127 protein-coding genes, 3 tRNA genes and 1 pseudogene (1 of these 131 only partly in view) are annotated in these 108592 nt (G+C 58.8%); 62 read left to right on the top strand and 69 right to left on the bottom strand.

Going from position 1 to position 108592, the window contains the following annotated elements:
* Both KKQ10_RS02175 and KKQ10_RS02170 read left to right on the top strand, forming a co-directional pair.
* A protein-coding gene (locus KKQ10_RS02175; protein WP_215500027.1) for a carbohydrate kinase family protein crosses the window boundary here: on the top strand, positions 1–384 show its 3' portion. The gene continues 555 nt to the left of window position 1, outside the view; only the last 384 of its 939 coding nucleotides appear in the window; its start codon lies beyond the left edge, outside the window; the stop codon is at positions 382–384.
* 39 nt (positions 385–423) lie between these two features.
* Positions 424–1044, top strand: coding sequence for a transglycosylase SLT domain-containing protein (locus tag KKQ10_RS02170; RefSeq protein WP_127647620.1), 621 nt, complete (start codon positions 424–426; stop codon positions 1042–1044).
* A 142-nt stretch (positions 1045–1186) separates the two neighbouring features.
* Here KKQ10_RS02170 and KKQ10_RS02165 read toward each other — a convergent pair whose 3' ends face one another.
* The gene (locus tag KKQ10_RS02165) at positions 1187–2488 is read right to left on the bottom strand and encodes an OprD family porin (RefSeq protein ID WP_215500026.1); all 1302 of its coding nucleotides are present in this window, start codon (positions 2486–2488) and stop codon (positions 1187–1189) included.
* 374 nt (positions 2489–2862) lie between these two features.
* On the opposite strand from KKQ10_RS02165, the gene KKQ10_RS02160 reads away from it, so the two are divergent.
* The 5 genes from KKQ10_RS02160 (at position 2863) to KKQ10_RS02140 (ending at position 7132) form a co-directional block, all read left to right on the top strand.
* The gene (locus KKQ10_RS02160) at positions 2863–5067 is read left to right on the top strand and encodes a type VI secretion system Vgr family protein (RefSeq protein WP_215500025.1); all 2205 of its coding nucleotides are present in this window, start codon (positions 2863–2865) and stop codon (positions 5065–5067) included.
* Positions 5060–5623 carry a lysozyme family protein gene (locus KKQ10_RS02155; RefSeq protein WP_215500024.1) on the top strand — a complete coding sequence of 188 codons (564 nt, stop codon included), beginning with the start codon at positions 5060–5062 and terminating at the stop codon, positions 5621–5623. The genes KKQ10_RS02160 and KKQ10_RS02155 overlap by 8 nt, the downstream gene beginning before the upstream one ends.
* Entirely contained in the window at positions 5620–6153 is a 534-nt protein-coding gene (locus KKQ10_RS02150) for a hypothetical protein (RefSeq protein ID WP_215500023.1), read from the top strand. The genes KKQ10_RS02155 and KKQ10_RS02150 overlap by 4 nt, the downstream gene beginning before the upstream one ends.
* Before the next feature lie 220 nt (positions 6154–6373).
* Complete coding sequence (locus tag KKQ10_RS02145) at positions 6374–6643, top strand: DUF2790 domain-containing protein (protein WP_215500022.1); 270 nt, start codon at positions 6374–6376, stop codon at positions 6641–6643.
* Positions 6644–6733: 90 nt separating this feature from the next.
* The gene (locus tag KKQ10_RS02140) at positions 6734–7132 is read left to right on the top strand and encodes a hypothetical protein (RefSeq protein ID WP_127647631.1); all 399 of its coding nucleotides are present in this window, start codon (positions 6734–6736) and stop codon (positions 7130–7132) included.
* Here KKQ10_RS02140 and KKQ10_RS02135 read toward each other — a convergent pair.
* On the bottom strand, positions 7129–7398 hold the full coding sequence (locus KKQ10_RS02135; RefSeq protein WP_215500021.1) for a DUF1652 domain-containing protein: 270 nt from the start codon (positions 7396–7398) through the stop codon (positions 7129–7131). The two genes, KKQ10_RS02140 and KKQ10_RS02135, sit on opposite strands and share 4 nt — an antisense overlap.
* Before the next feature lie 370 nt (positions 7399–7768).
* On the opposite strand from KKQ10_RS02135, the gene eco reads away from it, so the two are divergent.
* Positions 7769–8254 (top strand): serine protease inhibitor ecotin, encoded by a 486-nt coding sequence (gene eco / locus KKQ10_RS02130; RefSeq protein WP_127647633.1) that lies wholly within the window; start codon positions 7769–7771, stop codon positions 8252–8254.
* Positions 8255–8275: 21 nt separating this feature from the next.
* Complete coding sequence (locus KKQ10_RS02125) at positions 8276–8581, top strand: NIPSNAP family protein (protein ID WP_215500020.1); 306 nt, start codon at positions 8276–8278, stop codon at positions 8579–8581.
* A 30-nt stretch (positions 8582–8611) separates the two neighbouring features.
* Here the strand turns inward: KKQ10_RS02125 and ilvA are convergent.
* Positions 8612–9607, bottom strand: a pseudogene (ilvA, locus tag KKQ10_RS02120) (threonine ammonia-lyase, biosynthetic); the annotation flags it as partial.
* Positions 9608–9959: 352 nt separating this feature from the next.
* Here ilvA and KKQ10_RS02115 point away from each other — a divergent pair.
* Complete coding sequence (locus tag KKQ10_RS02115; protein WP_127647636.1) at positions 9960–10295, top strand: DUF2834 domain-containing protein; 336 nt, start codon at positions 9960–9962, stop codon at positions 10293–10295.
* A gap of 122 nt (positions 10296–10417) precedes the next feature.
* Here KKQ10_RS02115 and KKQ10_RS02110 read toward each other — a convergent pair whose 3' ends face one another.
* Both KKQ10_RS02110 and KKQ10_RS02105 read right to left on the bottom strand, forming a co-directional pair.
* Entirely contained in the window at positions 10418–11341 is a 924-nt protein-coding gene (locus tag KKQ10_RS02110) for a magnesium transporter CorA family protein (protein ID WP_127647637.1), read from the bottom strand.
* 7 nt (positions 11342–11348) lie between these two features.
* Positions 11349–12923 (bottom strand): RimK family ATP-grasp domain-containing protein, encoded by a 1575-nt coding sequence (locus KKQ10_RS02105; protein ID WP_252191443.1) that lies wholly within the window; start codon positions 12921–12923, stop codon positions 11349–11351.
* A gap of 92 nt (positions 12924–13015) precedes the next feature.
* Here KKQ10_RS02105 and rimI point away from each other — a divergent pair, with 92 nt between their 5' ends.
* Positions 13016–14110 (top strand): ribosomal protein S18-alanine N-acetyltransferase, encoded by a 1095-nt coding sequence (gene rimI, locus KKQ10_RS02100; RefSeq protein WP_215500018.1) that lies wholly within the window; start codon positions 13016–13018, stop codon positions 14108–14110.
* A gap of 140 nt (positions 14111–14250) precedes the next feature.
* Here rimI and KKQ10_RS02095 read toward each other — a convergent pair whose 3' ends face one another.
* Both KKQ10_RS02095 and KKQ10_RS02090 read right to left on the bottom strand, forming a co-directional pair.
* The gene (locus KKQ10_RS02095) at positions 14251–15396 is read right to left on the bottom strand and encodes a PQQ-dependent sugar dehydrogenase (RefSeq protein ID WP_215500017.1); all 1146 of its coding nucleotides are present in this window, start codon (positions 15394–15396) and stop codon (positions 14251–14253) included.
* 52 nt (positions 15397–15448) lie between these two features.
* Positions 15449–15790, bottom strand: a complete 342-nt coding sequence (locus KKQ10_RS02090; protein ID WP_215500016.1) for a hypothetical protein — start codon at positions 15788–15790, stop codon at positions 15449–15451.
* Positions 15791–15979: 189 nt separating this feature from the next.
* Between KKQ10_RS02090 and ku the strand changes: the two genes are divergently transcribed.
* A complete protein-coding gene (gene ku, locus KKQ10_RS02085) occupies positions 15980–16852 on the top strand; it encodes a non-homologous end joining protein Ku (RefSeq protein ID WP_215500015.1) in 873 nt (290 codons plus the stop codon).
* A 126-nt stretch (positions 16853–16978) separates the two neighbouring features.
* On the opposite strand, the gene lpxO is transcribed toward ku, so the two are convergent.
* The 3 genes from lpxO to KKQ10_RS02070 form a co-directional block, all read right to left on the bottom strand.
* Positions 16979–17878: a lipid A hydroxylase LpxO gene (gene lpxO, locus KKQ10_RS02080; RefSeq protein WP_127647643.1), complete on the bottom strand. Its 900-nt coding sequence runs from the start codon at positions 17876–17878 to the stop codon at positions 16979–16981.
* A 478-nt stretch (positions 17879–18356) separates the two neighbouring features.
* Positions 18357–18878, bottom strand: a complete 522-nt coding sequence (locus KKQ10_RS28350) for a hypothetical protein (RefSeq protein WP_252191442.1) — start codon at positions 18876–18878, stop codon at positions 18357–18359.
* Positions 18879–19053: 175 nt separating this feature from the next.
* Positions 19054–19515, bottom strand: coding sequence for an anti-virulence regulator CigR family protein (locus KKQ10_RS02070; protein ID WP_215500014.1), 462 nt, complete (start codon positions 19513–19515; stop codon positions 19054–19056).
* A 300-nt stretch (positions 19516–19815) separates the two neighbouring features.
* Between KKQ10_RS02070 and KKQ10_RS02065 the strand changes: the two genes are divergently transcribed.
* Together KKQ10_RS02065 and KKQ10_RS02060 are read left to right on the top strand one after the other, a co-directional pair.
* Positions 19816–21402 (top strand): ABC-F family ATPase, encoded by a 1587-nt coding sequence (locus KKQ10_RS02065; RefSeq protein WP_095136059.1) that lies wholly within the window; start codon positions 19816–19818, stop codon positions 21400–21402.
* Positions 21403–21687: 285 nt separating this feature from the next.
* Complete coding sequence (locus KKQ10_RS02060) at positions 21688–22875, top strand: MFS transporter (RefSeq protein ID WP_215500013.1); 1188 nt, start codon at positions 21688–21690, stop codon at positions 22873–22875.
* An 85-nt stretch (positions 22876–22960) separates the two neighbouring features.
* Here KKQ10_RS02060 and KKQ10_RS02055 read toward each other — a convergent pair whose 3' ends face one another.
* Both KKQ10_RS02055 and KKQ10_RS02050 read right to left on the bottom strand, forming a co-directional pair.
* A complete protein-coding gene (locus KKQ10_RS02055; protein ID WP_215500012.1) occupies positions 22961–23998 on the bottom strand; it encodes an alpha/beta hydrolase family protein in 1038 nt (345 codons plus the stop codon).
* 236 nt (positions 23999–24234) lie between these two features.
* Positions 24235–24846: an FMN-dependent NADH-azoreductase gene (locus KKQ10_RS02050; RefSeq protein WP_127647647.1), complete on the bottom strand. Its 612-nt coding sequence runs from the start codon at positions 24844–24846 to the stop codon at positions 24235–24237.
* A 125-nt stretch (positions 24847–24971) separates the two neighbouring features.
* Between KKQ10_RS02050 and KKQ10_RS02045 the strand changes: the two genes are divergently transcribed.
* Positions 24972–25880: a LysR substrate-binding domain-containing protein gene (locus KKQ10_RS02045; protein WP_215500011.1), complete on the top strand. Its 909-nt coding sequence runs from the start codon at positions 24972–24974 to the stop codon at positions 25878–25880.
* A complete protein-coding gene (locus KKQ10_RS02040; protein WP_215500009.1) occupies positions 25877–26236 on the top strand; it encodes an MmcQ/YjbR family DNA-binding protein in 360 nt (119 codons plus the stop codon). Before KKQ10_RS02045 ends, KKQ10_RS02040 begins: the two co-directional genes overlap by 4 nt.
* Positions 26237–26350: 114 nt before the next feature.
* Here the strand turns inward: KKQ10_RS02040 and KKQ10_RS02035 are convergent, their stop codons facing one another.
* Positions 26351–26779, bottom strand: a complete 429-nt coding sequence (locus KKQ10_RS02035) for a DUF1294 domain-containing protein (protein WP_127647650.1) — start codon at positions 26777–26779, stop codon at positions 26351–26353.
* Entirely contained in the window at positions 26776–27606 is an 831-nt protein-coding gene (locus tag KKQ10_RS02030) for an undecaprenyl-diphosphate phosphatase (protein ID WP_215500007.1), read from the bottom strand. The genes KKQ10_RS02035 and KKQ10_RS02030 overlap by 4 nt, the downstream gene beginning before the upstream one ends.
* Before the next feature lie 306 nt (positions 27607–27912).
* On the opposite strand from KKQ10_RS02030, the gene KKQ10_RS02025 reads away from it, so the two are divergent.
* The 9 genes from KKQ10_RS02025 (at position 27913) to fapF (ending at position 36145) form a co-directional block, all read left to right on the top strand.
* Positions 27913–29547, top strand: a complete 1635-nt coding sequence (locus KKQ10_RS02025; RefSeq protein ID WP_215500005.1) for a methyl-accepting chemotaxis protein — start codon at positions 27913–27915, stop codon at positions 29545–29547.
* Positions 29548–29742: 195 nt separating this feature from the next.
* Positions 29743–30306, top strand: coding sequence for a nicotinamide riboside transporter PnuC (gene pnuC / locus KKQ10_RS02020; RefSeq protein ID WP_127647653.1), 564 nt, complete (start codon positions 29743–29745; stop codon positions 30304–30306).
* On the top strand, positions 30303–30839 hold the full coding sequence (locus KKQ10_RS02015) for an AAA family ATPase (protein ID WP_127647654.1): 537 nt from the start codon (positions 30303–30305) through the stop codon (positions 30837–30839). Before pnuC ends, KKQ10_RS02015 begins: the two co-directional genes overlap by 4 nt.
* Positions 30840–31162: 323 nt before the next feature.
* Positions 31163–31612, top strand: a complete 450-nt coding sequence (gene fapA / locus KKQ10_RS02010) for a functional amyloid chaperone FapA (RefSeq protein ID WP_127647655.1) — start codon at positions 31163–31165, stop codon at positions 31610–31612.
* A gap of 1 nt (position 31613) precedes the next feature.
* Entirely contained in the window at positions 31614–32186 is a 573-nt protein-coding gene (gene fapB / locus KKQ10_RS02005) for a fibril amyloid subunit FapB (protein ID WP_215500003.1), read from the top strand.
* A 74-nt stretch (positions 32187–32260) separates the two neighbouring features.
* Positions 32261–33241 (top strand): amyloid-like fimbrin subunit FapC, encoded by a 981-nt coding sequence (fapC, locus tag KKQ10_RS02000; protein WP_127647657.1) that lies wholly within the window; start codon positions 32261–32263, stop codon positions 33239–33241.
* Between the two features lie 64 nt (positions 33242–33305).
* Positions 33306–33986, top strand: a complete 681-nt coding sequence (fapD, locus tag KKQ10_RS01995; RefSeq protein WP_127647658.1) for a fibril amyloid maturation endopeptidase FapD — start codon at positions 33306–33308, stop codon at positions 33984–33986.
* A gap of 44 nt (positions 33987–34030) precedes the next feature.
* Positions 34031–34777 (top strand): fibril amyloid subunit FapE, encoded by a 747-nt coding sequence (gene fapE / locus KKQ10_RS01990; RefSeq protein ID WP_127647659.1) that lies wholly within the window; start codon positions 34031–34033, stop codon positions 34775–34777.
* Between the two features lie 45 nt (positions 34778–34822).
* Positions 34823–36145: a fibril amyloid transporter FapF gene (gene fapF / locus KKQ10_RS01985; protein ID WP_215500001.1), complete on the top strand. Its 1323-nt coding sequence runs from the start codon at positions 34823–34825 to the stop codon at positions 36143–36145.
* 86 nt (positions 36146–36231) lie between these two features.
* Here fapF and KKQ10_RS01980 read toward each other — a convergent pair whose 3' ends face one another.
* Complete coding sequence (locus tag KKQ10_RS01980) at positions 36232–37557, bottom strand: sigma-54 dependent transcriptional regulator (protein ID WP_215499999.1); 1326 nt, start codon at positions 37555–37557, stop codon at positions 36232–36234.
* A 345-nt stretch (positions 37558–37902) separates the two neighbouring features.
* Here KKQ10_RS01980 and KKQ10_RS01975 point away from each other — a divergent pair, with 345 nt between their 5' ends.
* The 4 genes from KKQ10_RS01975 (at position 37903) to nhaB (ending at position 42485) form a co-directional block, all read left to right on the top strand.
* Complete coding sequence (locus KKQ10_RS01975; protein ID WP_127647662.1) at positions 37903–38169, top strand: hypothetical protein; 267 nt, start codon at positions 37903–37905, stop codon at positions 38167–38169.
* Between the two features lie 278 nt (positions 38170–38447).
* Positions 38448–39737: an NHL repeat-containing protein gene (locus tag KKQ10_RS01970; protein ID WP_215499997.1), complete on the top strand. Its 1290-nt coding sequence runs from the start codon at positions 38448–38450 to the stop codon at positions 39735–39737.
* 143 nt (positions 39738–39880) lie between these two features.
* Positions 39881–40804 carry a hypothetical protein gene (locus KKQ10_RS01965; protein WP_215499995.1) on the top strand — a complete coding sequence of 308 codons (924 nt, stop codon included), beginning with the start codon at positions 39881–39883 and terminating at the stop codon, positions 40802–40804.
* A 178-nt stretch (positions 40805–40982) separates the two neighbouring features.
* Entirely contained in the window at positions 40983–42485 is a 1503-nt protein-coding gene (gene nhaB, locus KKQ10_RS01960; RefSeq protein WP_127647665.1) for a sodium/proton antiporter NhaB, read from the top strand.
* A gap of 122 nt (positions 42486–42607) precedes the next feature.
* Here the strand turns inward: nhaB and KKQ10_RS01955 are convergent, their stop codons facing one another.
* From KKQ10_RS01955 to gnd, 3 genes are read right to left on the bottom strand one after another with little or no spacing between them, the layout of a single operon-like run.
* The gene (locus tag KKQ10_RS01955) at positions 42608–43417 is read right to left on the bottom strand and encodes an HAD family hydrolase (RefSeq protein ID WP_215499994.1); all 810 of its coding nucleotides are present in this window, start codon (positions 43415–43417) and stop codon (positions 42608–42610) included.
* The gene (gene zwf, locus KKQ10_RS01950) at positions 43414–44937 is read right to left on the bottom strand and encodes a glucose-6-phosphate dehydrogenase (RefSeq protein ID WP_215499992.1); all 1524 of its coding nucleotides are present in this window, start codon (positions 44935–44937) and stop codon (positions 43414–43416) included. Before zwf ends, KKQ10_RS01955 begins: the two co-directional genes overlap by 4 nt.
* Positions 44934–45914 carry a phosphogluconate dehydrogenase (NAD(+)-dependent, decarboxylating) gene (gnd, locus tag KKQ10_RS01945; RefSeq protein ID WP_127647668.1) on the bottom strand — a complete coding sequence of 327 codons (981 nt, stop codon included), beginning with the start codon at positions 45912–45914 and terminating at the stop codon, positions 44934–44936. The genes zwf and gnd overlap by 4 nt, the downstream gene beginning before the upstream one ends.
* A 274-nt stretch (positions 45915–46188) precedes the next feature.
* On the opposite strand from gnd, the gene KKQ10_RS01940 reads away from it, so the two are divergent.
* On the top strand, positions 46189–46371 hold the full coding sequence (locus KKQ10_RS01940; protein ID WP_003225385.1) for a DUF6026 family protein: 183 nt from the start codon (positions 46189–46191) through the stop codon (positions 46369–46371).
* Between the two features lie 198 nt (positions 46372–46569).
* Positions 46570–48318 carry a phosphoethanolamine transferase CptA gene (locus tag KKQ10_RS01935; protein WP_127647669.1) on the top strand — a complete coding sequence of 583 codons (1749 nt, stop codon included), beginning with the start codon at positions 46570–46572 and terminating at the stop codon, positions 48316–48318.
* 343 nt (positions 48319–48661) lie between these two features.
* Here the strand turns inward: KKQ10_RS01935 and galU are convergent, their stop codons facing one another.
* A complete protein-coding gene (gene galU, locus KKQ10_RS01930; protein ID WP_007912230.1) occupies positions 48662–49501 on the bottom strand; it encodes a UTP--glucose-1-phosphate uridylyltransferase GalU in 840 nt (279 codons plus the stop codon).
* 258 nt (positions 49502–49759) lie between these two features.
* On the opposite strand from galU, the gene KKQ10_RS01925 reads away from it, so the two are divergent.
* Together KKQ10_RS01925 and KKQ10_RS01920 are read left to right on the top strand one after the other, a co-directional pair.
* Positions 49760–49945 carry a hypothetical protein gene (locus KKQ10_RS01925; RefSeq protein WP_007964653.1) on the top strand — a complete coding sequence of 62 codons (186 nt, stop codon included), beginning with the start codon at positions 49760–49762 and terminating at the stop codon, positions 49943–49945.
* Between the two features lie 152 nt (positions 49946–50097).
* Entirely contained in the window at positions 50098–50385 is a 288-nt protein-coding gene (locus KKQ10_RS01920; protein WP_003225390.1) for a hypothetical protein, read from the top strand.
* A gap of 3 nt (positions 50386–50388) precedes the next feature.
* On the opposite strand, the gene KKQ10_RS01915 is transcribed toward KKQ10_RS01920, so the two are convergent.
* Positions 50389–50619 carry a hypothetical protein gene (locus tag KKQ10_RS01915; protein ID WP_127647670.1) on the bottom strand — a complete coding sequence of 77 codons (231 nt, stop codon included), beginning with the start codon at positions 50617–50619 and terminating at the stop codon, positions 50389–50391.
* A gap of 72 nt (positions 50620–50691) precedes the next feature.
* Positions 50692–51048 (bottom strand): hypothetical protein, encoded by a 357-nt coding sequence (locus KKQ10_RS01910; protein ID WP_127647755.1) that lies wholly within the window; start codon positions 51046–51048, stop codon positions 50692–50694.
* Positions 51049–51260: 212 nt separating this feature from the next.
* Between KKQ10_RS01910 and KKQ10_RS01905 the strand changes: the two genes are divergently transcribed.
* The 5 genes from KKQ10_RS01905 (at position 51261) to ada (ending at position 54394) form a co-directional block, all read left to right on the top strand.
* Entirely contained in the window at positions 51261–51563 is a 303-nt protein-coding gene (locus tag KKQ10_RS01905) for a DUF1883 domain-containing protein (RefSeq protein ID WP_024164475.1), read from the top strand.
* Between the two features lie 31 nt (positions 51564–51594).
* Positions 51595–51765, top strand: coding sequence for a hypothetical protein (locus KKQ10_RS01900; RefSeq protein ID WP_164747815.1), 171 nt, complete (start codon positions 51595–51597; stop codon positions 51763–51765).
* 99 nt (positions 51766–51864) lie between these two features.
* Positions 51865–52569 (top strand): 2OG-Fe(II) oxygenase, encoded by a 705-nt coding sequence (locus KKQ10_RS01895; RefSeq protein WP_502941533.1) that lies wholly within the window; start codon positions 51865–51867, stop codon positions 52567–52569.
* Between the two features lie 5 nt (positions 52570–52574).
* Positions 52575–53240 (top strand): DNA oxidative demethylase AlkB, encoded by a 666-nt coding sequence (gene alkB, locus KKQ10_RS01890; RefSeq protein WP_127647756.1) that lies wholly within the window; start codon positions 52575–52577, stop codon positions 53238–53240.
* A gap of 86 nt (positions 53241–53326) precedes the next feature.
* Positions 53327–54394, top strand: a complete 1068-nt coding sequence (ada, locus tag KKQ10_RS01885; protein WP_215499989.1) for a bifunctional DNA-binding transcriptional regulator/O6-methylguanine-DNA methyltransferase Ada — start codon at positions 53327–53329, stop codon at positions 54392–54394.
* On the opposite strand, the gene KKQ10_RS01880 is transcribed toward ada, so the two are convergent.
* Together KKQ10_RS01880 and acuI are read right to left on the bottom strand one after the other, a co-directional pair.
* Complete coding sequence (locus KKQ10_RS01880) at positions 54391–54849, bottom strand: GyrI-like domain-containing protein (protein ID WP_215499988.1); 459 nt, start codon at positions 54847–54849, stop codon at positions 54391–54393. The genes ada and KKQ10_RS01880 overlap by 4 nt on opposite strands.
* Before the next feature lie 62 nt (positions 54850–54911).
* Positions 54912–55895, bottom strand: a complete 984-nt coding sequence (gene acuI, locus KKQ10_RS01875; RefSeq protein ID WP_215499987.1) for an acrylyl-CoA reductase (NADPH) — start codon at positions 55893–55895, stop codon at positions 54912–54914.
* 251 nt (positions 55896–56146) lie between these two features.
* Between acuI and KKQ10_RS01870 the strand changes: the two genes are divergently transcribed.
* The 11 genes from KKQ10_RS01870 to KKQ10_RS01820 all read left to right on the top strand — a co-directional run bounded on the left by KKQ10_RS01870 (position 56147) and on the right by KKQ10_RS01820 (position 64968).
* On the top strand, positions 56147–57211 hold the full coding sequence (locus KKQ10_RS01870) for an NAD(P)H-dependent flavin oxidoreductase (RefSeq protein ID WP_215499986.1): 1065 nt from the start codon (positions 56147–56149) through the stop codon (positions 57209–57211).
* Positions 57212–57376: 165 nt separating this feature from the next.
* Entirely contained in the window at positions 57377–58144 is a 768-nt protein-coding gene (modA, locus tag KKQ10_RS01865; RefSeq protein ID WP_252191441.1) for a molybdate ABC transporter substrate-binding protein, read from the top strand.
* Positions 58145–58825, top strand: a complete 681-nt coding sequence (gene modB, locus KKQ10_RS01860) for a molybdate ABC transporter permease subunit (RefSeq protein WP_215499985.1) — start codon at positions 58145–58147, stop codon at positions 58823–58825.
* Between the two features lie 3 nt (positions 58826–58828).
* Complete coding sequence (modC, locus tag KKQ10_RS01855) at positions 58829–59908, top strand: molybdenum ABC transporter ATP-binding protein (protein WP_215499984.1); 1080 nt, start codon at positions 58829–58831, stop codon at positions 59906–59908.
* A gap of 73 nt (positions 59909–59981) precedes the next feature.
* Complete coding sequence (locus tag KKQ10_RS01850) at positions 59982–61010, top strand: DNA topoisomerase IB (RefSeq protein WP_215499983.1); 1029 nt, start codon at positions 59982–59984, stop codon at positions 61008–61010.
* A 146-nt stretch (positions 61011–61156) separates the two neighbouring features.
* Entirely contained in the window at positions 61157–62782 is a 1626-nt protein-coding gene (locus tag KKQ10_RS01845) for an ABC-F family ATP-binding cassette domain-containing protein (RefSeq protein ID WP_215499982.1), read from the top strand.
* 70 nt (positions 62783–62852) lie between these two features.
* Positions 62853–63083, top strand: coding sequence for a hypothetical protein (locus KKQ10_RS01840; RefSeq protein ID WP_127647681.1), 231 nt, complete (start codon positions 62853–62855; stop codon positions 63081–63083).
* 121 nt (positions 63084–63204) lie between these two features.
* Complete coding sequence (locus KKQ10_RS01835) at positions 63205–63435, top strand: hypothetical protein (RefSeq protein ID WP_127647682.1); 231 nt, start codon at positions 63205–63207, stop codon at positions 63433–63435.
* A 105-nt stretch (positions 63436–63540) separates the two neighbouring features.
* Positions 63541–63825 carry a hypothetical protein gene (locus KKQ10_RS01830; protein WP_127647683.1) on the top strand — a complete coding sequence of 95 codons (285 nt, stop codon included), beginning with the start codon at positions 63541–63543 and terminating at the stop codon, positions 63823–63825.
* Positions 63826–64032: 207 nt separating this feature from the next.
* On the top strand, positions 64033–64539 hold the full coding sequence (gene msrA / locus KKQ10_RS01825) for a peptide-methionine (S)-S-oxide reductase MsrA (RefSeq protein ID WP_215499981.1): 507 nt from the start codon (positions 64033–64035) through the stop codon (positions 64537–64539).
* Between the two features lie 267 nt (positions 64540–64806).
* On the top strand, positions 64807–64968 hold the full coding sequence (locus KKQ10_RS01820) for a hypothetical protein (RefSeq protein WP_215499980.1): 162 nt from the start codon (positions 64807–64809) through the stop codon (positions 64966–64968).
* Positions 64969–65121: 153 nt separating this feature from the next.
* Here KKQ10_RS01820 and KKQ10_RS01815 read toward each other — a convergent pair whose 3' ends face one another.
* Positions 65122–65562, bottom strand: a complete 441-nt coding sequence (locus KKQ10_RS01815) for a hypothetical protein (protein ID WP_127647685.1) — start codon at positions 65560–65562, stop codon at positions 65122–65124.
* A 385-nt stretch (positions 65563–65947) separates the two neighbouring features.
* Between KKQ10_RS01815 and KKQ10_RS01810 the strand changes: the two genes are divergently transcribed.
* Positions 65948–66409 (top strand): hypothetical protein, encoded by a 462-nt coding sequence (locus tag KKQ10_RS01810; RefSeq protein ID WP_215499979.1) that lies wholly within the window; start codon positions 65948–65950, stop codon positions 66407–66409.
* Between the two features lie 162 nt (positions 66410–66571).
* On the opposite strand, the gene KKQ10_RS01805 is transcribed toward KKQ10_RS01810, so the two are convergent.
* The 37 genes from KKQ10_RS01805 to KKQ10_RS01625 form a co-directional block, all read right to left on the bottom strand.
* Positions 66572–66658: transfer RNA gene (locus KKQ10_RS01805), tRNA-Leu, on the bottom strand.
* Between the two features lie 386 nt (positions 66659–67044).
* Complete coding sequence (locus tag KKQ10_RS01800; protein ID WP_215499978.1) at positions 67045–67428, bottom strand: hypothetical protein; 384 nt, start codon at positions 67426–67428, stop codon at positions 67045–67047.
* 121 nt (positions 67429–67549) lie between these two features.
* Positions 67550–68734 (bottom strand): acyltransferase family protein, encoded by a 1185-nt coding sequence (locus tag KKQ10_RS01795; protein ID WP_215499977.1) that lies wholly within the window; start codon positions 68732–68734, stop codon positions 67550–67552.
* 132 nt (positions 68735–68866) lie between these two features.
* On the bottom strand, positions 68867–69391 hold the full coding sequence (locus KKQ10_RS01790) for a lysis system i-spanin subunit Rz (RefSeq protein ID WP_215499976.1): 525 nt from the start codon (positions 69389–69391) through the stop codon (positions 68867–68869).
* The gene (locus tag KKQ10_RS01785; RefSeq protein WP_215499974.1) at positions 69382–69699 is read right to left on the bottom strand and encodes a ubiquitination-like system serine protease family protein; all 318 of its coding nucleotides are present in this window, start codon (positions 69697–69699) and stop codon (positions 69382–69384) included. Before KKQ10_RS01785 ends, KKQ10_RS01790 begins: the two co-directional genes overlap by 10 nt.
* Complete coding sequence (locus KKQ10_RS01780; protein ID WP_215499972.1) at positions 69696–70118, bottom strand: cell wall hydrolase; 423 nt, start codon at positions 70116–70118, stop codon at positions 69696–69698. The genes KKQ10_RS01785 and KKQ10_RS01780 overlap by 4 nt, the downstream gene beginning before the upstream one ends.
* A 56-nt stretch (positions 70119–70174) precedes the next feature.
* Positions 70175–70354 (bottom strand): hypothetical protein, encoded by a 180-nt coding sequence (locus tag KKQ10_RS01775; protein ID WP_215499971.1) that lies wholly within the window; start codon positions 70352–70354, stop codon positions 70175–70177.
* A complete protein-coding gene (locus tag KKQ10_RS28340) occupies positions 70354–71199 on the bottom strand; it encodes a hypothetical protein (RefSeq protein WP_252191440.1) in 846 nt (281 codons plus the stop codon). The genes KKQ10_RS01775 and KKQ10_RS28340 overlap by 1 nt, the downstream gene beginning before the upstream one ends.
* Before the next feature lie 11 nt (positions 71200–71210).
* The gene (locus KKQ10_RS01765) at positions 71211–71810 is read right to left on the bottom strand and encodes a YmfQ family protein (protein ID WP_215499969.1); all 600 of its coding nucleotides are present in this window, start codon (positions 71808–71810) and stop codon (positions 71211–71213) included.
* Positions 71801–72838 (bottom strand): baseplate J/gp47 family protein, encoded by a 1038-nt coding sequence (locus KKQ10_RS01760; protein WP_215499967.1) that lies wholly within the window; start codon positions 72836–72838, stop codon positions 71801–71803. Before KKQ10_RS01760 ends, KKQ10_RS01765 begins: the two co-directional genes overlap by 10 nt.
* Entirely contained in the window at positions 72828–73226 is a 399-nt protein-coding gene (locus KKQ10_RS01755) for a phage GP46 family protein (protein WP_215499965.1), read from the bottom strand. Before KKQ10_RS01755 ends, KKQ10_RS01760 begins: the two co-directional genes overlap by 11 nt.
* Positions 73226–73732 carry a phage baseplate assembly protein V gene (locus KKQ10_RS01750; protein ID WP_215499963.1) on the bottom strand — a complete coding sequence of 169 codons (507 nt, stop codon included), beginning with the start codon at positions 73730–73732 and terminating at the stop codon, positions 73226–73228. The genes KKQ10_RS01755 and KKQ10_RS01750 overlap by 1 nt, the downstream gene beginning before the upstream one ends.
* Positions 73729–74841 (bottom strand): phage baseplate assembly protein, encoded by a 1113-nt coding sequence (locus KKQ10_RS01745; RefSeq protein ID WP_215499961.1) that lies wholly within the window; start codon positions 74839–74841, stop codon positions 73729–73731. The genes KKQ10_RS01750 and KKQ10_RS01745 overlap by 4 nt, the downstream gene beginning before the upstream one ends.
* Before the next feature lie 3 nt (positions 74842–74844).
* Positions 74845–76101 (bottom strand): DNA circularization protein, encoded by a 1257-nt coding sequence (locus KKQ10_RS01740; protein WP_215499959.1) that lies wholly within the window; start codon positions 76099–76101, stop codon positions 74845–74847.
* A gap of 3 nt (positions 76102–76104) precedes the next feature.
* Positions 76105–78159, bottom strand: a complete 2055-nt coding sequence (locus tag KKQ10_RS01735; protein ID WP_215499957.1) for a phage tail tape measure protein — start codon at positions 78157–78159, stop codon at positions 76105–76107.
* A gap of 130 nt (positions 78160–78289) precedes the next feature.
* Positions 78290–78586 (bottom strand): phage tail assembly protein, encoded by a 297-nt coding sequence (locus tag KKQ10_RS01730; protein WP_108589605.1) that lies wholly within the window; start codon positions 78584–78586, stop codon positions 78290–78292.
* Positions 78583–78930: a phage tail tube protein gene (locus KKQ10_RS01725; protein ID WP_215499955.1), complete on the bottom strand. Its 348-nt coding sequence runs from the start codon at positions 78928–78930 to the stop codon at positions 78583–78585. Before KKQ10_RS01725 ends, KKQ10_RS01730 begins: the two co-directional genes overlap by 4 nt.
* A 60-nt stretch (positions 78931–78990) precedes the next feature.
* The gene (locus KKQ10_RS01720) at positions 78991–80487 is read right to left on the bottom strand and encodes a phage tail sheath subtilisin-like domain-containing protein (RefSeq protein WP_215499953.1); all 1497 of its coding nucleotides are present in this window, start codon (positions 80485–80487) and stop codon (positions 78991–78993) included.
* A complete protein-coding gene (locus KKQ10_RS01715; protein WP_215499951.1) occupies positions 80487–80690 on the bottom strand; it encodes a DUF2635 domain-containing protein in 204 nt (67 codons plus the stop codon). The genes KKQ10_RS01720 and KKQ10_RS01715 overlap by 1 nt, the downstream gene beginning before the upstream one ends.
* On the bottom strand, positions 80687–81277 hold the full coding sequence (locus KKQ10_RS01710) for a phage tail terminator protein (protein WP_215499949.1): 591 nt from the start codon (positions 81275–81277) through the stop codon (positions 80687–80689). Before KKQ10_RS01710 ends, KKQ10_RS01715 begins: the two co-directional genes overlap by 4 nt.
* 24 nt (positions 81278–81301) lie before the next feature.
* Positions 81302–81823: a hypothetical protein gene (locus KKQ10_RS01705; protein ID WP_215499947.1), complete on the bottom strand. Its 522-nt coding sequence runs from the start codon at positions 81821–81823 to the stop codon at positions 81302–81304.
* Entirely contained in the window at positions 81816–82178 is a 363-nt protein-coding gene (locus tag KKQ10_RS01700) for a phage head closure protein (RefSeq protein ID WP_215499945.1), read from the bottom strand. Before KKQ10_RS01700 ends, KKQ10_RS01705 begins: the two co-directional genes overlap by 8 nt.
* A 2-nt stretch (positions 82179–82180) precedes the next feature.
* Positions 82181–82732, bottom strand: coding sequence for a hypothetical protein (locus KKQ10_RS01695; RefSeq protein ID WP_215499943.1), 552 nt, complete (start codon positions 82730–82732; stop codon positions 82181–82183).
* 3 nt (positions 82733–82735) lie between these two features.
* Positions 82736–83032, bottom strand: a complete 297-nt coding sequence (locus tag KKQ10_RS01690) for a hypothetical protein (protein WP_215499941.1) — start codon at positions 83030–83032, stop codon at positions 82736–82738.
* A gap of 48 nt (positions 83033–83080) precedes the next feature.
* Complete coding sequence (locus KKQ10_RS01685) at positions 83081–84412, bottom strand: phage major capsid protein (protein ID WP_215499939.1); 1332 nt, start codon at positions 84410–84412, stop codon at positions 83081–83083.
* Positions 84413–84474: 62 nt separating this feature from the next.
* Positions 84475–85419 carry a S49 family peptidase gene (locus KKQ10_RS01680; protein ID WP_215499937.1) on the bottom strand — a complete coding sequence of 315 codons (945 nt, stop codon included), beginning with the start codon at positions 85417–85419 and terminating at the stop codon, positions 84475–84477.
* Complete coding sequence (locus KKQ10_RS01675; protein ID WP_215499935.1) at positions 85416–86687, bottom strand: phage portal protein; 1272 nt, start codon at positions 86685–86687, stop codon at positions 85416–85418. The genes KKQ10_RS01680 and KKQ10_RS01675 overlap by 4 nt, the downstream gene beginning before the upstream one ends.
* Before the next feature lie 2 nt (positions 86688–86689).
* Positions 86690–86875 carry a hypothetical protein gene (locus tag KKQ10_RS01670; RefSeq protein WP_215499933.1) on the bottom strand — a complete coding sequence of 62 codons (186 nt, stop codon included), beginning with the start codon at positions 86873–86875 and terminating at the stop codon, positions 86690–86692.
* Positions 86872–88686, bottom strand: a complete 1815-nt coding sequence (locus tag KKQ10_RS01665) for a terminase large subunit (protein WP_215499931.1) — start codon at positions 88684–88686, stop codon at positions 86872–86874. The genes KKQ10_RS01670 and KKQ10_RS01665 overlap by 4 nt, the downstream gene beginning before the upstream one ends.
* Positions 88649–89044: a phage terminase small subunit P27 family gene (locus tag KKQ10_RS28335; protein ID WP_286674783.1), complete on the bottom strand. Its 396-nt coding sequence runs from the start codon at positions 89042–89044 to the stop codon at positions 88649–88651. The genes KKQ10_RS01665 and KKQ10_RS28335 overlap by 38 nt, the downstream gene beginning before the upstream one ends.
* Before the next feature lie 663 nt (positions 89045–89707).
* Positions 89708–89983, bottom strand: coding sequence for a phage holin family protein (locus KKQ10_RS01655; protein WP_252191438.1), 276 nt, complete (start codon positions 89981–89983; stop codon positions 89708–89710).
* A gap of 7 nt (positions 89984–89990) precedes the next feature.
* Positions 89991–90344 carry a putative holin gene (locus tag KKQ10_RS01650; RefSeq protein ID WP_108589620.1) on the bottom strand — a complete coding sequence of 118 codons (354 nt, stop codon included), beginning with the start codon at positions 90342–90344 and terminating at the stop codon, positions 89991–89993.
* A gap of 257 nt (positions 90345–90601) precedes the next feature.
* Positions 90602–91090: a hypothetical protein gene (locus KKQ10_RS01645; RefSeq protein ID WP_215499926.1), complete on the bottom strand. Its 489-nt coding sequence runs from the start codon at positions 91088–91090 to the stop codon at positions 90602–90604.
* 328 nt (positions 91091–91418) lie between these two features.
* Positions 91419–94136 (bottom strand): bifunctional DNA primase/polymerase, encoded by a 2718-nt coding sequence (locus KKQ10_RS01640; protein ID WP_215499924.1) that lies wholly within the window; start codon positions 94134–94136, stop codon positions 91419–91421.
* The gene (locus tag KKQ10_RS01635) at positions 94133–94339 is read right to left on the bottom strand and encodes a TraR/DksA C4-type zinc finger protein (protein ID WP_215499922.1); all 207 of its coding nucleotides are present in this window, start codon (positions 94337–94339) and stop codon (positions 94133–94135) included. Before KKQ10_RS01635 ends, KKQ10_RS01640 begins: the two co-directional genes overlap by 4 nt.
* The gene (locus tag KKQ10_RS01630; protein WP_215499920.1) at positions 94332–94820 is read right to left on the bottom strand and encodes a phage regulatory CII family protein; all 489 of its coding nucleotides are present in this window, start codon (positions 94818–94820) and stop codon (positions 94332–94334) included. The genes KKQ10_RS01635 and KKQ10_RS01630 overlap by 8 nt, the downstream gene beginning before the upstream one ends.
* Positions 94821–95136: 316 nt before the next feature.
* A complete protein-coding gene (locus KKQ10_RS01625) occupies positions 95137–95331 on the bottom strand; it encodes a helix-turn-helix domain-containing protein (protein WP_215499918.1) in 195 nt (64 codons plus the stop codon).
* Between the two features lie 97 nt (positions 95332–95428).
* Between KKQ10_RS01625 and KKQ10_RS01620 the strand changes: the two genes are divergently transcribed.
* From KKQ10_RS01620 to KKQ10_RS01565, 12 genes are all read left to right on the top strand, one after another.
* Positions 95429–95941, top strand: a complete 513-nt coding sequence (locus KKQ10_RS01620) for a helix-turn-helix domain-containing protein (protein WP_215499916.1) — start codon at positions 95429–95431, stop codon at positions 95939–95941.
* Positions 95942–96290: 349 nt separating this feature from the next.
* Positions 96291–96557: a hypothetical protein gene (locus KKQ10_RS01615; RefSeq protein WP_146188738.1), complete on the top strand. Its 267-nt coding sequence runs from the start codon at positions 96291–96293 to the stop codon at positions 96555–96557.
* Between the two features lie 10 nt (positions 96558–96567).
* Positions 96568–96846 (top strand): phage antirepressor KilAC domain-containing protein, encoded by a 279-nt coding sequence (locus KKQ10_RS01610; protein ID WP_215500374.1) that lies wholly within the window; start codon positions 96568–96570, stop codon positions 96844–96846.
* Positions 96843–97226 carry a hypothetical protein gene (locus tag KKQ10_RS01605; RefSeq protein WP_215499914.1) on the top strand — a complete coding sequence of 128 codons (384 nt, stop codon included), beginning with the start codon at positions 96843–96845 and terminating at the stop codon, positions 97224–97226. Before KKQ10_RS01610 ends, KKQ10_RS01605 begins: the two co-directional genes overlap by 4 nt.
* Positions 97223–97465 carry a pyocin activator PrtN family protein gene (locus tag KKQ10_RS01600; protein ID WP_108589632.1) on the top strand — a complete coding sequence of 81 codons (243 nt, stop codon included), beginning with the start codon at positions 97223–97225 and terminating at the stop codon, positions 97463–97465. Before KKQ10_RS01605 ends, KKQ10_RS01600 begins: the two co-directional genes overlap by 4 nt.
* A 59-nt stretch (positions 97466–97524) precedes the next feature.
* Positions 97525–97866 carry a YfdP family phage-associated protein gene (locus tag KKQ10_RS01595; protein ID WP_215499912.1) on the top strand — a complete coding sequence of 114 codons (342 nt, stop codon included), beginning with the start codon at positions 97525–97527 and terminating at the stop codon, positions 97864–97866.
* Between the two features lie 51 nt (positions 97867–97917).
* Positions 97918–98727, top strand: a complete 810-nt coding sequence (locus KKQ10_RS01590; protein ID WP_215499910.1) for a DUF2303 family protein — start codon at positions 97918–97920, stop codon at positions 98725–98727.
* Positions 98728–98804: 77 nt separating this feature from the next.
* Positions 98805–99455, top strand: coding sequence for a hypothetical protein (locus KKQ10_RS01585; protein ID WP_215499908.1), 651 nt, complete (start codon positions 98805–98807; stop codon positions 99453–99455).
* Positions 99452–99994, top strand: a complete 543-nt coding sequence (locus tag KKQ10_RS01580) for a phosphohydrolase (protein ID WP_215499906.1) — start codon at positions 99452–99454, stop codon at positions 99992–99994. Before KKQ10_RS01585 ends, KKQ10_RS01580 begins: the two co-directional genes overlap by 4 nt.
* Complete coding sequence (locus KKQ10_RS01575; RefSeq protein ID WP_215499904.1) at positions 99991–100845, top strand: DNA adenine methylase; 855 nt, start codon at positions 99991–99993, stop codon at positions 100843–100845. Before KKQ10_RS01580 ends, KKQ10_RS01575 begins: the two co-directional genes overlap by 4 nt.
* Before the next feature lie 159 nt (positions 100846–101004).
* A complete protein-coding gene (locus tag KKQ10_RS01570) occupies positions 101005–101241 on the top strand; it encodes a DUF4224 domain-containing protein (RefSeq protein WP_215499902.1) in 237 nt (78 codons plus the stop codon).
* A 2-nt stretch (positions 101242–101243) separates the two neighbouring features.
* A complete protein-coding gene (locus tag KKQ10_RS01565) occupies positions 101244–102311 on the top strand; it encodes a tyrosine-type recombinase/integrase (RefSeq protein ID WP_215499901.1) in 1068 nt (355 codons plus the stop codon).
* Between the two features lie 62 nt (positions 102312–102373).
* Here KKQ10_RS01565 and KKQ10_RS01560 read toward each other — a convergent pair whose 3' ends face one another.
* The 8 genes from KKQ10_RS01560 to KKQ10_RS01525 all read right to left on the bottom strand — a co-directional run bounded on the left by KKQ10_RS01560 (position 102374) and on the right by KKQ10_RS01525 (position 108053).
* Entirely contained in the window at positions 102374–103126 is a 753-nt protein-coding gene (locus KKQ10_RS01560) for a toll-Interleukin receptor (protein WP_215499899.1), read from the bottom strand.
* Positions 103127–103407: 281 nt separating this feature from the next.
* A tRNA-Cys gene (locus tag KKQ10_RS01555) sits at positions 103408–103481 on the bottom strand.
* A 46-nt stretch (positions 103482–103527) separates the two neighbouring features.
* Positions 103528–103603: transfer RNA gene (locus KKQ10_RS01550), tRNA-Gly, on the bottom strand.
* Between the two features lie 60 nt (positions 103604–103663).
* Positions 103664–104224, bottom strand: a complete 561-nt coding sequence (gene pgsA, locus KKQ10_RS01545; RefSeq protein ID WP_003225417.1) for a CDP-diacylglycerol--glycerol-3-phosphate 3-phosphatidyltransferase — start codon at positions 104222–104224, stop codon at positions 103664–103666.
* 32 nt (positions 104225–104256) lie between these two features.
* On the bottom strand, positions 104257–106080 hold the full coding sequence (gene uvrC / locus KKQ10_RS01540; protein WP_215499896.1) for an excinuclease ABC subunit UvrC: 1824 nt from the start codon (positions 106078–106080) through the stop codon (positions 104257–104259).
* Between the two features lie 2 nt (positions 106081–106082).
* Entirely contained in the window at positions 106083–106724 is a 642-nt protein-coding gene (gene gacA / locus KKQ10_RS01535; protein ID WP_024012761.1) for a response regulator transcription factor GacA, read from the bottom strand.
* A 127-nt stretch (positions 106725–106851) separates the two neighbouring features.
* Complete coding sequence (locus KKQ10_RS01530) at positions 106852–107295, bottom strand: GNAT family N-acetyltransferase (protein WP_215499894.1); 444 nt, start codon at positions 107293–107295, stop codon at positions 106852–106854.
* A complete protein-coding gene (locus tag KKQ10_RS01525) occupies positions 107292–108053 on the bottom strand; it encodes a carbon-nitrogen hydrolase family protein (RefSeq protein ID WP_215499892.1) in 762 nt (253 codons plus the stop codon). Before KKQ10_RS01525 ends, KKQ10_RS01530 begins: the two co-directional genes overlap by 4 nt.
* Positions 108054–108592: the final 539 nt, after the last annotated feature.

Raw genomic sequence — 108592 nt, 5'->3', positions numbered from 1 at the left:
ATGATCAAGGTCAGCGACGAAGACCTGAGCCTGCTGTACCCCGAGCAGGACCCACAGCGCGTCATCGACGGCTGGCTGCAGCATCGCTGTCAGGTGGTGTTCCTGACCCGTGGCGGTGAAGGCGCGACCGCGTTCAGTCGTACGCACGGTTCGTGGTCGGTGCCGGCCTGTTCAGTGAAGATCGCCGATACCGTTGGCGCTGGCGATACCTTTCAGGCCGCGCTGATCACCTGGCTGACCGAACAGGAACTGGACTCGGTGGAGGGTGTACAACAACTCAGCCGCGAGCAGATCGACGCGATGCTCAGGTTTGCCGTACAGGCGGCCGCCCTTACGTGCAGCAAGACCGGTCCGGATTTACCCTATCGTCACCAGTTGACCTGAGCGCGTAGACTGTCGCCCTTTTTGCGGGGGGATGACGGTTTGAGGTCAGGGCGGACGGCGGCACTTTTGATACTGGCGGGATTACTCAGCGGCTGCGGCACCTCGCCGCCGCGTTCGCCTGAAAACATCTGCGACATCTTCCGCGAGAAAAGCGATTGGTACGACGCGGCGCAAGTCACGCAAAAGCGTTGGGGCGTGCCGATCCAAGTGCCCTTCGCGATCATGTATCAGGAGTCCGGCTATCGCTACGACGCCAAGACACCGCGCAAATACCTGTTGTGGGTGATCCCGTGGGGCCGGGTCACCACGGCTTCGGGGTATGCCCAGGCCAAGGATGAAGTCTGGTCCGACTATCAGAAAAGCACCGGCCGACGCGGCGCCGACCGCGAAGACTTCGACGACGCCATCGACTTCGTCGGCTGGTACATGGACAAGACCACGTCGATCAACGGCGTGTACAAGTACGACGCCTACAACCAATACCTCAACTACCACGAAGGCTGGGGCGGTTTCCGCAACAAGACCTACGCCAGCAAAGCCTGGCTGATGCCCACTGCACGCAAGGTGCAGGCGCGCTCCGATGTGTATGCGCGGCAATATGCCGGGTGCAAGGAAGATCTGAATCGCGGCTTCTGGAGCCGGTTCTGGCATTGGTTGTAGCGGTGGCTTTCGGGCCCAATCGCGAGCAGGCTCACTCCTACAGAGGATCGATGGCGGACACGGTATCCGCGTCTACCAAAATCCCCTTGTAGGAGTGAGCCTGCTCGCGATAGCGGTCATCCAGCCACCACCGTTCCAAGCCTTACAACACCGAAAAGTTGTAACTCACAATCAACCGGGTCTCATCCACATCCCGCGCAAACTTTTCATAGTTGGTGCGGTAAGTCGCATTGCGCAGACGCAGGCTCACATCCTTGAATGTGCCCGTCTGGATCACGTACTTCAGCTCGCTGTCGCGTTCCCACTCTTTGCCTTCCTGATCGCTGCCCGGGACCTTGACGTGGTCACCATTCACATAACGGGTCAGGAAGCTCAGGCCGTTGATGCCGATGGCCTTGAAGTCATAGTCGTAACGCAGCTGCCAGGAACGCTCCTGCGCCGCCGCGAAGTCGTTGACCTGCACGTAGTTGACCAGATACGGATTGCTGCCATCGAGGTACGGCATCGAGTTGTCGCCGTTCATACGCTGCCAGCCGGCGCTGAAAGTGTGGCCGCTGATGCCGTACGAGAGCATGCCGCTCAACGCGCGGTTGTCGATGGAACCGGCACGCTGCGCGCCGCTGTCGGCACTCTTGATCACGCGCAGATCAGCCTTCAACACGCCGTCGCCCAACGGCTGATTGCCCAGCAAACCGATGAAGTGCTGGCGGTAGATGTCTTCCAGTTCCGCGTAGTGATACTGCGCGGTCAGGCGATCGTTGATCTTGTAGTCGAAGCCGTACATGTCGAAATGATCGGCGGTGGTGTTACAGGCGTAGCGCTTGTTCTTGCAGTGCACGCGGATGTCTTGCGAATCGGTGGAATCGCGCGCGGTGTACTTGTCCAGACGCGCGGCCATGAAGGTCAGATCCTTGACCTCTTTGGAGGTCAGCATGGCACCGTTGAACATGGTCGGCAGCAGACGACCGTCGTTGTACTTGAGCAGCGGCAGATCCGGCAGCAGCGCACCGTACTTCAACACCGTGTCCGAGACCTTGACCTTGGCGGTCAGGCCCATTTTCGCGTACTGGCCCTTCGAGCCGCGCGGGTTCTCGCCACTGGACGGCAGCAAGCCGCTGTTGCTGCGATCAGGGCTGGAATCGAGCTGAAAACCGAGCATGCCCAGCGCATCGATACCGAAGCCGACCGTGCCCTCGGTGTAGCCCGATTGCAGATTGAGAATGAAGCCCTGCGCCGACTCTTCACGCTTGGAAGCGCCCTGGTCGTTGGAGGTGTGCCCATCACGGAAATCGCGGTTGAAATACACCGTGCGCGATTCGATTTTCGCCGTGGTGTCTTCGAGAAAACCGCTGGCTTGAACCTGTGCGGCAAAACCGGCGCACAGCACAACAGCTCCGAAGCCAAACGACTGGCGTGGGGTGATGAGGGGAAATGGGGGACGCATGAAAAACTCCAACAGTACAGCGTTTGCGCCGGGGCGCAGTTAGCCAGAAAAATAGCTCCCGTCCCGGGTCAAAAAGAGCCGGGAAGAAGTGGACACGCAGGGGTGAGGTGCAATGATGGCAGATGGCTTTTACGGGTTGAAGACGACTTTAGTCTGAAACTGACCGGCTATTCTTCTGCGAGGGACTGGCCCAATCCGCGTGACCGGCACTCGTCCACGACGACGAAGTGCCCGGTTTCATTAGGCAAAACCACCGATCTAGGGGTTTGCCCTATACGCCGTTGACCCCGTCCCTACGGCATTTGCGCCTTGAACGAGGCGGTTTAATCCTCCATCATCCGTCACCTGCTTATTCAACGGACGGAATTCAAGGCATGCTGGACGCCAACGCTACCCACATTACCCTTACGCTCGAAGGCGCCTCCGCCGACCTGCAAGTGCTCAGTTTCACCGGTCGCGAAGCCCTCAACGAGCCTTTCCGTTTCGACCTCGAACTGGTCAGCGCCCGCCCCGACCTCAAACTCGAAGAGCTGCTGCACAAGCCCGGCGTACTGACCTTCGGCGCCACCGGCGAAGGCAAGATCCACGGCCTGGTGTACCGCATAGAGCAAGGCGATTCCGGCAAGACCCTGACCCGTTACAGCATCAGTCTGGTGCCGCAACTGGCCTATCTGCGGCACAACCATGACCAGCAGATTTTCCAGAACCTCACCGTGCCGAAGATCATCGCGCAGGTGCTGGAAGATCGCGGCATTCTGGCTGACGCCTACAGCTTCCAGCTTGGCGCCGAGTACCCGCAGCGCGATTACTGCGTGCAGTACGACGAATCCGACCTGCACTTCATCCAGCGCCTGTGCGAAGAGGAAGGCATCCACTTCCACTTCCAGCACAGCAGCAGCGGCCACAAACTGGTGTTCGGCGACGATCAGACGGTGTTCCGCAAACTCAAGGCCGTGAGCTACCAGCAAGACTCCGGCATGAGCGCCGACAAACCGGTGATCAAGCGTTTCAACCTGCGCCTGGAAACCCGCACCACCCGCGTCAGCCGCCGTGATTACGATTTCGAAAAACCAAAGATCCTGCCCGAGGGCGCGGCCAAATCCGAGTTCGCCCCGGACCTTGAGGACTACGATTACCCCGGCCGCTTCACCTCCCGCGAGCGCGGCAAGTTCCTCTCGACCCGCGCCCTTGAACGCCATCGCAGCGACTACAAACTCGCCGAAGGCAAAGGTGACGAACCGACCCTGACCAGCGGCCACTTCCTGACCCTGGCCGAACACCCGCGCACCGAATGGAACGACTTGTGGCTGCTGCTGGAAGTCTTCCACGAAGGCAAACAACCGCAGGTGCTCGGTGAAAACGTCACCAGCGACGTCACCGACAACAAAAGCGATTTCCACCAGGGCTATCGCAACAACTTCCTCGCCACCCCGTGGGACGCGCACTACCGCCCTGCCCTCGAACACCCGAAACCGAAAGTCCTCGGCAGCCAGACCGCCGTCGTCACTGGGCCTGCGGGTGAAGAAATCCATTGCGACCAATACGGCCGCATCAAAGTCCAGTTCCACTGGGACCGCGACGGCCAAAGCGACGACAAAACCACCTGCTGGCTGCGCGTCGCCAGCGGCTGGGCCGGCGCCGCCTACGGCGGCATCGCCATCCCGCGCATCGGCATGGAAGTGCTCGTCACCTTCCTCGAAGGCGACCCCGACCAGCCACTCGTCACCGGCTGCCTGTACCACAAGGAAAACGTCGTCCCCTACGACCTGCCGGCCAACAAGACCCGCAGCACCTTCAAGACCCTGAGCTCCCCCGGCGGCAAGGGCTACAACGAGTTTCGTATCGAAGACAAAAAGGGCGTGGAGCAGATCTATATCCACGCGCAGCGGGATTGGGATGAAAACATTGAGCACGACCAGAAGATCCGCGTGGGGAATGAGCGGCACGATACGGTTGAGGCCAACACCCTGAGCGAGTTCAAGGTTGAAGAGCATCGGATTACGCATCTGGATCGAATCAGCGAGATGCGGGCGGATGATCATCTGACGGTGGGTGTGACGCAGCATGTGAAGGTCGGTACGGCGCAGTTTGTCGAGGCTGGGACCGAGATTCACTATCACGCTGGTGAGAAAGTGGTGGTTGAGGGTGGTATGGAGCTGACCGCCAAGGCTGGTGGGAGTTTTGTGAAGGTTGATGCGGGTGGGGTAACGATCAGTGGGGCTGAGGTGAAGGTGAATACGGGTGGTGCGCCTGGGGTGGGGACGGGAATCGGGATTTTGGTACCCCTCATTCCCGTTGCCGCCGCCATAGGCACTGTTGGACAGCTACTGGAACGCAAATTCGTCCCCGAGAACACACCGCATGATTTGGACTTCCTTGTGACCAGCCAAGATACCGGGCTGCCGCTCAAGAACTTCCCTTATATGATCAAGACGTCCTCTGGCAAACAAATTGTCGGACGCACCGACGCAGATGGAAGAACTGCAAAGATTTCAAGTACGGAAGCGGAAACGGCCGTCATTGAAGTTTATGACGATATTCCGCCTATCAACCCGGGATGGGACGATTCAGATGTCTAAAAGCAAACCACTGGCGACGGCTAAAAAACCACTCACACCAAAGGCAGACACCGCTCCTGCAAAAATCGCCGTGGACGATAATCAGCGTCTGAAAGAAATCAGAAAGCTGGTAGTAGCCCACAATCAATCCAAGATCGACACCAACACCATTATTTGCCAGATTTACATGGAGTCGCATTTTGATGCCAAGGCCGGTCTTAACAAGCATTCGGCGCGAGGCCTTATGCAGATGCAAGAGCCGGCTGTAAAACAGGTTTATAAGTACCGAAAGAAAAAAGAACTCGGCCGCTCACCAAGCGACAAGCAGACAGACGAGGCCTTTGCTGCAGGCGCAGCCTTCTACGCCTCGCCATCCATATGGGACGAAGTTGAAAATATCAAGATAGGAACCGAGTACATGCAGTACTGGTTGGAAACTACTAGCTCAATCGAAGAGGCGTACAAAAAGTATCGAGGAAAAACCAACGGGGTTTACTACAAAAAAATAAGCGCGTGCGCAAAAAAACTGGCGGCGAATCCAGATTCAATGCAAATCTTGCGGGATACATTGAAATGAGTAAATTCTGGGTCGTTTTGATTGCCGCTCTTTTATGCCCACCCGTTCTGGCAGATTCGATGAAAACGTTAGTGGATTGTCCGCTTTCAGATGGAACAAGCGCGACCTTGCTTGCCAGCTCAAATGAAGATGGCCAGCAGCTATTCGTAAAAATGGGGGAGCACATCGAAACGGCGTTTACCGACATGCCGGATACCGACTTCGTCGGTGAGGTCGCCTTGGCAAAATGCGCAGGGGCTAGCCTGATTTATGCTCTTAACTACGGTTCTCCCTACTTGAAGGGAGCCGTTATACGCAAGAACCCAACAACTGCGGTACTGGAGCGTATCGATTTCGCCGAAAAAGCCCTGCCAAGCCTGTTGTATCTGAATTCGCAACAAATGCGCCTGGTGATACCAAATGAAGGGTATGAAGATCCTTCGAAGTTCCTCGTCTACGAATACCTTGCAAAGAAAGGGCAACCTGAGGAGCCCAAGGGCGTCAATGCGGTTCCCGGTCGAAAAGGATTCGAGGTGATCAACCTGAAGTAACGGATAGCCAAAGGCATCCATCCGTGCATGTATGGGCCCTGTATCTCGAGAAATCATCCCTCTGCCTGACAGCCGGCGTTCAGCCAGGTTAACCATCGCTTAACGCCGCAGTCCAAGACTGTACTGAACCGCACGCCTTCAGCCCTTTTGGCTGACGCCCAGTGCGGCAGGTTCGGCTGAGTCTCGCCGAACGCTAGAACCGCCACACGGGAGTCCCCTCATGAACATTCGCCCTTTTCTGCTGACCACCGCCCTCGCCTGCACTGCGTTCGCCGGATTGGCTCAAGCCAACGACACCACGGCTACATCCAAAGCCGTGCCTTATCAGTACGGCATGCCGCTGCATGTGGCGAAGGTGGTTTCGTTGACCGAGCCGCCCACCCTGGATTGCAAGGTGATCACTGCCGACATGAAGTACATCGACAACAACGGTAAACCCGCGGAAATCAGTTATCGGAAATTGTCTGACGCCTGCAGCGAGCAGAACTGACAGAAGGCTCTGATTTGCGGCTTTGCGGTAGGCGCTGGAGGGTTCGCGGGTTATGCTCGGGGCCCGTTCTCACTGCCGCAAGGACTCGCCATGCAGTTGTCGTTTCGCACGTTGTCGATCATCACTTCTTCGTTGTGTTTTGTGTTGGCGCTGGCCTGGGGCTTTTTCCCGGACGTGTTGCTGGCGATCTGGAGCATTGAGTATTCGAGCGCTGCCGGGTTTGTTGCGCGGCGCAGTGCGGTGCTGTTTGCGGCGTTAGGGGTGATGTTCTGTCTGGTGCGCAATGCGCCGCCGTCGCTGGGTCGCAATGCCCTGAGCATCGGGTTTATCGTCGGTTGTTTTGGTTTGGCGGTGCTGGGTTTCGGCGAATGGCTCAACGGCCATGCCGGCCCCGGGATTCTGCTCGCGGTGCTGGTGGAGTTCGCGCTGGGCCTTGGCTTTGTGCAGGCCCGGCGCGTGACGGTCGAACTGGGTGAAACGGTGAGTTAAAGCGCTCTGGAGCGAGGACTGTAATGCTGTGACGTGGTTTGTTGCGCCAGATCCGAGCGCAGGCCGGCAATCAGTTCATTGATTTCGCGACAGCCATTGAGATGGCTGGCATCGATACCGCTGACGTGCAGATCAACCTGATCAGTCTGGTGGTCGCCGAATACCTTGACGGTCATCGACAGATCCGGCGACAGCGTGCACTGGCAGCGTTTAGGCAGAAAACTGCTTTCAATGATATTGCGTAGTTCCAAGGCAGACAGAAACATGGTGAACCTCTCCTTATTGATGAAACTGCCAATCAACTCTTCACGTTGACCGCTTTTGCTGCCCCTGCACGGGTGTGTCCCCGCTGATTCCCTGGTGCGGCAAACGGTTGTACTGCGAAATGCCCATTGGAGTGTAGGCGCCCGAACGCGGTGCGCTGCACCAAACAGACGCATAAAGCGTGCCTTTCATCGGGTCATTTCGACCCTCGTCAAATCAAGCACTTGGCGCGGTGGCCAGTAGTTGGCCAGTTGCAAAATGCAAGATGGACCCGCTTGGGCACTGCAATTTGCAAGTCGACGCCGGTTTGCATTCATCGCTGATGACAGTAAGAATGCCCGTCATCCACCCTACACCCGCCAGGAGGCTTCCATGGGTTCTTTACGCGTTCACGCGACAATCGGTCTGCTCGTTGCCGGCCTGTCCACCCTCGCCCACGCGGCCAAGCTCGAAGACGTCGCGCCGTATCCCAAGGCGGATAACGGCTTTGCCCGCCAGGTCATCTACCTGCCCAAACAGGATCAGGAAGAGAATTACAAGGTTGAAGTCCTCGCCGGCAAAACCCTGGAAGTCGACTGTAATCGCCAGCGTCTGGGTGGCGCTCTGGAGGAGAAAAACCTTGAAGGCTGGGGCTACCCGTTCTACCGCCTGGAAAAAGTCATGGGCCCGATGAGCACTCTGATGGCCTGCCCGCCCGGCACCCAGAAGAAGCGCGCCTTTGTCCCGGTCGTCGGTGACGGCTTCCTGTTGCGCTACAACAGCAAGTTGCCGCTGGTGATTTACGCCCCCAAAGACGTCGAGGTGCGCTACCGCATCTGGTCGGCGTCGGACAAGGTCGGCACCGCCATCGCGGAATGACCTGAACAGGGAGCGCCAAACGTGATTACCTGCCATGTGCGATACGTGATCGATCCGTACCAACTGACCGAATTCGAGGCCTACGCCAAAGCCTGGCTAGGCATCGTCGAGCGGTTGGGCGGCACCCATCACGGCTATTTCCTGCCCTCCGAGGGTGCGAGCAATATCGCTTATTGCCTGTTCAGTTTTCCTTCGCTGGCCGATTACGAAAGCTACCGGCACATCGCGCTGACCGACCCGGAAAGCATGGCGCTGGTGGAATCACTGGTGCAGAAGAAATTCATCGTCAGCTACGAGCGCAGTTTCCTGCGCCCACTGCTGCCCTGAACGTTATCACGCCGGGACGCCGCACACTGCGGCGCGCTCGGCGACATGGCGCAGGCTGTCGAAATTGATGTTGGCACCCGAGTCGATCGCCACGAAGGTCTGCTCGCGAACACCGGTGCGAGCCACGAACTCTTTGATCCCGGCCACCGCCAGTGCGCCGGAAGGTTCGGTGATCGAGCGGGTATCGTCGTAGATGTTCTTGATCGCAGCACAGAGGTCGTCGTTGCTGACGGTGACCACTTCGTCCACGCAAAACCGGCACACTTCAAAACCGTAAGCGCCGATTTGCGCCACCGCTACGCCATCGGCGAACGTCCCGACACTGGGCAACACCACTCGCGCATCCGCTTGCAGCGCCGCCTTCAGGCAGGCCGAATGCTCCGATTCGACACCGATGATCCGCACCTCCGGCCGCAGGTATTTGACGTAAGCGGCGATACCGGCAATCAGGCCGCCACCGCCCACCGGAACGAAGATCGCATCCAGCGAACCCTGATGCTGACGCAGGATTTCCATGGCCACCGTTCCCTGGCCGGCGATCACGTCCGGGTCATCGAAAGGCGAGACAAAGGTGCATCCGGTTTGCTCAGCCAGTTGCAGCGCATGGGCAAGGGCAAACGGAAAACTCTCGCCATGCAGCAGCGCCTCGGCGCCCCGACTTCGCACCCCAAGCACCTTGAGCTCGGGTGTGGTCGAGGGCATGACGATGGTCGCGGTGATCCCCAGTTCCCGCGCCGCCAGTGCCACGCCCTGGGCATGATTGCCCGCCGAGGCGGTGATCACCCCGCGTGCTTTTTGCGCATCGCTCAATTGAACCAGCTTGTTGTAAGCGCCACGGATCTTGAAGGAGAACGTCGGTTGCAGGTCTTCGCGCTTGAGCAGGATCCGGTTGCCCAGCGCCTCGGACAGCGCCGGCGCCGCCTGCAACGGCGTACGCACGGCAATGTCGTAGACCGGCGCGGCCAGGATCTTTTTCACGTACTGCTCAAGCAGGGCTTGCTGGTCGGGGCTGTATTTCATCGTCATCTCCGGTCGATCTGTGTAGGAGCTGCCGAAGGCTGCGATCTTTTGACTTTGTTTTGCTCAAATCAAAAAGCAAGATCAAAAGATCGCAGCCTTCGGCAGCTCCTACAGCGGGCCATCGTTGTTAAAACCCCGGAGACAGAAAGTAAAAACCCGCCTCTAGGGCGGGTTGGGTGCTGCAGTCGTGAGCTAGCCCGCCAAATGAGGAATGGCGGTAATAATGCTTGGCTGGCAGCGCAATACGGTGGAAGTCATGGGCCTGAAATTAGCCCGACGCCGGTGGGCGCGTCAATGGCTTATTTGGCGCTGGCGCTATAGGCTGGCGATTCTGCTCATCACCCCAAGGAAGGAATGCATGATGTCTGTCACCCTGCCCCTCACTGCGCTGATTGCGTTTACCGGCTACACCGTTTCGGTGATGCTCCAGGCCGAACAGTCGTTGATCGACTTCGGTATCAGCCTGATGTCACGTCCGGATACGGCGCAGGTAGTGATTGATCTGTATCTGCTGGCGACACTGGCCGGGGTGTGGATGGTCAAGGATGCGCGGTCGCGGGGAATGTCGATCTGGGCGGTGGTGCCGTATCTGTTGCTGACGGCGGTGTTTGTGTCGGTTGGGCCGTTGTTGTATCTGGTGGTGCGTGGGGTTCGGGAGCGCCGGAAAATGGCGGCAGCGGACCCGGTGAGCTGATCCGGCCCTTCGGGAGTAGCTGAAACTGCTATCGCGAGCAAGCTCACGCCTACATTTTGGAAATGCGTTCCTCTGTAGGAGTGAGCCTGCTCGCGATGGCGCCGGTACAGTCACCACTGTTATCACTTGGCCAACCGCCGCAGCCCGAACAACATCCCCCCCGCCCCCAACAACATCACCAGCAGAAACACCGGGTACGAAATCCACCACGGCGTGCCCGCCGTCATCATGCTGAACTCCGACATCCCGCCAATGCTGGCGATCAGGTTTAACGGCAGAAACACCACGTTGATCAACGTCAGTTTGCGCAGCAGGTTGTTCATGCTGTTATTCATCAGGTTGCCGCGCGCATCGATCAGCCCGGAAAACACCGTGGAGTAGATTTCCGCCTGTTTGTAGCACTGGTTATTTTCGATGATCAGGTCGTCGATCAGCCCGATCGCCTCGCTGCCAAAATGCTGCTTTTCCGCATGATTGCGCAGCCGCGTCAGCACCGCGCCATTGCTGTGCAGGGCATTGATGTAATAGATCAGGCTTTCGCTGAGATTGAACATCTGTACCAGATGCTGGTTCTGCATCGAGGCGTTGAATTTCTGTTGAAGCTCACGGGCCACCAGTTTGATCACCTTCAGGTGGCCGAGATAGTGGTGGATGTTGTTGAACAGCAAATCGAGCAACACATCCAGCGGCGCGTTGAGCGGCTGGCGCGCGCCGATGCCGTGCAGCGGCGTGTCGTCGGTGGCGATCACTAGCAGTTGACCGGGCGAAAACAGCAAACCGCAGGACGACACTTCGAACGCCAGGCTGCCACCGCCGGAATAGTTTTCCGGGCGCTTCCAGATCAGGAACAAGTGATCGGGGTGAAACTCGATTCGCGAGACTTCGTCCGGGTCCAGCGCCGAGGCCAGCGCGTGTTCGTCAACCTTGTAGTGGCTGTGGAGCAAGTCGCGCTCGGCAGCATCGGGGTTACTGAACAGCATCACCTCGGCGTCCAGCCGCTCGACCCGCTGCAATGCGCCATGACTCAATGCGAAACTGCTGATCATCGGCGTGTCACCAGGCCTGGCCGCGACGTTTGAGCTCCAATCGTCGCACGAACTCTTCCAGTACCAGTGAATACAGATCGTCCTGCAGATAGGCGTCTTCGATGCCGGCGTCAAGGTTCGGGTTGTCGTTGACCTCAATCACCACCACTTTGTCGCCAGCCTGTTTCAGGTCCACGCCGTAGAGGCCGTCGCCAATCAGGTTGGCGGTCTTCACCGCCAGTTCCACCACCGCACGCGGCGCCTCGTGGACCGCCAGGGTGCGGCACTCGCCGTTGATATCCTGGCCCTTGGCCTTGTGGTTGTAGATTTGCCAGTGGCCCTTGGACATGAAGTACTGGCAGGCAAAGATCGGTTTGCGGTTGAGCACGCCGATGCGCCAGTCGTACTCGGTGTAGAAAAACTCCTGAGCCAGCAGCAACACCGAGTGTTCGAACAGTTCGGCTGTGGCCTCAAGCAGCGCCTGCTGGCTTTCGACCTTGATCACCCCACGGGAAAAGCAGCCGTCGGGGATCTTCAGCACCAGCGGAAACCCCAGGCGCTCGCCGACCCGTTCGAAGTCTTCCGGTCGTTCCTTGTAGAGAATTTCAGTGGCCGGCATGCCCAGTTGATGGCTGTTGAGCAGGTCGGTCAGATAAACCTTGTTGGTGCAACGCAGGATCGACGTCGGGTCGTCCATCACCACCAGTCCTTCGCTTTCAGCCTTCTTGGCGAAGCGATAGGTGTGGTTGTCGACGCTGGTGGTCTCGCGGATCAACAAGCCGTCGTACTCGGCGAGCCGCGCATAGTCCTTGCGCTCGATCAGCTCGACATCGATGCCCATGCGCTTGCCGACCCGAACGAAGTTTTCGAGTGCCTTGGCGTTTGAAGGCGGCAAGGCCTCCTGCGGATCGTGCAGGATTGCCAGGTCATAACGCGCCACTTGCGGCGAGCGCGGCATCCGCCAGACTTTACGACTGAAACCGTCCAGTGCATTGGCGAACTGATCTTCCTGATCGTCACGCAACTTGTGCAGCGCGCCGGACTTTATGCCTTCGATGTGCCAACCGTTAGTTCGTCGGAACTCAACTAACAGAATCGGACACGGAAACACTTCAAACAACTGTCGAGCCAAGTCCTGCAGCGGTTCGATATGCGTCTTGCCGAAGTAAAGTGTCAGGGTGAACCCTTCGGTATCGCTGTAGAGATGATGACTGAGGGCCTTTTCCAGGGTTTTATCCAGGTCATCCAAAGCCAGGCTGTACAGTGATTTTTTCGTCAGTTCGCTGATGGTGCGTACCGATGGGATCACCTTGTGCCCACGAGCTTCGGCCAGCAGCGAGCAGTAGTAGCCGTGCCCCAGGTACTTGTAGCTGCGGCACAGGTTGATCACCTGCACACGCTTGCCCGGCTCGCTGTCGCGGGTTTGCTCAAGGTACTCCTGAGCAGTGACGATGTCCTCGCTGGGAAAATACGAGGCCCAGTCTTCCTTGCGTTCGACGATGATCAACACTTGACTGGAAGTTCTAATGGCTGGATTTAAATAAGTTGCCGCCGGCAAACTTTGCTCGGATACTTCGCGCCAATGACCCTGTACCGCTGACATAGAGATTGATCCGTTGGAGAACAAGACCATTTCTATTAAGCACGAAGTTTTTCGAAAGTCCCGTTTCGTTACGCAACTTTTACGGTGGTCATATGAATGCTGTTTTTCGTTTGGCGGTAGTTGAAGATCTGCCGGCGCTGCTGGCCCTGGAAATGCAATGTTTCACCACCGACCGGCTGACCAGCCGCAGCTTTCAATGGATGATCACCCGCGCCCATGCGCAGTTGCTGGTGGCCGAACAGGAGGGGCAATTGCTCGGCTACGCACTGGTGCTGTTTCATCGCGGCACCTCGTTGGCGCGGCTGTATTCCATCGCCATTGCCGGTGAAGCGCGCGGCTTGGGTTTGGGTAAACAATTGCTGCAACGCATCGAGGCCTGCGCGGTTGAGCACGATTGTGCCTACCTGCGCCTGGAAGTGCGCACCGACAATCCCACCGCGATTGCCCTGTACGAGCGCAACGGCTATCGGCGCTTTGCGTTGATTCACGATTACTACGAAGACCACGCCGACGCGCTGCGCCTGGAAAAGCGCATCGTTCAGCACCGTGATTCACGCAGCATCAAGGTGCCCTACTACCCGCAAACCACCGATTTCACTTGCGGCCCGGCGTGCCTGTTGATGGCCATGGGCGCGTTGCAGCCCGGGCGTTTGCTCGAACGGCGTGAGGAATTGCAGCTCTGGCGAGAAGCGACCACGGTGTTCATGACCTCCGGCCACGGAGGCTGCAGCCCCCAGGGCTTGGCACTGGCCGCATGGCGCCGGGGCTTTCGCGTGCGTCTGCAACTGAGCATGGCCGGACCGTTGTTTCTCGATGGCGTGCGCGATGAGCATAAAAAAGACGTCATGCGCCTGGTGCACGATGAATTCACCGCCCAACTGCAGGAGACCGACATCGAACGAATGATCGGCACCCATCTGGATCTGCCGCGGCTGTTGCAGGAAGGCGGCCAGCCTCTGGTGCTGATCAGCAGCTATCGCCTGACCCGCTCCAAGTCACCGCACTGGGTGATGGTCACCGATTGCGGCGAGGATTTTGTGTACCTGCACGATCCCGACGTCGATCACAGCCAGCATCGCCAGCCCATGGACTGCCAGCATGTGCCGGTCAGCCATGGGGAGTTTGAGAAGATGAGTCGGTTTGGCCGAGGGAAATTAAGGGCGGCGGTGGTTTTGTCACCGCGATAAGTCTTGGTGTCCAGATACCTGTGGCGAGGGGGCAAGCCCCCGCTGGGCAACAGAGCGTCCCCTGTTTCTACCACGCCTGCTTCGCAGGCGAACGGGGCAAGCCCCCTCACCACAGAATTATCCGCCTGCCAGGACGCAAGTTATTTCAGGCCTACCTTGTACAACGAACCATCCTCCTCATCCGTCAGCACATACAGATAACCATCCGGCCCCTGCCGCACATCACGAATCCGCCGTTTCAGCTCCCCCAGCAAACGCTCTTCGTGCACCACCTTGTCCCCGTCAAACTGCAACCGGATCAGCTCCTGACTGACCAGCGCACCGATGAACAGGTTCTGCTGCCACGGTTTGAAGCGATCAGCGTCGTAGAACGCCATTCCGGTAATGCCGGGCGATTTCTCCCACACATGGTGCGGATCAACGGCGCCCTCGACACTCTTGCCCTTGGCTTCCGGGATCGGCTGCAGGGAATAGTTGATGCCGTGGGTCGCCAGCGGCCAGCCGTAGTTCTTGCCGCGCTCGATGATGTTCACCTCATCGCCGCCGCGTGGGCCGTGTTCGTTTTCCCAGAGTGTGCCGTTCCACGGATTGAGCGCCGCGCCTTGCGGGTTACGATGGCCGTAGGACCAGATTTCCGGACGCACGCCGGACTGGCCCACGAACGGGTTGTCATCCGGCACCTTGCCATCGGGGAAGATCCGCACGACCTTGCCTTGCAGTTTGTCGAGGTCCTGCGCGGTCGGCCGGTCGTTGTTTTCGCCGAGGGTGATGAACAGATAGCCATCGCGGTCGAACACCAGCCGGGAGCCGAAGTGATTGCCGGTCGAAAGTTTCGGCTCCTGGCGGAAGATCCCCTTGAAGTCTTTCAAGGTCCGCAGGTCGCCCGACAGCCGCCCACGCCCCACCGCCGTTCCGGCCTTGTCTTCGGCGCCACCGCCCTCGGCGAACGACAGGTAGACCAGACGATCCTGTTTGAAGTCCGGTGACAGCACCACGTCGAGCAAACCACCCTGGCCCTTGGCCCAGACTTTCGGCACGCCACTGATGGGTTCCGAGCGCTTGCCGTCGGCGCCTATCACCCGCAGGTTGCCCGGACGCTCGGTCACCAGCATGCCTTGGCGGTCCGGCAGAAATGCCAGCGCCCACGGGTGCTCGAGGCCTTGTGTAATCGTCGTGACTTCAAGGGTGCCCTGCTCGCTTTGCAGCTCTTTGGGGGCGGCGGCGAACGCTGGAGCGCTGATGAGCGCCCCGACGCACAGCGTGGCTAGTAGGGTTTTACGCAACATGCACGATTCCTTTTGTTCGTTTGAAAGGCTGACAGGCACTCAGGCCCGACGCTCAACGGTTGCTGTCTCCCTCTCGCGGAGGTGGGTTGGGAATGAATTTCGTCGGTGTACTCGGCACCGAACGCTGCTGCTGACCATTGCCGATGCCGCCGTTACCGACTGTGGGTGAACTGGGCACAGGCACGGTGTTGGGCCCGCGAATCGCCGGCGCACTGGGTTGCGTACCCTGCATGCTGTTGGGATTGGCCCGGCGGATCGGGCTGTTGTAGGGATTGTTCTGGTTGCCAGTGGGACTTTGAGCCAGCAACCCCGACATGGACGGTGCCAGGACATCGGCATGCGCCAGACCGGTCCCAAGGAGCAGAACGATGATGCCTAGCGGTATTCGGTTCATGGGGCGGCCTCTCGATGCACAGGGGATAGAGCCTTCGAGTCCACGCTACGCCGCTGGTTCGGATTTGTTAACCCGCGGGCGTTAAACAACATGTAACACGACTTGACCAGATCCCTTGAGGCCCGCGCAATCAGCGGAAACTTTCGCCCAGCGCCGCAGGTCACCTGATCATCACTCGGAGGACTGACCATGGCTCGGGCAATCTGGAAAGGCGCGATCAGCTTCGGACTGGTACACATCCCCGTCGCGCTGGTGTCGGCAACCTCTTCGCACGGTGTGGACTTTGACTGGCTGGACAGCCGCAGCATGGACCCGGTGGGCTATAAACGGGTGAACAAGGTGACCGGCAAGGAAGTCACCAAGGAGCACATCGTCAAAGGCGTGGCCTATGAAAAGGGGCGCTACGTGGTGCTCAGCGAAGAGGAAATCCGTTCGGCGCACCCGGTGTCGACTCAGACCATCGACATCTTTTCGTTCGTCGATGCCGAGCAGATCCCGTTGCAGAACATCGACACGCCCTACTACCTCGCCCCGGACAAACGCGGTGGCAAGGTCTACGCACTGCTGCGTGAAACCCTGAGCAAAACCAACAAGGTCGCCCTCGCCCGCGTCGTTCTGCACACCCGGCAATATCTGGCGGCGCTGATGCCGCTAGAATCGGCCCTGGTGCTGGTCAAATTGCGCTGGCCACAGGAGGTGCGGGGGCTGGATGAGCTGGAGCTGGGCAGCGAGGTGACCAAGCCCGAACTGGCCAAGGGCGAACTGGAGATGGCCAAGCGCCTGGTGCAGGACATGAGCGGCGACTGGAGTCCCGAAGATTACAAGGATGAATTTGAGGACAAGATCATGGCCCTGGTCGAGAAAAAGGCCCATGAAGGCAAGATCGAGGATGTCGAGACCGTGGGTGGCGAGGAGGAACGCAAAACCGCGGATGTCATCGATCTGACCGAGTTGCTCAAGCGCAGTCTGGGTGGCAAAGCGACGGCCAGGCCCAAGGCGAAAGCCAAACCTGCCAGCAAGGCGGCGCCGGCGAGGAAGACCAAAAAAGCTTCCGGGGAATAATCAGATCGGGTTTTCGTCAGGGAGCTGACAGGTTGGCTCTGAGAGACTGATTACCAGCAGGCTGACACTCACAATCCTGTCTGTTGAACACAGAACCTTGTGTGAGCCAGCCTGCAGGCAATGACGTCAGATCAAAATGAAGATCGCCAGCAGACCGCCGAAGATCGCCCATTTTTCCATGTAGTAACGCGTGCGGTTGCGTTTTTTCAGCTCTTTGCCACGCAGACGGACTTTGTAGATTTTGGTAAACAGGCGGTTGATCCCGCCGGTGCGGTCGCCCGCATCGTTCGGTGCACCGGCCGCCGACATCACAGTGCGGCTGAACCAGGCGTTGAACGCCGCCGCCCAACGGTATTTCATCGGGCGCTCGATGTCGCAGAACAGAATGATGCGGTTTTTGTCAGTGGTGTTTTCGGCGTAGTGGATGTAGGTCTCATCGAACATGACGGCCTCACCGTCGCGCCAGTGATAGCTTTCACCGTCGACGTTGATGTAGCAACCCGCATCGTTCGGCGTGTCCAGGCCCAGGTGGTAGCGATAGGAGCCGGCATAGGGATCACGGTGACGGACCAGTTTCGAACCCGGTGGCAGCTCGGCGAACATCGCAGCCTTGATCGAGCCGATGCTCTGTACCAGTTCGGTGGTGCGCGGGCACAGCTTCATCGCCGACGGATGACTCTCGCCGTACCACTTGAGGTAGAAACGCTTCCAGCCACTTTTGAAGAACGAGTTGAAACCGACGTCATCGTATTGATTCGAGCGCTTGATCTCACCGGCGCGCAGCAGGTTCTGCCCTTCCTGGCGGATTTCTTCCCAGTGCGCCTGCAATGGACTCAGGTCCGGAAATTCGGAAGGATCGAGATACGGCTTGTTCGGCTTCTTCGAGAACAGATACAGGAAGCAGTTGATCGGAGCGAGAAACGTCGAGTGATCGCTCAGTTGACGGCCCAGTTTGTGACGCACACGGCCACGCAGGTGAACGTATGCAATGGAAATGACATAAATAGCGGCAATGATGAGTTTCACGGAAATCGTCACACGTCAAAAGTGAACAAACTGCGCGCCTGCCGGCCGTTGGCCCAGGGTCTGATGCAGTGGCATGAATACAAATACTATCCCGGTGGCACTTCCTTGAGCCCATGCCGTTAGCGGCTATTGGGTAATCGGATGGCATTTTAGCCATACTTTGTAACGAAGGGTGAACCTCATCTGTGAAAAACTGTCCGCGGAATCTGCCAAACGGCAGGCGCGGCAGTGCGCAGGTGCAGGCTCATGGCTGCAACAGGGGCGCTGAAGGAAACGAAGAAACAGAGAAATCAGGGAAGCGCTGCCGTGTTTACGGCTGAGCGTGCATGCGCACGACACTTGCGTACCGAGCGAATTGGAGTCCGCGCACAACTGGATGGTGCGCCGAAGCAAAGACGTGCGTGTGACAGTGGTCAAGTGCCAGCCGCCAGTTCCAATGCTCACCTGAACATTGGAACTGGCGGCTGGCGCGTTGCAATTACTTGGTGGTTGAGACGCTGGCCTTACTCAAGCCCTTGGTATTGTGATCGCCTGGCGTCGTGGCCGAAATCGCTCTGGCCTTTGACAGACCCTGGGTCGCTTTAGAGTTCGCTACGCCCGAAGTGGCCAAGCCGTGCCCACGATCAGTATTGTGATCGCGCCCAGTGTGCTGACCATTCACGCCACGATCGCGAACGGCCCTGCCGGCATGATCCGCGTCCAGGCCTTCGGCGCGGCCATTGTTGGAGGCGCTGGCTGAATGCCCGGCACTATCGCCACTGTGTCCGGCGCTGCCCACACCGCCGCCGTGACTGCCACCGCCGCCAGCACCCGCACCACCGCCGTGACCACCACCGCCGTGACCACCACCACCACCACCACCACCACCACCACCACCACCACCACCATCCTTGGCGTAGGCGGAAGCCATGATCGACAGTTCAGCAGGCAGTAACGGTGCAGCGGCAAACATCATTACGCACGACATGACGGCAACGAGGTTGTTCTTTTTTAAACGCATGATGGCATCCACAAGGTTTGGTTTTACTGCCATCTAAGACGCGCCCGGTGACATCCAGTTCAACAACAAGCGATCAGCGGAAGCACCAATCCCTCACAAACCACGTGAGTGGGAATGCGTTGCTTTTACCTCCCGTAAAAGGGTGAAAACCGCTCAGATCGAGCGGTATGCCAGACTAATCGAAAGCACCATTCAGAACTTCGTAGATGAGCCCGCTCGCGATAGCCACCAGTATCAAGTCTGTACCCGCCTGCTGCCACTCATACCCGTCGTAGTGAGGCAATTGCCCAGCCAGTCGACCATCCAGTTTTTTGGCGATACCCGGCGGAAGAGGCTTTCCTCGTGCCAGATTTTTCTGAATGCCGGGCGGCAGCGCGGGGCCTGGGCTCCAGTAGTCTCTGTAGCCATTGAGTACGCCTAAGACGCCACCGCGATCAATAACCGGTGCGTGATCCCAATTACCCGAGCCAGACCCTTTGTTCTTGCCACCTTGGTTGCCGTGGCTCTGACTGTGCTGTGGCCCGCCCTTTCCATTTCCTTTGCCATTGCCATTTCCCGGGTCAGCCAGTGCCGCCACCGAACTCACAGCCAAAGCCAGGCAAGTAACAGACGCAACAACCAAACGTGTTTTAAGCATGACGGCCCCTCAGAAAGAAATACTTGTTCAAATGTAGACGAGATTGCGGTTGCGCTACAGGTTCGTTATCGCCCGCCATACAACTGCCGCATGACTTATGCGACAATGCGCGCAATGTCTGGCATGAATCCCGCCTTTAATGCCCAACAGCCTGGACACCGCGTCCAGATGCTGCTCTCGCCCCATGCCTGCTGGCTCAACGCCGACGGTGACCGGATCGGGAAGAAAACGCTCCAAAATGCCCCAGGAATGGCCCTAGCGCCACATGTGCGGCTCGCAACCCATTGATAGGTAAAGCAATTGATCTCCACAGCTAATATCACGATGCAGTTCGGCGCCAAGCCGCTCTTCGAAAACGTTTCGGTCAAATTTGGCGCGGGCAACCGCTATGGCCTGATCGGCGCCAACGGTTGCGGCAAGTCGACCTTCATGAAAATCCTCGGCGGCGATCTTGATCCGTCCGGCGGCCAGGTCATGCTCGAGCCGAACGTGCGTCTGGGTAAATTGCGCCAGGACCAGTTCGCCTACGAAGAATTCACCGTGATCGACACCGTGATCATGGGTCACGAAGAGCTGTGGAAGGTCAAGGCAGAACGCGACCGTATCTACTCGCTGGCGGAAATGTCGGAAGAAGACGGCATGGCCGTGGCCGAGCTGGAAACCGAATTCGCCGAAATGGACGGCTACACCGCCGAATCCCGTGCAGGCGAGCTGTTGTTGGGTCTGGGCATTCCGCTGGAACAGCATTTCGGCCCGATGAGCGAAGTTTCGCCAGGCTGGAAGCTGCGCGTATTGCTGGCTCAGGCCCTGTTCTCCGATCCGGAAGTGCTGTTGCTCGACGAACCGACCAACCACCTGGACATCAACACCATTCGCTGGCTGGAAAACATTCTGACCCAGCGTAACAGCCTGATGATCATCATCTCTCACGACCGTCACTTCCTGAACAGCGTGTGCACGCACATGGCTGACCTGGACTACGGCGAGCTGCGCCTGTTCCCGGGCAACTACGACGAGTACATGACTGTGGCGACCCAGTCCCGCGAGCAACTGCTGTCGGACAACGCCAAGAAGAAAGCCCAGATTTCCGAGCTGCAATCGTTCGTCAGCCGCTTCTCGGCCAACGCCTCGAAAGCCAAGCAGGCCACTTCCCGCGCCAAGGCGATCGACAAGATCCAACTGGCCGAGGTCAAGCCTTCCAGCCGCGTGAGCCCGTTCATCCGTTTCGAGCAGAACAAAAAGCTGCACCGCCAGGCGGTCATGGTCGAAAAGATGGCGAAAGGTTTCGACGGCAAGCCGCTGTTCAAAGACTTCAGCTTCCAGGTTGAAGCCGGCGAGCGCGTAGCGATCATCGGCCCGAACGGTATCGGCAAAACCACCCTGCTGCGCACCCTGGTCAACGAACTGACCCCGGATGCCGGTAGCGTCAAGTGGACCGACGCCGCGGAACTGGGCTACTACGCTCAGGACCACGCCCACGACTTCGAAGACGATGTCACGCTGTTCGACTGGATGGGTCAGTGGACTCAGGGCGAGCAGATGATTCGCGGTACTTTGGGCCGCATGCTGTTCTCCAACGATGAGATCCTCAAGTCGGTCAAGGTGATTTCCGGTGGTGAGCAAGGTCGCATGCTGTTCGGCAAGCTGATCCTGCAAAAGCCGAACGTGCTGATCATGGACGAACCGACCAACCACCTGGACATGGAATCGATCGAGGCGCTGAACCTGGCGCTGGAAAACTACCCGGGCACGCTGATTTTCGTCAGCCACGACCGTGAGTTCGTATCGTCCCTGGCCACGCGCATCATCGAGCTGAGCGCCAATGGCGTGACTGACTTCAGCGGCACTTACGATGACTACCTGCGTAGTCAGGGCGTGGTGTTCTAAGAGCAGCTTCGAGTGTTCAGTTGCTAGCTGCAAGATAAAAAGCCCTGTCCTTGTGACGGGGCTTTTTGCATTCCAAAGCCAGTATTTATATGGGTACCGACACCATCGCGAGCAGGCTCACTCCGACATTTGAATGCGTCCCCTCCTGTAGGAGTGAGCCTGCTCGCGATGAGGCCATCAGCAACACATCACTCCCGGGCAGGAAAAATAGTTAGTCTGCTTCCTTTTATTTCAGCACCCGGCCATGATGCCGACTCTCCTGCCGCCGCCCGCGAACGAGTCCTCATGTCTGTGCAGCAACTGCCCCCGCAAAGCTCCATGGCGATCACCCTGCAGATCGTTTCCATCGTGTTCTACACCTTTGTCGCCTTCCTGTGCATCGGTCTGCCGATTGCGGTGTTGCCCGGCTATGTTCACGAACAACTGGGGTTCAGCGCGATCATCGCGGGGCTGGTCATCGGTTCACAGTACCTGGCCACCCTGCTCAGTCGGCCCATGGCCGGGCGGATGTCGGACACCATGGGCACCAAACGGGCGATTGTTTACGGGTTGTCGGGGATTGTGCTCAGCGGACTGCTGACGCTGATGTCGACGTTGCTGCAGGATTTTGCGCTGGCAAGTCTGTTGATTCTGATCGTTGGCCGGCTGTTGCTCGGCGTCGCACAAGGCCTGATCGGGGTCGGCACCATCAGTTGGTGCATGGGCCAGCTCGGCGTCGAGCACACGGCAAGGTCGATCGGCTGGAACGGCATCGCCTCCTACGGCGCGATTGCGATTGGCGCGCCACTGGGCGTGGTGATGGTCGCCGACTACGGTTTTGCCAGCCTGGGCATCGCCCTGTCGGTATTGGCGGCAGGCGCCTTGGTGTTGATCCGCAATAAACCCTCGGTGCCAGTGGTACGCGGCGAACGCCTGCCGTTCTGGGCGGTGTTCGGGCGCATTGCACCGTTTGGCGCCAGCTTGAGCCTGGCGTCCATCGGTTACGGCACGCTGACCACCTTCATCACCCTCTATTACCTCAATCGGGGCTGGAGCGGCGCCGCGTACTGCCTGACGGTTTTTGGCGCGTGTTTCATCCTGTCACGACTGCTGTTCATTTCAACCATCAGCCGCTTTGGCGGTTTCAATTCGGCGATTGCCTGCATGACCATTGAAACCGTCGGGCTGATTCTGCTGTGGCTGGCGCCGTCCACCGCCGTCGCGCTGATCGGTGCCGGGCTGGCGGGTTTTGGCTTGTCGCTAGTGTATCCGGCGCTGGGGGTCGAGGCGATCAAACAGGTGCCCAATTCCAGCCGGGGTTCAGGGTTGGGAGCGTACGCAGTGTTCTTCGATCTGGCCCTGGCGATTGCCGGGCCGTTGATGGGCGCGGTGGCCCTGAACCTGGGGTATTCGTGGATTTTCTTCAGTGCGGCGCTGTTGTCGGTGATCGGGCTGGGACTGACCTTGCTGCTCAAGCGCAGGGCGCTGAGCTGAAAAACCAAATCAAAAGATCGCAGCCTTCGGCAGCTCCTACATTGCTTTGTGTAGGAGCTGCCGAAGGCTGCGATCTTTTGATCTTTTATTGATCTGCGGTTTGCATCCCCGCCCGGCTCGGCCGGCCCAGCGTACGCGAAAAAAACTGTCCGGCTTCGGAGATCATGTTGCGGTGGATGTCTTCGCGGTCCACGCCGTCGGCGTCGGTGCACAGCGCCGGCATGGCGCGGATCTGCTCTTCGTTGCACGGCGCCATGAACACAAAGTGCCCTGCCCCGGCGAGCAATTTGAAGTCCGGGGCGGTCGGCAGTTTGCGCGCCAGGGCGGCGGCGTTCTTGTCGAAGGCCACCAGTTTGTCGCCGTCGCCGCTGTACAGCAGCACCGGCACATGCACGTCTGCCAAGGTGTGACGACCGAACTTCAGGCTCAGTGGCGCCATCAGCAGCAGCGCGTGCACGCGCGGATCGGCCACTGGCTGCAAGTCATCGCGATCGACGATCAGTTCGCCCTGGGTGTTGCAGGCATCGCGGTCGTCTGGGCGTTCCTGGCAGTAACGGCGCAGACGATCCAGATCCGGCTGCGCGCCCGAGAGGATCAATGCGGTTTCGCCACCCGCCGAATAACCAATCACCCCGACCTGATCGGCGTTGACGAACGGCGAGAGCATCGGGTCGCCGAGGGTGGCGGTGATTGCTTCGGAAATCTGGATCGGCCGCCCATACAGATTGCTCAGGGTGCCGAGCCGGCTGTGATCCTTGGAGTTGTCGCCGGGATGAATCACTGCCACCACCACAAAGCCCTTGCGTGCCAGCGAGGTGGCGAGGTCATGCAGCGCGATGGGCGTGCCGGTGTTGCCGTGGGACAGCATCAGCATCGGAAAGCGGCCGATGGCGACTTTGGTGTCGGCGCCGGCCTCGACACTGTAGCCCTCAAGCAGACTGTTGTGTTCGCGATCGCTGGAGGGATAGAAGGCGATGGCGCGCATCGGTTGCAGATCCAGCGGATCGAGGAAGGTCATCTCGTGGTAACCGACACTCCAGACAGGGTGTCGCCCGGGCGCGGCATGCACTGAACCGAGGCTGCCAAGCAGGCAAATCAGTAACGTTGCACAAAGACGCATCATGGGATGGCCCACCCTGTGTTACTCAATCGAAAGATCCTTCGTGTTCCGACGCCCGAACCCCCGAGGTTCGGTGATCCGGCGCGGCGTTGCACTCAGACGTTGATCGTTTGACTGCATAACCCGGGCCAGATTATGCAACAGTCAGAAACAAAAAACTCCGCATCTGGCCCTTGCAGAACCAGAATACAGAGTTTTTTGAGAGGCTACCTGAACCGTAGCTGGGCTTTACGCAATGCTTACGCAGCGGCGAACAGTTGCTCGCTGATCTTCGCCTGTGCAGCGCTCATCGCGTTGTTGCGCACTTCATCACCGTATGACAGGCCTTCGGCACGGACGATTTCGATGTCGGTGATGCCGAGGAAGCCCAGTACCAGCTTCAGATATTCTTCGTGAGCGATACCGCTCGCCTGACCGGCATGGATGCCGCCGGAGGTGGAGACGATGACCACTTTCTTGCCACCGCACAGGCCTTCAGGGCCGGCTTCGGTGTAACGGAAAGTCTGGCCGGCAACGGCGACGCGGTCGATCCAGGCCTTGAGCTGGGTCGGCACGGTGAAGTTGTACATCGGAGCGGCGATCACGATGGCGTCGGCGGCGATGAATTCAGCCAGCGTCGAAGCGCTCAGTTCAGCTTCGTGCTGTTGTGCGGCGTTGCGCAGTTCAGCGCTGGTGCCGGCGGCCACCAGGGTGGTCGACGAGAAGTGGCTGATGGCGTCGGCGGCCAGGTCGCGGTAGGTCACCACGGCAGCAGGCTCGGCGGCTTGCCAGGCATTGACGACTTGACTGCTCAACTGACGGGAAGCCGAGTTGTCGCCCAGAATGCTCGAATCGATGTGCAGCAGTTTCATGTGGAATCTCCTGGAAAGAATCGCCGGTGGCGACGGAATGGAGACAATCCTACGGAAGAAACCAATAGCTGATTAGCCGCCGGCAATGCGATAGTTCGTCCCACTGATAGAACGGTGGATTTTTCATGCAGGATCTCAACGATCTCTACTATTTCGCCAAGGTGGTCGAGGCCGGTGGCTTCGCGGCAGCCGGGCGTTTGCTGGGCATTCCCAAGTCACGGCTGTCACGACGCATCGCCGAACTCGAAGAACGCCTCGGTGCGCGCCTGTTGCAACGCACCACCCGCCAATTGAACCTGACCGCTGTCGGCGAGCGTTATTTGCGCCACTGCCAGGCAATGTTGCTCGAGGCGGAAATGGCCGACGAAGCCGTCGCCAGCATGTCCAGCGAACCTCGCGGGCGCTTGCGTGTGTCCTGTCCGACCGGTCTGGCGCGGGAAATGCTGCCGTGGGTGATTAGCGACTTCCTCGGCAAATTCCCCCAGGTGCAATTGGAGGTGGTGCTGCTCAATCGCCGGGTGGATCTGGTCGCCGAAGGTTTCGACGTGGCGTTACGCGTGCGTGAACTGGGTGATGAGGACCCGTTGCTGGTAACCCGCCGTCTGCGCCAGGCGCAAATGGTCGTGGTGGCCAGCCCTGCATTTGTTCAGGGCAAAACGATCACCCACCCGCTGGACCTTAAGTCGCTGCCGGTGCTCGGCGCGCTGGAAGCCGACCGCATGGTGCACGTGCGTCTGCTCGATCAACAGGGCAACAGCGTCGAGCTGAACATGGAAGCGCGGCTGGGTATCGATGACTTCATCGTGCGCAAAGCCTGTGTGCTGGCAGGCCAGGGCTTTACCCTGCTGCCGATGATGAATTGCGAGGCCGACCTTGAGAGTGGCGCGCTGGTGCAACTGCTGCCCGAGTGGTCGTTGCCGGGGGGCTGGTTGCAAGCGGTGTATCCGCATCGGCGCGGGGTGATGCCGGCGGTGCGGGCGTGGATCGATCATCTGGTCGAATCGTTCAATGCGTGTGGGGAGCGACTGTTATGACAAAAGGAAAGATGAGCGAAGCGGATGTCGCCGCGTTCTGCCTCGCCCTGCCCGGCGCGCGCGAGGATTACAAATGGGGCGGCGTGCGGGTGTTCTCGATTGCCGGCAACAAGATGTTCGCCCTGCAGGGCCTGCGCGGGGACTCATTGGCGTTCAAGGTCGACAAGGATCTGTTTCTCGGCCATTGCGACCGCCCGGGCATTCACCCGGCGCCTTATCTGGCACGGGCGCAGTGGATCATCATGCATCCGCCCTACCCGCTGGCTGCCGAGGAATTGCGCGGGTTGCTGACGCGCTCGCATCAGTTGGTGGTGAGCAAGTTGCCGAAGAAGACCCAGGTTGGATTACTGCTGTAAACCCGCCCCCTGTAGGAGCTGCCGCAGGCTGCGATCTTTTGACTTTGATCTTTAAAAAAACAAGATCAAAAGATCGCAGCCTGCGGCAGCTCCTACAGAGGAATTTGTGGTGATTTAGAACAATGAAAGCAGGTTCGATCCGAGAAACAGCTGGTCGATCCAGAACACCTGATGCAACGCCACAATCGCCCAGAACAGAATCTGAAACGACACCTTGCGCGTCTTGTGCCGGAACACTTGCTGGGCGATCAGCGCGCCGGGCCAGCCGCCGGCCAGTTCCAGCGCGTGCAGGATGTTCTCCGGGGTGCGCCAGGCGTCGGCGCGGGCCTTGCGCTTGTCCGCCCAGTACATGAAGAACGTCAGCACGCTGACCACGCCATAGGCGGTCAGCGGTACCAGCGAAATCCCGCGCAGCCACATCGACAGTGAGCCGAACAGTGGCAATGCGCAGACGACCAGCAGCACCGCCAGTTTCAATCTCAGATGCTGAATGCCGCCACCGGACGGGCGTCCGTCCGGGCGGCGTGCGCGCGAATCACTCATGGCTTGGCCGCCGCCCAGTCCACCCAGCCGAACTGCCAGGTCGCCAGAATCACCAGACCGAAGACAATCCGGTACCAGGCGAATGCCGCGTAGCTGTGGCTGGCGATGAACTTGAGCAGACCGCGCACGGCGATCATGGCGAAAATGAACGCCGTGACGAAACCGATGGCGAACACCGGGAAGTCTGCGGGTACGAACAGATGACGATACTTGTAACCCGAGTACACCGCCGCCCCGACCATGGTCGGCATGGCCAGGAAGAACGAGAACTCGGTCGCAGTCTTGCGCGACAGGCCGAACAGCAGACCACCGATGATCGTCGAGCCGGAGCGCGAGGTGCCGGGAATCATCGCCAGGCACTGCGCGAAACCGACTTTCAGCGCGTCTTTCCAGGTGATCTCATCCACTGTTTCGGCGTGTACTTCGTGCTGTCGGCGTTCGGCCCACAACATGATCACGCCACCCACCACCAGCGCCGTTGCAACGGTGATGGGATTGAACAGGTATTGGTGGATCAGGTCGGCAAAAATCACCCCCAACACCACTGCCGGCAGAAACGCGATCAGCAGATTGGCAGTAAAGCGCCGCGCACTCGGCTGGGTCGGCAGGCCGATCACCACGTCGAGGATCTTGCGACGAAACTCCCAGACCACCGCGAGGATCGCGCCGAGCTGGATAATGATGTTGAACGCCATGGCCCGTTCGCCGCCGAAGTCGAGCAAGTCGGCAACAATGATCTGGTGTCCGGTACTGGAAATGGGCAAAAACTCCGTCAGCCCCTCTACAACTCCTAGAATCAGTGCCTGCAAGGCGATCCAAAGATCCATCAGTCCCCCAAAGAGCGATGCACATCGGCATGCCCCGATAGTATTTTTCTAACGTTCACTGCGTTCAGCGTAGCTGGTTGTTGCTGTACCGATTCCGCGCGCACAGGATCCACACGAAACGGTCAAAATTCCGTGAAATATCAACTTTGATTCAGGTTTTCACGCGCGGGGCCGAAATCCTAACAGACAGGCCTCAATAGTGCTGCGGCGTTATACGACTTGGGTCGCGTATGCCCGATCACCGAAAACGTGATTGGATGCTGGCGTTGATTTATTACAAGAAAAAGAAATCGGAGTGACAGCGTTATGAACAGCTTGCGCAGTGTGTCGATCAGCCGACGCTTGTGGCTCATTTTGATTGTGGCAGTGGTGATGCTGCTGACCTTGGGCGTGTTGATGCTCAAGCAGATCCACGATGACCTCTACCACGCCAAGGCGCAGAAAACCCAGCATGTGGTGCAGACGGCCAGCGGCCTGCTGACCTACTACCACGACCTGGAAACCGCTGGCACCCTCACCCGCGACGCCGCGCAGAAACAGGCGTTGACTGCCATTCGAGGCTTGCGCTACGACCAGAGCGATTACTTCTGGATCAACGACCTCACGCCCGTGATGGTCATGCACCCGACCAACCCCAAGCTTGAAGGCCAGAACCTCTCGGCCATCCGCGACCCGGACGGTTTTGCGGTGTTCAACGAGATGGTCGCGATCGCCAAAAGCAAAGGTGCGGGCATGGTCAATTACCGTTGGCCCAAGCCTGGCGCCAGCGAGCCGGTGGCGAAAACTTCCTACGTCAAACTGTTCGAACCGTGGGGCTGGGTGCTCGGTTCGGGCATCTACATCGATGATGTGCAGAGCGAATTCCAGGGCCAGGTGATCAAGGCCACGGTGATCGGTCTGGTGATTGCGCTGATCATGGCCCTGCTGGTGATCCTGATTGCCCGCAGCATCGTGCGCCCGTTACAGGAAAGCGTGAACGCCATGGCCAACATCGCCAGCGGCGAAAGCGACCTGACCCGCAGCCTCGACACCCACGGCCAGGACGAAGTCACGCAACTGGCCCATCACTTCAACGCCTTTACCGCCAAATTGCGCCGGGTGATCGGTGACTTGCAGGTGTCGGCCAGTGCGCTGGGCCAGTCGTCCAGCGAACTGGGCAACGATGCCACCCAGGCCCAGCAACGCAGCCAGCAGCAATCACAGCAGATGGAACTGGTGGCGACCGCGATCAACGAAGTGACCTACGGCGTGCAGGACGTGGCAAAAAACGCCGAACACGCCGCCGCTGAAATGCGCGATGCCGAAGCTCAGGCGCAACAGGGCCAGATCAACATCGACGGCAGCCTGCAACAGATCGACAAGCTGTCCGGAACCATTGATCAGGCGGTCGAGGTCATTCGCACGCTGGCGGTGGAAAGCACGCAGATCGGCAGTGTGCTGGAGGTGATCCGCTCGATTGCCGAACAGACCAACCTGCTGGCGCTCAACGCGGCCATTGAAGCGGCACGCGCCGGTGAACAGGGCCGGGGCTTTGCGGTGGTGGCCGACGAAGTTCGTCTGCTGGCGCAGCGCACGCAGAAATCGACGGCGGAAATCCAGTCGATGATCGAACGCCTGCAAAGTCATTCCGAAGCAGCGGTCAAGGTCATCGGCGACAGCAGCAAAGCTTCGCAACTGACCATCGAACAGGCAGGCCTCGCCGGGGCCAGCCTCAACGCCATCGGCCAGGCTTTGCGCAACCTCAATGGCCTGAACGCCTCGATTGCCAGCGCCACGCTGCAACAGGCGCATGTGGTCGAGGACATCAATCAGAACGTCACCCAGGCGGCCGGGTTGTCTCACAGCACGGCGCTGGCGGCGGAGCAATCGAGCGTGGCGAGTGTGAAGCTTGGGCAGTTGAGTGAGCAGTTGAACCAGCTTCTACGCCAGTTCCGCGTCTAACACCGCCCCCTGTAGGAGTGAGCCTGTTCGCGATAGCGTCATATCAGTCAACCCCGGAGTGGCTGACCCACCGTCATCGCAAGCAGACTCACTCCTACAGGGTTTCGCGGTTTCCCATCAAAATCGGTAACAGGCTTATTCCGACAGGTTTTTGGGTACAATCCGCTCCCTCCTGAACTCCCCCAAGGAACCCCCATGTCCGGGCTTGAACTGTTTGCCGCCGCCCTCGGTGTGATCGCCGTGTGGCTGACGGTCAAACAGAATCCGTGGTGCTGGCCGATCGGCCTGGTCATGGTGTTGCTGTACAGCTGGATTTTCTATGACGTAAAGCTGTACTCGGACATGTTGCTGCAAGTGATCTACGCTGCGCTGCAAGTTTACGGCTGGTGGCAATGGACCCGCGCCGGGACGATGCATGACGGGCGCGACGTCACGCGCCTGGGTCGGCGCTCGATCCTGCTCGGCCTTGGCGTGGGGGCGCTTGGCAGCCTGCTGCTGGGCGCGGCCATGGCGCACTGGACCGATGCCGCACAACCGTGGCTCGATGCCGCACTGACCGCCTTCAGCCTTGTCGCTCAATTGTGGATGGCGCAGAAACGCCTGCAATGCTGGGCGCTGTGGTTCGTGCTGGATATGATTTTCGTCGGCCTGTTCCTTTACAAGGGGCTGTACCTCACCGCCGCACTGTATGCCCTGTTCACCTTGATTGCGCTGCAAGGCTGGCGTGAATGGCGCGCCGATCCGGCGTTGCAACGATGAAGGTGGTTGTCCTCACCGGTCCGGAATCCACCGGCAAGAGCTGGCTGGCTGCGGGCCTTCAAGCACACTTTGGCGGTCTGCGGGTGGATGAGTACGTGCGCTGGTTCATCGAGCAGAATCCGCGCGATACCTGCCTGAACGACATCCCCGACATCGCCCGCGGGCAGTTGCAGTGGGAAGATCAGGCACGGGCGCAGCAACCCCGGCTGCTGATTCTCGATACCCATCTGCTGAGCAATATTCTGTGGAGCCAGACCCTGTTTGGCGCCTGCCCCGCGTGGCTGGAACCCGAGTTGCTGGCGCGGCATTACGACCTGCACCTGCTGTTGTCGCCGGAGCATATCGACTGGACGGACGACGGCCAGCGTTGCCAGCCGCAACTCAGCGAGCGCATGGCGTTCTTTCAGGCCACCCGCGATTGGCTGGAACAAAACGGGCAACCGCTGCAAATCATTCAGGGCCATTGGAATGAACGCCGCTCTCAGGCTTTCGACGCCGTTGCTCGTTTGTTGGCCGATCATCCCGCCGAATAGCCCCTTTCGGGGCTCAAGTGTCCATTCCTGATACACCTCCCCCAGCGCAGAGCAGCCAATTCAATGGCCTTCATCGTTCTGTAAGACCATCTGTTACGCCCATGAAACACTGTTGGGCAAACCCTTGTTCCAGAGCTTTGCGCCGCCTGTGACCACTTGGCTGCCCACGGGACTGTTTCAGCGCTGAAACAGATTTTGTATCAGCGTTACACGCGCCATCGCCAACCCATTGAAAATCAAAGACAACTCAAAAGCGGCACAGCTTTCGCTCTCTCCTTCCCAACGCTGACAAGAGCCAGCCCACTGAAGAAGGAATTGCCACCGTGGGGAATTTCAATAAAGGCCTGACCTGCCTTCTGCTGATCGGATCAGCCGCCAGCACATTCATCAGTTTCAACGTTCAGGCCGAAGGCAATGGCGTGATCGTTCTCAACCGCGACGTCCAGCCGATTCCTATCGGACGCAGCGGCGGCAAAGACCCCTACCCAACCACGGTCAATGCCAATCCTTCCGATCGAATCCATCAAGCGATGACCAGCACCGAACTCAGTGACGGTGAGTTCGCCAGTGTGGCCAGCGGCTCTTCGATCCGCAGCAACATCATCACACCGAACTCGGACATGCCCGGCATGAACGTCCTGACCAACCCCAACGGCCTGCCAGGCATGAGTGCCGGTCATGGCGGCGGCGGTGGCGGCGCGATTTCCAACACGATCAATCGCTCCTTGAGCACCGGTCTGGCACCCCTGACCCGCATGGCTGGGGGGCAATGAGATGAATCGTTCCCTTCTGCTGCTTGCCCTCTTCGGCTGCACCAGTGCGATGGCCGATCCCGGTTCAGTGAACAACGCGAACATCCAGGACACCGGTGCGCAGTACCGCGGCAACTTCAACGTCAACCAGGCCGCCGGCGACCAGATGCAACAGACCAACACCAAGGCGATCGCCATCGGCACCAACGCCAGCGCCACGACCATCGTCAGGCAGAAGCTCGATACACCGGCAAACCCTTCGATGAATGCCAGCGCCACCATTGGCGGCAACGCTTTCAGTAATGGCAACGGGATCCTGGGCGTGAACCAGGGCGCCGGTGCCAACAATCAAATGGCCAACGTGACGCGCATCAGCATCAGTGCTGCCCCGCAAAGCGTTGACGACAGCGCCCTGTCGCAACAGAACGTGGCGCTTTTACCGAGCTCAGGAGCAACTGGTACCTCACCCGGCAGTCGCCAGGTCACGACAAGTGATCAGGCCTTCACCGGCAGCCGAGGGGTAATCCAGGTGAACCAGAGTGCCGGGGTGGGGAACCGCATGGCCAACACCCTGAGCATCCGGGTCGCAGACTGACCCAAATAAAAAAAGCAGTGCAATTAGAAAGTACCAACACTTAACCCAACTAATAAGCACGATGGAGAAACACCATGAAACCTACAATGGCTCTCAAACCACTGGTTTTCGCACTTGCAGCAGTAATGGCAATGGCGGCTCAAGCGGGCGGCAATGATCATGGTAACGGGCATGGCAATGGTCATGGCAACCATGAACCAAAAGGCCCAACCCTGGAACAACTTCTGCAGATCGGCGCAGGTGCCGGGGCGGCAGTGCTCGACGAACAAAACAGCGATGGCAACGTGGTGAAAAACCAGGGCACGGTCAACAACGCCAACGCCAGCGACTCGCTCAATGGTTCTAACGGCAACATGGGCGCCAACGTTGCAGCTGGCGACGGCAACCAACAAGACAACGCCGCTGCCCTGGCTACCGCCGATGAAAGCTTCATTTTCGGCACTGCTGTTGCTGCCTCGAGTGCGACTCAAGTCAACAACAACAACTATGTGAAAAACTCGTCCACCTTCAATAACGCTACGCTCAACAATGCAGGCAACAATGGTTCCGGCAATATCGGCATCAACGTGACTGCGGGCAGCTTCAACCAGCAGAAAAACAACCTGGCGATCGCCGTATCCGGTGGCCGTGTAGCCACTGCCGCGGCTTCCGCCAACCAGTCCTCAACTGGCCTGGTCGTAGAAAACAAAGGCGTGCAGGCCTACAAAACAGACACCCTTACTGGCACCTACGCGGCCGCTGGCACGTTTAAAGCCAAAGGCACTGCAACCATCGAAGGCGATGACCACGGCGGTTACGACAATCGTGGCGGCCACGGTGGCAATGATGACCAGAAAGCCAAGTTCGAAGCCGTGGGTACCTTTGGCCTCGCTGGCGTCACCACTCAGCAAGTGCTGACCAAAGATGGCTGGAAAGCACCTGTCGTCAACAATGCCAACATGACCAACTCGATGAACAACTTCTCCGGCAACGGCGGAGCCAACGTCTCGGCGGGTGTGGGCAACCAACAAAGCAACTCGCTGTCCATCGCTGCAGGTTGCAAAGCCTGCATGTAATCGCGATCGAAACGAAAGCCCCGGAAACGGGGCTTTTTCCTCAGTCCGCAAAGGCGTATCGATCATGCGTAAGACTGCCTTTATCGCCCTGCTTTGCCTGTCCGGCCTGACCCAGGCTGCGCAGATGCCCGTCGCTGCCCTGCCCGGCGGCGTACTCGTCTACAAAAACGTGCAAAGCATCCGTGAGCGCAAGTTTTCCGACATCGTCGAACAAAAAACCGATTTCAGCTGCGGCGCCGCCGCACTGGCCACGGTACTGCGCCAGGCCTATTGGCTCGACGTCGATGAGGAGCACATCATCAAAGGCATGCTGGTCAACGCTGACCAGGCCCTTGTTCGCACTCAAGGGTTTTCCATGCTGGACATGAAGCGCTACGTAGAAAGCATCGGCATGCGCGCCAGGGGTTACAAGATTCCGCCGGAAAAGCTCGACGATGTCACGATCCCGGTGGTGGTACTGATGGAAATTCGCGGCTACAAGCATTTCGTGGTGCTGCAGCGCTCGGACAAGAGTTGGGTTTACATCGCAGACCCGGTTCTCGGCCACAAACGCTACGCCCATGATGACTTTGTCAAAGGCTGGAACGGCATTGTCTTCGCCATCGTCGGCCCCGGATACGACAAAACCAATGCACTGCGCAGTCCTCCGGCACCGCTGACCGCCAAGAACAAGCTCGATTCTTTCAACCCTGTCAAAGATGCTGAATTGATGGACTTCGGGTTCATACAGAGCGACTTCTTTTAATCGCCGATTATAAAGAATGGGGCTGGATGTCCCGGGAGCAGCAGATGAAAACCTCATACTGGCTTGCCGCCGCCTGCCTGGCAGCGAGCGCGTCAGGCTATGCCAATGCAGGGTTCAAACCTATCGAAATCACTGATCAGGAGCTCGCCGAGCTACGCGGTCGTTACGTCATGCCGGGGCGGATCATCAGCTTCGGCATTGTCATGAGCAGTACCTGGCGCAACGCCAGCGGTGATCTGATCGGCGCTGCGACGTCGATGCAAATCCAGGCCGCCACGATCAAACCGGAATTCTATGTCTCAACCATCAAAGAACAGGGCAATGGCAGTACCCTGACTCAGGGCACTGGCAGCGTCGTAGGTGGCGCGGCACTCAACAGCAGCCAGGGCGTGACCCAAAGCGTACGCGCCGCCGGCGACAGCAACACCGCCAACAACAACGTGGCGATCAACGTCAAAGAGGCCAACACCCCCCCTGCCCTGGTACCTGCACAAGGTCAGGCGTTGATGGCCGGGCAAACAATCGGTGCCAGCAATGCTGCCGGCAGCGTCGCCGTTTCAGCCACCAGCGGTGGCGTGCAGATGGCTATTCAAGCTGCGGGCAATCAGGGCGCAGCCCTGCAACAAGTCGCCCAGGGCGGCCTGCTGCAGAACACGCGTCTGCTTGGCAGTGCCAACGTGGTCAACAACATGACCCAACTCAATGTTGTGCTTAGCAATAACGGCATCAGCCCTGGCGCACTGGACTGCAACCTGACTCAACTCAGGGCACTACGCAATATTGGATATTGAACTACTCTGAGTCTCGATCATTGGGCTTAAAGGGACGGCTTATTCATGTATCGATCAGTATCACTGCGTGCAGCTGTATGTTTGAGCACTCTTCTACCTGCGGCAATGCTGCAAGCAGCACCCGACGCAGATGTGGAGATTCTGAAACAGGAACTCCTGGAGCTGAAACAACGATACGAAGTACAACAAAAAGCCCTGGCGGTGCTCGAACAACGGGTCCGTCAGGTCGAAGACCAACCGGCGGCCCCACAACCCAAACGACTGGCCAAATCGCCGGCCGACATGAAAGGCAATCCAAAAGTCGCGACCAGCACCGGGGCTCCCGGGGTTGGCGCGGCGGCAGCGTCGGGGGGCGCAGCCGGGGGCAGTGGCGCGTCTTATGGGCAATCGCTGGCCGACGATTCGCAACCGGCACAGAGCGTATCCAACCTCTACGACGAGGCCAGCGGCTTCTTCGGCGGCGGCAAGTTCAGCTTTGAAACCGGCGTGACCTACTCGCGTTACGACACCCGTCAACTGATCCTCAACGGCTTTCTGGCCCTGGACTCGATCTTTCTGGGCAACATCAACCTCGACCGGATCAAGGCCGATACCTGGACTCTGGACCTGACTGGCCGCTACAACTTCGACAATCGCTGGCAGTTCGACGTGAACGTACCGGTGGTCTACCGCGAATCGACCTACCAGTCCGGTGGCGGCAACGGTGGCGCGTCCAACGTCACGACGGAACAGGATGTTTCGCGTGATCCAACCATCGGCGACGTCAACTTCGGCATCGCGTACAAGTTCCTCGACGAGTCGGTCAACACCCCGGACGCCGTGGTCACTCTGCGGGTCAAGGCGCCCACCGGCAAGGACCCGTTCGGGATCAAGCTGCGTCAGACCGACGCCAACTCCAACCTGTTCGTGCCTGACACCCTGCCTACCGGTAACGGCGTCTGGTCGATCACCCCCGGCGTCTCGCTGGTCAAGACGTTCGACCCGGCTGTGCTGTTCGGCAGCTTGTCCTACACCCACAACCTGGAAGAATCGTTCGACGACATCAGTTCGACGGTCAACCAGAAAAACCCAGGCAAGGTACGCATCGGCGACAGCTTCCAGATCGGTGCCGGTATTGCGTTCGCTCTGAACGAGAAGATGAGTATGTCGTTCTCGGTGTCTGACCTGGTGCAACGCAAGAGCAAGCTGAAACAGGACGGCGGGGATTGGGAATCGGTGGTGTCCAGCGATGCCAATGCCGGTTACTTCAACGTCGGCATGACCATTGCCGCCACGGATAACCTGACCATCGTGCCCAACCTGTCGCTCGGTATGACCGACGATGCCCCAGACTTCTCCTTCAGCCTGAAATTCCCGTACTACTTCTAAAGCAAAAGATCGCAGCCTTCGGCAGCGCCTACAGGGATTACACCTGTAGGCGCTGCCGAAGGCTGCGATCTTTTAATCTTTGATACCTAGCGAATCTGATGTTTGTGCAACAACCGATAGAACGTCGGCCGGGACACCCCCAGCACCTTCGCCGCCACACTGAGGTTATCGCTGTGGCGGTTCAATACATCGCACAATGCCTGGCGTTCGGCGCGGGTCTTGTAATCTTCCAGTGTGCCCATCGGCGTAGAAATCGAGTGCTGGCTGATCAATCCCAGATCACGGGCCTCGATCTGCCGGCCCTCGGCCAGCACCAGACCACGTCGCACCCGGTTGGCCAGCTCACGCACATTGCCCGGCCAATCGTGCTTGCCCATGGCAATCAGCGCATCCTCGCTGAAGCTGCGTGGACGGCGGCCGGTTTCGTGGCTATAGAAGTGGGAGAAATGGTTGGCCAGCATCGCCAGGTCACCGTGGCGCTCGCGCAATGGTGCGGTCACCACTTGCAGCACATTGAGCCGGTAGTACAGGTCTTCACGAAAACGCTTTTTCTCGATGGCCGCCTCCAGATCGACGTGGGTGGCCGCCAGCACCCGCACATCGACCGGAATCGGCTGGCTGCCGCCGACACGTTCGATGTGTTTTTCCTGAAGGAATCGCAGCAGGTTGGCCTGCAATTCCAGCGGCAGATCGCCAATTTCATCGAGAAACAACGTGCCACCGTTGGCCGCCTCGATACGCCCGACCTTGCGCTGATGCGCACCGGTGAAGGCGCCTTTTTCGTGGCCGAACAGTTCGGACTGGATCAAGTGCTCGGGAATCGCCCCGCAATTGATTGCGACAAACGGCTTGTTATGCCGCTGGGATTGGCGGTGCAGCGTGCGGGCGACCAGCTCTTTACCGGTGCCGCTTTCACCACGAATGAGTACGGGAGATTCGGTGGGCGCCAGTTTGCTCAACAACTTGCGCAGCTCGCGGATCGGCTTGCTGTCGCCGAGCAATTCGTGCTCCGGCTGATCGATGTGAATCGTCCCCTGCCCGCGCAAACGTGCCATGCCGAATGCCCGGCCAAGGGTCACTTGAACCCGCGAGACGTCGAACGGCAAGGTATGGAAATCGAAAAACCATTCGCAGACGAAGTCACCAACGTTTTGCAGGCGCAGGACTTCCTGGTTCAACACCGCGATCCACTCGGTGCCACTGCGGCTGATCAGTTCCTTGACCGCCTCGGGGCGTTCAAGGTGAAAAGGTTGCAAACGCAGCAGTCCGACATCGCAAGTCCGATCGGCGGCATTTTCCAACGTACAACTGTCGACATCCCACCCTGCCGCGCGCAAACCGGGTAGCAGGCGGTGACAGTCGTCACAGGGGTCGACTACCAATAATCGTCGTAACGCTGGCGCTTCGATCATGACTTTTCCTTGGCGCCAAATTTAAGGAAATTATTGTAAAAACAATCATTTGGCAGACCCGACTGTAACACTAGCAAGAAATTGACAGGGCCTTGTATCGATTGCTTATAGGTGTACAAGCTAACGCGTTATAAGAAGCGAGTTTATTAGTCAGCTATCGAGTTGAATCTTTCACCTGGCTTTCAAAAAACTGTCGGTACGCTGAGCATAAAAAAGAAAGTTGAAATTTCTTTGTATCGTGTGTGACCTGTCACGGGGTTGCGTGCATCAGTACAAGTAACCAGCCGAACGGTAAGCCCAACCGACGGCACATCACTTGATTGGGCACCTTAGAGAGAAGACCCCATGACCGCCCCGCTCCGTATCAACGAAGCTCTTTTGATTGCCAACCACGCGTTCAAACCCTTTCAGTGCGTGGCCTGGGCCCCACAAGACGGTAACGGTGTACTTAACCTGACCGTCATCGACCGTACCAACTCGCATATCGGCCGCAAGCAGATTCCGAGCAGCGCCTACTCCGATCCGGCGCAACTCGAGCAACTGCTGCTACAGGCGCGCACCGAACTGAGCAAAGAAGGTCACCTGCTGCAATCGTGGTCGATGCCTGATTGATCAGAGGGTAATGCGGATGACTTCAATGTCATCCGCCCACTTCTTCATTAGTTATCCGCTGCCGCGACCTCCCGTACTTTTGTACAACTTCTTTTAAAGCGTCGGGCGCCACTGCTTGTCACGCTTTCATTTGGTTCAAAAAGACACTGTTCTGGCACAGTGCGACCCTCCGCCTGTTAGTTATGTCAGTTGTACTTCGGCGTATTCAGGGATTGAATGTTTCGCTCATGCAGTTACCCGCCCCGCCGGGCACGGTCAACTTGCAAGGAGAGGCATGCATGATTACCGAGAACGCTTTAGCGCTCCCGCCACCAACGACTAACGCCGGACAACTCGACAGAGGGTTTGCCCACTCCGGCATTGCCCAAGTGTATTTCGCCGGCAGCGTCTCCAGCATGACCCAAGGCTTGGCCCTCGACCCACAAGGCCGGGTGTTGGTGGCCGCCAAGGTCGGCACTGCCAACGGTAGCCGTTTCGGGCTGGCGCGAATGCTCTCCGACGGTTCTGCCGATCTCGGTTTCGGTGTTCATGGCAGTGTGATCGGCGAATTCGCTTCCGGCTTCGACGCCATGGGCGCCAAAGTGCAGGTGTTGGCCGACGGGCGAATTCTGCTGGCCGGCCTGCATTATGAAAATGCCCACCGCACGTTGCCCGCCCTCGCACGGTTCAACACAGACGGATCACCTGACCCGACGTTTGGCGACAACGGTCGACAAGTCGTGCGCCTGCCCGGCGATCTGTCGATCGGTTCACGCGATCCCTGGCTACCGCCCGGCGTGCCGGGGACCGAAGCCTGTGACTTTGCGGTGCAGGACGACGGGCACATTCTGCTGATCGCCAATCACCACTTCGAACTCGCGGACCATGCTGGCATGCTGATTCGCCTGACCCCAAACGGCGCGCTCGATGCAAGCTTCAATGGTCGCGGCTTCGTGATGATTCGCCATCTGTTACTCAATACCTGGATCAACAGCCTGTTGCTGCAGGACGACGGGCGCATTGTCGTCGCGGGCTCCATCGGCTTCCCCCAAGAGGGGCTGGTGGCGCGCTATCTACCCGACGGCCGTCTGGACGAGCGCTTCGCCGTGGACGGCTTCCTCGCCTTCAAGGCCCACGGGCAAAGCGCGATGGTCAGTCAGGTTCTCGTATCGATGGAGCATCTGCACTGCTTTGGCAGCAGTCGCGATCCTATCCGCTGCATGGCGCTGAGCCTGCACCCCAACGGGCGCCCGGAGCTGCGCAACAACGTCGGCCACCCGCACCTGCTGGAAATCGGCCCCAGCGGCTGCCAATGGAGCGCGGCCCACTGCATGGCCGATGGCCGAATCATCGCCGTGGGCGCGACGATTGGCGGTATCGAGGCGGATTTCATCGTCGCGCGCTACCTGCCCGACGGCCAACTTGACGAAGCGTTTGGCAACGGTCACGGCTGGCTGCGCACGCGTCTGGGGCGCAGCCTCGATACCGCCAATTCGCTGGCCTTACAAGCGGACGGCGCGATCGTTGTCGGCGGCTATTCGCTGGAAGGCAATTACCGTGCGATGGTGGGGCGGTATCTCAATCGATAGGAAAACAAGTGCAAACAGCATTCACCGTTGGTCGGGAATACCTTCATACCTGTAATTTCTGACAGTAGACACCCCCCTTGATCGCCGTTCAGATAAAGAGCCGCGCAGATCGCTGTGCGTCTACCTGAAAAAGGAATTTTGATATGAACGATCAAGTCAAACTGAATGAACAAGGTACGTTAGTTCAACCCCCGAACAAGCGCGAGCACCGGATCTACACAGCTATTATCGGTGTCAGCGATGGCCAAGGTAACGAAATTCCACACGATGGCACTACCCTGAGCGACGTATTATCTTTTAAGGGACATGCCTATCCCGATCAACGCGTGCAAATATTTGATCGAGGCAATCCGGCTCATGATGATTTCTTCCCGGTTGACGACATCGGTAACTTTTTCGTTACCCTTCCCAATCAGGAATGGGGGTATCACATCTACAGCGCGCACACCAGCAATGGGGAAGTGTCACCACCATGGGCTATCTTTGTGGATGTGCGGGAAACAGCGTCAATCGAATACGTGAGCGGGCCTGACGGTGAAAACATCGAACCCGGCGGGGCCACATTGCATGATGAATTGCACTTTGTGGGTAGGGGCACCGCTAATCAGACAGTGGACCTTCTCGATAACGGAAAGGTTATCCAGACACTCAACGTCGATGTAATCCGACATTGGAGTGCCCACGTCAAAGAACTGCAAACAGGCAGCCATGAGTTCATCGTTCGGGGAGAAGACGGTGAGCTATCAAATCCGTGGCGTGTCCTGATCAAATTACCGGTCCCCCTCAGCGCTCAGTTTGTTATCGGCCAAGAAAATTATCAGTTGATTGAACAGCACGGCTCCACCACTGATAGAACGATAACATTGGTCGGTACGGCACACCCGGACGAAACAGGCTGGATTGCCGACTATCGCGGAAATCTGGTTCGCTTCCGCGCAAATCAGAACGGTGTCTATCAAGTAACGATTGAGGAACTCCGAGAAGGGGTCCATGCATTGAGGACCGTATCCGATAAGGGCAAGATATCCGACCCTTATTTCATCCGGGTCGTTTCGTCAAAACTTTGATAATCATCCCTCGCATTAACAATGAAGGCCCGCCGAGTCACGGCTCGGTGGGCTTTCATCGTCAGCGCCCTCGTTGCGCGAGACTTCTGTCCAAAGAATGCGAGATATATCCAGTAACACCTTGAACTTGCCCGTCACATCCGGCAATTTGCGCGCTTCTGAATATAAGGAGCAACCGATGTCCGGTTCACTGGCCCAGGCGTTCGCGCACAATTTCCTCGGGCATTCGCCCCGCTGGTACAAGGCGACTATCGTCGGCTTCCTGATCCTCAATGCCCTTGTGTTGTTCACGGCTGGCCCGGTTGCCGCCGGCTGGCTGCTGGTGATCGAATTCATTTTCACCCTGGCCATGGCCCTCAAGTGCTATCCGTTGATGCCCGGCGGCTTGTTGCTGATCGAGGCCCTGCTGCTGAAGATGACCACGCCGCAGGCGCTGTACGATGAGCTGGTGCACAACTTCCCGGTGATCCTGTTGCTGATGTTCATGGTCGCCGGCATCTACTTCATGAAGGACCTGCTGCTGTTTCTGTTCTCGCGGCTGCTGCTGGGCGTTCGTTCCAAGGCGATTCTGGCGCTGATGTTCTGCTTTCTGTCGGCCTTCCTGTCGGCGTTCCTCGATGCCTTGACCGTGACCGCGGTGATCATCAGCGCGGCCGTCGGCTTCTACTCGGTGTATCACCGCGTCGCCTCAGGCAACGACCCACGCCAGGACAGCGAATTTGGCGATGACCAGAACCTGCCGACCCTGCATCACAATGACCTGGAACAATTTCGCGCTTTTTTGCGCAGCCTGCTGATGCACGGCGCGGTTGGCACAGCGCTGGGCGGCGTATGCACTCTGGTCGGTGAGCCGCAGAACCTGTTGATCGGCCATGAGATGGGCTGGCATTTTGGCGAGTTCTTCCAGAAAGTCGCACCGGTGTCGCTGCCGGTTCTGGCAGCGGGCCTGCTGACGTGTGTGTTGCTGGAGAAACTGCGCTGGTTCGGTTACGGCACGCTGTTGCCGGACAACGTGCGTGCAGTGCTGGCCAATTACGCAGCCGAAGACAACGCCGAGCGCACGGCGCGGCAACGCGCTGCACTGTTGGTGCAAGGTGCCGCCGCATTGATTCTGATCGGTTGCCTGGCGTTTCACGTGGCGGAAGTCGGCCTGATCGGCTTGATGGTGATTGTGCTGATCACCGCGTTTACCGGGATCACCGACGAGCATCGTCTGGGCAGCGCGTTCAAGGACGCCATGCCGTTTACCGCGCTGCTGGTAGTGTTCTTTGCCGTGGTCGCGGTGATTCACGATCAACAGCTGTTCGCCCCGCTGATTCAGTGGGTGCTGGCGCTGCCGGCAGATCAGCAGCCGGGCATGCTGTTTATTGCCAACGGCTTGCTCTCGGCGATCAGCGACAACGTGTTCGTCGCCACGATCTACATCACCGAAGTGAAACAGGCCTTCCTGTCCGGGCACATGAGCCGCGAGCACTTCGAGACGCTGGCGATCGCGATCAACACCGGCACCAACCTGCCGAGCGTGGCGACGCCCAATGGTCAGGCGGCGTTCCTGTTCCTGCTGACGTCGGCAATCGCCCCGCTGGTGCGCCTGTCGTACGGGCGGATGGTGTGGATGGCGTTGCCGTACACCTTCGTCATGGGCCTGCTGGGCTGGTATGCGGTGAGCTACTGGCTGTAATCACACCGAATAATCTGTAGGAGTGAGCCTGCTCGCGAATGCGGTGTGTCAGGCACCTCATATGTTGCCTGACACACCGTCATCGCGAGCAGGCTCACTCCTACAGTTATTTTTGCGTTTGTTCAGCGCGGGAGGATGTATCTTTCGATGGCCTGGGCCACACCATCTTCAGTGTTTGACCCGGTAATCACATCGGCCTGACGCTTCACCGTCTCTTCCGCCTGCCCCATGGCAATCGACAGTCCCGCGCAATGGAACATGGCCGGGTCGTTGCCGCCATCGCCAATCGCCGCCGTCTGTTCCAGCGGGATGCCAAGATGCGCGGCAATGGTCGCCAGCGCGGTGCCCTTGCTGGCTTCCAGCGCCGTCACGTCCAGGTACACCGGTTGCGAGCGCGAAACCTGTGCCATGCCGTTGACCTCGGGCAGCAGGCGCGCCTCAAGCTCGATCAGCAGATCCGTGTTGTTGCTGGTGGCGACGATTTTGTCGATGCGCTCCAGATACGGTTCGAAACTCTCGACCACCACCGGCGGATAACCGAGGCCGTGCTGTTCGCGCGGCACCATCGGCCCGTGCGGATCTTTGAGCAACCAGTCGCCACCGCTGAACACCCAGATTTCGACCTCCGGTTGATCGGCGAACAACGCCAGGGCAATCAACGCCGTCGTCGCGGGCAGGTAATGCGCCACCAGCAGGCTGCCATCCGGGTTGACGATGGTGCCGCCATTGAAGGCGGCGGTCGGCAGGTCGACGCCCAGGGCTTCGATCTGCTGCAACATGGCTTTGGGCGGGCGACCGGTCGCCAGGCTGAACAACACGCCGGCCTCGCGCAGCGAGCGAACGGCGTCGATGGTGCGCTGACTCAGGCTGTGATCGGGCAGCAACAGCGTGCCGTCCATGTCGCTGAGCAGAAAGCGGATCGAGTCACTCATCCCAGGCCATGCCAGACGCGACCGTCGCGAGTCAGCAGATCATTGGCCGCTTGCGGGCCGTCTTCACCGGCGGCGTAGGCCTGCACGCTCGCGTCCTGCTGCCAGGCGTCGAGGAACGGTTGCACCGCGCGCCAGCCGTTCTCGATATTGTCGGCGCGCTGGAACAGCGTCTGGTCGCCGGTCAGGCAGTCGTAGATCAGCGTTTCATAGCCGGTGGACGGCTGCATCTCGAAAAAGTCTTTGTAGGCGAAGCCCAGTTCGATGTTGGCCATGTTCAGCGCCGGCCCCGGCCGTTTGGCCAGCAGGTCGAACCACATGCCTTCGTTGGGCTGGATCTGGATGCGCAAATAGGTCGGTTGCAGCTCGTCGACTTCGGTGTCACGGAATTGCGCGTACGGTGCCGGTTTGAAGCAGATGACGATTTCGGTGTCACGCACACTCATGCGCTTGCCGGTGCGCAAATAGAACGGCACGCCGACCCAGCGCCAGTTGTCGATCATGACCTTCAGCGCGACGTAGGTTTCAGTGTTGCTGTCGGGCGACACGTTGGCTTCCTGGCGATAGCCGGCCAACGGTTTGCCATCGAGTTCGCCAGCACTGTACTGGCCGCGTACCGAGTTGGCCCGCGCTTCTTCGACGGTCCATGGACGGATCGCGCCGACCACTTTGGCCTTCTCGCCACGCACGGCATCGGCGCCGAACGCAGCCGGCGGTTCCATGGCGACCATCGCCAGCAACTGGAACAGGTGATTGGGCACCATGTCGCGCAGCGCACCGGTGTGCTCGTAAAAACTGCCACGGGTTTCGACGCCGACGGTTTCGGCGGCGGTGATTTGCACGTGGTCGATGTAATGGTTGTTCCAGAACGCTTCGAACAGGCTGTTGGAGAACCGGCTGACCAGAATGTTCTGCACGGTTTCCTTGCCCAGGTAATGGTCGATCCGATAGATCTGCTTCTCGGACATGACCTTGAGCAAACAGGCGTTCAACGCTTCGGCCGTGTGCAGATCGGAACCGAACGGCTTTTCGATCACCACCCTTCTGAATGCTTCGGGGGTCTCTTCCAGCAATTTGGCGGCGCCGAGACGGCGCACCACTTCACTGAAGAAACGCGGCGCGGTGGCCAGGTAGAACACCGCATTGCCAGTGCCGCTGTCGGCGATTTTCGCCGCCAGCGCGGAATAAGTGCTGTCGTCCAGGAAGTCGCCCTGGACGTAGCTGATACCTTTGGCGAGCTTGGCCCACAAGGCCGGATCAAGCATCTGATCGCCCTTGCCGACCTTCGCCGCCACTTCGGTACGGATGAAGTCTTCGAGTTTTTGCGCGAAGGCTTCATCGGTAATGGCGTTGTGATCAACACCGACGATCCGCAGATTTTCGTCAAGCAAGCCGTCGCGACTGAGGTTGTACAGCGCCGGCATCAGCAAGCGCTTGACCAGGTCGCCGTGGGCACCGAACAAAAACAGCGTGGTCGGTGGTGCGGGTTCTGCCTTGGATTTTCTGCGGATCGTATGGGTCATTTCTTCGGTGTCTCCACGTGGCCGCCGAAGCCGAAGCGCTGGGCCGAAAGAATCTTGTCGCCAAAGGTGCCCTGGCCGCGCGAGCGGTAGCGCGAGAACAGCGAGTTCGACAGCACCGGTACCGGCACCGCTTGCTCCATGGCCGCTTCGATGGTCCATTGGCCTTCGCCGCTGTCGGCCACCGAACCGGAGAAGCCGTCGAGCTTCGGATCGCTCGCCAGCGCATCAGCCGTCAGGTCGAGCAGCCAGGACGACACCACGCTGCCACGACGCCACACTTCGGCGATGTCAGCGACGTTCAGGTCGAAACGCTGATCTTCCGGCAGACGCTCGCTGGACTTGGTCTTGAGGATGTCGAAGCCTTCGGCGAAGGCCGCCATCATGCCGTACTCGATGCCGTTGTGAATCATCTTCACGAAGTGCCCGGCACCGGCAGGACCGGCGTGGATGTAGCCGTGCTCGGCGCGGTGATCCTCGGACTTGCGATCCTTGGTGCGCGGAATCTCGCCCATGCCCGGCGCCAGTGCGGCGAACAGCGGGTCGAGACGGTTCACGGTCTCGGCGTCGCCGCCGATCATCATGCAATAGCCGCGCTCCAGGCCCCAGACGCCGCCGGAGGTGCCGACGTCGATGTAATGCAGGCCCTTCTCGGCCAGCGTCCTGGCCCGGCGAATGTCATCCTTATAGTTGGTGTTGCCACCATCGATGATGGTGTCGCCGGCTTCCAGCAGGTTGCTCAGGGTTTCAATGGTGTCTTCGGTCGGTGCGCCGGCCGGCAGCATGACCCATACGGCGCGTGGCTTGGCCAGGCCGGCGACCAGTGCTGGCAAGTCGGCAACGCCCGTGGCGCCCTCGGCGGTCAGGGTATCGACAAAGGCGGTATTGCGGTCGTAAACAACGGTGGTGTGCCCGTTGAGCATCAGGCGCCGCGCAATATTGCCGCCCATGCGGCCCAGTCCAATAATCCCGAGTTGCATGTGCTGATGCTCCTTACTACAAATAAATAGGTGACATTGGTTATAGCCCAACGCGACTAATGGAGGTTAGTCCAGAGCGTCGGGCCGAAGTTTCCGGGCATTGTGCCCGATCCAGACTGATAACGTCGGGAAACGTGCCGAAGACACACCGACCATGAAAAATAAAAAAGTTCCATTCACGGGCAAAAGAAATCAAAATTGGCGCCGATAGCAAGTCAGTAGCCCCGGACCGGGGACGATTTGCAGTTGAGACACGCCATTTGCGAGGTGAGCAATGGGCACAGTACACACAGCAATGCCGCCACAAACCCTGTACGTCACGATCCGTCGCGATGAATTGCGTCAGTTGAAAGACGAGCGCGACCAGTTGAAGCAGGAGCTAGCGCAGCTGCGCTCGCTGACCCAGGGCGCTCAGCCCAAACCCTTGCCGGTTGTCCAGCGCAACCCGCACGCCTGACCTGCCCGCCAGTTTCGGGAACGGCGCCTGTCGTTCCCGGCATGATCCTCCCCTGCCAGCAATCAGCAACTAACGAAGTTTTCACATTCTGTTCGTAATACTCGCGCCCATTCTGGCCGTGCGTTTGCGCGCGGCTTCCGTTCGTCGGTTTCATGAAGCGTTCCGGCGGTGGTTAGTGACGATGAGCTGGAGTGCTGAATGGCATTGTTCAAACGCAGCAAAACGACTGCGACAGGTTTCGACTGGGCTGGGGTTCTCTGGCTTTTCGCGTTCTTCTGGTATTTCTCGGGTATCACCCAACTGCTGATCCAGCTGACCGGCACCTCCGGTTTCAGCGGATTCCGTCAGGCCTTCGTGATGAGTGCGCTCTGGCTCGCCCCGATGCTGGCGTTTCCCAAACGTACCAAACTGCTGGCCGCACTGATCGGCGTAGTCCTGTGGGCCTGCTCGATGGCCAGCCTGGGTTATTTCTTCATCTATCAGCAGGAATTCTCGCAAAGCGTCATCTTCATCATGTTCGAGTCGAACGTCTCTGAAGCCGGCGAGTACATGACCCAATACTTTGCCTGGTGGATGATTCCGGCGTTCCTCGCCCATACCGCGTTCGCCTACTTCCTGTGGACCCGCCTGCGCCCGGTATACATGCCCCGTGGCCGCGCATTCGTTGCTGCAATCGCGATCATCATCGCCGTGGTGGGCTACCCGCTGATCAAACAGACCCAGCGCACCGGCAGTTTCGCCGGCGGCTTCGAGAAGTTCGAAGACCGCATCGAGCCTGCCGTGCCTTGGCAAATGGCCGTGGCTTACCATCGTTACCTCGACACCCTGGCCGGCATGCAGGACATGCTGCACAGCACGAGCAAAGTGCCGCCGCTGCACAACCTCAAGGCTGCCGACGCCGACAAACCTTCGACTCTGGTGCTGGTGATCGGTGAATCGACCAACCGTCAGCGTATGAGCCTGTACGGCTATCCGCGCAAGACCACGCCGGAACTGGACAAGCTCAAGGATCAGCTCGCGGTGTTCGACAACGTCATCACCCCGCGCCCTTACACCATTGAAGCGCTGCAGCAGGTCCTGACCTTCGCCGACGAAGAAAATCCGGACCTGTACCTGTCCACGCCGTCGCTGGTCAGCATGATGAAACAGGCCGGTTACAAGACGTTCTGGATCACCAACCAGCAGACCATGACCAAGCGCAACACCATGCTCACGACGTTCTCCGAACAAGCCGACGAGCAGGTATACCTGAACAACAACCGCAACCAGAACGCCGCGCAATACGATGGCGACGTGATCGAGCCGTTCAACAAGGCGTTGACCGACCCGGCACCGCGCAAGCTGATCGTCGTGCACCTGCTCGGTACTCACATGAGCTACCAGTACCGTTATCCGCCAACGTTCGACAAGTTCCAGGATCGCGATGGCGTCCCGGCCGGTGTGCGTGACGATCAGGTGCCGACCTACAACAGCTACGACAACGCCGTGCTGTACAACGATTTCGTGGTATCGAGCCTGATCAAGGACTACGCCAAGTCCGATCCGAACGGTTTCCTGCTGTATCTTTCCGACCACGGCGAAGACGTGTTCGACTCGGTCGGCCACAACACCCTGGGCCGTAACGAGAACAAGCCGACGGCGCCGATGTACACCATCCCGTTCATGGCCTGGGCCTCGCCGAAATGGCGCGAGGACCATGCCTGGAACTTCGCCGCCGATCTGCAGCGACCGTACAGCAGCTCGCACCTGATTCACACCTGGGCAGACATGGCCGGCTTGAGTTTCGATGAACTGGACCGCAGCAAGAGCCTGGTCAGCGACAGCTTCAAGCCGCGCCCGCTGCTGATCGGCAACCCGTACGAACGCGAACAACGGTCCTTGATCGACTTCAGCCTGATGAAGCCGAAGAAAGTCGACCCGGGCGCTGCGAATGTCGTGCAGCAATAACCGTGTAAAACACGCCGGCTTCAAACGTTCGCAATCGGCGTAACGCATAAAGAAAAAGCTCCGTATCGAAAGATATGGAGCTTTTTTCGTTCTGGGCGGACAGGTTGCTCGCTTGTGCAAGCCCCTGCTGTGCCGCTTGAAAGGAATCGGGACGGCAACGGCTGCTCGACCATCCCCTCCCCCTCAAACAAGCAGCCAGCGCGCTCAGAGAGCGTCACTAAATCGCGCTGCCAGGCTCAAGGGTTTTTCCTGCACAAAAGCAAACGCCCCGAACAGGTCGGGGCGTTTGTGGGTGCTGCGCAAAGGCTGTTCTCACACCCTTTGCGTTGCAGATCCGACGTTATCAGTAAGCCTTGCCAGTCTTGTAGAAGTTCTCGAAGCAGAAGTTGGTTGCTTCGATGTAGCCTTCAGCGCCACCGCAGTCAAAACGCTTGCCCTTGAACTTGTAAGCCATGACGCAGCCGTTCTGGGCCTGCTTCATCAGGGCGTCGGTGATCTGGATTTCACCACCCTTGCCCGGCTCGGTCTGTTCGATCAGGTCGAAGATGTCCGGAGTCAGGATGTAACGGCCGATGATCGCCAGGTTCGACGGCGCGTCTTCCGGCTTTGGCTTCTCGACCATGCTGTGTACGCGGTAGATGTCGTCGCGGATCATCTCGCCGGCGATCACACCGTACTTGCTGGTTTCCTGCGGGTCGACTTCTTGAATAGCGATGATCGAGCAGCGGAACTGCTTGTACAGTTTGACCATCTGGGTCAGGACGCCGTCGCCTTCGAGGTTGACGCACAGGTCGTCCGCCAGTACCACGGCGAACGGTTCGTCACCGATCAGCGGGCGACCGGTCAGGATCGCGTGGCCCAGGCCTTTCATTTCGGTCTGACGGGTGTAGGAGAACGAGCACTCGTCCAGCAGCTTGCGGATGCCGACCAGGTATTTTTCCTTGTCGGTGCCCTTGATCTGGTTTTCCAGCTCGTAGCTGATGTCGAAGTGGTCTTCCAGCGCGCGCTTGCCACGACCGGTCACAATGGAGATTTCTGTAAGGCCAGCGTCCAGAGCTTCTTCAACGCCGTACTGGATCAGTGGCTTGTTTACCACCGGCAGCATTTCTTTGGGCATGGCTTTAGTCGCTGGCAGGAAGCGAGTACCGTAACCGGCTGCTGGGAACAAGCATTTCTTGATCATATAAGTCCTTGAAAGGGCTGTGTGTACGAGTTTCGGCGCAGTCTAATCAGGCGGCGTGCACCTTACAATGCCCCGCACTGGCTAACCGATGCCAACATAGAGAAATATTCTCGCCGATAGTTCCGTTGCCATCTTCGAGCAGCGAAATCAGAGTAGCTCAAAGGCGCAGAGGCGCTGCATCACCATACGCTCATCGCCCCCCAATGTGAGCATTTGTCGGTATCATGGCGCCTTTGAACCAGCGAACGAGACAGATAGATGGCCGCGGTAAAAATCATCAACGGGTATGTGATCGACAAGAAAGACGGCAAGTGGAATCTGACCACAACCAATGGCGAACACATTGCCGGACCTTTCGACAGCGAGCAGTTGGCGACTGATGTAGCCTCGGTGTTCACCGACACCCCGGCATCGTCCAAACGCCGTGGCAAAGATCAGGACTGATCGACTGCGACACGGACCGAGCCCTGCCCCTGCGCAGGGCTTTTTAATGGCGACGCGAAAGATCCGTGCAAACAAGTGGCCAATCGCTATAACCTTTTCACTGCGGCGCTGTCAGAGCGTTTAGCCCCTCCCTCGCTGAAGACGACACACCTATGAACATGAACAGATTGCTGCCGCTGATCGCGGTATTGGCCCTCGGTGGCTGTGCCACCTCGCAAACCACCTACCTGAACAACGGCGAACAGGGCCTGACCATCGACTGCTCCGGCGAGGCCAACTCCTGGGCGACCTGCTACGAAAAAGCCGATGCCTCTTGCGCCGGCACCGGGTATCGCATTGTCGGTACCGATGGCACGCCGGCGCCGAAGGAAAGCGACAAGACCCTGGGGGTCGATGTCGGCAACTACAAAAACCGCAGCGTGGTGGTGGTCTGCAAATAGACCCTACATGTGAATCTCGGCGAATTTGATCCCGAGTCCGCGTACGACCTCGATCAGGTCGTCAAGTCGGGTGAAGGATTCGACTTCGTCGTTATCGTCCACCAGAAAATAGCTGCGCCCGGCGCTCTTCTTGAAAAACACGATCCACTCCCCCGAATTGGCCGGGTTCTGAATCACATGCGTGGCAGAAATCAGGCCTTCTGCGTGGCGCTCCCGTACTTGCTCTCGCTTCATGCGCGACTCCAGAAATGAAAATGCCGTCACAGCATGGCTGTGACGGCATTGGTGCTGATGACTATTAGTCTATCAGCCGGAAATACAGGCATTGGCGGCGTTTTGCACATCACGAGGACGAATCGGCACATTGGACATGCGCTCATGCAGCTTGATGCTGCTGCCGCCGGAGCGATCTTCGATGTCAAACACGGCGGCCGCGCCGGTGGAAAATTTCCCGGGAACAATCACTCGAACACCCTCCTTGTGCGGCTGCATCTGCAGCGCGCCACGACTGTTGGCAAGCTTGTCCGCCAGGCACTGAGCATACTCATGGGGTTTCTTGCCGGAAATCACGCTCATGGTCGGCAACGTTTCATTGATTTCGGAAACACTCGCGCAACCACCCACAGCCAATATCAACGGCAGACACACCACACCCCACTTCATACAAACACCTCCCATAAAGACCGTCGGACAGCAGTAATGCCATTTTTCTCCGAGGCTCACTCCATTAAACCCGCATCGAATCGCGAATAACTGTTTTAAATTGTCGAAGCGGCGCTCGACGGCGGGATAATAACCCGTCCGGGCTGATAAACTGCGCCAATCGCACATGCTATCGTTTTGATTTAGTAGAAAAAGCCCTTTTGGAGGCGCCCATGAAATTCATTCACCAGCGCGAGCACCTCAATGAAGACGACATCGTCGTCATCCAATGCTCGCAAACCTGCAACATTCGCCTGATGAACGACGCCAACTTCCGCGCGTTCAAAAACGGCGGACGCCACACCTACCATGGCGGCGCTTTCGACACGTTTCCTGCGCGCATCACCGCGCCGAGCACCGGTTTCTGGAACATCACCATCGACACCGTCAACCGCCGCGCCATCAGCGTCACGCGCAAACCGACCCTGACCCATTCGATCAAGATCATCCGCCGCTCCAGCTCCAAACTGAGCTGAGTCGCCCCCAACGCAAAAGGTAAGCACGACCGTGGCCCAAACGACCAAATACGTCATCAAATACAAACTCAACGGCGAGCGCCGCTTCGAGTTCGCGCAACTGGAGCAAGGCACCGTGGAAGAGGCCAAGGCGGCGCTGGACGCCATCCACGGCCAGTCTGACGACGTGATCAGCGATATCGCCGTCAGCAAAGCCCTGTAACGCAACACCCCGGATTCGACCGCAAGCGGCGGAGTGTTCTGCCGCCAGGACCTGCGCAGACTGACAGCCTCGACCAAGCGTTCAGGAGTCAGCATGTCAATGTCCCCGTCACGGCTGGATGCGCTCGATTGGGCCAGCCTCGAACAGCAACTGGATGAGCGAGGCCACGCCATCATCCGCGCGCTGCTCTCGCCCCAGACCTGTGAGCGCCTGAGTGCCCTGTATCCGCAGACCGAACCGTTTCGCTCGCAGGTCGTCATGGCCCGCCACGGTTTCGGTCGAGGGGAATACAAGTACTTTCGCTATCCCCTGCCGACGACAATCGAGCGCCTGCGCAACGCGCTGTATCCGCGCCTGGTGCCGTTGGCCAACCGCTGGTACGAACGCATGGGTTTGCCCGCAGGTTTTCCGGCGACACATGCCGAGCTTCTTCAGCGCTGCCGCGATGCCGGTCAGTTGCGGCCGACGCCGCTGTTGTTGCAGTACGGCCCTCAGGACTACAACTGCCTGCATCAGGATCTGTACGGAGAACTGGTTTTCCCACTGCAAGTGGCGATTCTTCTGTCAGCGCCGGGGCGAGACTTTACCGGCGGCGAATTCGTCCTGACCGAGCAGCGCCCGCGCATGCAATCGCGCCCGCACGTGGTGGACCTGCAACAAGGCGATGCGCTGATCTTCGCGGTGAACCAACGCCCGGTCAGAGGCACACGCGGCGACTATCGGGTGACCATGCGTCATGGCGTCAGTCGCCTGTACAGCGGAAATCGGCATACCCTAGGCATCATCTTCCACGACGCCACATGAGCAGCATGCAACCGACCACCTTCGACCTGTTCGCCGACCACGAACCCGCGCAACAACCCCGTGCCGAGCAGATCGGCGAACAGTCGTGGGTGTTGCGCGGCTTCGCCCTGCCGGTCGTCGATCAGGTGTTGCCGGCGCTGGATACCATTCTCGCCGCAGCGCCCGTACGCCACATGGTCACCCCGGGCGGCTTCAGCATGTCGGTGGGCACCAGCAGTTGCGGGGCGCTGGGCTGGATCACCGATCGCAGCGGTTATCGCTACAGCACCGTGGACCCACTGAGCGGCAGGCCTTGGCCGGCAATGCCGCAGGTGCTGTCCGAACTGGCGCAAGCCGCGGCGCAACGCGCAGGATTTGCCGACTTCAACGCAGATTCCTGCCTGATCAACCAATATGTCCCCGGGGCCAAGATGTCTTTGCATCAGGACAAAGACGAACATGCCTACGCAGCACCGATCGTTTCTCTGTCCCTGGGCTTGCCAGCGATGTTCCTGTTCGGTGGTTTTGCCCGCAGCGACAAGAGCCAGCGCATTCCCCTGCTGCATGGCGACATGGTGGTCTGGGGCGGCGTCGATCGCTTGCGTTTTCACGGCGTGCTGCCGATCAAGCCTGGCCGGCATCCAGCGCTGGGCGAACGACGGATCAACCTGACCTTTCGCGTCGCCGGATAAGCTGAAAAATTTGACCGCAAGGCGCGGAGTGTTGCCAACATCGCCGCTGGTTAACCTGAATCAAACAGGTCAACGGACTACTCGCCATGAAAAAGCTTTCGCCGATCATCAACGTTGAAACCGATCCACGCTGGGCTGCCGTCGTTGCACGGGACCCACAGGCCGACGGGCAGTTTGTCTATGCGGTGAAAACCACCGGCATCTATTGCCGCCCCAGCAGCCTCTCGCGGTTGCCCAAGCCGCAGAACGTCGAGTTCTTCGACAGCGCCGAAGCCGCCGAGGCTGCGGGTTATCGCCCGAGCAAACGCACCCGCAAGGATCAGACTGACGTCGCCGCCCAACACGCCGCGACCGTGGCGCTGGCCTGTCGGCAGATCGAAAGCTGCGAAACCGCGCCGGCGCTCAACGAACTCGCCGAAGCCGCCGGCCTCAGTCCTTTCCATTTTCACCGGGTGTTCAAGGCTGCAACCGGCCTGACGCCCAAGGGTTATGCGGCGGCGCACCGCTCGCGCAGGGTGCGTGAACGACTGGCGGACGGCGGTTCGGTGACCGCTGCGCTGTACGACGCCGGGTTCAACTCCAACAGCCGCTTTTACGAATCGGCCGACAAGGTATTGGGCATGAAACCCGGTGACTATCGCGCCGCCGGGCGCAACAACGACATACATTTTGCCGTCGGCCAATGCTCGCTCGGGGCGATTCTGGTGGCACAGAGTGAGCGCGGCGTATGCGCGATTCTGTTGGGCGACGATCCGCATCAACTGGTGTGCGATCTGCAGGATCAGTTTCGCCAGGCCAACTTGATTGGCGCCGACGCCGGGTTCGAACAGTTGATCGCCAAAGTGGTGGGCTTCATCGAGGCGCCCGCGCTGGGTCTCGACTTGCCACTGGACGTGCGCGGCACCGCGTTTCAGGAGCGGGTGTGGCAAGCGCTGCGGGAAATCCCGGCTGGCCGCACCGCAAGCTACGCCGAGATCGCCCAACGCATCGGCGCGCCGACCTCCATGCGCGCCGTGGCGCAGGCGTGCGGCGCCAACCGTCTGGCGGTGGCGATTCCGTGCCATCGCGTGGTGCGCAGCGATGGCAATCTCTCGGGGTATCGCTGGGGCGTGGAGCGCAAGCGCCAGTTGCTGGAACGTGAAACCCAGCCTTAGCGAATGCCGATATGGACCGACACAGACTCGGGGCCGGTATAGGCCTCGAAGTCGGTGGCGTAGCGGCGCTGAATCTGCGGGTTGGCTTCAAAGAATGTCCAGATCCGCCCCCAGGTTGCAATGACCGCCTCAGGCAACGTGCCCTGCGCTTCGAACACCAGGTACTCGCCCGCTTCGATCTGCACCGCTTCGTAACCTTTTCCCCGCGCATTCACCGCAACACCCGCGGTGACATCGAACGCCCCCGAGGCATCGGACTCGTACGCCGAATACACACCATAAATCGCTGAGCCAGGGATCTTGCCGGGAATGCTCTCGGCTTGTTCTTCGCTGAAAAACTGGCCCCACATCGGACCGATCTTCGCGGTCGCGGCTTGGTGCTCCGCGGCATTGGTGGTACGCACGCGCAGGCCGGCCACGGTGAAAGCGTCGATTGGCTGTCGTTTCAAGTCCATCGAAAATACCGCTCCCTGTCATAGAAGTGCGGCCACGATGGGCCGCAATGGCACTCACTGTGTCAGCGATTGACGTCGACCACAACCCTGCCGCGCAGCTGTCCGGCGAGCAGTTTCGGCGCCGCGTCGATGGCTTCGCTCAGGGCGATTTCGTGGCTGATCAAGGGCAACAACGCGAAGTCCAGGTCCTTGGCCAGACGCTCCCAGGCCTCTATCCGCCGTGCCTTGGGTTGGGTCACGCTGTTGATCCCGGCCAGGGTCACGCCGCGCAGAATGAACGGCGCCACCGATGCCGGGAAATCCATGCCCTGAGCCAGACCGCAGGCCGCTACGGTCCCTTCGGCACGGGTACTGGCGCAGGCGTTGGCCAGCGTGTGACTGCCGACCGAATCGATCACGCCGGCCCAGCGTTCCTTGGCCAGCGGCTTGCCCGGCTCTGACAGGGTGGCGCGATCGATGATTTCGCTGGCGCCCAGTTGCTTCAGGTACTCATGCTCGGACACCCGGCCGGTGGACGCCACCACGCGATAGCCCAGCTTGCTGAGCAGCGCGATGGCGAAACTGCCCACCCCGCCATTGGCGCCGGTCACCAGCACTTCGCCTTGATCGGCGGTGACGCCGTTACGCTCCAGCGCCAGAATGCACAGCATCGCCGTGTAGCCGGCGGTGCCGATGGCCATTGCTTGCGCGGCAGTAAAGGCCTTGGGCAAAGGAATCAGCCAGTCGCCATTGAGCCGCGCCTTTTGCGCCAACCCGCCCCAGTGACTCTCGCCCACGCCCCAGCCATTGAGCAGCACCTGGTCACCGGCCTTGTAGTCGGGATGCGAGCTGACCTCGACCGTGCCCGCCAGGTCGATCCCCGGCACCATCGGAAACTTGCGCACCACCGGACTGCTGCCGGTAATCGCCAGACCGTCCTTGAAGTTCAGCGTGCTGTACGCGACCTTCACCGTCACGTTGCCTTCAGGTAACTGCGCTTCGCTGATCGGCTGCAGGCTGGCGTGGTAACCGTTGTCGTCTTTGTCGATCAAAATGCCGTTGAACATGGCTGCCTCTCACTCAATGGATTCAAATCCTCGCGCCTTGAAATAACACAAAGCAACACATTGCCCCACCCGACTTTGCGCCAACTCGCACATCCGCCAGGTAATTGTGAAGCGGGGGCGGTCCCCACTGACGCTGACGGCGGGCGACTGTCCATGCGCGGAAAAATCGGGCTGGCCCTGGGTCCGGTTTTACTGTTAAAAAACCGGCTCTGCCGTCCCTGCCCCGTTTCATCGTTCGGAGAACCGCTTCCATGAGTCAATGGCCTGACACCCGCATCCTTGACCTGCTTGGCATCGAATTGCCGATCATCCAGGCCCCCATGGCCGGCGCCACGACCTCAGCCATGGTGATCGCCGTGTGCAACGCGGGCGGGTTGGGTTCGATGCCGGCGGCGATGCTGAGCACCGAGCAACTGCGCGAAGAACTGAAGACCATTCGTGAACAGACCCGCAAACCGTTCAACGTCAATTTCTTCTGCCATCAGCCACCAGCCGCCGATGAACAACGCGCGCGGGACTGGAAGGATCTGCTGGAACCGTACTACCACGAACTGGGCGTCGACTTCGATGCGCCGACACCGGTTTCCAACCGCGCGCCATTCGATGCGGCGGCGTGCGCCGTGCTGGAAGAATTTCGCCCGCCAGTGGTGAGTTTTCACTTCGGCCTGCCGGAGAAATCCCTGCTGGATCGGGTCAAGGCCACTGGCGCGAAAATCCTCTCGTCTGCCACCACCGTCGATGAAGCAGTGTGGCTTGAGCAGAATGGTTGCGATGCAATTATCGCCATGGGTTACGAGGCTGGCGGGCACCGCGGGATGTTTCTCAGCGATGACTTGAGCAGTCAGGTCGGCACCTTTGCCCTGGTGCCGCAGATCGCCGATGCGGTCAACGTGCCGGTGATTGCTGCCGGCGCGATTGCCGATGCCCGGGGGGTGGCGGCGGCATTGATGCTCGGTGCATCGGCGGTGCAGGTCGGCACCGCGTATCTGTTCACGCCAGAAGCGAAAGTCAGCGCCTCCCATCGCCAGGCGCTTCGCAGCGCCAAGGCAAGCGAAACCGCCGTGACCAACCTGTTCACCGGGCGCCCGGCTCGGGGCATTCTCAATCGGGTGATGCGCGAAATTGGGCCGATGTCGGACAAAGCTCCGGCGTTCCCGCTGGCCGGTGGCGCATTGATGCCGTTGCGCGCCAAAAGCGAAGCGCAGTTCAGTAACCTCTGGGCCGGTCAGGCATTTCCACTGGGCAAGGAACTGGACAGCGCCGAACTGACCCGGCAACTGGCGGAAGGCGCCCTGGCAAAACGGGTCCGCCGCTGATCTGCCACAGGGCGAGGCATGGCACAGCCTCACCCTGTCTTCGTCAGCACTTCCTGTTTAGCGGCATTTCGCTATATATTTCGCTATATAGCGTTAACTCTCGTATCGGGCAGTCCACTTCCAGCAATAACTGCCTTCTGCACTCGCCAATAATGGAGCTGTTACATGACCATTCGTGCCTCACGTTTTGCCCCCACCTGCCTGGCCTCTTTGCTGGCAGTGTTTACCTTGGGTGCCGCTCAGGCTGATGAAGTACAAGTGGCGGTTGCCGCTAACTTCAGCGCTCCGATCCAGGCGATTGCAGCTGATTTCGAGAAAGACACCGGGCACAAACTGGTCGCCGCCTACGGAGCCACCGGCCAGTTCTACACCCAGATCAAGAACGGCGCGCCGTTCGAAGTGTTCCTCTCGGCTGACGACACCACCCCGCAAAAACTGGAAAAAGAAGGCGACACCGTCAAAGGCTCGCGCTTCACCTACGCCATCGGCACCCTGGCCCTGTGGTCGGCGAAAGAAGGTTATATCGATGCCAAAGGTGACGTGCTGAAGAAGAACGAATACCAGCACCTGTCGATCGCCAACCCGAAAGCCGCGCCGTACGGTCTGGCCGCCACTCAGGTGCTGGAAAAACTCAAGCTGACGGAAGCGACCAAAGCCAAGATCGTCGAAGGCCAGAACATCACCCAGGCGTACCAGTTCGTGTCCACCGGCAACGCCGAACTGGGCTTCGTTGCGCTGTCGCAGATCTACAAGGACGGCAAGGTCACCGGCGGTTCGGCGTGGATCGTTCCAGCCAGCCTGCACGACCCGATCAAACAAGACGCGGTGATTCTGAACAAAGGCAAGGACAGCGCCGCCGCCAAAGCACTGGTTGAGTACCTCAAAGACCCGAAAGCCGCTGCGGTCATCAAGTCCTACGGCTACCAACGCTAAATGTCGCTCTCGAGTGCCGACTTCGCGGCGATCTGGCTGACCCTGAAACTGGCGTCCCTGACCACCGCCATCTTGCTGGTCGTCGGCACGCCGATTGCCTTGTGGCTGTCGCGAAGCCGTTCGTGGCTGCGCGGGCCGATCGGGGCAATCGTCGCCCTGCCCCTGGTGCTGCCACCGACCGTGATCGGTTTCTATCTGCTGCTGATGATGGGCCCCAATGGCGTTCTCGGGCAGTTCACCCAGTGGCTGGGCCTGGGCACCCTGACGTTCAGCTTCACCGGGCTGGTGATCGGCTCGGTAATCTATTCCATGCCGTTTGTGGTGCAACCGTTGCAAAACGCGTTCTCCGCGATCGGCACCCGCCCGCTGGAAGTAGCTGCAACCTTGCGCGCCAATCCGTGGGACACTTTTTTCAGCGTGATACTGCCGCTGGCGCGCCCCGGTTTTGTCACAGCGGCGATCCTCGGTTTCGCGCACACCGTCGGCGAATTCGGTGTGGTGCTGATGATCGGCGGCAATATTCCCGACAAGACCCGGGTGGTCTCGGTGCAGATCTACGACCATGTCGAGGCCATGGAATACGCCCAGGCCCACTGGCTGGCCGGGGCCATGCTGGTGTTTTCGTTTCTGGTGTTGCTGGTGCTGTACTCCAGCCGCAAGACTCGCGCGGGCTGGAGCTGATCAATGATTGATGCACGTATGAACATCACTTATCCGGGGTTCAGCCTGGATGTCGACTTGCACTTGCCGGGGCGTGGCGTGACCGCGCTGTATGGTCATTCCGGCTCGGGCAAAACCACCTGTTTGCGTTGCATCGCCGGCCTTGAACGCGCCCAGCAGGGTTTTATCCGGGTCAACGACGAAGTCTGGCAGGACAGCGAACGACGGATTTTTGTCCCGCCGCACAAACGTGCGCTGGGTTTTGTGTTCCAGGAGGCCAGCCTGTTTGCGCACCTGTCGGTGCTGGCCAACCTGCAGTTCGGCCTCAAACGCATCGCCAAGGCCCAGCGTCGGGTCGACATGGCGCAAGCCACCGAACTACTGGGGATCGGCCATTTGCTGGAGCGTCATCCGCAGCATCTGTCCGGCGGCGAACGCCAGCGAGTCGGTATCGCCCGGGCACTGTTGACCAGCCCCAGGCTGCTGCTGATGGATGAGCCATTGGCCGCCCTCGACAGCCAGCGCAAAAACGAAATCCTGCCGTACCTGCAGCGACTGCACGATGAGCTGGACATTCCAGTGCTGTATGTCAGCCACGCTCAGGATGAAGTCGCTCGGCTGGCCGATCATCTGGTGTTGCTCAGCGACGGCAAGGCCTTGGCCAGCGGCCCGATTGGCGAAACCCTCGCGCGCCTTGACCTGCCAATGGCGATGGGCGACGACGCCGGGGTGATCATCGAAGGCCAGGTCAGTGCCTACGACGCCGATTATCAGTTGCTCAGCCTGCAACTGCCGGCCACTGAAATGAACCTGCGCGTGACGCACGCGCCGATGGTCGTCGGTCAGACCCTGCGCGCCAAGGTGCACGCCCGCGACATCAGCCTGAGTCAGCACAACAGCGAGGCCAGCAGCATCCTCAATCGGCTGCCGGTCACCGTGGTCAGCGAGCAGCCGGCGGACAACACCGCGCATGTGCTGATTCGACTGGACGCCGGTGGCACGCCGCTGTTGGCGCGGATCACACGTTTCTCCCGGGATCAGCTCGGTATCCACCCGGGCCAGCATTTGTGGGCGCAGATCAAGGCCGTCGCCGTCCTGGCCTGAACCCGTTGGCACGACGGCAACGGCGCGCGGTCAATCGCTGTAACAAAGCGATTGACCGCCAAGGACCTCCGCCATGCCAGACACTGCGCCAGCCGACGTGCTCCCACCCGATCTGCATTACGTCGATGACACCCAACCCGGCCTCACCCGCAAAAAACTGCGCGGTAAATTCGCCTATTTCGATCCGGCCGGCCAGCGCATCACCGACCCCGACGAGGTCAAGCGGATCAACTCATTGGCGGTGCCACCGGCCTACACCGACGTATGGATCTGCGCCGACCCGCGCGGTCATTTGCAAGCCACCGGCCGCGATGCCCGGGGCCGCAAGCAGTATCGATATCACCCGCGCTGGCGGGAGGTGCGCGACGCCGATAAATACTCGCGCCTGCGGGAATTCGGCCTGGCGCTGCCAAAGTTGCGCAAACAGCTCGAAACCCTGCTGGCCGCACCGGGCTTCAGCCGCGACAAGGTCATGGCCACTGTCATCACGCTGCTCGACGCCACGCTGATCCGCGTCGGCAACAGTCAGTACGCGCGGGACAACCGCTCCTACGGCCTGACCACCCTGCGCAGCCGGCATGTCGAGGTCAACGGCAGCGCGATCCTGTTCCAGTTCCGCGGCAAGAGCGGCATCGAGCATCAGATCACCGTCAAGGACCGGCGCCTGGCGCGAATCATCAAGCGTTGCCTGGAGATTCCCGGGCAGAATCTGTTCCAGTACCTGGACGAAAAAGGCGAGCGACACACCATCAGCTCGCACGACGTCAACGCCTACCTGCAAACCCTCACCGGCGCCGACTTCACCGCCAAGGATTACCGCACCTGGGCCGGCAGCGCGCTGGCCCTGGCGGTGTTGCGCGAGCTGCAATGGGAATCGGAAGCCGAGGCCAAACGGCATGTGGTCGACATGGTCAAGAACGTGGCCAAACAGCTGGGCAACACTCCGGCGGTGTGCCGCAAGTGCTACATCCATCCGGCAGTGGTCGAGCGTTTCATGCTGGGTGCGCTGGCCGAACTGCCACGCCCGCGAGTGCGCAAGGGCCTGCGTTCCGAGGAGGTGGCACTGGCGATGTTTCTGGAGCAAATGATGGAGACGCCTTGATCGAGGCGGACAGCTGATCTAGGCTAGCCACCTTTCCCCTCTTCAGGACAACCGCAGACAGTGAACAATCCAGCCTTCTGAAAATGTAATCGCGGCACGCGCTGAATCGCGCCTGTCACTGTTCACGACATTTTTCGGAGGTGCCGATGACTCACGTCTCGCGTACGCCTGCCCTCGTCTCCCTGAATCAAACAGCTTTTCGGTTCGCCAATGGCGAGACGATTTTCAGCGACCTGAATCTGCAATTCGATCACCTGCACACCGCGATCGTCGGGCGCAATGGCGTCGGTAAAAGTGTGCTGGCCCGGCTGATTGCCGGGCGCTTGCAACCCACTGCCGGCAGCGTCACTTGTGCGGTCACCGTGGCCTATGTGGCGCAAACCTTCATCGTCGAACCGGGGCAGACCGTGGCCGACGCCACCGGCACCGCTGCCGCCCTTCGCGCACTGCAACGCCTGCAGCGGGGCGAGGCATCGGAGGAAGATTTCGACACCCTTGGCGAACGCTGGGATCTGCCCGAACGTCTGCGCCAATGGCTGGATGACGCCGGCCTGCCGGACATTGCCCCCTCGGATCTGACTCAGTCGCTGAGCGGCGGCCAACAAGCCCGACTGGCGCTGATCGACGCCTTCCTGAGTCCGGCGCGCCTGCTGGTGCTGGATGAGCCGACCAATCATCTGGACGCCGCCGGCCGGCGCTGGCTGATGAGTGAGCTGCAACGCTGGCGCGGCGAATTGATCGTCGTCAGCCATGACCGGCAATTGCTTGAGCGCATGCAGCGTATCGTCGAGCTGACGCCATTGGGCGTCACGGTGTTCGGTGGCAACTTTTCCACGTATCAGCAGCAGCGGCAGATCCATCAGGCGGCGGCGCAAGCGACGCTCGATCAAAGCCGAACCGAACGCCGCCGGGAACAGCAGCGCCTGAAAAGCGAGCACGACACCATTCAGCGCCATGCCGCCCGCTCCTTGCGCAACGCGAAAACCGCCAATGTCTCGGGCTTGGAACGCGCCAGCCTCAAAGGCGCCGCACGGCAGATCATGGGGCATGTGCGTCATGGTCATCAGCAGCGCAAGTCGGAACTCGACGCACGGGTGCGTGACGCCTACGCCAAGGTGCTCCCGGACGATGCAGTGATGATGAACCTGCCCGGCAGCGCAGTGCCCACGTCGCGCAATATCTGCACCTTGATCGACGTGCGCCTGCCATGGCTGCGCACGCAGGCGCTCAACCTGACGCTGAGCGGCCCCGTGCGCGTTGCGGTCAATGGTCCCAATGGCTGCGGCAAATCGACCTTGCTCCGACTGCTCGCCGGCGAACTGCGCCCCGTCAGCGGCGAATGCACCACCCATGTTCCGGTGGCCTATCTGGACCAGCAGCTAAAATTGCTGGACGACCACCTCAGCGTCATCGACCAACTGATTGCGCTACAGAGTCCGTTGAGTGAAAGCGAATTGCGCAGCCATCTGGCGCACCTGCAACTGGACGCGCAACGGGTCACCCGACCGAGCGCATCACTGAGCGGTGGCGAACGCTTGAAAGCAGCGCTGGCGGTGGCGTTGTGGCGCCAGACGCCCGCGCAATTGTTGCTGCTTGATGAGCCGAGCAATCATCTGGACCTGGCTTCGGTACAGGCTTTCGAACAGGCATTGCAGACGTTTCCCGGGGCGATTGTCGCGGTTTCCCACGACCCGGACTTTCTGCAGGCCTTGAAACCGACGCATCGCCTGGATTGGCATCATGGGGATTGGCGGTTGCAACCGACGAACTGACTGTCTATTTTTTGCACGATTGGCCAAGGCTTCTATAGTTGATCTGACACCTATTCGCTGTGGTGACGCCATGGAAGACATTTTTGTCGTGAAGCGCTGCAACAAGATCATCATTCACGGTCGCCGCGCCGGAGAAAGCCTGCAGGAACCCGCCGAGGCCAGCAGTTGGTATCGAATCAACGACACCCGCACTGGTGGCTTCATCGGTGATGGCTACGACCTTGAGGAAGAGGCCCGACGCGAATGTCGCCGGCTCAATGCCGCCAGCACGCCACTGCCGGCACGCCAGTCCAGCGGCTGATACAAGGGCAGGCCGGGTCTATACTCAATTCAGCTGACGGACCAGCGCCCCAACGGCGCAGTGCTCGCAGCCCGCGGGCTTCTTGCTGCCTCTCAACGGTTTGTCTGAACGGAGGTGTTCCATGTCCGAAAAAGAGTCCATCACCACCCTCCTCACCCTGCTCGACTCCCGTCAGGCGCGCCTTGCTGCGGCCTGCAAGGAGATCGCCGACTGGGTCGATCACCAAGGCGGGCACCCGACCGCCCTGCGCATCCGTGATCGCCTGAACGACATCGAAAAAGACACGCCGCTGATCCGCAGCACCCTGTCTGCGCTGCAACCGGTCGAACGGCCACTGCCTCGTTTCAGATGATTGCAGCGATAAACGACAGTCAGCCGGCGTACCACCTGGCCGATGCACCGAACGCCCCGGGTCGTGGGAGGTCATAACCTGTACACGTCACCCAGGAGAGGGTTCATGGTTATCCATTTCAAAACAGACGGACATCTGGCTTGTGGTCACAAGGGCAGCAACCTTGCCTCGAGCCAGGAACTCAACCGCGTCAAATGCCGCAGCTGCCGCAACACCGAAGCCTATAAAGAAGCGCGCAAGACCCAGCGCAACGCCGCACGCCGCGTCGCTCGCCATGCCAAAGCCGATCACGGTGCCTCGAACTGGCGCTCGGAATGGATCGAACGATTGACCGCACTGGCTGGGCCGCAGCGCCTGCCACGGGGCTTTTACGGGCAGGCGTTTGTCTAGAGTCGTCACAGACAGTTCAACACCGTTTTTTACAGTCACCCGAGCCTGAACTGAGCCGGACTCCCAGTCAGCCCCCTTGAAGCCCTGGTCTAAACCGCCGGGGCTTTTATGTCTGGAGACGCTGGATCGTCTGGGCAGCCTTGGAATTGGCCGACGCGCCCTCATAACACTGGCTATACCCACTGTCACCGAGAGGAAGCACAGATCATGACCGGACAAACCGAAACCGCCATTCTCGCCGGCGGCTGCTTCTGGGGCATGCAAGACCTGCTGCGACGCTATCCCGGCGTGCGGCACACCCGAGTCGGCTACAGCGGCGGTGATGTACCGAATGCCACCTACCGCAATCACGGCAACCACGCCGAAGCCATCGAGATCGTCTTTGATCCGGCCGTGATCAGCTACCGGCAGATCCTCGAATTCTTCTTCCAGATCCACGACCCGAGCACGCCCAACCGTCAAGGCAATGACCGTGGCCCCAGCTATCGTTCGGCAATCTATTACCTCAACGAGCAGCAACGCGACATCGCCGAAGACACCGCTGCCGACGTTGACGCTTCCGGTCTGTGGCCGGGCCGTGTGGTCACCGAAATCGCACCGGCCGGGCCATTCTGGGAAGCGGAACCTGAGCACCAGGACTACCTGGAGCGGATCCCGAATGGCTACACCTGCCATTTCATTCGCCCGAACTGGAAGCTGCCGAAGCGCGGCTGATAAAGCACTTCACGCGCGGCGTTGGCCTCAATCAAAGGCCAGCGCCGAACGTCTCCGATTTACCGCATTTACACCATCCTCCTGTATCGCAAAAAGATCCCCGGATGACTGCGCAGACCCTGCTTGCGCACATCCTGAATCGATCATTTTGGCCAGCCCGCCGTAGCACAGTTCAAGCGCTAAAAGATGAACATACGTTCATCGCAAGCATGGCTCAATGCGTCTAGCCTGCGGGTTCCGACATAGTGACTACAGGAGTACCCCACCATGTTCTCGCATGAAAGCCTCCCGCTGATTGCCATTTTCATCATCATGCTGCTGTGCGTGATTGCGGCATTTCTGCACCCGGTACACGCGCTCTTCAGTTGGCTTCGCAGGCGCAAGGAAAGATCAAACGCCCGGACTGCAGAAGACGTCGATTCGCGCTGAAGGTTTGCCCTGAAAAGCCCGGATACGTCCGGGCTTTTCATGTTCTGTCTGGACCGCAGAAGCGAAAAAGCCCAGCGCGAGGCTGGGCTTGGTCTTTTCTTCAACGTTACGAACATCCGGGCCTTGTAGCCGTGAGGATGGGAAGTGAGCGACTTATGCCAGCGCTCTCTCGTGCTCGCTTTCATGGACATAAATCCATGAAATTCCCGATGGAGAGTTCTGGTCGACGCGCATCAGCGCCGAATCGACCTTCTTTTTGGTAATTCCATCTTTGACGAGATCGAATACCGCCAGGAAGAAATCCCCAGGAAGCGGTGTGATCGAGAGATTGGTGATGTGCGATTCAGGGCTTCCGGCACGTTTGCCATACAGACCCCAAAGTCGCTCCCAGTAGTCCGCCCGACTCATGATCTGACCGTCGGTGAGCACCACTCGGAACTCGCTCGACAGCGCATCGTACAAGGGCTTGATGGCGCCTTCCGATTGGGAAGAGACGCCGCGCGACCACGGAAAGAAGAGATTGTACCAACGGTACACCTCGGCTTTGACGAGAGCGGTTTTATCTGATGTCGAGAGTGTTGGGTTGATTGCCATCTGTGTTCTCCTTAACACGCTGAAGGTGGCGGGTTTTGCGTTACAGACTGGAAGTCTGGATACCCATCGCCTGGGCGATGCACCGCGCCTTGATCAAGATCCATCCTGAAATCGGCGTCGCTGGGTCTAACTCGGATTATCGCTTCAATGACTGCTTGATATCTCCCACGACGTTATCGACCAGACCACAAACGTAGTCCCTTGCCAGTCGGATTGCATTGAGAACTGACCAACGGTTTTGAGTGCTCCGTTCGGCTTCACGCCGAATGAAAAACATAACCGACCCCTGATTTACACCACAGGACTTATGTAACCCGACAATGCGCCGATACCTTGCAGCGGCACGGAAGCACCCCTTACTCCATAGAAGGCAGGAACCTGAACAATGTTGGAACACATCTGGCGCAGCATCCATTCCCCGGGCTACTTTCCCAACGTACTGGAGTGGATGATCAATATTCTCTTCAACCCGTTCATGGTGATTATGTGCCTGATGGTCGGAGCGCTGGCCGGTAAATGGTGGAGAGCCATCCCCTACGGCAGCCTCACGTGTTATGTGGTGTTCCTGAGCCGGTCGTCATTCTATCGGTGGGGCAGCATTTTCCCCGAAGCCGGCCTGCCCGCGCTATTCATTGATGGTGCACTGCTTGCCCTCATCGGTTTCTATTTGAAAGGCGTACTCAGAACCCGCTCACAAGCAAAACCCGAAGGCCATTGGCTGCGTCGGCTTTATCAAAGCCTGAAGGTCGTCATGCTGACAGTCATGGTGCTGTTCTGGGTACTCGTCGTGCTGATTGTCGTGACCCTCACCGTCTCGATCGCTACCCAACCGTCAGTGGTGCACTGACCAGCTACTGCCTGCCAGGGTCCCGATCAGACAAATCGGGATCAAGGATCGCCGGAAACTGCGCCTGAAAACGAAGTGAGTTGCGGACCACTGTCAAAAATTGCGACCCAGAAACAAACAAGGGTTTGCATCAGCTTTCGCCAGCAAACCCTTGATTTTAGATGGTGCCCGAAGCCGGAATCGAACCGGCACGCCCTTACGAGCGGGGGATTTTAAGTCCCATGCGTCTACCAGTTTCGCCATTCGGGCGGTAGCGCGGTGTACAGCTCAAATCAGTCGACCAGCGAACCGGACAGTGTTGAGCCTTGTGAAGCAGAGCGGGAAATATATACATCACGTCCCGGTGAAGCAAGCTCACAGCGGCTGATTTCAAGACTAAATCTTGCAGCGCAATGAAAACAAAAAAGCACCGTAAATCATGGATCTACGGAGCTTGCTTATAGTGGAGGTCGAGCTCGGAATCGAACCGGCGTAGCGGATTTGCAATCCATCTATAAATCTCTATAGATCAATAGGTTAGCACTATTTTCGTTCCGCAAGCTACTAATTTTTGAGAGGCTACAGCCCGCATAATCCGCGGCCAGCGGTTTTGGATGCGGAACACTGTTTTGCACCGCTCGATGCATATCGCCGCCTCATCCTGGCCCGCCGGCCGCACCTCGATCACTGTATATAAAACCAGCTATCAACAAGATATCCCCATGGATCCCCTCTACATAGAGGACACCGACAATTGGATCGGTAGCCCTACGCCGCTCGAAAGCTGCAGGCATCAGCTCCAGATATGTAAGAGTGTAAGAGCGAAATCCAGGAACTGACCATCGACGCACGGTCAAAGCAAATGATGCCACCCGGCGGGCAACCGATATCAAAATCAAAAGCAACTGGGAGTTGATGGCAAAGGACAATTGGCGGCGGCCTGGGTCAGTTGATTTTGCGCCAGTTCGGATGTCGCGATCTTTTTCGGTTACATGCATCACTTTCACCAGGCGAAAAAAAGCCCGCTTGATGGCGGGCATACTTTTCAGCAAAACAAACTAATAAATAACCATTCAAACAATTTTCAGACTCACTTCAATCAGCCTTCAGAACATCCGTACATTTTGAAACAAACCACGAAATCAATCACCATCATGACTATTAATGGACGGGAACTTTTGTCGACTTAGATATCACGGAAGCGCTATCCGGCTTGATTCGACCGGCTATGCGCTTACCATAATTTCTGAATGGAGTTTCCACAAACCTGAACATCAGCTCTACCAATACCATGAAGACAATCAAGCTGACGCCAGCCAACAAAATTGCCAACGTATTATTTTCTTGTCCGGTGGTAAGCAATACACGACCCGTGACAAAAAAGAAAGTCAGATGTAACAAGTAAACGGTATAAGAGCGCGACCCCAGATAAGACAACGCCCTTCCAACCAATGGAAAATTAAGTCCATCACTATCCATAATAGCGAAAACAACGAGAATCACGCAACACGCTAACGGGATCGTTTGAGCACCAATGAAACCGGATACCGGAAACAAATACCCCAACGCAACTGGAATACAGAAAGCCAATAGTGCGAGACCTACTACTTTCCCAAGGACCTTGGTAAAGCGTATTTTCTTTATATGAGGAGATACGCATGCCAACAGAACTCCACAACAAAGCCCGTCAACACGAATGAACCAAAAAAGGTTAGGAATAACGGAGAATGCTAGCTCAATCCCCACCACGCCTACAATGGCGAGTATTGCAAGCCGCCGTCTCGTCAAAACGACCAACGCCATAAGAGGGAATATTATATAGAACTGCTCTTCAAGTGAAAGGCTCCAGTAGGGCTCCAACATCCCAACGCTTACACCATTAACTAGCGCATGAAGGAGATATAGATTGAATACATTAAACAGCGCAGCGAATGCCGCCTTTAACATTACAAATAGATTCTCCCCATATACCAAATGTGAAAGCGCGGTGGATACAGTGATACACACAATAGCAGCCGGCAACAACCTGAACGCTCGGCGAACCCAAAATCTATACAAAAACAATCTCGCCGGCTCATTTATGTCTCTATTATCGAGCTCGCGAAATATTGACATTGCGATTACATATCCGCTAATGACAAAGAACAAATCAACCCCAATTTGAAAATGATAACCACTGATGAGCGGCTGAAATTTTAGCCAAGAAAAAAGAACCTGCCCATGCGACACTAAAACAAGTAGAACAGCAACAGCTCTTAGTCGCTCAATGTCTTGATTCACATGTCCGTTATCTGGTTGCCTCCCAGATTTACTAGCTAAAAGCTTGGCATTAAAAAAATCACGCATGATTCCCCCTCCCCAAAAAGGGGGAAATTTACGCGATAGTTTTCAAAATTGAAACAATTTGATCGATAAAATGTACAATCTGACACATTGCTATAGCCGCTGCGGCTTAGCGATACTATAGCGCGCATCGAGTCATTCAAAATGTGCCGGCACGAGTGCACGAACGTAGGCTTGGCAAGCCTGAAGCGCAATCAGTCCTCGGTCGCCTTCATTGGTGATGGCGACAATTCGTTGAGCATGCGCCGGGTCAAGTCGGGCGCGTACGGCCGCATGATCCACGCCGCCGGCGCCGGCGGTGGCTGGCACCCCGCTGCCTTGGGCAGTAGCGGTTGAGTCGAGGAGGACAGACAGCCGCAGATCAGAAGTGGCAAGGCGATCGCGCAGGCGATCTTGGTCACGTTGAGCATCACTCATTTTCCTGAAGTGGGTTTGTTCACTGGCTGCCAGCCGCTGCTCGAGCGCCAGGCGTTTGTCCTGCTCGGCCTGCTGCGCGGTGGCAGCGGCTTGGGTCATTTGATTGAGGGTTTCGGCGTGCTGCCGGGCCTGCTCGGCCAGTTGCTTGCCGTAGCGCCAGTCCTGAAACTGCCAGGCGCCGCCGGCGCCGATAAGCACCAGCACCACCGCTCCTATAAACTGCCACGGGATTGCTATTGGCATTGTTCATCCTCCCAGTCAGGCAGATCCACGGTCTGCCCAGCCAGCGCGTGCGTGCAATCGCCGAGAAACTGAATGCGGCCGTCGGTCACGAACGAATGGCAGACCCTCTCCCCGTCAGACCACAGATAGCGCACTAGCACCGAAGGCGTGAACGTTGGTCGCTCCAGATTTCCGTTCCAACCCCAGCGCGGTTCCGGGCCTGGTCCATGCATGATTCGGTGCACCATGTCGCAGCCCGGGCATTCGAAGCACAGGCTTCCCTCCTCGGTTGTCGCCAGCGCGCGCGACAACCTGCGAAAGGCCGTCATGGGACGTCCTTGAAGAAGACGTGCCCGCCAAGCTTGAGGGTCTGCTTCGCCTTCGACGCCCAGGCCGGTGACTTGATTCTGGTGGCGTAATAGTGCGTGGCGCCGCCGGTGGGATCTGGCACCTTACCGTCGATCACCTGGTCAGCAGCGATCCGACATTGCGCCAGCTCGCGAAACGGGATTTTCTTCACGCCAATCAGGAACTGATAGTTCGGGTCGGTCTTGTTCCAGCAGCTGAACTGGTACTTTGCCTGGCAAACGCCGACATAGCCTTCCCCCCACCATGAACGGTTTTTGCCGTCGTTTACCCGGTTGCGAATAGTCCACGCCACCGCAATCTGGCCGGACAGGCTTTCTCCACGTGCTTCGCCCCAGAGTGTTCGGGCCAGGATGTCTCGATCGTTGTCAGTTACTAGCATCGCTTTTCTCCAGACAAAAAAAATCCGCCCGTGGGCGGATGTAGATTCATTGCGTATTAGCCTTGTGAGGGTGACTCGTAGACCACACCGTCATGTGTCCACTTGCCATCCCAACCTAAAACGCCGTCGTCGAAGGGAATCGCTGTCATGTCCTCGGGAAGTGACCACTCGGTTTCACCATCCCATTCAGCGGTGTTTATCCACCGTCCTGCTTGCAACATCACGTATGCAGCCATTATGTGTACTCCCAGATGATCATCACGCCCGGCGCACCCGGGCCGCCGTTGAATGGGCCGCTTGATGGGCCGGCAAGTGCACCGGTGCCACCAGAGCCCTTGATGGTTGCAGTTGTGCCGTTACCAAAACCGCCGGATGGGCCAGGGCCATACTGTGAGGGAGCACCTTGTACGTTGATGATCGCGGTAGCTGAAACGGCAACCGTAGCCTGCGCGATGAAGCCTGTCGCGGTAACGATGTTCCCACCAACCACGTTGATGCCACCCTGAGTGGCACCACCGCTTGAGCCGGGCGGCGTGAAACCTACGCCTGCCGCACCACCAAATCCGCCACTGGCACCAATCAAGCCGCCTAAGCTTGTAGACCCACCGGCAACTGCCACTCCACCGCCAGCGCCACCATTACCGATGGTGATGCTCTGTCCGTAAAAGCCTGAAGTGAACCGTCCCTTTGCATAGGCTCCGCCGCCGCCATGGCCACCTGCGGAAACTTGGCCAGCACCTGCAGCGTTCGCCCCACCACCGCCACCTCCACCACCAAGTGCCTCGACGATGATGGAGTTGGTGCCTGGTGTTGGTATGTACGTACCAGAAGTAGTGATAACCCGCACATTCAACAAACGCCCCGGCGTTTGCGCGAGGTACCGAACAGCCTGCAGCAACTGAGTCTGGTCTGCCTCGCTGGGCGTCATGCCTGCCGCCACGATCACATTGAGCAGCTCATACGTCGCGGCGTTACCCCACGCAGCCGGAATCAACGATCCCGGCGTACCCGTCAGTGGGTTTTCATCAACAAACGCTCCATTAACCAGCCCAACGCCAGGCACACTTTTTGGAAAGTCCACGTTCTTACCCCTTAGTCATAATTGATGTGCACAACGGTGTGCGCCGGCGCCGGCCTGCGAATTGAGCATTCAAGCGGATTACCCGGATTGGTACCGAAACGCTCCCCCCAGTAGCTGGCACCGAACCTTCTGCCCAGCCGCTGACGCCCGCCGGTGTTGAGCGTCCACATAAACTGGGCGTTCCAAGTGCCAAAATGAGCGAGCCCAAAACGAGAACGCCCCATACGGGGCGCTCTGTGCTCAGTGATAGTGGCGTCGGGGTAGCCTTGGCTCACGGCGATGTCGATGAAATAAGCCCGGCTTTGCCCGCCGACCTCCACTAGTCGCCGGCGTACCGCCAATCTTCGATCCTCGAACGCTGGGTTCGGCCCCAGGCAAGGGTCCGGCAGGTTCATAACCGCTTCCCAATCCGGTACCAGCTCGCTCACGCTGGCAGGGTCCATTTCGTTGAGTAAGTCCACCGCGCGTGCATCAAGGCGCGAAAACTCCAGCGATACGCCTGCCAGCACCAGATCAACCTCCGGCACGAGCCCCGGGTCCCAAGCAGGCCCTTGGGGTAGCAGTCCGCGAAGCTGCTGTAGATATTGCTCAGCGGTTCGCGCTACAGCCATGTGACACCCCCGAAGGTCAGCAGCTCATTTGTCGCAGCAGTGACGTCTGCGCCCGGCAAGGTCAAGGAGTGGTCTGTTTCCCCAGCCGCACCGCTGATGGCTTCTCGAATGTGGCTGATCAATAGCTTGTCGCCCAACCCGGCTTCACGCTCATGTAAGTCTTTCAAACTGGACGTGATCGCAGCACGAACCGCAGTGGTATCGGGAACCGGGTGAATGCGGTAAAGCACCGGTTTCTCCGCGGGAGCGAGGACATACAGTTCAGCGGTGACAGGCCGAAGCGGTTCGATGTAATCCTTGAGTTCCTGCAACTGAACCGGATTTGGTACCGGTACCGGATCGGTGTCGCGCATCACAAATAATCCGACGGTACCGGGCCCCATGTAATTACCCCGGCACCAGGCGCGAGTGACGCCGGGGAACTCAAGCGCCCAAGTTTCGTAATCGTCCACTGATCCGCCGTGCGGAATGACTCTGTAGGAACGAATCACCCGGACGCGCAGCGACTCCACACTTTCCTTGGCGATGCCACCGGTTAAACCCGGAGCGTTTACAGTGAAAGCGTTAGTCACTCCCTCGACTGGTTGCACCAATGTGAGCGCAAGACCCGCGTCAGCGTTTCCGAGCGCACCGGCATCCACGGCTTCGATAGTTGTGTTATTCGTACCAGCGACAGTGGTCACACCGGCAGTCACCCGATACATCCGTCCATCCCCGGCCTGTAGCACTAAATCAACATCCACGACCGCGCCGGCGGTAGCACTAAAGCTCACGCTGCCCTCCGCGGGCTGAGCAACATTACGGGGCTGATTCAGACGCAGCGCGGCAATTCGTTCGAGGGTTTCTTCGTCGGCCTTGTCCGGCAGGATTTGCTCGACAATCCAGTTGAGATAACCGTACAAGCCGTAGGCTGTACCGCCCATTGTTCTCGCCAGCACCTGAGCATCGGAGCGCCGGAGCGCGTCGCTGGCCAGATCACTCTGGGTGCGACTGATGAGCACCGGCAGTGAAGGTGTGTCAAACGGCATAAATCACCTGCCAGGAAGAGTTGGGTTTGATTTCAACGCGGTCGCCGCCGGGTATGGTCAGGATGACGACCAGGTTCAGCCGACTGATATCGTGTTTCTCGCTGGCGATCTCGATCGCAATGACGTGACCATCATCGAGCAGCCACTGAAGCGCCTCATTGGCGTAGAACTCGGCGTCACGCTGAGTGGCATCGGTGAGTTTTACCCGGCGCAGCAGCCACAAGCGCGAGCCAATGCGGTCATCGGCGATGGTTGGGTAACTGTCTCCCCACCAACCGAACAGCTCTTCATCGTCTACCGGGTCATCGGTCATCGCGCGGCGCCAGGTGAAGAGACTGATCAGCACGGCGCGGGTCAGCACGTCCTTGCGGTTGTCAGAAATAATCATCAAGCCCCCGCTGCGGGCGGGCCGCTGTTGCCGCTGCCGGCCTGAACGTTGGTGTGGACGTGCTCAATCTGGCTGACACCGCCTGCGATTTGGTCACCCGTGGAAACAATCTTGCCGGTCTGATTGATCACCGGCGTATCGAAGTTCACCGCCGTAGCGGCTTTGATGTTCAGCGTGTTGGTTTCGATGTCGATGATCCGGCCGCGCTTGAAGTGCACCTTGTCACCTTCGTCTGTGTAGATGGCCACCTCACCGGGCTTCAGTTCCTTGATCCGGTACCGGCGATCTGCGGCGACCACCACCACAGCGTGGGAGCGATCGCCACTGAGAAACATCGTCAGTACCTCGGCGCCGGACAACGGGTTGCTGGTGAACCCGTAGGGTTCGAAATGCTCCACCGAGTCCTTCACTTCGCCGGCAGTCAATCTGACCTGCAGCGTCTGCATCATTTTCCCGGCAGCCGCCAGCAACACCGTGCCGCGTGCCATCATGCTTTTCAGGCTCATTTTTTTGGCTCGTAGTCTGCAGGGATGAGGTATTCGAAGTTGTCGCCCTTGCCGCCTTTCTTCAGCTTGCGGTTCTTGTGCGGATCATGCGGTTCAGGCTCGAATCCGTCCGGCGGGCCGACTTCCATTTTCGTGATCATCCCGCTATCAGTGAGGGTGTAGGTCACGCGGGCGATGAGCATGATTCGGTCGAAACCGATGATCGGATCGATCACGCGCACCAGTGCGTTGTGCTTCCACAGCGCACCATTAGATTGCCGCCAGCCCTGAACGGTATAGGTCGTGGTGAGCGCCTTGCCCATTCGGCTACCGCGCTCCCAGTTCGCCCGGGCCTGTGCCAACTCGTTGGTCATCTGGCCGGATTCTTGGATGATCATCACGCGCTTGCGCGTCATGCGAGGATCGGCGACCACGGCCGAGATCTCAGCCGCCTGTTCGCCGAATTCTTCGTCGGTCCCAGTCTTTTGCCCGAGCACTCGGTATTCGGAAAATACCGCCGAGAAGTCCAACGATGCGTCACCGGCCAAAATGTTCTTCCCCACCTCCAACGTGTCGAAGGCGCGAACTTCGCTACCGGGCTTGGCCAGCACAGCCATACCCTTGGCGTCGTCCGTGGAGAACACCCGGAAGAGCGTCAGCAGTCGGTCGATGGATTCGAAGGCCGTTTCGCCTGGCTCTATCGTGTGATCCGACAGCTTGGCGCCTTCGGGAATCTCACTACGCACCCTGATGCCATAGGGCGAAGCCAGCGCCTTGACGATCGCCAGCACGCTCTGGTTGTTCCACTGCCCCGGCTTGTTGACCGCCGCGCAATCCACCAGGTCAGCGGTGAGCGAGCGACCACTGATGGTGGTGGTTATTTGCTGGTGGTCATAGCTGATCGGCGTGGCAAACACCCAACCGGTCAACACCAGGTCATCACCAATGCGCACCTGACACTTCGCCCCCTGCTTCAGCGGCAACGGTTCGACTTGTCCGGGCCACTTCCAGGTGACGCTGAGGTTGAACGAGCGCGCTTGATCTTCCAGCCCGGCGGTGATTTCTACGGATTTCCAGCCGGAGTAATCCAGGCCGTCAACCGTAAGGCTGACAGCATTCATGTCTTCCATCGGTTACCTCTGGGCGATTTTGATCGGACGCGCAGGCACGAACCCCGGATGCCGTAAGCGGTTGCGCTGGACCACTTCGTTTTCGCGGGTGGCATCACCGAAGCGACGGTAGGCAAGCACCAATGCCGACAGGGTTTCGGGCGGAGTGATCTCCACCAAATGCACGCCAGACTCTGCGACGGCAGTCAGATGTTTGACGATGGTCTGGCGCAATGTGTTAAGCACCATGTAGTGCTCGGGATCGGCCTTCATCGAAGCCTGGAAAATCGCTTCATTTAGGTTGTCGCGAAGCTCGATCACGTCGTCAGCTACGGGGACCTCCGGCCGCACGATGGGCTGCACGGCCTGCTGGTCCACCGACGGCGCGGCGGCAGTGGATACCGGCTGTGACGCTACAGGCATTTCACTGATGATCAGGGCCACCTTTACCAACAGAGCGTCCTGCACAAGATCGGCAGTGGCCTGAGATGCGGCCGCCGCATCGACGCCACCGGCTTGGCTGATGGTGTTGATGCTGGCCACCGCCTCGGTTTGCTGCGTCGCGGTGGCCACCGTGTTGCGGTAGCTTGAGCCCGTGTCATCGCCAAGGTAGTCATCCACCGAGAACTCGCTGAAGTAGCTGGAGAACAGCGAAGACAGGGAGTCCGGCGCATTCATCACGGACCGGACGAACTCGGTCAGGTTGGTGAAGGTACCGACGATGGTTGAAAACTGCTGCTGGATCACCGTGTACACACCCGACAGGCTGTTGCGTAGGCGAGCCAAGCCGAGCCGGGCCTGGTCTACCTTCGCCATGGCCGACTTGTATCGGGCCAGCGCCGAGTCCAGCAGGCTGTCCGAAGCCTTGACCACCTGCTGCTGACTGTTGACCTTGGCCGCTGGAAATTTCAGCGGGGTGTCGGGGTAGAACGTCACTTCAAATGCAGCCATCCCGCCGGACTTGAAGTCGTGGGTCAACTCACCCTCGCCCGCCTTGACCTGCATTCGGCCCAACCAGGGGTGTAACAGCTCGCCAGCGCCTGGCGTCTGGATTGCCTCCATGAACTTGTCGCGGCGTTCAAAACAATCATCGCCAATAATCCAGCACACCAGTCGATGCACTTGGGACTGCTTGCCCAACTGCTCGAAGTACGGCTCATCGCGCTGAGGGAATTCGTGAAGCTGCCCCTTCATGCCAACCGGCACCGACGCCTGCGGGACCAAAAAGCTGATTCCCCGAAACGAGGCCGGCAACATCAGATCACGCCATGTCTGATCCATTCGCTACTCCCTCATGACACCAACGGTTCGCGTGCCCACCTTCGGTTTGATTTTTAAACCGGGCTGATTTGTTTTTGGCTGATCGACGGTGGTGCCAGGTGGTGCACCGTTCAGGTTGATGGTCAGCTCTCCATTGACCTTCTGAGAGTTCGCCGCGGCTGTTTGTTGGAGCAGGCTGCCTGACGGCGGCAACTGAGCAGGTGCGCGAAGTAGCTGGTTATTGTCGATCCCAAACGCCTGGTTGTTGAGTGACTGGCGTCCTTTGGCAACCTGAGTGGCGTCCGCCTGCAACAGCGCCCCCGTGCCGCCGCCGACACCCGCATTGCGCTTTGTCTGCTCTTCGGCGAAGTTGTGGGCGACATTGGTCGCCTTCTTGATGAGCCCTTCCCCATCGGCATCCATGCCGAGCATTTTCATCATTGGCTCAAGAATGGGCCGCACCCGATCCCAGAGCTTTTTGAAGAATCCGACGATGGGCTCCCAGTTGTTGATGATCATGCCCAACGGCGTCCAGTCGAACAGGTCACCGAGGAATTTCATCACCGGCGTGGACACGGCATAGAGCACGTCCCAGATGGCCGAGAACAGTCCAGTCAGCGGCTCCCAGTTCTTAACGACCCAGGCCATAGGCGTGAACTGCCACGCCAACTTGATCCATTCCCAGAACACCATGGCCGGACGGCGCACTCGCTCCCACATCCTTTCGAAGAACGGAGCCACCGTTTTCCAGTTGGCGATCAGCAACCCTGCCGCTAACGCGATTAACCGAACGATGATTCCGACCGGCGACATAGCCATAACTGTGCTGAGAATTTTGGTCGCCATCACTGCACCCATCACCGCAACGCGCAGGACTCCGAACGCAATTCCCGCCCCCAGCACACCACGGATGACACCAGGATGTTCTGCCGCCAGCTCGGACATTCTTGAAATGAGCGGGCCAAGTGTTTCCATGATGTCGTTTAGTGGCGGCAGCAATGCGGCACCGATCTCAATACCAAGACGGGTGACCCGGTTCTGCAGCAGTTGCATCGCGTTGGCCGTGGTTTTCGACCGGGCTTCATATTCCTTTTCCATGGAGCCGGCGAATTTGCCTTCCTTGCCAACCGCCGCGAAGCTGGTTTTCAGCAGGTCCAAGTTGGTCAGCATCGGCGCGATTGCTGTCACAGACTCGGTGCCGAACAACTCAGTCAGTAGCCCTGCCTGCTTCGCCGGGTCTACCTTGGCAATGCGGTTAAGCACATCCTCAATCGTGCCCTGCGCGTCCTTTTGCATGCTCTTGGCGACCTGCTTCACGTCGAGCCGCAGAGATTTGAAAGCCTGCGATTGCTGCTTTGTGGCCGCGCTGCCTTTCGTCAAGGCCAGCATGAAGTTCTTCATGCCCGTGGCAGCTACTTCGCTCGGCACACCAACACCCGCGAGCGTTGCGCCCATCGCCGCCAGTTGCCCGGCACTCAAGCCGGCGACGCCACCCAGCGCACCGACCCGAGTAACGATATCGGCGACCTGAGCCGCCGAGGAGGGACCTGTGTTGCTGAGGTAGTTGATCTTGTCCGCCAGCGTCACCACCTCAGCCTGGCTCAACTTGAAGGACGTCCGCCACTTGGCCATCATGTCGCCGGATTGGTCGGCCGTCTGGTCAAACGCGATACCCATCTTCACGGCGTCTTCAGCGAACTGCTTGAGCTCTCCGCGAGCAAAGCCGGCTTGCCCGCCCGCCGCAACGATGGATGCGATGCCGCTGGCGGCCATCGGCATCTTCTCGGACATGTCGAGCACGTCCTTGCCCATCTGCTTGAACTGCTCCGGCGTATCGAAATCAACAACCTTTTTCACGTCGGCCATCGAAGATTCAAAGGCCATTGCCGCCTTGGCACCCGCGATGAAGGGCGCCGCGAACGCGCCTCCCTGCACGATATCGCTGAACCCTATTTTGCCGAGCCCCGAACTGTTCATCTGTTTGCGGAAGCCGGCAACGTTCTTTGCGGCGCCCTTCAGCGTCGGCGACAGCTTGTCGACGCCGGTGATCAACGCCTTGAGCTGGAACTTATCCGCCATCACTGCACCTGCTGGGTTGTGTTGATGCGCTGAGCGTGCCTCAAGGATTCAAGGAGCACGTCCAGCGGACGAGCCATTACAAGCTCCGGATCGGTTTTCCAGAACCATGCAAGGTCATAGGCGACCTCGATCAGCTGCTCGATGGTCCCGATGCCGGACTCATGAAAAAACTAGCCACCGCCCAGCTCAACGCGTTGAGGTCGGACAGATCCAGCTGGTTGACGGACGACGGCGGGATAGCGGCGCACACGGCGATATACTTGGCCGCAACGTCCATATCCAGGCTGACGTCTTCGTTCTTGTCGATCTTGTACGGCAGCGCTTTGATGGCCCGCACTTCCTGCACTGTCGGACGGCGCAGCGTCAGCTCGGTGACTGGCTCGCCGTGAGCCTCGATCGCTACCTGCAACTTCACTGCATCACTCATTGCCAACTCCCATTCACACCGTCAAATTGCAGTTCGACCGTACCGTCTTCGCCCTTGGCGACAGGCTCATCGACGAGATAGCCGCCGGAGAGCACATACACTTTCCCGTTCGCAAACTCGCAGGTGACGGTCTGGTCGTAACCTTTGGTCAGCTTTTTAATCGGAAAGCCTTGCGGCATCAGTGCGGTCATCTTGATATACGGCGCCAATTTTTCTTCCTTGAAAAAACCCGGCCAAACCGTTTCTCGTTTCACATCCATCAGCGGTGCTTCCGCGCCACCCGTGATGGTCAGTTGCTCACCGTCTACTTTCACGTACACAGTGCCGGCTACTTTTTGACCCATGGTCTTTGTCTCCAGAATGAAAAAGCCCGCACCGGGCGGGCTGGATGTTCAGGGTGAGCGTTACGCCGCGTCGTCGTACTGGAGGCGGAACTGGTTGAGCAGCGCGAAGATGCGCAGACCATTGATGTAGTCCGGCGGGAACAGCACGTTGACACGACTCGGATCATTACTGTCGCGCTCGACAACCAGGTGCTCGGCGAACAGCTCGGCGTTTTCGACATGGCCTTCCAGTTCGAGCTTGGCGTACTGCGCAATCAGCTCGCCGCGAATCACCGCGGGGGTGACGATCGGCTGGCCTGCACCGAACTGCGTGCCGTCGGACGCCAGCTTGTGGCGACCGTACTTGCTGGTGATCACGCTCTGCATGCGGCGGACGATGAACGCCGACTGATGCATGGTCTCGCTGTCCAGGTACGAGTTGTCGGCCTGGCCATAGGCGTTCTTCTGGTAGGTGGTGATCGAGCGCTGAATACGCACGTAACCGCCTTCGTAGTAAGCGGTTGCGATACCGTAGTTGAGCAGCGACTGGCGTTCTGTCAGGGTGAATCGATCGCTCGCCGGCGCCGGATCCAGTCCTGGCAGACTGCCGCTTTGGGTGGGTCGGCTGGCATCGGCAGAGATGAACACTGCCGTGCGAGCGCCCAGCGCAGCCGCCTGCACCCACACTGGTTGCGGCACGCCTGGCTCCACGCCCTGAATGGTCATGTGCTGGTCATTGCGTGCCTGGCCAGCCGCGACCAACGTGCCGATGGTACCGCGCTTGGCGGTGTAGACATGCCCGAACAACTGCTTGGCCCAGCTCCAACGGCCGGTGCTGTCGTCCATCGCATCCTTCCAGGCATTCAGCGTGGTTGTATCCGACCATGGCTGACACAGGAACTCGAAGGGTTCATCTCCGAGAGCGGCGATCGCGTCCACGGCGTCAGGGGCGCCTACTCCGGCGGACATCACCGTGGCAACCACCGTAAGGCCGGCAGGCGTCGATTCACCGTTGGACTTGCCCAGCCGGTTCATCGCAATGTTGATGTCGTTGCCACTTTCGCCAGTCCACTTGCAGGTGAGCGTGACTACGCCGGCAGCGGTTGCAGCAGTGACCGGAAGATCGGGTGTTGCGTTGACCTTCACTGCCAACGCGGTGGCAACGACAGCTGCCGTCGCCGCCGCCGCGACCGTTGACTGGACACGAACACCGCCGACGTACAGGTTCAGCAAACCTGCCTCGGTAGCAGTGCCTGTGATGGTCAGGGTCGCTGAAGCCGATTCGCCGGTTTCGTTTTGCAGAGGCAGACACCAGATCTCACCGATCGGGTCGGCTTTGCGCCAGGTTTCGTACATCGCAGCGAGCATCGAGCCTTGGCCACCAATACTCTTGGCGATGGCGATGCTCGAAACTAGCACCAGCTTGCCGATGCTTTCGCTGTCTGCATCGTCGTTGACCTGCCCAACGATCAACCGACGCATGGCCGACGAGGCCGAGTTTGCAGCCGAGTTATCCATCTCCGCGTAGAACAGCGGCACGCGAATGTCGGCGGGGATGTTGCTGAATCCGATGGCCATTATTTGACTTCCTCGGGTTTCGCCGCTGAGGCTTTGGTGGTTGGGGGCTTGTCGGCTTTGACGACGATGTCACCGTCGGCCAAGCGGCGGCGCCACCAGGCGCCATCGGTAACTTCCCGGCCTTCAACGGGCAACAGGTCGCCAGCCTCCGGATCGGGCACAGAGCGGCCAACGGCCGGCACCACAGTGATGCGCTTGGTCATGGTGTAACGTCTCCAGTGAAAGTGACTTCAATGCGCCCGTCCGGGCCGGGTCGTTTCAGATTGGGATCTGCAGGATCGATGCAGTCCATGTTGATGGTTGCGCCGGTGAACCCGGGGAGGCCGTCCAGATCCCACTCCTGCCAAGTCTCGGGTGACTGATCAGGTCGATTTCGTCCGAGCTGAAATTCGGCGGTGAAGAGATATTGATAGATGACTCGGGCACGACTGATGAACACCAGCGCGCCCTTGTCGTATTGAATCGGCGTGTATTCAGGGCCAGGTGACCACCCCACCAAGGCCCGCCACAGCTCAGAGCGAAGATCGTGCAACTGATCGTTGGCCTCCTGGCCTCGCTCGTCTCCAGCATCCAGCACGACCACCACCGCGAACTGATCCGTAACGTCCTGTATCACCACGTTCTGGGCCTTACTGGGGGATGCCCCATCCGCCGCTGCAATCACATATGCTGCCGGCATCGGTAACTTGGCGCTTTCTGCGACGGAATCCCAATCGATACCGCCTGCCACGCGATCGGCGAAGGTCGGGCATGTCGCCTTGAGGTGGGCAACAATCGGGTTCAATTTCATAACGAGTCCAAGGAAAAACAGCGTTCAGTTCAAGGCATCGGCAAACGCTGAAAAAAGGATCGACCGAACCTGCTCGGATGTGTCTTGCAGAGCATCGGCCATGTAGTTGTCATGGGGCTTGATCCGCCATTCCCCTGCTGCACGCTCGGCAATGAGCCGGGCACGAACCCCCGCCTGCCGGCGATTCTTGCGCCCAATGCCCTTCCCCGGCGCGAGCTTCTGGGGTCTTCGCCCTTGCTTCACGCCGTAATAGAGATAGGCCGGGTAGAATTCCCCCATTGCAGCGGTTAGCGTCGGCGAGATCTTCACCAAGAAGCCAGAGCGCGAAACCTTGAACTTGATGGAATTGACTGTCTCACCGGTCCGGTTGGCCGGGTAGCCTTGCCGCCCCTTGCCCAGCACCAGGTTCATCTGAGCATGCTGCGTGACCAGCAAGCCAGCCTTGCGCATCCCTGCACGGATCTTCTTTTTATCGAAGGCGTCGCGCTCGAAATCTTCGAAGCCTTCGACGTGCAGGTAACTTTCGACCGATGCAGAGTTAGCCATAGATGCCGCCTCCGGGCTTCTGAGGCCCGAGTTCTTCGACTTCGAGAATCGTGTAACGGCGGGTGCCGTTCATGTCGGAAACACGCCGCACTCGATAGATTGTGCCGCCGTGCACGACCTCATGAGCATCGCTTACGCCCTTGAGGAAGTAGAACGTCACGCGGTGAGTGATCTTCACGTCCGTTTGAACACCTGCTGTGTAGACCGCAGTACCGACCGGCTCAATCTTCGCCCATCGCTTTTTCTCGTCGCTGAAGATTGAATCAAGTCCCTGATCTGGCGCGGGAACATCCGTGCGAAGTCTCAACGTAATACGCCGATCCAGCTCACCGGCACTCGGTTCGCGATAGGCCATGCTCAGAACCTCGGCGGTAAAGTGATCTCGGCCACCAGGTGATCAAGAAAATCAGAAGGCAGATCCGACAGGGATTGGCCGACCAGGAACACTTCCGGATGCCGATGAATTGTCGCCGCTGCCATCAGCAGCCAGTTCCGCACGCCGGGGTGAAGATCCAGGTCAGTCCCTGCCTTGTAGCGGATACGCAAGGCGCTAGCCGGTCGCCCCGACGGAAACGACACGAAGCTTTCGCGCTGGCCCTGTTCGAGATCTACCGGGCCGGTGTAATCGCTCCAGGTGCCATCAGCCTGCCGGAGCTTGACCGACACAACTTCGGTCGCCTGACCGACATCCAGTGCGTGGCCGGAAGGGAATGCAGCGGGCCAGTCCTCTTCGTAGATCGCGCCACGAATACCCGCCCCGGTCCTGGACTCGCACTGAGTCGTGACACCGGGAATGATGATGTCCCTGATAAGCCCCGGCTCCATGTCCTCCGGTTCCAGCCGACACTGGAAAGCCACTTGTTCCAGTGTCAGAACTGGCTCGCCGAAGTATTCGATTCGACGGGCCATGGTTTAGGGTTTCCCTTCGTCGGGTCCATCACCGGTTTCGGTTGTACCGTCTGGCTCGGTGGTTGCTTCGGAAGTTCCACCCCCAGCAGCCGGGCCGCTCTCAGGTTTTGCAGCGCCGGCCTTCGCGGTTTTGCCTTTGCCCCCCTTCGATTTTGCCGACGTCTCACCGCTGGGTTCATAGATTTCCGCGAACCCTTTCGCCTGCAGCCCCTCGACTACAGTTTGATCGAAGCCGGCCAACTCGTCCGCAGAGTAACCACGCCAGGCCTTCAGAAAACGCACCACTACTTTGTCTGTCATTACCCATCCCTCAGTTATGCAAAACCCCGCCGAAGCGGGGTCGCGGAATTACATGCCGGCGCCCCACTTGACGTTGATGGCAACAACGATGCACTCGACGTGACGTGGGCCGAAGTCGTGTTTGGCGATCACTTTGACCAGTGTCTGGTCACGCTGGAACGCGCTGACCATGTTGCCTTCGGCGTCCTTGTAGGAGGCTTCGTTACTGAAGGAGATCGTCAGGTCCATATCTTCGCCGATCATCATGTCCGCGAAGTTGACGAAGTAGAATTCGGTCTCGTCGCCACCGGCGCCGAGGTTGACCGGGATCTGGTTGCTCAAGCCAACCGGATAACCTTTGAACAACCCTTGTTCGATTTCCGGGTAAGCCTTGTTGCCATTGCCGTCACGCAACGACTGCAACCAGCGGAACACACGTGGATGCATCAGCCAGCCGCAGTCCTTCATCATCACGTTCGCTGTTTCCAGACGGAGCATCATGCCGCCGCAGAACAGGTCGATTTTTTCCAGAGTGATGGTGTCCACCGCCGGTGCTGGCAGGATGTTGAACGACTGCGCCCAGTAACGCATACCCTTTGGCAGCGAGCCGCTACCGTCAGCGCGGATGAAATGCAGGTCTTCCGACAGGCCCATAGATACAGCCAGGTCAGCAACAACAATTTCGTCGATTCGAGGGCTGACACCCGCATTGGCAATCAGGTCATTGGAAATCGGCACGATCGCGGCGGCCTTTTTCGCAGACAGCTTCGTATCCGCGAACGTCATCCCGGTGAGCGGGATATCGGTTTCGGTACCGATGTAGGTGACGACAGTGTTGCCGGTGATGCGGGGCTGAGTCAGGTTGCCGTTGTTCAGCGGCAGGCTTCGGGCACCCATCTTGCGCACAACTGACATTGGGCGCAGCGCTTCGATAATTTCGGTAGCGAAGTTCGTCGGAACCAACACTCCACCAGCACCGGGGGTTACGGTGCTCAGCGCCATCGAAACATCGGTAGAGAACCCACCTTGCTGCGCCATCTGTGCGGCCTGATGCTGGTTGCCGCCGGCAGCGGCAAGCAGCCGAACCATCTGGGCCATTCGCACACCTGGTGCTTCAGCCGGCCCGCCACCGTGAATATGGCCGTGGGCACGACCTTGCGGCGGGCCGGTGCGGCCTTGAGCAGACTCGTTCACCGGTACCGCGCTGGCTGCGGCAATACGCTCGGCCTGTTCTGCACGACTGATCTTGTCAGTCAGTACATTGAACTCTGCTTCCAGAGTCGCGAACTGGGCCAACTGTTCAGCCGACAAGGACTCGCCTGCCGTTTCGAGTTTGGCCAACGCCTGAATCGAATCGTTGATCTTCGCGCGTTCGCTACGCAACTGAAGTACTTGGGACATGTTGCCTCCTGGGCATAAAAAAACCCGCACAGGGCGGGTTTCGGTGACTGCCGCGAACGCGGTCAGATCTGGGTTTGAAGATTCAACGCGGATGCACGGACGGCCAGGCGGCCGGACTGGCGGACTGTACGGCTCATGGCGACAGAGTGAGAAAGGTCATCGACCGCCTGTTGCGGGCTCTGCATCCGATCAGCCAGCCCGGCATTGATACCGGCCTGCCCACGATACAGCCCTGCCTCGGTGGCAATAACCTGCTGTACGGAAAGCCCCCGGTAGTCCGCCACAGCGTTGACGAAGAGCTGGTAGCTCTCTTGAACAACATCGTTCAGGTACTTCAGCGACTGCTCGCTCAAGGGTTCGTGAGGGTTGAGGTCATTCTTGTGCGCACCGGCATAAACTGTGGTGACTTTGACGCCCATACCCTCCTCTTGTTTGGAACGATCCATGTGGCTGGCGATGACGCCGATCGAGCCGACGCCGCTGGTCTGGCTCACCACCAGCTCGCTACACGCCGAGCCCAACAGATAGCCCCCGCTGTAAGCCATGAAGTTGACGATGCCGGTGATGGGCTTCTGCTGGGTCATGGCGCGGATATCGGCGGCCAGTTCGAAAGCCCCGACGGCGGAGCCGCCGGGGCTGTCGATGTCCAACACGATCCGCTCCACCATCGGATCGGCTACCGCGTTGCGCAGTTGTGCCCGCAGTGATTCATAGCTGGTCATGGTTTCGCACATGCCTATGTGACTGCCACGGCTGACCAGCACGCCGCTGACAGGAATCACCTCGATCCCGGTTCGGGCAATGGCTGTGCGGCGCTCTTCCTCTTGCTGCGCAATGCGGTCGATGCCATCGTCGTCCCAGATGCCCGGGCCGTTCTTGGCGCCGATGTTCACGATGTTCAGGCTCATTGCCTGATTTGCCCAACGCACGCCGAGATCCAGCATGTCCGGGGTCACCAGTAGCGGCTGATTGAACAGCAGGCTGGAGGCTCGCAGGTAGTTTTTCATTGGGCAAGAATCCTTCCAATTTCAGCTTGCTGGAGTTCGAGCTGGGCTCGGACTTGGGGGTTGGTCAAATCGCCGCCGGGTTTTCCTGCATCAACCATGTTCAGGGGTTGCAGGTAGATATCACCACCAGGCACTGGCGGCATGTTCTCCAGTCGGCGGATGTCGTTGACGCTGAGCCAGCCCCACTGCCTGCCGATGGCATAGGCTTCGTAGCGGCTCTTCTGGTCGCCACGCAACAGGCCCGACAGGTTGAACTCAATGAAGTACTCGCGCCGATCCTTGGGTAGCAGGAAGTCGCGCATCATTGCCTGTTCGTGGCGCTTGACCCAGGGCAGCAACGCGAACACCACGAACTGAATCATCAGTTGTTCGAGCGTGTTGTAGTTCGACTTTTCCAGGTCGTTGACCATGGGCAGCGGGATCTTGTAGATCCGGGCGATGTCGGTGCCAGTGGTTTTGAGGATTCCCAGCACCTCGGCGTCCACGTTGCTCATCGACACGGGCTTGAAGGTCATGCCTTCCTGCAACAGCGCGACCTTTTTCGCGTTGTCCATGCCGCCGAACTTCTGACCCCACTGGTCGACGATCTTGTCGATGCTGCCCTGATCCTTGATCGATGGGGCTTCACGAGGGCGCTCGATCACGCCGGAGACCGTCACGCCGTTGGCGAAGCTCTTGCCGGTGTATTGCCGCACGGCCTGGGCGAGCCCGAGTGAATCCGCGTGCACTTCGATCGGGGAAAGCCCCACGTAGTGGTTGGTACTGACCCAGCGCACGTGATGGATCATGCGCATTGGCAGGGCCTCGCTCGCACCAATGCGGTAATACGGCAGCAGATCTGGGCCCTTCAGCACTTGAACTTTGTTGTTGCACAACGGCCACAGGCCGATGACATTGCCGTCGTCACGACGGTCGATGAAGCTGAAGCCGTTGCCGCGCAGGCCCGCCGCGAGCTGACTGCATTCCCGGTATTCGTACGGGGTCTGGAAACCATTGGGCTGGTACCGCAGGACGTCGTAGGCCGGATGATTGATCGCCGGTTCCCGCTGCCCTTTGTCTTGCCGGCGGTACATCTCACAGGGCAACTGCCCCATGGTCTCCGCCAGCAGCGTCACGCAGTTCTGCAGGATGGGCAGGCCCAAGGCGGATTCAGGCGTGACTGTCACGCCCGAGCTGTTCCGGCCGCTGCCAATGAGGCCGCGCCAGAACCCGCTGTCGGGGTTTGTGAGAGTGCCGCGCCCTTCGCCGAGCACGCTTGAGAAAAACATGCTCAACCTCCTTGGGGTTTGGATTGGGCTTTCAGTACAGCGGCTGCGCGATCGGCAAGATATGCCCAGGCCAGCAGACCGGCACCCGCGACGATGCAACCGACGGGAACGCTGATCAGCGCCACGCCCCCGACCAACAGCCCAAAACCCAACAGGCCGGCCAGCCAGGCCGCGATGGCTAATTTCATATACCCGCCCCTTCGTCGTAGATGGATTTGCCGCTCGGGCCAGCGGACTTGATGCTGGTCCCGACGGCGATGATGGATGCCACGATGCCGTCGATCCGGCCTGTAGCCTTGGCCTTATCGGCCTTACGGTTGTTGGCAGGGTCGGAAACGATCACGGCATTGCCGGCGTTCCAGGTCATTACCGGATTACCGTCGTGACGCAAGGTTTCGACTACTTCGGGTTCGATGACTTCGTAGTCAGACGGGTCGAGATCTATCACCTCCTGCTCGGGTGACTGCCCCAGTAACCGGCGCTCAAACTCATCGACTGCCGGCGCCATATCCTTGAAGCCCTGACCGAAACCGACCATTTCTGGCAGGGTGATATCTTCATCGGCCATCAGTTGCAGCAAGTCTTCGATGCGCCATCGGTCGTAACCGATGCGCTCCACATCGAAGTACGCGCAGATTTTTACGAGCCGCAGCAGTACGTGCTTCTTGCTGATGGCTCGACCTGGTGTTGTTTCAAGGTGGCCATCCTTGACCCACATGGCGTATGGAACCTTGTCTCGATCCTCGCGACCCTGAAGGTCCTCATCGGGAATCCAGAAGTACGGCAGCAAGCGCCAATGTGGGTCGTGTGGCACCGGCCAGAACAACAACACAAATGCAGTCAGGTCGGTGGTGCTGGCAAGGTCGAGGCCAGCAACGCAACGACGGTTGCGCAGGATCCGCATCGGCACGCGCTCTTCCGCCTGCTTCCAGACTGCCCACGAGATCCAAGGCGCATCCGCCTGGGTCCATTCGCAGAAGTTGAGTCGGCGCACAACCGACTCCTGCGCTGGCAGCCCCCGGGCCGACTGCACTTGCTCGCGCAGATACTTGCGCCCGGGAATGCCGTCGGTCTGCCCTTCCGCAATGTAATCAAGCGACGGGTTGACCTTCGGCCAGCAGGCTTCGTCTGTAAGCGGATCGTCCCCTTCGTCCAGCGAACAGATAAATGCAAAGAAACTGTCGTCTGTTTCGATGTCCGCGCAGATGCGCACGCCGAGGTCATGGTACTGACCACAAACCGTCTTCTTGTCCGACCCGCTATTGGTGATCATCACCACCATGGCCTTTCGCCGATTCTTGGTACCGGCGCGCATCATGTTCACAGTGGCAGCGGTCTTGTGTTCGTGCACCTCATCGAGCAAGCCGATGTGAGGGCGCGGGCCGGACTGGCCTTCGTCCGCGCTGATGGGGCGGAAGAATGATCGGGTGTTGGGGTAGTAGAGGTTCCAGACCTTTTCGTCTCGTCCCGATTGCACCACTCGGGAATACAGCGACGGTGACATGTCCACCATCGACACGGCATCACGAAACAAGACCATTGCCTGATCACGCTTGGTGGCGGCTGCGTAGATCTCCGCACGCCTTTCACCGTCGGAAGCCAGACCGTACAAGCCGATCCCCGCCATCAGCGGGCTTTTTCCGGAGCCCTTTCCCGTCTCGATGTAGCCCAAGCGGAAACGCCGGAAACCATCGACTGTCATCCAGCCGAACAGGCTGCCCATGACGAATGCCTGCCAGGGTGCAAGCAAGAACGGCATGCCTTCGTAATCACCGCCGTTGAGGCAGAGGACCTCTTCGAAAAAACCGATGGCGCGATTCGCGCTTGCCAAGTCGAACACCAACCCACGATCGGGACCGTTCTTCAAATCACGCAGATGACGCTTGCACGCATTGCGGACATCCGGGCCCGCGACGATTTCACCAGCAAGCACGGCATTCGCGTAACCGGTCACTCGGTCATTAGCTGAAGTATCGTTCAGCGGCTGCTCTTGGGTCATTGGGGAATAACTCACCTTGCGGGGGCGCCGGCGCTTTCAGGTTGCGGCGGGACACTGGCGACATGCCGAACTGGGCACCAGCGGCGTTGGCGCGACGCTCGGCGTCATTGGCGAGCTGCCGCAGAACGTGCATCTGCTGGGCACCGGTCTTGAAGGTCTGGACATCTCCCCCCAACTCATCGTCGGACCTAGCGTTTCGCGCGGCAATCAACCGTTGGTAACGGCGCCAATCTGCAGTGGCCTGGCAGTACGAGGCCAGCGCCATGGCGTCGAGCTCGGAGATAAGGCGCAGAGACATCAGCGCCGGTACCACTCTTTCCCACTCAGCTACCGCATCATTAGAAAGAACGTCCGGCATGGGCGGTGCTTTCACCGGCACCGTCGGCGACTGCACTTCGTCCAGCAGAGCCGCGACGTTCTTTCCGCTCGGGTTTCCCCGCAAGAGATGGACCGACGCCGGTAAAGACGGACGGCCCGAATTTCCATTTCCTGCCATAAATTCAACCCCTTACCGGTCGATACCCCCCCTCCCTCATTTTTCCCGACTTTGTGTAAAGAGGGGGGCGATCGGTCTAGAAGGAAGTCCAAATGAAGTTTTTCACCCCCCCTACCCTCGGGGTTGTGCCATTTTTTGGTGCGTCGGTGATGGTCGGTCACCTGTTCCAGTGATGCCCCGGATCGACCGGACGGCCATCAGCGTGACACCCCGGGACGCGCCCGCTCTTCTCGATTCGCTGTTTCGTCGAGTCGTGACAAAACTTGCACAGGCTCGCCCAATTCTCCGGGTTCCAGAACAGCTTCCACGCTGCCTTGATCCGGGCGGGATCTCCGCTGTCCTTGGCGTCCTTCAGCTTTGGCGCGACCTTGTGGTCAACGATTGTTGCCGCAACCGGACGTTGGTCGGTCGAACACATCGTGCAGTACGGGTGTTCACGCAGGTGCCCATCACGGGATTTCTGCCACCTGTACCCATAACCCCGCGCTGCACTACTACCTCGCCGGTCATCTGCTGATTTGCTCATCAGCCCAACTTCCAGACACGGGCAAGGTTGCCATTGCTTTGGCACACCGACCCGACAAACACCGCCAGCACGATCACCAGCGGCCAAGAGTTCGGCGGCATGACTAACTGTCCCTTGCCGATGTACACCACCGCAGATCCGGCCGCGACCATCACCACCCAAGCAAGACAACTCATGCTCCGACGGAATCGGGCACCGCGACGACGGAAGGTGAACAACCGAACGAACAGCGCCACGCACAACCAGAACGTGGCCTGCGTGAGAACTTGCGGCATCAGTTGACTATCCATCCTGCCTCCCTTGCGGTTCAGCAACGAGGCCGCGTCTCTTGATGACAGCGAGCGCGACGGTAACGACCACAACCGAGGCGCCAAACGCCGCCGGCCCGGTGTACTTGAAAGGCCTGGTGCCGAACAACTCAACCTCGGCCATGCCAGGGGCGAACATGTAACCCATCACGAAAGACACCAGCAGGAACAGAACCCGCTTCCAGACTGGCAATTCCTCAGTGGTGGTGAAGAACACCAGAGAGCCAGCCAGCGCGCCGATCACTGCGAGCATATCCACGCCCGCGAGCAGACCAGTAGCCGCCAGTCCTACGCCACCGGCCACGACAACAGTTGCCGGCTCGCTCATGCTGATTCTCCTTGCAGACACCCCAACGGGTCGAAAATAAAAACCCCGCCGAAGCGGGGTTAGGTGACCGGCTCAGGGAAGGCCGGGTGAAACTGCACAGCACGTGCGAGGTCAGCGCCGAGGCGCAAACTCCATATCGTGGTGACTTTTTACCTGCCTCCGGAAAAACCGAAAAGGGGTGATTTTCGGTAGGTCAGCAAACGACACGAATGTGACCGCAATCCGACCACAACACGACAAGCCACCCCGACAAGCGGTCAGCACGGTCTAACCCTCGCAACCGTAGACGCTCGCAGAAGATCGGTCTCCGCTGACTTCACGCGTCGATTACGTGCACGACCTGGTGCGCTCCGCACGGTCAGTATCACCAGCACCTGCTGGTGCAGAGCATGAACCCAGTTTCGATACGTCCGGTCAGCATCATCACCGAGCCCAAGAATCGGCAACTGGGACCGAACCGACAGCGCCGGTCGAGGCAGATACCGATTGCGAGCCAGCTTCGCCAGTAGCGCGCCCCTTTCAGACTGTCGCTCAAGTTGTGCGAGCGCCGCAGCGACTTCCTGCGCGACGTGATCCATGCCGCCACCCGACGCCATCATCAGGTCGCGAGATCCCGGGGTGCTGCGAGGTGCAGAGCCGCCCCACTCCATGATCGTCGCCATCGGGCTACCGAGACCTCCTTCGTCACCCACCTGGTTGAACTGATTACCCCAATGCTGCATGAGTTCTTCGACTTCCTCGATCATCGCCCTACCCCCCGAAAAATCGAACCCAACACAAAAAACCAGTAACCCAACACAAACCCAACACAAGTAAACCCCTTTAAATTCAGGCAAATAATCAACTTTGTGTTTAGTGTGTTGGGTTGGTTGGGTTTTTCGGCCCTCGCATAGAGTTTTTTTACTGGGTGATTCGCCCCATCAAAAAACATCACGCAGGCGCGTGCGCGAAGCAAAACCCAACACACCCCACACAAAGCCCGGAAAGCCGCGAGTTTAAAGGCCTCAAACTGTGCGGAGTCTCGAAAACCAACCCAACACGCACCCCACACACCCGACACACTTTTATGTGTATTCATGCTGCAGCCGCCTTGATGTGTTCCCAGTTATCGACGTTCCAGCCCGCCAGCCGCGCTTTGGCACGCCAGTCGCTGACGACAGCCCCCAGATCGGCCGCTTTCAGGGATGGGGCGCGGGAAGGTTCCAGATCCGCCGGAAAGAAAAACGCACCAAATTTCCGATTGCTCCCATCCGTCCACGGTATCGAACGCGACTTGTCCAACTCGGAACTGAGAAACAGCGCGAACTTCGTGTGGCTCATGGAGTGCTCTTTGTTGCGTTGACACCATTCCAGAAACAAAGCGAACACGTCACTTGAGAGGCAAACGCCCCACAGATCCCGACCCAGGTCGCCGTACTTCCACAAATGAAGGAAGGTCTGCCACCCTGCCCGGCTCAACGCCACCAACCGCTCCCGCGCCTCTGTCTTGGGCGGTCGCGTTCGCTGGTCGAAGTCACCAAGGTCGAGCGACAGCAACCACGCATGAAGAGCCGCTACACCGCCATTCTTGAGTTCGTGACCGATCGCCTTTTGCCGATCTGGCGGCAAGGTCTCATTGGGCCACATGACCAGCATCCGACGATCGCTCTCACTGATCGGCCATGGCAAAATCTCGTTACTCAGGAACACCGCATTCATGTGGTTGGACTCCTCCCAGCCATTGATGAATTTGGATTCCATCCGCACGGTCTTGCCGGTGATCAAGTGCTTGATCTTGCCCACCTGGTTGTAACGCTGGTCACGGCTCACAACCTCTTCGAACACCGCCCAGAGCTTGCGGCTTTGCCAAGCGTTGAAGTTGCTTTCCAACTGGGTCTGACCCACCGTCGCCGCGTACTGACCGTAAAGCATGCCCAGCGCATCCGCGAACAGCAGACTTTTACCCGAGCCCTCCATGATCGAGTGCATCAGCACCGCTGTGTCCATTTTTGCACCTAGGTGCTGGAGCGGATAAGCCAGCCAACGGGTCAACCACCACGCCGCATCATCTTCACCATTGCAAAGGAACTTGATCAGCCATCGCAGATTCGCGCAGGCGTCATCATCGCGAACTGGCTCAAGCGGCAAGCCATCAAAGGTGTTGATATAGACGCTCGGGTCTTTGGTCATGGTCGGGTCGAAGACGATGTGATCAACATCAACCACGCGCCGTTCGGCACTGTTCAACCAGAGGGGGTAAGTGTCGCCCAGCGCCATCTTCACCGCGCCCTCAGCGATCCGGCGCTTCTTCTCCCTGTCCCACACGTCCTTCGTGCCATCGATGTACACATAGCGCTCGGTCGGCGACATACCGAACGCGCCGCCCTTCTTCCCAGCCATGCGTCGCGCCTGCTCGATCTCGCTGACGTGATCACCGGAAATCAGTTTTCGGTGCTTGGTGTCTTCCAGCCACTGCTTCGCCATCGGCTTTCCGACACGCGCCTCGAAAGCCGACTTCTTCATAACCTTGGACTGGTCCAGATCCCAGATGTGGGTCGTCCCATCCACCAACGCGTACCGGCGCAGCACCTGGTCAATGGTCAAAGCCACCGGGTCACCAGCACCCCCCGCACCCCCTTGAGGATCCGGAGCGGCCTCACTGGCGGGCGCGCCGAAATGGCTCGGCTCGCTCATGTCATCGGATGGGGTCGGGGGAAGATCGCGCGGATCGGGCCGGGAGGCATGCTGCATCCCCAACAACTGCGCTGCAGCTTTCACCGCTCGCGACTGATCGCCGGAATGCTCAAGCAGGCAAAACACCTCAAAGGCGTCATTCTGATGACCGTTGGCCAATGGATCGGCGCCGTGGTGCGAATACACCCTGCCTTCGTCGCTGACCGTGACACCTGGCAAGCCCGTACTGCTCTGCGGATACAACCACTTGCTGCCGCGCTTGATGTAGCCATGAGCGCGCAACAGTTCCTCGACGTCATGACACCGGTTGAACTCATCAATCACCGAGGGCGGTTTACCCGCCGCCGGTGGCGGTCGCTTGACGACCTTCGCCGGTGGTTTCTTCGGCTTCGGCGCCCACGGACAAGCCGCGTCGGCATCCCGTTTGAAGAACTCCCAATTTTTCCAGATAGCCAAAAGCTCATTGGTAAGCGTGGGCAGACCATCAGTCGCGCTCGGCGGCGTGCGCCAGATGTACGGTTTCCCGGTACCGGGATGGATCGACGGCGGGAAGACGTCCTGCACCAACCCCGCGCGCAGCTCGAACACGGTGAACCGCTTGTAGTCTTCCGCCTCGGCTTTTGCCTCGGCTTCGCCAGCGACATCGCCCAACTCTTTCGCCGCCTTGGCCTTGGCCATCAATCCTTTCCAGATCGAGCCATCCGGGTCTTTTTCATTCGGCCACGAAAGCGAATGCCGGGCCAGCTCTACGCCGTCCGGCAACTTGAACAACACGCGAAACCGCAACGGGTTACCAACGATGGTCGGGTAAACCACGGCCATGGCGTCGAGGTCAAGACCCAGCAGCTCATATAGGACGTGGCGGGTCCACTGGACATCATCAACGTCCAGCGAGCAGACACGACTTGGCCCGAGCACTACGCCCAGGTTGTGGTTGGGGTTTCGCTGCCAGAATGCTTCGGCGGCAGCAGCGTCGGTGATGTAACCACCCGGCTTGTTCCAGCCCATCCCCTTCGGGGCTTTTTCACCAGGTTCGATTGAAACAAGGGCAAGACCGAAGGTGTCGATGTAGCGCTTTGCCCAATTGGAAATAGCTATTCCCTTGACCTGCTCAGTCATCGCCGAGCCTCCCGCAACTCCTGACAGTGCACGCAGGTTTCACAACCCTCGCTTGCCTGCTGTCGAAGTAACGGGATGGGTTCATCGCAATCCTCGCAGAACTGCGCACTCACGCGGCTTGATGCCACGCGACGGCTACGATGAAGGGCAACGTCGAGCAGGTATTGCGCCTGGTCGTTAGCACGATCGATATCGTCAGCCATTGTACTGCTCCTCCATGGCCTGCCGCGCACCGGCCATGATGCCCAGCACCGCTTGGATGACATCGATACCGTATTTGTCCAGGGTAGCGACTTCGTGCGGCTCCCAGACGTTGTCGGCGGCACCGGCGTGCATGCTTGAAACAAACTCGCCGGTTCTCTCCAGCAGCTTGCCGACAGACTTCAGCGCCTCGGATGTGGCAGGTACAGGCGTCGGCTTGTACCAGACAGCGCCCGCAGGACGCACCAGCGCGTCGAGCAACGCAGAGTTTTGCGTCAGCCGAATGACCTCTTCCAGTTCATCCGGAGTCAGCCAACGACGCTCTTCATTGAGCTTGAGTTTCTTCTGCAGCTCGTCGTAGTCCATGAACATGTCATGGGCCAACGTGGTGATGCCGCCTCGGAAATCGCGCCCGGCACGGTAAAGCGCCTCACGCAAAGAAAGAACCGGGCCAGCGCCCGGAAGGAGATCTGTGCGACTCATAACCGTAAATACCCCGTTTACGGCCTAGCCATACGAATAGGTACGACCTATCCTACGACCACGACCGGTGTGCTGTGCCAATCGTGCTGTGCGGCACGGTTCATCGTTCCAGTCAGTGCGGGGAAATCTTGTGGTGAGAGGCCCCAAACTGACGATCTATGTGATGGGTTACATGTACCCCGTGTAACTCATTGCAGACGGCCAAGAGGATTCTTTGGTGAGAGGCTCTTGGTCGTTCTGTGGCGGTACGTTATGTGCTGCGTATCGCCACGCTGGTCTGGGGGATTCTTTGGTGAGAGGCCCCAGCCCAGCACCTTTATGCACTCTTCAAGCGTTCCACTTTTGATTCTTCGACATACAAATTTTCGATTGCCTTACCCAGCTCGTAACGCACACCTGCCCCATTGATCGCCCTGTTAATGGTCGGCTGAGTGGTACCGATTCGTACGGCGATGCCGCGCTGGGTGAACCCCAGATTGATCAGCCCCTTCAGCATTTCTGGGATGTTCATAGCTGACTCCAATTCGTTTATACGTTTCAGATCATACGCACGCGTATACGGCCATGCAATAGAATGGAGTCGTATATTTTCAACCAGGACACCCCAAATGATTCGCAAACGAATAGCCGACCGTATGGGTGAGTTAGGCCTATCTCAAACAGAACTTGGGCGAATTTCTGGTGTACCTCAGCCGACCATACACAGAATCATGTCCGGCGAGTCGCAAAGCCCTCGTCAGCAAAACATACACAAAATAGCGAAGGCATTGGGTGTATCGGCCAACTGGATCTGGACGGGCAAGCAAGATCTTTTTCCTCTGAAGACCGCCACTGGCGACGAGTCCACACCTAGCGCGGACCCTACACCCAAGCGGACTGCAGCCAAAACGGGGCGGGCTCGGACGAAACTCGAAATCAAAACTGTTGATAGCAATGGTTCAAAGACGTTTACGTCCCTTGAGCAGGAAAAGGCGCTTGCCATGGCGATTCAAGGATTCATCAACGATTACGTAGCGGAGATATACGAAGAGGACTCGGACCTCCTTGAAGCGCTGCGAACGTATCGCCTTTCAGAAATGAAGCTTCTATTTGTAGAACCAACAAACACTGAAAAATCTTAGTTCTCCACGCTAGCCCCCTCTCTAAATCCCCCCTCGAATCCTTTACCGCCTGTCGGACAGAACAATTCAACGCATATTTATGCGTTTACGTATTGACCGTATAAAAACGTATGTATAGTCTTTCTTTCGTACCCCTCTCACCAAGAGTACGAGCCATGCATACGACACAGCACAGCACCACCCGCTGCCCGGTGTACCTACACCCCGCAGCGTGCACGAGCCCAGCGGCCGTCGAAGCGATCCAAAAGCACACCGGCCTGCTGGTAATCGTCACCCCCGGCGCTCGACTGGTATCTGCGAAAGCAGCTACTGCCGCGCCTGACTTGGGGCCATTCGGGGGTGACGCGGCATGAGTGCCTATTCCCTTCCTCTCGCCAGACAAGAGCTCTTGCATCACATGCTGCAGGTTGGCGGTGATGCTACCTGCGATCTGATCCGCCCCGAGCAGACCATGCGCGCTGAGTTTTCGGTCGAGCAGACCCCTACCCTCACGATCGTCGAGGTCAACGTTGCAGGCCGCAAAGACAGCATCAAGCTGCGCCGCAATGATCGAGCAAATCACCTGCACCTGCGTGACTTCATCCATGAAGTCGCCAATCGCCAAGCTCAGGGCTGAGGGCGCCGCCATGACAAACCGCACCCTGGACGAAACCGCCGCACTGCTCGGACTCAAGCCCCGCGCCTTCCGCACCAGGTTGCGCGAGCTGGGCATTCTGAACAGCAGCGGCGACCTTGCTAGCCAGCACCGCGACCGCGGCTATCTGTACTCGGATCCGCGTAGCACCTTGATTCCGTCGATCAGCAAGCTGCGCCACTACACGGTGGTGATGGTGAAAGAGGACGGCGTTGATTGGCTCGCCAAGAAACTGGGAATCACCATCACGAAGAAGGACGCTGCCGCATGAGCATCAACTACATCAATGCCCACATGCAGGCACTGGGCAGCCTTCGCCTGATCCCGATCTATCTGGACAGCCCCGGCATCGTCAGCCGCGCCCAGCTCATCGGCGCCGCGCACGATGCAGCGCAACTGCTCAGCAGCGTGCCCATGCGCGTACTTGAACTGGCCGACGCATACCGCTGCGTGAACAACGTAATCCACGAAGGGCAGACCGCCTACGTCACCCCGACCAACTCGCCGGAGTTTCCATTCGGCGCCGTTGTGGCGGATGAAAACGGCAACGTCTGCGCCGCTGCTATGGGCAAAAGCAAGGAAGGTCTCGCCGAGATGATCCGACTGAAGTTGCTGCCCCCAACAGAGGGGCACGGGGAGAAAGCAGCGTGAGCACCACTATCGACCAACTGCGAAAGGAATGGCCGACGCCCTGCCCGACATTATCCGCAGTCCGGCAGCGCTACTTCTCGCACATCACCAGCGATCGCTACCTGCTACGACGAATCAGCGCCGGCCGCATCGCACTGAAGGTAACCCGGCTCGGCGGATCCGCAAAAGGCACCGCCGTCGTTTACCTCCACGACTTGGCTGCATACCTCGACGCTCAAGCGACGAAGCAAGCAGCCTGATTCAACGGTGGCACCTGCCGTTCAGGCGCAAACAACACAAACCCAATGAGGCACAGCACATGAAAGCCACGGACACGAATGACTTCTTCAACTCACTCAACGCCGGCGTCTTCGCGCAGCAGGTCGGCCAGGCTCTCTCGAACGTTGCCGCCGGCGTCATCGACCACGGCAAGGCCGGACAAGTAATCATCACGCTGAAGATGAAACAGATCGGCCAGAGCAACCAGGTTGCCATCAGCCACACCCTGGACTTTCAGCAGCCTACCAAACGCGGCAAGTTGCGCGAGGACTCTACCCTCGAAACGCCGCTCTACCTCACCCCTGATGGCCTGACCCTGTTCCAGAACAACCCAACGTCGCAGCTATTCGACAAAGCCGACACTCCGGTGCACGCCAGATAAGGCGACACCTTCAACGCAAAACCAAGTCCTCTCACCAAAAGGGAAATACCAATGCCACTCACAAAAGACACGCTAGAACTGATCCTCGACCAAGCCGGCGCCGCCACGGCCCTACCCTCTGCCCTGATGCCGCTGACCGCCCTGCCCGTTGGCGTGAAGATCCACAACCTGGAACAGTTTCAGGCGGGGCGTTTGCGCTTCCGTGGCTCGCTGCATACCAACAGCCTGCGCGACTTTGCTGAATATACGATCTCGCGCAACGGCCCAGCCGCAAGGGGCTTCATTGATCAGGACAACATGAGCTGCCAGGTGTTTTTCAACCTCGGCACCGATGCAGTACCTGGACATGCGGACGACACTGCGACCCTGAAGCTCAAGCCCACCGCCGCGTACAAAGCGCTTCAGGAAATCACCGGAAGAAAGCTCAACCAGCGCGAGCTGGCCGAGTGGATCGAGGATTGGAACGCGAGCCTTGTAGCCACGAAAGAAGGTGGCGGAACCATGCCTATCAGCGCAGCCGTTGCCAGCGTACGGAATATCACCATCGAAGCGCGCAGCTCCGCAACCAGCAGTGAGCACAACTTCGGCGCCGCTCGAAGCGCGATGGAGAACATCGAGGCGGCGAACGCCGAGACACGCATTGAAGCGCTGCACTTCTCTCTGACCCCGTATGACGGCCTCGGGACCCGCGTCTTCACTCTAAAGCTCAGCATCCTGACCGGCGACGACAAGCCAACCCTCAAATTGCGCTGGGCGGGCGAAGAACAGCAGATTGAAGAAATCGCCCAAGAGTTCAAGACGACGCTCGTCAAAGAAGTCGGCGGCACCGCCAGCCTGATCCTCGGCACGTTCAACGCGTAACCCTTAACCCGTAGCAACACCCCGCCGCCGGCCTCTCACCAAGAATCCCGGCGGCGGGCTCTACCGGAGCACAGCACATGCACGCACAGAACACGATCATCTTTATGGGATTGGCCTTCGGCCTGGTCTTGCTGGGTTACTACATCCGCAAGCTCATCCTTCGGGCGATGGCCCGCAGCTACGACGCCGGACTGAACGAACGCAACGGCCTTCACAGCCGGAGAGTCGCCGCGATCAACACCGACCTGATCACCATTACGCAGTTACGTGACCGCGAAGCCAAGCAATTGGCAGAACTGCGGGGGCAGATCCGAGACATAAAAGCTACGCCCTTCACTGCGACCGACTATCGCGACCTGACGGAAATCACCCAGTTTCTGGCGTTGGCCTCTCAGACTTGGAAGGCGCTGAAAGGCGCCGAAGCGAGCCAGGCGCGGGCGGAACAACTCATTAAGGTATCCCGCGCCATGGCCTACCGCGTGTTTCAAGTCGTGGAAACGGCAAGCAACCTCAACGCCCAGCCGCTCGATACCCAGCTTATCGACTGGTTGAACAAGCGCGGCACCTTAAGCGCTTGCGGGCCAGACATGTGCCTCATCAGCTTTCCCCACGAAGCCGATAGCAAAAACTTTCCAGATCTGCGTGACGCCCTGCGCGAAGCCTATGAGTTGGACATGAAACTTCAGGCTATCGAACTGGGCCAGCTGTCAGCGGAGGACGCAGCATGAACTGGATACTCACCCACAGCGGTCGCCAGTTCGACCTAGTAAATCCGACCGCCGCCATGATCTCTCCGCTCGACATCGCACACGCACTGTCAAACTTGTGCCGCTTCAACGGCCACACCCGCACGCACTACAGCGTGGCCCAGCACAGCATGCTGGTGTCGAGCCTTGTTCCGGACCAGCACAAACTGGTAGCCCTGCTGCACGACGCGACCGAAGCCTACATCGGGGACATGACCCGACCATTGAAAGCGATCATGCCAGGCTTCCGCATCGCTGAAGAAATCATCTGGCACGCCATCTGCGATCGTTTCAACCTCGATCCGGTGCTACCCGAATGCGTTGTGCGAGCCGATCTTATCGCGCTGGCCACCGAACGGCGGGACCTGATGCCCAATCACCCCGCCGAATGGGAATGCCTGCGCAACGTTCCCCCGATGCCCGAAACCATCACCCCGCAATCCGCACCAGAGGCGCACATGCAGTACTTCAGCCGGCTGATGGAGCTGATGCAGGTTCAGCATCGGAGGGCTTGCGCGTGACAATCTCTACACCTGTAATCCGTTACCACGGCGGCAAGTTCCGACTCGCACCATGGGTTCTGCAGCACTTTCCGCCACACCTCTGTTATGTCGAATCCTTCGGCGGTGCGGCCGGAGTTCTGATGCAGAAAGAGCGCAGTTACGCCGAGGTTTATAACGACCTAGACGGAGACATCGTAAATCTGTTTCGAGTACTTCAACAAAATGACTCACGCGCAGTCCTTTTCGAACAGCTGACACTCACACCATACGCTCGCGCGGAATTCGAACTCGCATGGGTCCCGACGGACGAACCAGTTGAACGCGCTCGAAGAACCATCGTGCGCGCTCAGATGGGCTTCGGCTCTGCAGGCGCAACCAAGGGCGCTACAGGGTTTCGCATTGATACGAAACGCAAGTACGGGACGGCTCAATCTCTATGGGCAAAATACCCCGAGCAAATTGCCTCAATAGGTCAACGCCTGAGCGGCGTATTGATCGAAAACCGCGCAGCCGTTGAAGTGATCCAAGCGCACGATGGACAGAACACACTGCATTTCGTCGACCCACCATACGTCCTGAGTACCCGCTACGAATCAGCAAAATCGGGACGCTACTACCGATATGAAATGACCGATGCCGATCACCAGGCGTTACTGACGTGTTTGCTAGAGGCAAAGGGGATGGTGGCATTGTCCGGCTACATGAGCGAGATCTATACAGATCAGCTGAAAGGTTGGTCGATGAATACCGTAAGCGCTCGGATCTCAGCCGGAAGAGGGTCGAGTACTCGACAAGAGTGCCTTTGGCTGAACCCTGCCTGTATGCATGCCCTACAACAGACAGGCCTGCAATTCGGAGCGATCGCATGACAGCCCTACGCCGAACTGTTCGGATTCGCCGCGGGCAGATGCCGCCGCTGGACCTGGTCACTATTTGCGACAAGTGCCACAAGTCACGAGCACATGGCAATCACGATAAATGCAGCAAACAACGCCAAGCCGAAGGCATCGCGAGACGGGAGGAAGACCGTGGAATTTCAAAGTGAAACTCTCACAGACGAAGAGCTGGCCACGATCACAGGCTACAAAATCCCGTCCTTTCAACGCCAGTGGCTCATGACAAACCACTGGGAGTTCGTCTTGACGGGCGCCCAGCGCCCAGTGGTGGGCCGGATATATGCCCGGCTAAAGCTCGCCGGGGTCAAGCCAACCACAAACAGCGCTGTCGCTGAGACTTGGACTCTTGACCTGGCGCGCGTGAGCTGACGATGAGACAGAAGAAAACAGCCAATCGGGATCTGCCACCACGGATGATCCGCCGCACCCGCAAGAGAAAAGGCGGCACGACCTGGACGGGTTACTACTACAACGGCAGGGACGCCGACGGTAACCGCGTAGAGATCCCGCTTGGCGGCGATCTCGACGAAGCCAAGATCGAATGGGCACGGCTCGACCGCAAAGCGACGCCGAAACCCGCGCACCTGATGGACCGACTCTTTGACGACTATGCGTCGAAAATCATACCGACACTCAAACCGCGTACCCAGCGCGATTACCTCCTGGGCCTAAAGCAGCTTCGAAGAGCATTCGAATCAGCCCCCATAGAGGCAATGACCCCTCAGGTCATCGCCCAGTATCGCGATGCGCGGACGGCAAAGGTACGCGCCAATCGGGAGATAGCACTGTTATCTACCATGTTCACCTTCGCCCGCGAGTGGGGGCTGACTGACAAGGCCAACCCCTGCTTCGGTTTGCGCCGAAATAAGGAAACGCCTAGGGACTTTTATGCCGGGGATATCGTTTGGAAAGCGGTGTACGAACAAGCGAGGCAAGATCTCAGAGACGCCATGGACCTGGCCTATTTGACAGGACAGCGAGCGGCCGATGTACTCAAGGCCTCGACCACTGATCTCAACAATGGCTTCCTGATGGTTGGCCAGGGTAAGACGGAAAAGCGGCTGCGCATCAAACTGTACGACGGCGATACCGAGACGGACCTGTGCATCTTCATCAACGGCCTGCTGGATCGCCGAGTCCAGGCCGGCGTCAAAACCTCGATCCTTATAACCAACCAGGCGGGGCTAAGGATGAGCTACAACATGTTACGCAACCGCTGGGACGAAGCCCGGGAAACTGCGGCAACGAAAGCAGCAGCAGACGGCGACACAGAACTGGCTGTGACAATCCGCAAGTTTCAGTTCCGGGATATCCGACCAAAAGCCGGTAGTGAAATCGAGGACATCAAAGATGCCAGTCGCCTGCTCGGCCACTCGACTGAAGAGATGACGAAGAAGGTATACCGCCGCGTCGGAGAAATTGTAAAGCCTACTAAATAATGATCAACCCTTGATCACTCCCGCGCCGCAACCCGATTCAAAGGTTGCGGCAAGTCTCACGCCTACTCGGGCTCTTTCCCGTCAACATCACCCTTCCGCTTCCGCGACTGACGATTGCCGATTGCGTCCATAACTTCTTGAGGTGACAAACCTAATAATTGAGCTGCTCTGTCTAGCTCAGTCGCCGCGCCATGAGCGGAAGCCGCAGTACCAAGTAGCCCCCCCACTATACCGCTACCTAGAATAGTTCGCTTTGCGTAGCTACCGCTTATTGCTAGTGAGGGGTCGGGACTTGATGTCACTCTATGTTCAAGCTCACGAACTCTACCGGAAAGGGCTCTGGTGTTAGCTAAAATTTCAGCAAGAATACTATCTTCCGATCTAGGAGCAACAGGCGCTTCATGGGGTGTAGCCTCTAGCGCAGCAGCAAAATCCACTTCGAACTTCGGCCAATACGTATCAAATACCTGTTTGAGAATTCGCTCATCAAGTCGACCATTCTCAAGACAATTATTCAAAGTATTTACCAGTCCCCAAACTGAAGCTCGATCTGGCGTTGTATGGTTAAACTGTGCCAATGGGTCTTCAATATCAGTTGACGTCAAATCTACCAGGAATGTGCAGACGCGATTTGCACTCAACCCTTTCGCGAGAGCACCGGTTTCGAAGAGAATCCAAGGCTTATTTTTATTTTCCTGCGTTAAGCAAACAATACCTGCGGCAGTATCTCGAAGCTGGTCAGAGATCTCAGAAAACCAGATTGCGCCTTTGTCAATGTGCTGTGTGGAGATCCAAGGTTGAGATGCCTGCAGCACACATCTAATCCACTCACTCAGCATCTCGGCAACAACCCTACTCCGTCTGCCAGACCAACTCACAAAAACTTTCATTCAATAACCCTTGCTGATGGAGATCCGATCGCAATATGTCACAGCAGAATAGCATTGCGCCACCACTCCACCCCTTGGAGCATGCGATAGCTAGCGTAGTATTTACAATATGGTTGCGGAACACCTAGAAAAAATTGCGGAACACCTAACTTTTTCGCAGGCAACAAAAAACCCCGTAGATCATTGATCTACGGGGTTTTTAAGAGTGGAGGCCGAGGTCGGAATCGAACCGGCGTAGGTGGATTTGCAATCCACTGCATAACCATTTTGCTACTCGGCCTCAAACGATCGCTGCTTAGTAGCACAACAACAACCGCGTACAAACTTGGAGCGGGAAACGAGACTCGAACTCGCGACCCCGACCTTGGCAAGGTCGTGCTCTACCAACTGAGCTATTCCCGCTTGGTGTGGCGCATTCTATAGATTTCAGAAGCCCCGTCAACCCTTTGATTCAAAAAAGTTTTATTTCTTTTCAACGTCGGTTTTCAGATGCGGCCAGGCAGCCCGCAGGTATTGAACCATCGACCACAATGTCAGGCCTGCCGAGATCATCAGCAAGGCGTAACCCAGCAAGACCCAGAAGCTGAAGTCACGGGGATTGGCCAGCAGGATCACCAGCGCCAGCATCTGCGCGGCAGTTTTCCACTTACCGAGATTGGACACCGCTACATGCGCGCGAGCACCGAGTTCGGCCATCCACTCACGCAAGGCCGATACGACGATCTCACGACCAATGATGACTGCAGCAGGCAACGTCAACCACAAGTTACCGTGTTCCTGTACCAGCAGCACCAATGCCACCGCCACCATCAACTTGTCGGCGACCGGATCAAGGAAGGCGCCGAACGGCGTGCTTTGTTCCAGGCGACGAGCCAGGTAGCCATCCAGCCAGTCAGTCGCCGCCGCAAAGGCGAATACCGAGGCGGACGCCATGTAACTCCACTGGTAAGGCAGGTAAAACAGCAAAATGAAGATCGGGATGAGCAGGACGCGTAGAACGGTAATCAGATTAGGGATATTCATCGGCACAACTGGCTACGAGGTGAGTTGGCATTCTACTCGCTATGCAGGTTTGCATAAATCGACTCTGCGAGCTTTTTACTGATCCCCGGTGCTTTGGCGATCTCTTCGATGCTTGCACGAGTCAGCTCCTGCAATCCACCAAAATGTTTCAACAAGTCCCGACGACGGGTCGGTCCGACGCCCGCAACGCCTTCCAGCGTCGACGTGCGGCGGGTCTTGCCGCGCCGCGCACGGTGTCCGGTAATCGCGAACCGGTGGGCTTCGTCGCGAATCTGCTGGATCAGGTGCAGTGCGGGCGAGTCGCCGCGCAAAGTGAACTCGTGCGCGGCATCATTAAGATACAAAGTTTCGAAGCCGGCCTTGCGTGTAGCACCTTTCGCTACACCCAACAGAATGAGATCAGGCACCGCCAGTTCGTTCAGCACATCACGGGCCATCGACAGCTGACCTTTACCGCCGTCCACCAACAGGATGTCCGGCAACTTGCCCTCCCCGTCCTTCAGTTTGCTGAAGCGTCGGGTCAACGCCTGATGCATGGCGGCGTAGTCATCGCCCGCCGTGACGCCCTCAATGTTGTAGCGACGATAGTCGGATTTGATCGCACCTTCCGGGCCGAACACAACACAGGAAGCGACGGTGGCCTCGCCACTGGAATGACTGATGTCATAGCATTCCAGGCGCTGCGGCGGCTCATCCAGGTTCAGCACTTCAGCCAGTGCATCGAAGCGCGCGGCAGTGTGTTGGCGGTTGGCCAGACGCGCGCCCAGCGCCTGCTCGGCATTGGTGACCGCCAATTGCTGCCAGCGTGCCCGCGTGCCACGCACCCGGTGGCTGATGGTCAGTTCTCGACCGCGCAACTCGTGGATGGCTTCGATCAGCGCTGTGGCGTCTTCGGGGACCACGTTGACGATCAACTCGCTCGGCAGGTCGCGCTCCGGACTGCTGATGAAGTACTGCCCCAGAAATGCGGCCATGACTTCCGCAACGTCCTCTTCAATACCGACTTGCGGGAAGAAGTTCTTGCTGCCGAGTACCCGTCCGCCGCGCACGCTGATCAAATGAACGCAGGCGCCACCCGGGTTGACGAAGGCGGCAATGACATCGATGTCGCCGGTGCCGCCTTCCATGCTTTGCTGATCCTGAACCCGGCGCAGCAAGGCAATCTGGTCGCGCAGCTCGGCGGCGCGTTCGAATTCGAGGTTGATAGCCGCCTCTTCCATCGCCGTCGACAGCTCATTGGTCAGCGCGTGACTGCGTCCCTCGAGAAACATCACCGAATGACGTACATCCTCGGCATAGACCTCAGGCTCGACCAGCCCGACACAAGGCGCCTTGCAGCGTTTGATCTGATATTGAAGGCACGGGCGCGTGCGGTTCTTGTAGTAACTGTCTTCGCACTGACGGACAAAAAAGGTCTTTTGCAGCAGGCTGAGGCTTTCGCGAATGGCCCCGGCGCTCGGGTACGGGCCGAAATACTTGCCCTTGGCCTTCTTCGCGCCGCGGTGGATGCTCAGGCGCGGAAATTGACCGTCGGAAAGAAACACATAGGGGTAGGACTTATCGTCGCGCAACAGAATGTTGTACGGCGGCCGCCACTCCTTGATCAGGGTCTGCTCAAGCAGCAACGCCTCGGTTTCGTTGGCGGTGATGGTCGTTTCGACCTGCGCGATACGCCCGACCAGCGCGGCAGTTTTCGGCGCCAGCCCGGTCTTGCGGAAATAGCTGGCAAGGCGCTTCTTGAGGTTCTTGGCCTTGCCCACGTACAACAGGCGCGCATCGCTGTCGAACATGCGATATACGCCGGGACGCCCACTGACGGTCGCCAGGAAGGCGCTGGAATCGAATGTTTCAGTCATGGTCAGGCGCTGGCATCAACCATGCCGTGGCGCACAGCCAGCAACGTCAACTCGACATCACTGCTGATCGACAGCTTTTCGAAGATCCGGTAGCGGTAGGTGTTCACCGTTTTCGGCGACAGGCAGAGTTTGTCGGAAATGATCTGCACCTTCTGGCAGCCGACAATCATCAACGCGATCTGGATTTCCCGTTCGGACAACGCATCGAAAGGCGAATCGTTGGTGGGCTGGAACGACTTGATTGCCAGTTGCTGGGCAATCTGCGGACTGATGTAACGCTGGCCGGCAAATACCAGCCGAATGGCCTGGACCATTTCCGGCAGACCCGCGCCCTTGGTCAGGTAACCGGCGGCACCGGCCTGCAACAGACGTGTAGGAAATGGATCTTCCTCACACACCGTGACAGCGACGACCTTGATGTCCGGATGACTGCGCAACAGCTTGCGCGTGGCTTCAAGACCACCGATACCGGGCATCTTGACGTCCATCAGGACCACATCGGGTTTCAACTCACGGGCCTTGATCAGGGATTCTTCCCCGGATTCGGCCTGGCCAACCACCTGCAAGCCATCGATATCGGCCAGCATCCGTGTAATGCCTGTACGAACGAGATCATGGTCATCGACCACTAGCACCCTAATCAAGCAGACACCTCGCGATATGGTCTTATTGGGATGCCCGACACCTTAGCAAAAAGTGCCAGACAGACCTAGCGGCAAGCAGCATTTAAAAAGTTTCAATTCATCATCGAGGGCTTGCCGGCCGTGGGTTTCAGAGCACAGGTGTACCGAAATCGAGCTGCATCCTCAGGAAACACTCGTCCTCACCACACACCTGCAAGCCTTTTCTCTTATACAGACTTTGTGCCGGATTATTTTTGAATACGGTCAAACGCAGCGCCGGACGTCTTTCAGTGCGGGCCACGGCAATAACCTGATCGATCGCCCAAGAACCCGCACCCTGCCCGCGAAAAGCTTCAGCGATTTGCAGCTCGCGGATGTACAGCGCCCGACGATCCCGGCTGAGGCTGAAAAATCCCACAGGGACATCAGCACGCATAATCAGCCAGTTGTCTCGTCCGGACCAGCCAACATCGAACGCCTCGTCCTGCCACAACAAGTCGTGGTCAATGTAATAGCGCAGCATGTTCCGACACGCCAGCGCTCGGGCAAACACCAGATCACCCGGTTCAGCGCGACGCAAACGGTAGGTCATGGCTCCACCGCGACGCAAACCAGCTGTCCCTGCCAATTGCCGGCATCACGGCGGGCAATCACCAATAATTCGCCAGGTCCTGGTGCCGCAATCACCAGCGTCCCGCGTTCAGACCAGACCGCGCTACGCCCCGCCGACTGCCACCCGCCCGTGAGCCCGGCATGATTGGCCATCAGCACCGCCATCGAGTGGCTTTGCGCGTAGCCTTGCAGCAGCGCACTGTCCACGCCATAGCCGTTTTCGCCGATCAACACGCCTGCCGCGTACAGGTCGGCTCCCAGACCGGCGGCCGTCGCTGCGTGACTGGCGTGGGAAAAGTCGGCGCAGACCGCCAATGCCACGGTGTCGTTGCCTATACGCAGGGTCGAGCCACCAGCACCAGGTGAAAAGAAACGCTCTTCGCCCGCGTGCAAGTGTTGTTTGCTGTAAACCTCAAAAGAACCGTCTCTGCCCAGGGTCAAAGCACCGATCAATACCTGCGAGCTGTCCTTCAGACGAATCGGCATGCCGACGACTGCGTTGATGCCCAGCTCACGAGCGCAATCGCGCAATGGCTGCAACAACGCATCCTGAGGGTCAATTGCCATGTCTGCGGCCATCTGGCCTTCGTAGCCTGTCAGCGACAGTTCCGGGAACACCAGAAGATCGACACCCTGCTCTGCCGCCACGGCCATAAAGCGCAAATGACGGGCAATGTTCGCTGCCAGATCACCGGCAACGGAAAGCGATTGGGCTGCCGCAACAGTGAACGTCGACATGATTCATCCTTGGGCTTCTGACAAAACACCCAGTGTGTCACAACATCTGTACCACTCAAGCGATAGGTAATGCGTTGAATGAGCGATAGCAATTTCTGATTGCTCAGGTGTACGGGGCTCTAGTAAGCTCGGCGCATTCATCGGAGACAGATCATGTTCAACGCCCTCTCACCGCTTCGTTCCACCAGCGCCCTGCGCTCGGTTGCGGCTGCCCGGGTGAATGACGTTTGCGCTCCAGCCAGCTTTTATTTTGGGTATTGGTTTAGCCACTGGCGCGCCTGATACCCACCGGCGCCCATGAAAACGGGTCGCCTACCAGAGAATTCTCAACCCCCGGTCGGCCTCCCGACCGGGGGTTTTGTTTTTTCAGGCCCCAACTTTTTCAGCAACACACCAGACACTTTGAGGAATCACGACATGAACTACGCCACTTATTACCGTTACGACAGTTTTACCGCCTGGCGATTTACCAGCCTCCGCTCGGGACAGCCTGCCGCCTCCGATCGGTCACCCACAGGTGGCAAGCACACACACGCAGC

Origin of the sequence: Pseudomonas sp. MG-9, assembly GCF_018729515.1 — a bacterium.
Taxonomy (GTDB): domain Bacteria; phylum Pseudomonadota; class Gammaproteobacteria; order Pseudomonadales; family Pseudomonadaceae; genus Aquipseudomonas; species Aquipseudomonas serboccidentalis.
Note: the sequence above shows the minus strand (reverse complement) of the source record. Positions and strands in the feature narration are given on the sequence as shown.

What these genes read in the sequence shown, in the direction of transcription:
- KKQ10_RS01705 (WP_215499947.1), bottom strand. Translation starts at nt 81,823, where the DNA reads ATGGCTAACTCTGCATCGGTCGAAAGTTACCTGCACGTCGAAGGCTTC.
- KKQ10_RS01955 (WP_215499994.1), bottom strand. Translation starts at nt 43,417, where the DNA reads ATGAGTGACTCGATCCGCTTTCTGCTCAGCGACATGGACGGCACGCTG.
- KKQ10_RS02090 (WP_215500016.1), bottom strand. Translation starts at nt 15,790, where the DNA reads ATGAACCGAATACCGCTAGGCATCATCGTTCTGCTCCTTGGGACCGGT.
- KKQ10_RS01640 (WP_215499924.1), bottom strand. Translation starts at nt 94,136, where the DNA reads ATGACTGAGCAGGTCAAGGGAATAGCTATTTCCAATTGGGCAAAGCGC.
- KKQ10_RS02035 (WP_127647650.1), bottom strand. Translation starts at nt 26,779, where the DNA reads ATGAGTGATTCGCGCGCACGCCGCCCGGACGGACGCCCGTCCGGTGGC.
- modA (WP_252191441.1), top strand. Translation starts at nt 57,377, where the DNA reads ATGACCATTCGTGCCTCACGTTTTGCCCCCACCTGCCTGGCCTCTTTG.
- KKQ10_RS02060 (WP_215500013.1), top strand. Translation starts at nt 21,688, where the DNA reads ATGTCTGTGCAGCAACTGCCCCCGCAAAGCTCCATGGCGATCACCCTG.
- KKQ10_RS01790 (WP_215499976.1), bottom strand. Translation starts at nt 69,391, where the DNA reads ATGCCAATAGCAATCCCGTGGCAGTTTATAGGAGCGGTGGTGCTGGTG.
- nhaB (WP_127647665.1), top strand. Translation starts at nt 40,983, where the DNA reads ATGTCCGGTTCACTGGCCCAGGCGTTCGCGCACAATTTCCTCGGGCAT.
- KKQ10_RS01685 (WP_215499939.1), bottom strand. Translation starts at nt 84,412, where the DNA reads ATGTCCCAAGTACTTCAGTTGCGTAGCGAACGCGCGAAGATCAACGAT.
- KKQ10_RS01800 (WP_215499978.1), bottom strand. Translation starts at nt 67,428, where the DNA reads ATGCCCGCCATCAAGCGGGCTTTTTTTCGCCTGGTGAAAGTGATGCAT.
- pnuC (WP_127647653.1), top strand. Translation starts at nt 29,743, where the DNA reads ATGTCCGGGCTTGAACTGTTTGCCGCCGCCCTCGGTGTGATCGCCGTG.
- fapF (WP_215500001.1), top strand. Translation starts at nt 34,823, where the DNA reads ATGTATCGATCAGTATCACTGCGTGCAGCTGTATGTTTGAGCACTCTT.
- KKQ10_RS02050 (WP_127647647.1), bottom strand. Translation starts at nt 24,846, where the DNA reads ATGAAACTGCTGCACATCGATTCGAGCATTCTGGGCGACAACTCGGCT.
- KKQ10_RS01880 (WP_215499988.1), bottom strand. Translation starts at nt 54,849, where the DNA reads ATGGACTTGAAACGACAGCCAATCGACGCTTTCACCGTGGCCGGCCTG.
- KKQ10_RS01840 (WP_127647681.1), top strand. Translation starts at nt 62,853, where the DNA reads ATGGAAGACATTTTTGTCGTGAAGCGCTGCAACAAGATCATCATTCAC.
- fapB (WP_215500003.1), top strand. Translation starts at nt 31,614, where the DNA reads ATGAATCGTTCCCTTCTGCTGCTTGCCCTCTTCGGCTGCACCAGTGCG.
- KKQ10_RS02030 (WP_215500007.1), bottom strand. Translation starts at nt 27,606, where the DNA reads ATGGATCTTTGGATCGCCTTGCAGGCACTGATTCTAGGAGTTGTAGAG.
- KKQ10_RS01810 (WP_215499979.1), top strand. Translation starts at nt 65,948, where the DNA reads ATGTTGGAACACATCTGGCGCAGCATCCATTCCCCGGGCTACTTTCCC.
- KKQ10_RS01670 (WP_215499933.1), bottom strand. Translation starts at nt 86,875, where the DNA reads ATGAAATTAGCCATCGCGGCCTGGCTGGCCGGCCTGTTGGGTTTTGGG.
- modC (WP_215499984.1), top strand. Translation starts at nt 58,829, where the DNA reads ATGATTGATGCACGTATGAACATCACTTATCCGGGGTTCAGCCTGGAT.
- KKQ10_RS02155 (WP_215500024.1), top strand. Translation starts at nt 5,060, where the DNA reads ATGTCTAAAAGCAAACCACTGGCGACGGCTAAAAAACCACTCACACCA.
- KKQ10_RS01765 (WP_215499969.1), bottom strand. Translation starts at nt 71,810, where the DNA reads ATGGCTGTAGCGCGAACCGCTGAGCAATATCTACAGCAGCTTCGCGGA.
- KKQ10_RS02015 (WP_127647654.1), top strand. Translation starts at nt 30,303, where the DNA reads ATGAAGGTGGTTGTCCTCACCGGTCCGGAATCCACCGGCAAGAGCTGG.
- KKQ10_RS01720 (WP_215499953.1), bottom strand. Translation starts at nt 80,487, where the DNA reads ATGGCCATCGGATTCAGCAACATCCCCGCCGACATTCGCGTGCCGCTG.
- KKQ10_RS02140 (WP_127647631.1), top strand. Translation starts at nt 6,734, where the DNA reads ATGCAGTTGTCGTTTCGCACGTTGTCGATCATCACTTCTTCGTTGTGT.
- KKQ10_RS01610 (WP_215500374.1), top strand. Translation starts at nt 96,568, where the DNA reads ATGACAAACCGCACCCTGGACGAAACCGCCGCACTGCTCGGACTCAAG.
- KKQ10_RS01585 (WP_215499908.1), top strand. Translation starts at nt 98,805, where the DNA reads ATGCACGCACAGAACACGATCATCTTTATGGGATTGGCCTTCGGCCTG.
- KKQ10_RS01735 (WP_215499957.1), bottom strand. Translation starts at nt 78,159, where the DNA reads ATGGCGGATAAGTTCCAGCTCAAGGCGTTGATCACCGGCGTCGACAAG.
- KKQ10_RS01835 (WP_127647682.1), top strand. Translation starts at nt 63,205, where the DNA reads ATGTCCGAAAAAGAGTCCATCACCACCCTCCTCACCCTGCTCGACTCC.
- KKQ10_RS01675 (WP_215499935.1), bottom strand. Translation starts at nt 86,687, where the DNA reads ATGTTTTTCTCAAGCGTGCTCGGCGAAGGGCGCGGCACTCTCACAAAC.
- gnd (WP_127647668.1), bottom strand. Translation starts at nt 45,914, where the DNA reads ATGCAACTCGGGATTATTGGACTGGGCCGCATGGGCGGCAATATTGCG.
- alkB (WP_127647756.1), top strand. Translation starts at nt 52,575, where the DNA reads ATGCAACCGACCACCTTCGACCTGTTCGCCGACCACGAACCCGCGCAA.
- KKQ10_RS28335 (WP_286674783.1), bottom strand. Translation starts at nt 89,044, where the DNA reads ATGCCGGACGTTCTTTCTAATGATGCGGTAGCTGAGTGGGAAAGAGTG.
- acuI (WP_215499987.1), bottom strand. Translation starts at nt 55,895, where the DNA reads ATGTTCAACGGCATTTTGATCGACAAAGACGACAACGGTTACCACGCC.
- ku (WP_215500015.1), top strand. Translation starts at nt 15,980, where the DNA reads ATGGCTCGGGCAATCTGGAAAGGCGCGATCAGCTTCGGACTGGTACAC.
- KKQ10_RS02040 (WP_215500009.1), top strand. Translation starts at nt 25,877, where the DNA reads ATGACAAAAGGAAAGATGAGCGAAGCGGATGTCGCCGCGTTCTGCCTC.
- KKQ10_RS01590 (WP_215499910.1), top strand. Translation starts at nt 97,918, where the DNA reads ATGCCACTCACAAAAGACACGCTAGAACTGATCCTCGACCAAGCCGGC.
- KKQ10_RS01690 (WP_215499941.1), bottom strand. Translation starts at nt 83,032, where the DNA reads ATGACAGACAAAGTAGTGGTGCGTTTTCTGAAGGCCTGGCGTGGTTAC.
- KKQ10_RS01785 (WP_215499974.1), bottom strand. Translation starts at nt 69,699, where the DNA reads ATGACGGCCTTTCGCAGGTTGTCGCGCGCGCTGGCGACAACCGAGGAG.
- KKQ10_RS01620 (WP_215499916.1), top strand. Translation starts at nt 95,429, where the DNA reads ATGATTCGCAAACGAATAGCCGACCGTATGGGTGAGTTAGGCCTATCT.
- KKQ10_RS02105 (WP_252191443.1), bottom strand. Translation starts at nt 12,923, where the DNA reads ATGTCAGCGGTACAGGGTCATTGGCGCGAAGTATCCGAGCAAAGTTTG.
- KKQ10_RS01870 (WP_215499986.1), top strand. Translation starts at nt 56,147, where the DNA reads ATGAGTCAATGGCCTGACACCCGCATCCTTGACCTGCTTGGCATCGAA.
- KKQ10_RS01760 (WP_215499967.1), bottom strand. Translation starts at nt 72,838, where the DNA reads ATGCCGTTTGACACACCTTCACTGCCGGTGCTCATCAGTCGCACCCAG.
- rimI (WP_215500018.1), top strand. Translation starts at nt 13,016, where the DNA reads ATGAATGCTGTTTTTCGTTTGGCGGTAGTTGAAGATCTGCCGGCGCTG.
- KKQ10_RS01775 (WP_215499971.1), bottom strand. Translation starts at nt 70,354, where the DNA reads ATGGCTGCATACGTGATGTTGCAAGCAGGACGGTGGATAAACACCGCT.
- KKQ10_RS01740 (WP_215499959.1), bottom strand. Translation starts at nt 76,101, where the DNA reads ATGGATCAGACATGGCGTGATCTGATGTTGCCGGCCTCGTTTCGGGGA.
- KKQ10_RS01630 (WP_215499920.1), bottom strand. Translation starts at nt 94,820, where the DNA reads ATGAGTCGCACAGATCTCCTTCCGGGCGCTGGCCCGGTTCTTTCTTTG.
- KKQ10_RS01580 (WP_215499906.1), top strand. Translation starts at nt 99,452, where the DNA reads ATGAACTGGATACTCACCCACAGCGGTCGCCAGTTCGACCTAGTAAAT.
- KKQ10_RS01780 (WP_215499972.1), bottom strand. Translation starts at nt 70,118, where the DNA reads ATGCTAGTAACTGACAACGATCGAGACATCCTGGCCCGAACACTCTGG.
- KKQ10_RS01730 (WP_108589605.1), bottom strand. Translation starts at nt 78,586, where the DNA reads ATGAGTGATGCAGTGAAGTTGCAGGTAGCGATCGAGGCTCACGGCGAG.
- KKQ10_RS01935 (WP_127647669.1), top strand. Translation starts at nt 46,570, where the DNA reads ATGGCATTGTTCAAACGCAGCAAAACGACTGCGACAGGTTTCGACTGG.
- KKQ10_RS01815 (WP_127647685.1), bottom strand. Translation starts at nt 65,562, where the DNA reads ATGGCAATCAACCCAACACTCTCGACATCAGATAAAACCGCTCTCGTC.
- KKQ10_RS01795 (WP_215499977.1), bottom strand. Translation starts at nt 68,734, where the DNA reads ATGCGTGATTTTTTTAATGCCAAGCTTTTAGCTAGTAAATCTGGGAGG.
- KKQ10_RS01700 (WP_215499945.1), bottom strand. Translation starts at nt 82,178, where the DNA reads ATGGCCTATCGCGAACCGAGTGCCGGTGAGCTGGATCGGCGTATTACG.
- KKQ10_RS02115 (WP_127647636.1), top strand. Translation starts at nt 9,960, where the DNA reads ATGATGTCTGTCACCCTGCCCCTCACTGCGCTGATTGCGTTTACCGGC.
- KKQ10_RS28350 (WP_252191442.1), bottom strand. Translation starts at nt 18,878, where the DNA reads ATGCGTTTAAAAAAGAACAACCTCGTTGCCGTCATGTCGTGCGTAATG.
- KKQ10_RS01525 (WP_215499892.1), bottom strand. Translation starts at nt 108,053, where the DNA reads ATGTCGACGTTCACTGTTGCGGCAGCCCAATCGCTTTCCGTTGCCGGT.
- KKQ10_RS01625 (WP_215499918.1), bottom strand. Translation starts at nt 95,331, where the DNA reads ATGAACATCCCAGAAATGCTGAAGGGGCTGATCAATCTGGGGTTCACC.
- KKQ10_RS01695 (WP_215499943.1), bottom strand. Translation starts at nt 82,732, where the DNA reads ATGGCCCGTCGAATCGAATACTTCGGCGAGCCAGTTCTGACACTGGAA.
- KKQ10_RS02145 (WP_215500022.1), top strand. Translation starts at nt 6,374, where the DNA reads ATGAACATTCGCCCTTTTCTGCTGACCACCGCCCTCGCCTGCACTGCG.
- ada (WP_215499989.1), top strand. Translation starts at nt 53,327, where the DNA reads ATGAAAAAGCTTTCGCCGATCATCAACGTTGAAACCGATCCACGCTGG.
- KKQ10_RS01715 (WP_215499951.1), bottom strand. Translation starts at nt 80,690, where the DNA reads ATGACCAAGCGCATCACTGTGGTGCCGGCCGTTGGCCGCTCTGTGCCC.
- eco (WP_127647633.1), top strand. Translation starts at nt 7,769, where the DNA reads ATGGGTTCTTTACGCGTTCACGCGACAATCGGTCTGCTCGTTGCCGGC.
- KKQ10_RS01980 (WP_215499999.1), bottom strand. Translation starts at nt 37,557, where the DNA reads ATGATCGAAGCGCCAGCGTTACGACGATTATTGGTAGTCGACCCCTGT.
- KKQ10_RS01820 (WP_215499980.1), top strand. Translation starts at nt 64,807, where the DNA reads ATGTTCTCGCATGAAAGCCTCCCGCTGATTGCCATTTTCATCATCATG.
- KKQ10_RS01710 (WP_215499949.1), bottom strand. Translation starts at nt 81,277, where the DNA reads ATGAAATTGAACCCGATTGTTGCCCACCTCAAGGCGACATGCCCGACC.
- KKQ10_RS02110 (WP_127647637.1), bottom strand. Translation starts at nt 11,341, where the DNA reads ATGATCAGCAGTTTCGCATTGAGTCATGGCGCATTGCAGCGGGTCGAG.
- msrA (WP_215499981.1), top strand. Translation starts at nt 64,033, where the DNA reads ATGACCGGACAAACCGAAACCGCCATTCTCGCCGGCGGCTGCTTCTGG.
- KKQ10_RS01830 (WP_127647683.1), top strand. Translation starts at nt 63,541, where the DNA reads ATGGTTATCCATTTCAAAACAGACGGACATCTGGCTTGTGGTCACAAG.
- KKQ10_RS01895 (WP_502941533.1), top strand. Translation starts at nt 51,865, where the DNA reads ATGTCCCCGTCACGGCTGGATGCGCTCGATTGGGCCAGCCTCGAACAG.
- KKQ10_RS01595 (WP_215499912.1), top strand. Translation starts at nt 97,525, where the DNA reads ATGAAAGCCACGGACACGAATGACTTCTTCAACTCACTCAACGCCGGC.
- KKQ10_RS01530 (WP_215499894.1), bottom strand. Translation starts at nt 107,295, where the DNA reads ATGACCTACCGTTTGCGTCGCGCTGAACCGGGTGATCTGGTGTTTGCC.
- KKQ10_RS01650 (WP_108589620.1), bottom strand. Translation starts at nt 90,344, where the DNA reads ATGAGCGAGCCGGCAACTGTTGTCGTGGCCGGTGGCGTAGGACTGGCG.
- KKQ10_RS01615 (WP_146188738.1), top strand. Translation starts at nt 96,291, where the DNA reads ATGAGTGCCTATTCCCTTCCTCTCGCCAGACAAGAGCTCTTGCATCAC.
- KKQ10_RS01655 (WP_252191438.1), bottom strand. Translation starts at nt 89,983, where the DNA reads ATGCCGCAAGTTCTCACGCAGGCCACGTTCTGGTTGTGCGTGGCGCTG.
- modB (WP_215499985.1), top strand. Translation starts at nt 58,145, where the DNA reads ATGTCGCTCTCGAGTGCCGACTTCGCGGCGATCTGGCTGACCCTGAAA.
- KKQ10_RS01915 (WP_127647670.1), bottom strand. Translation starts at nt 50,619, where the DNA reads ATGAAGCGAGAGCAAGTACGGGAGCGCCACGCAGAAGGCCTGATTTCT.
- KKQ10_RS01645 (WP_215499926.1), bottom strand. Translation starts at nt 91,090, where the DNA reads ATGATCGAGGAAGTCGAAGAACTCATGCAGCATTGGGGTAATCAGTTC.
- KKQ10_RS02150 (WP_215500023.1), top strand. Translation starts at nt 5,620, where the DNA reads ATGAGTAAATTCTGGGTCGTTTTGATTGCCGCTCTTTTATGCCCACCC.
- KKQ10_RS02055 (WP_215500012.1), bottom strand. Translation starts at nt 23,998, where the DNA reads ATGATGCGTCTTTGTGCAACGTTACTGATTTGCCTGCTTGGCAGCCTC.
- KKQ10_RS02160 (WP_215500025.1), top strand. Translation starts at nt 2,863, where the DNA reads ATGCTGGACGCCAACGCTACCCACATTACCCTTACGCTCGAAGGCGCC.
- uvrC (WP_215499896.1), bottom strand. Translation starts at nt 106,080, where the DNA reads ATGACTGAAACATTCGATTCCAGCGCCTTCCTGGCGACCGTCAGTGGG.
- KKQ10_RS02095 (WP_215500017.1), bottom strand. Translation starts at nt 15,396, where the DNA reads ATGTTGCGTAAAACCCTACTAGCCACGCTGTGCGTCGGGGCGCTCATC.
- KKQ10_RS02070 (WP_215500014.1), bottom strand. Translation starts at nt 19,515, where the DNA reads ATGCTTAAAACACGTTTGGTTGTTGCGTCTGTTACTTGCCTGGCTTTG.
- KKQ10_RS01940 (WP_003225385.1), top strand. Translation starts at nt 46,189, where the DNA reads ATGGGCACAGTACACACAGCAATGCCGCCACAAACCCTGTACGTCACG.
- KKQ10_RS01965 (WP_215499995.1), top strand. Translation starts at nt 39,881, where the DNA reads ATGAACGATCAAGTCAAACTGAATGAACAAGGTACGTTAGTTCAACCC.
- KKQ10_RS01635 (WP_215499922.1), bottom strand. Translation starts at nt 94,339, where the DNA reads ATGGCTGACGATATCGATCGTGCTAACGACCAGGCGCAATACCTGCTC.
- KKQ10_RS01975 (WP_127647662.1), top strand. Translation starts at nt 37,903, where the DNA reads ATGACCGCCCCGCTCCGTATCAACGAAGCTCTTTTGATTGCCAACCAC.
- KKQ10_RS01605 (WP_215499914.1), top strand. Translation starts at nt 96,843, where the DNA reads ATGAGCATCAACTACATCAATGCCCACATGCAGGCACTGGGCAGCCTT.
- KKQ10_RS01680 (WP_215499937.1), bottom strand. Translation starts at nt 85,419, where the DNA reads ATGAAAAACTACCTGCGAGCCTCCAGCCTGCTGTTCAATCAGCCGCTA.
- KKQ10_RS02135 (WP_215500021.1), bottom strand. Translation starts at nt 7,398, where the DNA reads ATGTTTCTGTCTGCCTTGGAACTACGCAATATCATTGAAAGCAGTTTT.
- KKQ10_RS01910 (WP_127647755.1), bottom strand. Translation starts at nt 51,048, where the DNA reads ATGAAGTGGGGTGTGGTGTGTCTGCCGTTGATATTGGCTGTGGGTGGT.
- pgsA (WP_003225417.1), bottom strand. Translation starts at nt 104,224, where the DNA reads ATGAATATCCCTAATCTGATTACCGTTCTACGCGTCCTGCTCATCCCG.
- KKQ10_RS01565 (WP_215499901.1), top strand. Translation starts at nt 101,244, where the DNA reads ATGAGACAGAAGAAAACAGCCAATCGGGATCTGCCACCACGGATGATC.
- KKQ10_RS02165 (WP_215500026.1), bottom strand. Translation starts at nt 2,488, where the DNA reads ATGCGTCCCCCATTTCCCCTCATCACCCCACGCCAGTCGTTTGGCTTC.
- fapE (WP_127647659.1), top strand. Translation starts at nt 34,031, where the DNA reads ATGAAAACCTCATACTGGCTTGCCGCCGCCTGCCTGGCAGCGAGCGCG.
- KKQ10_RS01665 (WP_215499931.1), bottom strand. Translation starts at nt 88,686, where the DNA reads ATGACCCAAGAGCAGCCGCTGAACGATACTTCAGCTAATGACCGAGTG.
- KKQ10_RS02025 (WP_215500005.1), top strand. Translation starts at nt 27,913, where the DNA reads ATGAACAGCTTGCGCAGTGTGTCGATCAGCCGACGCTTGTGGCTCATT.
- zwf (WP_215499992.1), bottom strand. Translation starts at nt 44,937, where the DNA reads ATGACCCATACGATCCGCAGAAAATCCAAGGCAGAACCCGCACCACCG.
- KKQ10_RS01745 (WP_215499961.1), bottom strand. Translation starts at nt 74,841, where the DNA reads ATGGAAGACATGAATGCTGTCAGCCTTACGGTTGACGGCCTGGATTAC.
- KKQ10_RS01905 (WP_024164475.1), top strand. Translation starts at nt 51,261, where the DNA reads ATGAAATTCATTCACCAGCGCGAGCACCTCAATGAAGACGACATCGTC.
- fapD (WP_127647658.1), top strand. Translation starts at nt 33,306, where the DNA reads ATGCGTAAGACTGCCTTTATCGCCCTGCTTTGCCTGTCCGGCCTGACC.
- KKQ10_RS01750 (WP_215499963.1), bottom strand. Translation starts at nt 73,732, where the DNA reads ATGAGCCTGAAAAGCATGATGGCACGCGGCACGGTGTTGCTGGCGGCT.
- KKQ10_RS02045 (WP_215500011.1), top strand. Translation starts at nt 24,972, where the DNA reads ATGCAGGATCTCAACGATCTCTACTATTTCGCCAAGGTGGTCGAGGCC.
- KKQ10_RS01725 (WP_215499955.1), bottom strand. Translation starts at nt 78,930, where the DNA reads ATGGGTCAAAAAGTAGCCGGCACTGTGTACGTGAAAGTAGACGGTGAG.
- KKQ10_RS01850 (WP_215499983.1), top strand. Translation starts at nt 59,982, where the DNA reads ATGCCAGACACTGCGCCAGCCGACGTGCTCCCACCCGATCTGCATTAC.
- KKQ10_RS01920 (WP_003225390.1), top strand. Translation starts at nt 50,098, where the DNA reads ATGAACATGAACAGATTGCTGCCGCTGATCGCGGTATTGGCCCTCGGT.
- KKQ10_RS01925 (WP_007964653.1), top strand. Translation starts at nt 49,760, where the DNA reads ATGGCCGCGGTAAAAATCATCAACGGGTATGTGATCGACAAGAAAGAC.
- KKQ10_RS01970 (WP_215499997.1), top strand. Translation starts at nt 38,448, where the DNA reads ATGATTACCGAGAACGCTTTAGCGCTCCCGCCACCAACGACTAACGCC.
- KKQ10_RS01845 (WP_215499982.1), top strand. Translation starts at nt 61,157, where the DNA reads ATGACTCACGTCTCGCGTACGCCTGCCCTCGTCTCCCTGAATCAAACA.
- fapC (WP_127647657.1), top strand. Translation starts at nt 32,261, where the DNA reads ATGAAACCTACAATGGCTCTCAAACCACTGGTTTTCGCACTTGCAGCA.
- galU (WP_007912230.1), bottom strand. Translation starts at nt 49,501, where the DNA reads ATGATCAAGAAATGCTTGTTCCCAGCAGCCGGTTACGGTACTCGCTTC.
- KKQ10_RS01755 (WP_215499965.1), bottom strand. Translation starts at nt 73,226, where the DNA reads ATGATTATTTCTGACAACCGCAAGGACGTGCTGACCCGCGCCGTGCTG.